The sequence below is a fragment of the Kitasatospora sp. RG8 genome, assembly GCF_017813315.1.
In the GTDB taxonomy this organism is placed as follows: Bacteria; Actinomycetota; Actinomycetes; order Streptomycetales; family Streptomycetaceae; genus Kitasatospora.
Genome location: NZ_JAGIYX010000030.1, coordinates 1 through 114,353 on the forward strand (window position 1 = coordinate 1; position 114,353 = coordinate 114,353).

The 114,353-nt window shown below is 73.6% G+C and carries 97 protein-coding genes, 1 tRNA gene, 1 other RNA gene, 1 pseudogene and 1 riboswitch (1 of these 101 running past the window's edge); of the genes and pseudogenes, 72 read left to right on the top strand and 28 right to left on the bottom strand.

Annotation, left to right across the window (positions count from 1 at the left end; translation table 11 throughout):
* Positions 1-556: 556 nt before the first annotated feature.
* From J5Y04_RS32830 to J5Y04_RS32850, 5 genes are all read right to left on the bottom strand, one after another.
* Positions 557-1,867, bottom strand: a complete 1,311-nt coding sequence (locus J5Y04_RS32830; protein WP_209416059.1) for a DUF58 domain-containing protein — start codon at positions 1,865-1,867, stop codon at positions 557-559.
* 37 nt (positions 1,868-1,904) lie between these two features.
* Positions 1,905-2,834 (bottom strand): MoxR family ATPase, encoded by a 930-nt coding sequence (locus J5Y04_RS32835; protein ID WP_241003262.1) that lies wholly within the window; start codon positions 2,832-2,834, stop codon positions 1,905-1,907.
* Between the two features lie 101 nt (positions 2,835-2,935).
* Entirely contained in the window at positions 2,936-4,249 is a 1,314-nt protein-coding gene (locus tag J5Y04_RS32840) for a DUF4350 domain-containing protein (RefSeq protein ID WP_245205910.1), read from the bottom strand.
* Positions 4,246-4,917: a DUF4129 domain-containing protein gene (locus tag J5Y04_RS32845; protein ID WP_209416060.1), complete on the bottom strand. Its 672-nt coding sequence runs from the start codon at positions 4,915-4,917 to the stop codon at positions 4,246-4,248. The genes J5Y04_RS32840 and J5Y04_RS32845 overlap by 4 nt, the downstream gene beginning before the upstream one ends.
* A 5-nt stretch (positions 4,918-4,922) precedes the next feature.
* Positions 4,923-6,101, bottom strand: a complete 1,179-nt coding sequence (locus J5Y04_RS32850) for a hypothetical protein (RefSeq protein WP_209416061.1) — start codon at positions 6,099-6,101, stop codon at positions 4,923-4,925.
* Positions 6,102-6,389: 288 nt separating this feature from the next.
* On the opposite strand from J5Y04_RS32850, the gene mtrA reads away from it, so the two are divergent.
* From mtrA to J5Y04_RS32865, 3 genes are read left to right on the top strand one after another with little or no spacing between them, the layout of a single operon-like run.
* Complete coding sequence (mtrA, locus tag J5Y04_RS32855; RefSeq protein ID WP_030061806.1) at positions 6,390-7,067, top strand: MtrAB system response regulator MtrA; 678 nt, start codon at positions 6,390-6,392, stop codon at positions 7,065-7,067.
* A gap of 1 nt (position 7,068) precedes the next feature.
* Positions 7,069-9,219, top strand: coding sequence for an MtrAB system histidine kinase MtrB (mtrB, locus tag J5Y04_RS32860; RefSeq protein ID WP_374106158.1), 2,151 nt, complete (start codon positions 7,069-7,071; stop codon positions 9,217-9,219).
* Positions 9,194-11,071 carry an LpqB family beta-propeller domain-containing protein gene (locus tag J5Y04_RS32865; RefSeq protein ID WP_209416062.1) on the top strand — a complete coding sequence of 626 codons (1,878 nt, stop codon included), beginning with the start codon at positions 9,194-9,196 and terminating at the stop codon, positions 11,069-11,071. The genes mtrB and J5Y04_RS32865 overlap by 26 nt, the downstream gene beginning before the upstream one ends.
* Positions 11,072-11,147: 76 nt before the next feature.
* Here J5Y04_RS32865 and J5Y04_RS32870 read toward each other — a convergent pair whose 3' ends face one another.
* Complete coding sequence (locus J5Y04_RS32870) at positions 11,148-11,918, bottom strand: ComF family protein (RefSeq protein ID WP_209416063.1); 771 nt, start codon at positions 11,916-11,918, stop codon at positions 11,148-11,150.
* Positions 11,919-12,286: 368 nt separating this feature from the next.
* On the opposite strand from J5Y04_RS32870, the gene hpf reads away from it, so the two are divergent.
* Together hpf and J5Y04_RS32880 are read left to right on the top strand one after the other, a co-directional pair.
* On the top strand, positions 12,287-12,979 hold the full coding sequence (gene hpf / locus J5Y04_RS32875) for a ribosome hibernation-promoting factor, HPF/YfiA family (RefSeq protein ID WP_209416064.1): 693 nt from the start codon (positions 12,287-12,289) through the stop codon (positions 12,977-12,979).
* Positions 12,980-13,163: 184 nt separating this feature from the next.
* The gene (locus tag J5Y04_RS32880; protein ID WP_209416065.1) at positions 13,164-13,922 is read left to right on the top strand and encodes a response regulator transcription factor; all 759 of its coding nucleotides are present in this window, start codon (positions 13,164-13,166) and stop codon (positions 13,920-13,922) included.
* Between the two features lie 9 nt (positions 13,923-13,931).
* Here J5Y04_RS32880 and J5Y04_RS32885 read toward each other — a convergent pair whose 3' ends face one another.
* Both J5Y04_RS32885 and J5Y04_RS32890 read right to left on the bottom strand, forming a co-directional pair.
* On the bottom strand, positions 13,932-15,125 hold the full coding sequence (locus tag J5Y04_RS32885) for a winged helix-turn-helix domain-containing protein (RefSeq protein ID WP_209416066.1): 1,194 nt from the start codon (positions 15,123-15,125) through the stop codon (positions 13,932-13,934).
* 100 nt (positions 15,126-15,225) lie between these two features.
* Entirely contained in the window at positions 15,226-15,804 is a 579-nt protein-coding gene (locus J5Y04_RS32890; protein ID WP_209416067.1) for a GNAT family N-acetyltransferase, read from the bottom strand.
* Between the two features lie 251 nt (positions 15,805-16,055).
* Between J5Y04_RS32890 and secA the strand changes: the two genes are divergently transcribed.
* The gene (gene secA / locus J5Y04_RS32895) at positions 16,056-18,818 is read left to right on the top strand and encodes a preprotein translocase subunit SecA (RefSeq protein ID WP_209416068.1); all 2,763 of its coding nucleotides are present in this window, start codon (positions 16,056-16,058) and stop codon (positions 18,816-18,818) included.
* Between the two features lie 176 nt (positions 18,819-18,994).
* Here the strand turns inward: secA and J5Y04_RS43325 are convergent, their stop codons facing one another.
* Positions 18,995-19,552: an Rv3235 family protein gene (locus tag J5Y04_RS43325; RefSeq protein ID WP_209416069.1), complete on the bottom strand. Its 558-nt coding sequence runs from the start codon at positions 19,550-19,552 to the stop codon at positions 18,995-18,997.
* A 442-nt stretch (positions 19,553-19,994) separates the two neighbouring features.
* Between J5Y04_RS43325 and J5Y04_RS32905 the strand changes: the two genes are divergently transcribed.
* From J5Y04_RS32905 to J5Y04_RS32970, 14 genes are all read left to right on the top strand, one after another.
* Positions 19,995-21,068, top strand: coding sequence for a patatin-like phospholipase family protein (locus J5Y04_RS32905; RefSeq protein WP_209416070.1), 1,074 nt, complete (start codon positions 19,995-19,997; stop codon positions 21,066-21,068).
* Between the two features lie 243 nt (positions 21,069-21,311).
* Complete coding sequence (locus tag J5Y04_RS32910) at positions 21,312-21,821, top strand: hypothetical protein (protein WP_209416071.1); 510 nt, start codon at positions 21,312-21,314, stop codon at positions 21,819-21,821.
* A gap of 84 nt (positions 21,822-21,905) precedes the next feature.
* Positions 21,906-22,562: an HAD family hydrolase gene (locus J5Y04_RS32915; protein WP_209416072.1), complete on the top strand. Its 657-nt coding sequence runs from the start codon at positions 21,906-21,908 to the stop codon at positions 22,560-22,562.
* Positions 22,563-22,751: 189 nt separating this feature from the next.
* On the top strand, positions 22,752-24,377 hold the full coding sequence (gene pruA, locus J5Y04_RS32920) for an L-glutamate gamma-semialdehyde dehydrogenase (protein WP_209416138.1): 1,626 nt from the start codon (positions 22,752-22,754) through the stop codon (positions 24,375-24,377).
* 326 nt (positions 24,378-24,703) lie between these two features.
* The gene (locus J5Y04_RS32925) at positions 24,704-29,650 is read left to right on the top strand and encodes an NAD-glutamate dehydrogenase (protein ID WP_209416073.1); all 4,947 of its coding nucleotides are present in this window, start codon (positions 24,704-24,706) and stop codon (positions 29,648-29,650) included.
* Between the two features lie 558 nt (positions 29,651-30,208).
* Complete coding sequence (locus tag J5Y04_RS32930) at positions 30,209-31,507, top strand: ATP-binding protein (RefSeq protein ID WP_209416074.1); 1,299 nt, start codon at positions 30,209-30,211, stop codon at positions 31,505-31,507.
* A complete protein-coding gene (locus tag J5Y04_RS32935; RefSeq protein ID WP_148644597.1) occupies positions 31,504-31,905 on the top strand; it encodes a roadblock/LC7 domain-containing protein in 402 nt (133 codons plus the stop codon). Before J5Y04_RS32930 ends, J5Y04_RS32935 begins: the two co-directional genes overlap by 4 nt.
* Positions 31,902-32,276 carry a DUF742 domain-containing protein gene (locus J5Y04_RS32940; protein ID WP_209416075.1) on the top strand — a complete coding sequence of 125 codons (375 nt, stop codon included), beginning with the start codon at positions 31,902-31,904 and terminating at the stop codon, positions 32,274-32,276. The genes J5Y04_RS32935 and J5Y04_RS32940 overlap by 4 nt, the downstream gene beginning before the upstream one ends.
* On the top strand, positions 32,251-32,841 hold the full coding sequence (locus tag J5Y04_RS32945) for an ATP/GTP-binding protein (protein WP_209416076.1): 591 nt from the start codon (positions 32,251-32,253) through the stop codon (positions 32,839-32,841). The genes J5Y04_RS32940 and J5Y04_RS32945 overlap by 26 nt, the downstream gene beginning before the upstream one ends.
* Positions 32,842-32,906: 65 nt before the next feature.
* Complete coding sequence (locus tag J5Y04_RS32950; RefSeq protein ID WP_245205914.1) at positions 32,907-34,298, top strand: cytochrome P450; 1,392 nt, start codon at positions 32,907-32,909, stop codon at positions 34,296-34,298.
* A gap of 381 nt (positions 34,299-34,679) precedes the next feature.
* The gene (locus J5Y04_RS32955; RefSeq protein ID WP_209416140.1) at positions 34,680-35,813 is read left to right on the top strand and encodes a cytochrome P450; all 1,134 of its coding nucleotides are present in this window, start codon (positions 34,680-34,682) and stop codon (positions 35,811-35,813) included.
* Positions 35,810-36,697: an enoyl-CoA hydratase/isomerase family protein gene (locus J5Y04_RS32960; protein WP_209416077.1), complete on the top strand. Its 888-nt coding sequence runs from the start codon at positions 35,810-35,812 to the stop codon at positions 36,695-36,697. Before J5Y04_RS32955 ends, J5Y04_RS32960 begins: the two co-directional genes overlap by 4 nt.
* Before the next feature lie 175 nt (positions 36,698-36,872).
* The gene (locus tag J5Y04_RS32965) at positions 36,873-37,502 is read left to right on the top strand and encodes an RNA polymerase sigma factor (protein ID WP_307853419.1); all 630 of its coding nucleotides are present in this window, start codon (positions 36,873-36,875) and stop codon (positions 37,500-37,502) included.
* Complete coding sequence (locus J5Y04_RS32970) at positions 37,499-38,563, top strand: CU044_5270 family protein (protein ID WP_209416078.1); 1,065 nt, start codon at positions 37,499-37,501, stop codon at positions 38,561-38,563. Before J5Y04_RS32965 ends, J5Y04_RS32970 begins: the two co-directional genes overlap by 4 nt.
* A gap of 108 nt (positions 38,564-38,671) precedes the next feature.
* On the opposite strand, the gene J5Y04_RS32975 is transcribed toward J5Y04_RS32970, so the two are convergent.
* On the bottom strand, positions 38,672-41,512 hold the full coding sequence (locus J5Y04_RS32975) for an FtsK/SpoIIIE domain-containing protein (protein WP_209416079.1): 2,841 nt from the start codon (positions 41,510-41,512) through the stop codon (positions 38,672-38,674).
* A gap of 426 nt (positions 41,513-41,938) precedes the next feature.
* Between J5Y04_RS32975 and J5Y04_RS32980 the strand changes: the two genes are divergently transcribed.
* The 3 genes from J5Y04_RS32980 (at position 41,939) to prfB (ending at position 46,473) form a co-directional block, all read left to right on the top strand.
* Positions 41,939-43,807 carry a serine/threonine-protein kinase gene (locus J5Y04_RS32980; RefSeq protein ID WP_209416080.1) on the top strand — a complete coding sequence of 623 codons (1,869 nt, stop codon included), beginning with the start codon at positions 41,939-41,941 and terminating at the stop codon, positions 43,805-43,807.
* A 217-nt stretch (positions 43,808-44,024) separates the two neighbouring features.
* On the top strand, positions 44,025-45,281 hold the full coding sequence (locus J5Y04_RS32985; protein ID WP_209416081.1) for a serine/threonine-protein kinase: 1,257 nt from the start codon (positions 44,025-44,027) through the stop codon (positions 45,279-45,281).
* 79 nt (positions 45,282-45,360) lie between these two features.
* Complete coding sequence (prfB, locus tag J5Y04_RS32990) at positions 45,361-46,473, top strand: peptide chain release factor 2 (protein WP_209416082.1); 1,113 nt, start codon at positions 45,361-45,363, stop codon at positions 46,471-46,473.
* A gap of 92 nt (positions 46,474-46,565) precedes the next feature.
* On the opposite strand, the gene J5Y04_RS32995 is transcribed toward prfB, so the two are convergent.
* On the bottom strand, positions 46,566-46,760 hold the full coding sequence (locus J5Y04_RS32995; protein WP_148644606.1) for a hypothetical protein: 195 nt from the start codon (positions 46,758-46,760) through the stop codon (positions 46,566-46,568).
* A gap of 349 nt (positions 46,761-47,109) precedes the next feature.
* Between J5Y04_RS32995 and ftsE the strand changes: the two genes are divergently transcribed.
* The 8 genes from ftsE to J5Y04_RS33035 all read left to right on the top strand — a co-directional run bounded on the left by ftsE (position 47,110) and on the right by J5Y04_RS33035 (position 56,205).
* Positions 47,110-47,799, top strand: a complete 690-nt coding sequence (ftsE, locus tag J5Y04_RS33000) for a cell division ATP-binding protein FtsE (protein WP_148644607.1) — start codon at positions 47,110-47,112, stop codon at positions 47,797-47,799.
* Positions 47,800-47,871: 72 nt separating this feature from the next.
* Positions 47,872-48,783, top strand: coding sequence for a permease-like cell division protein FtsX (gene ftsX / locus J5Y04_RS33005; protein WP_148644608.1), 912 nt, complete (start codon positions 47,872-47,874; stop codon positions 48,781-48,783).
* A gap of 141 nt (positions 48,784-48,924) precedes the next feature.
* Positions 48,925-50,070, top strand: a complete 1,146-nt coding sequence (locus J5Y04_RS33010) for a S41 family peptidase (protein WP_209416083.1) — start codon at positions 48,925-48,927, stop codon at positions 50,068-50,070.
* A gap of 93 nt (positions 50,071-50,163) precedes the next feature.
* On the top strand, positions 50,164-50,640 hold the full coding sequence (smpB, locus tag J5Y04_RS33015) for an SsrA-binding protein SmpB (RefSeq protein ID WP_209416084.1): 477 nt from the start codon (positions 50,164-50,166) through the stop codon (positions 50,638-50,640).
* Between the two features lie 107 nt (positions 50,641-50,747).
* Positions 50,748-51,129, top strand: a transfer-messenger RNA (tmRNA) gene (ssrA, locus tag J5Y04_RS33020).
* Positions 51,130-51,280: 151 nt separating this feature from the next.
* Entirely contained in the window at positions 51,281-53,584 is a 2,304-nt protein-coding gene (locus J5Y04_RS33025) for a UvrD-helicase domain-containing protein (RefSeq protein ID WP_209416085.1), read from the top strand.
* A gap of 356 nt (positions 53,585-53,940) precedes the next feature.
* Entirely contained in the window at positions 53,941-55,413 is a 1,473-nt protein-coding gene (locus tag J5Y04_RS33030; RefSeq protein WP_209416086.1) for an NAD-dependent malic enzyme, read from the top strand.
* Between the two features lie 510 nt (positions 55,414-55,923).
* A complete protein-coding gene (locus J5Y04_RS33035; protein ID WP_030059737.1) occupies positions 55,924-56,205 on the top strand; it encodes an HU family DNA-binding protein in 282 nt (93 codons plus the stop codon).
* A gap of 73 nt (positions 56,206-56,278) precedes the next feature.
* On the opposite strand, the gene murA is transcribed toward J5Y04_RS33035, so the two are convergent.
* Complete coding sequence (murA, locus tag J5Y04_RS33040; RefSeq protein WP_209416087.1) at positions 56,279-57,619, bottom strand: UDP-N-acetylglucosamine 1-carboxyvinyltransferase; 1,341 nt, start codon at positions 57,617-57,619, stop codon at positions 56,279-56,281.
* A gap of 312 nt (positions 57,620-57,931) precedes the next feature.
* Between murA and J5Y04_RS33045 the strand changes: the two genes are divergently transcribed.
* The 6 genes from J5Y04_RS33045 to J5Y04_RS33070 all read left to right on the top strand — a co-directional run bounded on the left by J5Y04_RS33045 (position 57,932) and on the right by J5Y04_RS33070 (position 65,499).
* Complete coding sequence (locus J5Y04_RS33045; protein WP_209416088.1) at positions 57,932-58,516, top strand: YqgE/AlgH family protein; 585 nt, start codon at positions 57,932-57,934, stop codon at positions 58,514-58,516.
* 63 nt (positions 58,517-58,579) lie between these two features.
* Positions 58,580-58,861 (top strand): DUF3039 domain-containing protein, encoded by a 282-nt coding sequence (locus J5Y04_RS33050; protein ID WP_174315682.1) that lies wholly within the window; start codon positions 58,580-58,582, stop codon positions 58,859-58,861.
* Between the two features lie 85 nt (positions 58,862-58,946).
* Positions 58,947-60,557 carry a beta-N-acetylhexosaminidase gene (locus tag J5Y04_RS33055; RefSeq protein WP_209416089.1) on the top strand — a complete coding sequence of 537 codons (1,611 nt, stop codon included), beginning with the start codon at positions 58,947-58,949 and terminating at the stop codon, positions 60,555-60,557.
* 357 nt (positions 60,558-60,914) lie between these two features.
* Positions 60,915-61,781, top strand: coding sequence for a xanthine dehydrogenase family protein subunit M (locus tag J5Y04_RS33060; RefSeq protein ID WP_209416142.1), 867 nt, complete (start codon positions 60,915-60,917; stop codon positions 61,779-61,781).
* On the top strand, positions 61,778-63,175 hold the full coding sequence (locus tag J5Y04_RS44050; RefSeq protein WP_374106159.1) for a 2Fe-2S iron-sulfur cluster-binding protein: 1,398 nt from the start codon (positions 61,778-61,780) through the stop codon (positions 63,173-63,175). The genes J5Y04_RS33060 and J5Y04_RS44050 overlap by 4 nt, the downstream gene beginning before the upstream one ends.
* Positions 63,172-65,499 (top strand): xanthine dehydrogenase family protein molybdopterin-binding subunit, encoded by a 2,328-nt coding sequence (locus J5Y04_RS33070; RefSeq protein ID WP_209416090.1) that lies wholly within the window; start codon positions 63,172-63,174, stop codon positions 65,497-65,499. The genes J5Y04_RS44050 and J5Y04_RS33070 overlap by 4 nt, the downstream gene beginning before the upstream one ends.
* 121 nt (positions 65,500-65,620) lie before the next feature.
* On the opposite strand, the gene J5Y04_RS33075 is transcribed toward J5Y04_RS33070, so the two are convergent.
* Positions 65,621-65,692 (bottom strand) — tRNA-Cys (locus J5Y04_RS33075).
* A 238-nt stretch (positions 65,693-65,930) separates the two neighbouring features.
* A riboswitch (guanidine-III (ykkC-III) riboswitch) is annotated at positions 65,931-65,996 on the top strand.
* Positions 65,997-66,040: 44 nt separating this feature from the next.
* On the opposite strand from J5Y04_RS33075, the gene J5Y04_RS33080 reads away from it, so the two are divergent.
* Entirely contained in the window at positions 66,041-66,355 is a 315-nt protein-coding gene (locus J5Y04_RS33080; protein ID WP_209416091.1) for a multidrug efflux SMR transporter, read from the top strand.
* A gap of 83 nt (positions 66,356-66,438) precedes the next feature.
* Positions 66,439-67,875: an MFS transporter gene (locus J5Y04_RS33085; RefSeq protein WP_209416092.1), complete on the top strand. Its 1,437-nt coding sequence runs from the start codon at positions 66,439-66,441 to the stop codon at positions 67,873-67,875.
* Positions 67,876-67,884: 9 nt separating this feature from the next.
* On the opposite strand, the gene J5Y04_RS33090 is transcribed toward J5Y04_RS33085, so the two are convergent.
* Entirely contained in the window at positions 67,885-69,162 is a 1,278-nt protein-coding gene (locus J5Y04_RS33090; RefSeq protein ID WP_209416093.1) for a hypothetical protein, read from the bottom strand.
* A gap of 495 nt (positions 69,163-69,657) precedes the next feature.
* On the opposite strand from J5Y04_RS33090, the gene J5Y04_RS33095 reads away from it, so the two are divergent.
* Genes J5Y04_RS33095 through J5Y04_RS33105 form a run of 3 tightly spaced genes read left to right on the top strand, consistent with a single transcriptional unit; the run spans position 69,658 to position 74,083 of the window.
* Positions 69,658-70,227, top strand: a complete 570-nt coding sequence (locus J5Y04_RS33095; protein ID WP_209416143.1) for a class F sortase — start codon at positions 69,658-69,660, stop codon at positions 70,225-70,227.
* Positions 70,224-71,549 carry an esterase family protein gene (locus J5Y04_RS33100; protein WP_209416094.1) on the top strand — a complete coding sequence of 442 codons (1,326 nt, stop codon included), beginning with the start codon at positions 70,224-70,226 and terminating at the stop codon, positions 71,547-71,549. The genes J5Y04_RS33095 and J5Y04_RS33100 overlap by 4 nt, the downstream gene beginning before the upstream one ends.
* On the top strand, positions 71,546-74,083 hold the full coding sequence (locus tag J5Y04_RS33105; RefSeq protein ID WP_209416095.1) for a bifunctional lysylphosphatidylglycerol flippase/synthetase MprF: 2,538 nt from the start codon (positions 71,546-71,548) through the stop codon (positions 74,081-74,083). Before J5Y04_RS33100 ends, J5Y04_RS33105 begins: the two co-directional genes overlap by 4 nt.
* 109 nt (positions 74,084-74,192) lie before the next feature.
* Here the strand turns inward: J5Y04_RS33105 and J5Y04_RS33110 are convergent, their stop codons facing one another.
* A complete protein-coding gene (locus J5Y04_RS33110; RefSeq protein ID WP_209416096.1) occupies positions 74,193-74,630 on the bottom strand; it encodes an SsgA family sporulation/cell division regulator in 438 nt (145 codons plus the stop codon).
* Positions 74,631-74,960: 330 nt separating this feature from the next.
* Here J5Y04_RS33110 and J5Y04_RS33115 point away from each other — a divergent pair, with 330 nt between their 5' ends.
* From J5Y04_RS33115 to J5Y04_RS33135, 5 genes are all read left to right on the top strand, one after another.
* Positions 74,961-76,796, top strand: a complete 1,836-nt coding sequence (locus J5Y04_RS33115) for a DEAD/DEAH box helicase (RefSeq protein WP_245205939.1) — start codon at positions 74,961-74,963, stop codon at positions 76,794-76,796.
* A 271-nt stretch (positions 76,797-77,067) separates the two neighbouring features.
* Positions 77,068-77,310 (top strand): TM2 domain-containing protein, encoded by a 243-nt coding sequence (locus J5Y04_RS42365; protein WP_374106160.1) that lies wholly within the window; start codon positions 77,068-77,070, stop codon positions 77,308-77,310.
* A gap of 8 nt (positions 77,311-77,318) precedes the next feature.
* Positions 77,319-77,780, top strand: a complete 462-nt coding sequence (locus J5Y04_RS33125) for a DUF2752 domain-containing protein (RefSeq protein WP_209416098.1) — start codon at positions 77,319-77,321, stop codon at positions 77,778-77,780.
* 352 nt (positions 77,781-78,132) lie between these two features.
* Complete coding sequence (locus J5Y04_RS33130; protein WP_209416099.1) at positions 78,133-78,783, top strand: IclR family transcriptional regulator; 651 nt, start codon at positions 78,133-78,135, stop codon at positions 78,781-78,783.
* Positions 78,784-78,820: 37 nt separating this feature from the next.
* A complete protein-coding gene (locus J5Y04_RS33135; RefSeq protein WP_307853421.1) occupies positions 78,821-79,627 on the top strand; it encodes a S16 family serine protease in 807 nt (268 codons plus the stop codon).
* 78 nt (positions 79,628-79,705) lie between these two features.
* Here J5Y04_RS33135 and J5Y04_RS33140 read toward each other — a convergent pair whose 3' ends face one another.
* A complete protein-coding gene (locus J5Y04_RS33140) occupies positions 79,706-80,251 on the bottom strand; it encodes an Lrp/AsnC family transcriptional regulator (RefSeq protein WP_245205919.1) in 546 nt (181 codons plus the stop codon).
* A gap of 268 nt (positions 80,252-80,519) precedes the next feature.
* On the opposite strand from J5Y04_RS33140, the pseudogene J5Y04_RS33145 reads away from it, so the two are divergent.
* Positions 80,520-80,966, top strand: a pseudogene (locus J5Y04_RS33145) (VOC family protein); the annotation flags it as partial.
* 102 nt (positions 80,967-81,068) lie between these two features.
* On the opposite strand, the gene J5Y04_RS33150 reads toward J5Y04_RS33145, so the two are convergent.
* On the bottom strand, positions 81,069-81,620 hold the full coding sequence (locus J5Y04_RS33150; protein ID WP_209416101.1) for a hypothetical protein: 552 nt from the start codon (positions 81,618-81,620) through the stop codon (positions 81,069-81,071).
* A gap of 212 nt (positions 81,621-81,832) precedes the next feature.
* Between J5Y04_RS33150 and J5Y04_RS33155 the strand changes: the two genes are divergently transcribed.
* The 4 genes from J5Y04_RS33155 (at position 81,833) to J5Y04_RS33170 (ending at position 87,658) form a co-directional block, all read left to right on the top strand.
* A complete protein-coding gene (locus tag J5Y04_RS33155; RefSeq protein ID WP_209416102.1) occupies positions 81,833-82,546 on the top strand; it encodes a response regulator transcription factor in 714 nt (237 codons plus the stop codon).
* Positions 82,543-84,141: a HAMP domain-containing sensor histidine kinase gene (locus J5Y04_RS33160; RefSeq protein WP_245205920.1), complete on the top strand. Its 1,599-nt coding sequence runs from the start codon at positions 82,543-82,545 to the stop codon at positions 84,139-84,141. The genes J5Y04_RS33155 and J5Y04_RS33160 overlap by 4 nt, the downstream gene beginning before the upstream one ends.
* Before the next feature lie 341 nt (positions 84,142-84,482).
* The gene (locus J5Y04_RS33165) at positions 84,483-86,078 is read left to right on the top strand and encodes a cellulose binding domain-containing protein (protein ID WP_209416103.1); all 1,596 of its coding nucleotides are present in this window, start codon (positions 84,483-84,485) and stop codon (positions 86,076-86,078) included.
* 176 nt (positions 86,079-86,254) lie between these two features.
* The gene (locus tag J5Y04_RS33170) at positions 86,255-87,658 is read left to right on the top strand and encodes a glycosyltransferase 87 family protein (RefSeq protein WP_209416104.1); all 1,404 of its coding nucleotides are present in this window, start codon (positions 86,255-86,257) and stop codon (positions 87,656-87,658) included.
* Between the two features lie 142 nt (positions 87,659-87,800).
* Here J5Y04_RS33170 and J5Y04_RS33175 read toward each other — a convergent pair whose 3' ends face one another.
* Complete coding sequence (locus J5Y04_RS33175; protein WP_209416105.1) at positions 87,801-88,217, bottom strand: SsgA family sporulation/cell division regulator; 417 nt, start codon at positions 88,215-88,217, stop codon at positions 87,801-87,803.
* 394 nt (positions 88,218-88,611) lie between these two features.
* On the opposite strand from J5Y04_RS33175, the gene J5Y04_RS33180 reads away from it, so the two are divergent.
* Together J5Y04_RS33180 and J5Y04_RS33185 are read left to right on the top strand one after the other, a co-directional pair.
* Positions 88,612-90,228, top strand: coding sequence for an RDD family protein (locus tag J5Y04_RS33180; RefSeq protein ID WP_209416106.1), 1,617 nt, complete (start codon positions 88,612-88,614; stop codon positions 90,226-90,228).
* Positions 90,229-90,307: 79 nt separating this feature from the next.
* A complete protein-coding gene (locus J5Y04_RS33185) occupies positions 90,308-91,012 on the top strand; it encodes an RDD family protein (protein WP_209416107.1) in 705 nt (234 codons plus the stop codon).
* A gap of 33 nt (positions 91,013-91,045) precedes the next feature.
* Here J5Y04_RS33185 and J5Y04_RS33190 read toward each other — a convergent pair whose 3' ends face one another.
* Positions 91,046-91,354 (bottom strand): hypothetical protein, encoded by a 309-nt coding sequence (locus tag J5Y04_RS33190; protein WP_209416108.1) that lies wholly within the window; start codon positions 91,352-91,354, stop codon positions 91,046-91,048.
* 201 nt (positions 91,355-91,555) lie between these two features.
* On the opposite strand from J5Y04_RS33190, the gene J5Y04_RS33195 reads away from it, so the two are divergent.
* The 4 genes from J5Y04_RS33195 to mycP all read left to right on the top strand — a co-directional run bounded on the left by J5Y04_RS33195 (position 91,556) and on the right by mycP (position 95,813).
* Positions 91,556-92,257: an endonuclease V gene (locus J5Y04_RS33195; protein ID WP_307853422.1), complete on the top strand. Its 702-nt coding sequence runs from the start codon at positions 91,556-91,558 to the stop codon at positions 92,255-92,257.
* A 177-nt stretch (positions 92,258-92,434) separates the two neighbouring features.
* On the top strand, positions 92,435-92,881 hold the full coding sequence (locus tag J5Y04_RS33200; RefSeq protein WP_209416110.1) for a hypothetical protein: 447 nt from the start codon (positions 92,435-92,437) through the stop codon (positions 92,879-92,881).
* A 43-nt stretch (positions 92,882-92,924) separates the two neighbouring features.
* A complete protein-coding gene (locus tag J5Y04_RS43045; RefSeq protein ID WP_256463601.1) occupies positions 92,925-94,382 on the top strand; it encodes a WXG100 family type VII secretion target in 1,458 nt (485 codons plus the stop codon).
* A 156-nt stretch (positions 94,383-94,538) separates the two neighbouring features.
* Positions 94,539-95,813: a type VII secretion-associated serine protease mycosin gene (gene mycP, locus J5Y04_RS33210; protein WP_209416111.1), complete on the top strand. Its 1,275-nt coding sequence runs from the start codon at positions 94,539-94,541 to the stop codon at positions 95,811-95,813.
* Here mycP and J5Y04_RS33215 read toward each other — a convergent pair.
* From J5Y04_RS33215 to J5Y04_RS33225, 3 genes are all read right to left on the bottom strand, one after another.
* The gene (locus tag J5Y04_RS33215) at positions 95,807-96,379 is read right to left on the bottom strand and encodes a GNAT family N-acetyltransferase (protein ID WP_209416112.1); all 573 of its coding nucleotides are present in this window, start codon (positions 96,377-96,379) and stop codon (positions 95,807-95,809) included. The two genes, mycP and J5Y04_RS33215, sit on opposite strands and share 7 nt — an antisense overlap.
* Before the next feature lie 12 nt (positions 96,380-96,391).
* Complete coding sequence (locus J5Y04_RS33220) at positions 96,392-96,880, bottom strand: GNAT family N-acetyltransferase (RefSeq protein ID WP_209416113.1); 489 nt, start codon at positions 96,878-96,880, stop codon at positions 96,392-96,394.
* A 178-nt stretch (positions 96,881-97,058) separates the two neighbouring features.
* Positions 97,059-97,718 carry an NAD(P)-dependent oxidoreductase gene (locus tag J5Y04_RS33225; RefSeq protein WP_209416114.1) on the bottom strand — a complete coding sequence of 220 codons (660 nt, stop codon included), beginning with the start codon at positions 97,716-97,718 and terminating at the stop codon, positions 97,059-97,061.
* A gap of 130 nt (positions 97,719-97,848) precedes the next feature.
* Here J5Y04_RS33225 and J5Y04_RS33230 point away from each other — a divergent pair, with 130 nt between their 5' ends.
* Positions 97,849-98,373: a helix-turn-helix domain-containing protein gene (locus tag J5Y04_RS33230; protein WP_307853424.1), complete on the top strand. Its 525-nt coding sequence runs from the start codon at positions 97,849-97,851 to the stop codon at positions 98,371-98,373.
* 84 nt (positions 98,374-98,457) lie between these two features.
* Positions 98,458-99,060 (top strand): DinB family protein, encoded by a 603-nt coding sequence (locus J5Y04_RS33235; protein WP_209416115.1) that lies wholly within the window; start codon positions 98,458-98,460, stop codon positions 99,058-99,060.
* 54 nt (positions 99,061-99,114) lie between these two features.
* On the opposite strand, the gene J5Y04_RS33240 is transcribed toward J5Y04_RS33235, so the two are convergent.
* A complete protein-coding gene (locus tag J5Y04_RS33240) occupies positions 99,115-99,558 on the bottom strand; it encodes a hypothetical protein (RefSeq protein ID WP_209416116.1) in 444 nt (147 codons plus the stop codon).
* Positions 99,559-100,193: 635 nt separating this feature from the next.
* Positions 100,194-100,862, bottom strand: a complete 669-nt coding sequence (locus J5Y04_RS33245; protein WP_209416117.1) for a hypothetical protein — start codon at positions 100,860-100,862, stop codon at positions 100,194-100,196.
* 255 nt (positions 100,863-101,117) lie between these two features.
* On the opposite strand from J5Y04_RS33245, the gene J5Y04_RS33250 reads away from it, so the two are divergent.
* Positions 101,118-102,167 (top strand): hypothetical protein, encoded by a 1,050-nt coding sequence (locus J5Y04_RS33250; protein WP_209416118.1) that lies wholly within the window; start codon positions 101,118-101,120, stop codon positions 102,165-102,167.
* Positions 102,168-102,173: 6 nt separating this feature from the next.
* Here J5Y04_RS33250 and J5Y04_RS33255 read toward each other — a convergent pair whose 3' ends face one another.
* The gene (locus J5Y04_RS33255) at positions 102,174-102,764 is read right to left on the bottom strand and encodes an isochorismatase family protein (protein ID WP_209416119.1); all 591 of its coding nucleotides are present in this window, start codon (positions 102,762-102,764) and stop codon (positions 102,174-102,176) included.
* Between the two features lie 145 nt (positions 102,765-102,909).
* The gene (locus tag J5Y04_RS33260; protein WP_209416120.1) at positions 102,910-104,226 is read right to left on the bottom strand and encodes a nicotinate phosphoribosyltransferase; all 1,317 of its coding nucleotides are present in this window, start codon (positions 104,224-104,226) and stop codon (positions 102,910-102,912) included.
* Between the two features lie 154 nt (positions 104,227-104,380).
* Between J5Y04_RS33260 and clpS the strand changes: the two genes are divergently transcribed.
* The 7 genes from clpS (at position 104,381) to J5Y04_RS33290 (ending at position 109,108) form a co-directional block, all read left to right on the top strand.
* Positions 104,381-104,674 carry an ATP-dependent Clp protease adapter ClpS gene (clpS, locus tag J5Y04_RS33265; RefSeq protein WP_148644646.1) on the top strand — a complete coding sequence of 98 codons (294 nt, stop codon included), beginning with the start codon at positions 104,381-104,383 and terminating at the stop codon, positions 104,672-104,674.
* An 80-nt stretch (positions 104,675-104,754) separates the two neighbouring features.
* The gene (locus tag J5Y04_RS33270) at positions 104,755-105,330 is read left to right on the top strand and encodes a DUF2017 domain-containing protein (protein ID WP_209416121.1); all 576 of its coding nucleotides are present in this window, start codon (positions 104,755-104,757) and stop codon (positions 105,328-105,330) included.
* A 186-nt stretch (positions 105,331-105,516) separates the two neighbouring features.
* Positions 105,517-106,959 (top strand): amino acid permease, encoded by a 1,443-nt coding sequence (locus J5Y04_RS33275; protein ID WP_209416122.1) that lies wholly within the window; start codon positions 105,517-105,519, stop codon positions 106,957-106,959.
* A gap of 66 nt (positions 106,960-107,025) precedes the next feature.
* Complete coding sequence (locus tag J5Y04_RS33280) at positions 107,026-107,457, top strand: Mov34/MPN/PAD-1 family protein (RefSeq protein ID WP_209416123.1); 432 nt, start codon at positions 107,026-107,028, stop codon at positions 107,455-107,457.
* 139 nt (positions 107,458-107,596) lie between these two features.
* Complete coding sequence (locus tag J5Y04_RS44055; protein WP_326846449.1) at positions 107,597-107,716, top strand: putative leader peptide; 120 nt, start codon at positions 107,597-107,599, stop codon at positions 107,714-107,716.
* Positions 107,717-107,818: 102 nt separating this feature from the next.
* On the top strand, positions 107,819-108,097 hold the full coding sequence (locus tag J5Y04_RS33285) for a MoaD/ThiS family protein (RefSeq protein WP_209416124.1): 279 nt from the start codon (positions 107,819-107,821) through the stop codon (positions 108,095-108,097).
* 42 nt (positions 108,098-108,139) lie between these two features.
* On the top strand, positions 108,140-109,108 hold the full coding sequence (locus J5Y04_RS33290; protein ID WP_209416125.1) for a PLP-dependent cysteine synthase family protein: 969 nt from the start codon (positions 108,140-108,142) through the stop codon (positions 109,106-109,108).
* 4 nt (positions 109,109-109,112) lie between these two features.
* Here J5Y04_RS33290 and J5Y04_RS33295 read toward each other — a convergent pair whose 3' ends face one another.
* On the bottom strand, positions 109,113-109,556 hold the full coding sequence (locus tag J5Y04_RS33295) for a type II toxin-antitoxin system PemK/MazF family toxin (protein WP_209416126.1): 444 nt from the start codon (positions 109,554-109,556) through the stop codon (positions 109,113-109,115).
* 186 nt (positions 109,557-109,742) lie between these two features.
* On the opposite strand from J5Y04_RS33295, the gene J5Y04_RS33300 reads away from it, so the two are divergent.
* The 3 genes from J5Y04_RS33300 (at position 109,743) to J5Y04_RS33310 (ending at position 112,445) form a co-directional block, all read left to right on the top strand.
* The gene (locus J5Y04_RS33300; RefSeq protein ID WP_209416127.1) at positions 109,743-109,934 is read left to right on the top strand and encodes a MarR family transcriptional regulator; all 192 of its coding nucleotides are present in this window, start codon (positions 109,743-109,745) and stop codon (positions 109,932-109,934) included.
* A gap of 196 nt (positions 109,935-110,130) precedes the next feature.
* Entirely contained in the window at positions 110,131-110,877 is a 747-nt protein-coding gene (locus J5Y04_RS33305) for an MBL fold metallo-hydrolase (protein WP_209416128.1), read from the top strand.
* 212 nt (positions 110,878-111,089) lie between these two features.
* The gene (locus J5Y04_RS33310; protein ID WP_209416129.1) at positions 111,090-112,445 is read left to right on the top strand and encodes an LPXTG cell wall anchor domain-containing protein; all 1,356 of its coding nucleotides are present in this window, start codon (positions 111,090-111,092) and stop codon (positions 112,443-112,445) included.
* A 55-nt stretch (positions 112,446-112,500) separates the two neighbouring features.
* On the opposite strand, the gene J5Y04_RS33315 is transcribed toward J5Y04_RS33310, so the two are convergent.
* Positions 112,501-113,415, bottom strand: a complete 915-nt coding sequence (locus tag J5Y04_RS33315; protein WP_209416130.1) for a branched-chain amino acid transaminase — start codon at positions 113,413-113,415, stop codon at positions 112,501-112,503.
* Positions 113,416-113,556: 141 nt separating this feature from the next.
* On the opposite strand from J5Y04_RS33315, the gene J5Y04_RS33320 reads away from it, so the two are divergent.
* On the top strand, positions 113,557-114,353 hold the 5' portion of the coding sequence (locus J5Y04_RS33320) for a helix-turn-helix domain-containing protein (protein WP_209416131.1). It continues 211 nt past the right edge of the window; the window shows 797 of its 1,008 coding nt (coding positions 1-797); the start codon lies at positions 113,557-113,559; the stop codon falls past the right edge of the window.

Here is a 114,353-nt window from a genome sequence, read left to right on the forward strand (position 1 = left end):
ACCCGGAAGCTAAGCCTCACAGCGCCGATGGTACTGCAGGGGGGACCCTGTGGGAGAGTAGGACGCCGCCGAACAATCATTCACAAAGAACCCCCGATCCATCACGGATCGGGGGTTCTTTGCGTTGTGCCGGCGGATGTTGCGGTGGCGGATCTCTGGACCCGCCACCCGCCACCCGCCACCCGCGGTCGGCAGGCAGGCGCAGGGAACGGACTGACGGGCAGAGGTCGACGGGCAGAGAGGACAGGGGCCTGCGCGCCCCTCCCCGTGCCACCTGAGCTTCCCGCCGGTGCAGCGCAAGGTGCCCGCCGGCCTGTGAGGCGGTGGAGGGCGCCGGGGAAGGCCCGTCCGGAGTAGGTCCATCGGGGAGGGCTACTTGGGGGAGGCGGCCCTGGGAAGGCCCGTCCACCGGAAGGCCCGTCCCCCGGAAGGAGTGCCCTCCGTAGCCACGACGACGCCCCGCTACCGGAGTCGGTAGCGGGGCGTCGTCGTGGCTACGGAGCCTTCGGAGGTTGTGGAGGGCCCCCGCGGGAGCGGGGACGGGGAGGACCTGCGCTCAGAGGCGGCCTGCGGCCTTGAGCGCGAGGTAGGTGTCGGCGAGGGCCGGGGCCACGGCGGTCGGCGGCGCGTCGAGGACGGTGACGCCGGCGCGGGTGAGCCGGTCGGCGGTGAGGCGGCGGTCTGCGCGGGTCTGCTCGGCGGCGGCCGCACCGTACACGGCCTCGACGGTGCCGCGGCCGGCGGCCAGCTCGTCCAGGTTCGGGTCGGAGACCGAGGCGAGGACGACCTCGTGGCGCTTGGTGAGGAGCGGCAGCAGCGGCAGCAGTCCGTCCTCGGCCGGGGCCGCGTCGAGCCCGGTCAGTAGGACGATCAGCGAGCGGTGCGGGGCCATCTTCAGGGCGGAGGCGACCAGCGAGCGCATGTCGGTCTCGTAGAGCGCGGGTTCGAGGGTGGCCATCGCGTTGGTGAAGGCGGGCAGGATCTCGTTGGGGGCCCGGCCGGCCACCGAGACGCGCTTGCGCAGGTCGTGCGCGAGCAGGTCGACCCGGTCGCCGGCCTTGGTGGCGAGCGCGGTCAGCAGCAGCGCGGCGTCGAGCGACGCGTCCAGGCGGGGGGCGTCGCCGACCCGGCCGGCGGAGGTGCGGCCGGTGTCGAGGACGACCAGGATGTGCCGGTCGCGCTCGGGGCGCCAGGTGCGTACGGCGACGGTGTTGCGGCGGGCGCTGGCGCGCCAGTCGATGGAGCGGATGTCGTCGCCGGGCAGGTACTCACGCAGCGAGTCGAACTCGGTGCCCTGGCCGCGGGTCAGGACGGAGGTGCGGCCGTCGAGTTCGCGCAGCCGGGCGAGCCGGGACGGCAGGTGCTTGCGGCTGTTGAAGGGGGGCAGGGCGCGGACCGTCCAGGGGACGAGGTGCGATCCCTGACGGGCGGCCAGGCCGAGGGGGCCGAGCGAACGGACGGTCACCTTGTGGGCGTGGTGGTCGCCGCGCCGCGTCGGGGTGAGCACGGTGGTGACGCGGCGTCGTTCGAGGCCGGGGACGCGCAGGGTGTGCCGGGAGCCGGCGACCGCGGTGCCGGGCCGCCAGGCGGAGGGGGCCCAGGCGTCGCGGACGAGGGCTCTGAGCGGGCGGCCCGCGAGGTTGGTGACGGTCAGTTCGACGGAGGCGGGTTCGCCGAGCCGGACGGTGGTGTCGCCGCCCCGGGTGATCCGCAGGCGGCGGACCGGGGCGGCGAGCACGAGGTCGGCCGCGACGGCGAGCAGGACCGCGCCGGTGACGGCGGCGATCCCGCCCCAGGAGGGCAGGAGCAGACCCACGACGAGCGCGCCGAGTGCGGCGAGCAGGGCGGTTCGCCCGGTGAGGGCCATGCGGTGCGCTCCTTCGTGAGCGAGGCGGTGGAGGCGGTCAGCGCGGGGCGGGCGTCTGGGCCAGGACGGCCTGGATGACGGAGTCGGCGGTGACGCCCTCCATCTCGGCCTCGGCACGGAGGGCCACCCGGTGGCGCAGGGTGGGCAGGGCGAGCGCCTTGACGTCGTCCGGGGTGACGTAGTCGCGGCCGGCCAGCCAGGCCCAGGCGCGGGAGGCCGCGAGCAGGGCGGTGGCGCCACGCGGCGAGACGCCGATGGAGAGCGACGGGGACTGCCGGGTCGCCCGGCAGAGGTCGACCATGTAGGCGAGGACCTCGGGGGAGACGGTGAGCTTGGCGATCTGCTCGCGGGCGGCGGCGATGTGCTGGGGGCCGGCGACCGGGCGGACCCCGGCCGCGGCGAGGTCGCGCGGGTCGAAGCCGGAGGCGTGCTTGGCGAGGACCTGGTACTCCTGGTCGCGGTCGGGCAGCGGCAGGATCAGCTTGAGCAGGAAGCGGTCCAGCTGGGCCTCGGGCAGCGGGTAGGTGCCCTCGTACTCGACCGGGTTCTGCGTCGCGGCGACCAGGAACGGGACGGGCAGCTTGCGGGGCTCGCCGTCGACGGTGACCTGGTGCTCCTCCATGGCCTCCAGCAGGGCGGCCTGGGTCTTCGGAGGGGTGCGGTTGATCTCGTCGGCGAGCAGCAGGTTGGTGAAGACCGGGCCGGGCTGGAAGGAGAACTCGGCGGTGCGGGCGTCGTAGACCAGCGAGCCGGTGACGTCGCCGGGCATCAGGTCGGGGGTGAACTGGATGCGCTTGGTGTCGAGGCTGAGCGCGGTGGAGAGGGTGCGGACCAGCAGGGTCTTTGCGACACCGGGGACGCCCTCCAGCAGCACGTGGCCGCCGCAGAGCAGTGCGACGACGAGGCCCGTGACGGCGGCGTCCTGGCCGACCACGGCCTTGCCGATCTCGGCGCGCAGGGCGGTCAGGGCCTGGCGCGGGTCGGTCGTGGCGCCGACGGTGCCGGCGGTTTCGGGGGTGGCGGGTGCCGTGCCGGGGGTGATGCGGAGCTGGGTGGTGGCCTGTTCGGTCACGGCTTTCGTACCTGCCTTTCGAGGGCGTCGAGGTCGTCGGCGAGCCGCAGCAGTGCGGCGTCGTCGGTCGGGGGCGGGCCGTACAGGAGGGCCCGTACGTCTCCGGCGGGCCGGTCGGGGAGGCGGTCGACGACGGCCGCGCAGAGTGCGGTCGGGTCGGGGGCGCCGGCGCTGAGCGGAATGCCGAGGGCCGGGGCGAGCCGGTGGACGGCGGCGCGGCGCAGGGCGTCGGCGGCGCGGCCGCGGGCCTTGGCCCGGCGGTAGAGGCGGGCCCGGCCCTCGGTGGTCTCGGCGGCGCGGACGACCACGGGCAGGTTCTCGCTGACGACGGGGCCGAGCCGGCGGGCACGCCAGGCGGCGGCCAGCAGGGCGGCGACGGCGAGCTGGTACGCGGCCCAGCGCCACCCGTCGGGGATGTAGTCGGTGAACCGTTTGTCGCCGCCCGCGGCGACCGGCGTCGAGTAGTCGGGCAGGTGCCAGGTCAGGTTGGGCCGGGAGCCGAGCAGGCCGAGGGCGAGCGAGGCGTTGCCGTCCTTCTTGACCAGCTCGTTGCTGAGGAAGTCGCCGCTGCCGAGGACGACCACCTCGGTTCCCTTGCCGGTCGGTGCGGCCACCAGGGGGAAGCCGTGGCCGCGCGGGTAGCAGCCCTCGCCGCGGCTGCCGGTGGTGTAGAGCAGGCCGCCGAGGTGGGCGGTGCCGGCCCGGACGGCCTCGGTGAGCGCGCACTGGGCGGGGGTGCTGCGTACGGCGGCGTACGGCGCGCCGCCGCCCTCGTCGGAGGGGCGGACGCCGGGTGCCAGGGCGCTGAGCGCGGCGGGACCGGGGGAGAACAGGACCAGCCGGGCGTGCCCGGCGGCGGCGAGGTCGCGCAGCTGGGCGGGGTCGAGCAGGTCGGGTTCGGGGACGACGAGGGTGTCGTTGCCGGAGGTGCGGGCGGTGAGGTCGGCGGTGATGTCGACCTTGAGGCCTTCGCGCTGGAGCAGGGCGACCACGGCGTGGGCGCCGTCGGGGTCGTAGGAGCGCGGGTCGAGCGGCGGGTAGCGGCGGTCCTGGTTGAGGCCGGCCAGGAGGGCGGCGGCGAGCAGGACCAGCGCGGCGGCGAGCAGGAACCAGCGCGAGCGGTACCAGAGGCTGCGGCCGGTGGGCGCGAGGCTGCTGGGGCTGACGCGGGGCTCGGGTGGCACGGCCGGGCCGGCGGGGGCGGGGGCGGGCCTTCCGGCGTCGGCGGGTGCGGTGCCCGCGGGGGCGGTGGGGGGCGCCGGTGGCACGGCCGGGCCGGGGGCGTCGGTGCCCGGGGTGGTGGTGGTCATGCCGCTCCTCCCGGGGCCGCGGCGAGGGCCGGGCGGGCGCGTTCGAGGGCCTGGTCGAGGTCGCGGAGCAGCTGGTACGCGGCCTGGTCGGCGGTGCGCTCGCCGTAGGCGATGTCGTCGAAGGTGCGGGCGGCCGCGGTGAGGTCCGCGGCGTGACCGGGCAGCATGCGGCCCGCCTCGGTGGCGGCCTCGTCGGCGGTGCGGCCGGGCCGGGTGTCGAGCAGGGTGCGTTCCTCCAGGCCCCGGACGACGGCGCGCATCTGCTCGCGGACGGCCTCGGCCCACTGGCCGGCGGCGGCGTGGCGCTCGGCGTCGGCCCGGTACTGGGCGGCGCTGCGCGGTCCGGCGGTGCCGAAGACGTCGGGCGTGGTGCGGGCGGCCCGCCGGGGCGCGCCGAGGCGCCACCAGAGGGCGGCGGCGATCACGACGGCGACCACCAGGAACAGGATCAGGCCGGTCGTGCCCGTGGTGCCGTCACCGGCGATGGCGTTGAGCGCGTCGTCGATCCGGTCCATGAACCAGTCGTAGACCCGTTGCTGGAGGCTCGGGTCGTGCCGGTGGTAGTCGGCCTTGAGCAGTTCGTCGCGCACGGCGTCGCGAGCCGGGTCACGCGGCGTGGTGACCGGGGCGCCGCCCGCGGCCGGCGCCATCTCCCCCCAGTTCGGCATGCGGGTCAGCGCCTTGCCGGGTTCGGGCCGACCGGGTCGCTCCAGCCGGTGCCGCCGTACTCGGGCAGGCCGGCGGCGCGGGCCAGCTCGATGTCGAGGGCCTCGCGGCGGATCCGCTGGTCGACGTAGAGGAGGACGGTGATGGCGGCGCTGAACGGGATGGTGAGGGTCGAGGCGATGATCCCGCCGATCGCGCTCGCGACGAGCATGGAGGCCGGGACGGAGGCGTCGGTGGAGCCCGCCTCGTTGACGAGGTGGTCGAAGCCCAGGGCCATGCCGATGACGGCGAACGGGGTGGCGATGATCATCGAGACGATGAACGACAGCACCCAGGCGAGCAGGTTGATGCCGGCCTGCCGCCACCAGGCGCCGCGGACCAGGCGGCGGGAGCGGGAGAGCGCGGCCGTGATGCCCTGCTTCTCCAGCATCAGGGCCGGGGCGGCGAGGCTCAGCTGGACCCCGACCCAGACGGCGGCCGGGACACTGAGCAGGCCGACCACGACGAGGAGGCCGACGATGGCGGGTTCGTCCGCGCCGGCCACGACGTAGCCGATGAGCGGGGTGAAGCCGAGCAGCACGATGCCGCCCCAGATCAGGCCGCTGAGCAGGCTGAGCCCGAACATCCGCAGCAGCTGGGGCCGGGCCTCGCGCCAGGCCTCTCCGGCGGTGGCGGACTTCCCGAGGACGGCACGGCTGACCACCATCGTGAGCAGCGCGGAGGCGATGACGGCGATCAGCAGGTTCAGCGGCAGGACGACGACGCCGGCCAGGGCCTGGGTCAGGTTGCCGGTGCTGCCGTTGATGGCCAGCTGGGCCGCGAGGGTGCCGCCCTGCTCGATGACGGCGAGGCCCAGCGAGAGACCGAGCGTGGTGCGCCAGTGCGTGCGGATGGTCGAGACCGCGCCGTCGAGGATCTCGCCGACGCCGAGCGGGCGCAGCGGGATCACGCCGGGCTTGGGGCTCGGCGGGGCGCCCCAGCCGTACGGGCCGTACTGGCCGGGCTGTCCGTGGGGCCCCGGTGCGCCGTACTGCGCGCCGACGTGGCCGGCGCCCGGTGCGGGGTGCGCGGCGTGGGGTGGTACCGACTGCCCGGGCACGGCGGCGGGTGCGTCGGCCGGGGGCCGGGCCTCGTCGCGGGGCTGCTCGGACGAGCTGGGCGAGGCCCAGCCCGGAGTGTCGGTCATCACTGCTCCTCGGAGGGGCTTCAGGGTTCGCGGGGCCGGGTGGATCTTCACCCGCGCGCAGCGCCCATCGTGCCATGGTGGTCGGACGGGCCCCAGGGGTATCCGGTCGCTGAACGGCCAACGGGGGCCCGGCCGGCAGCCGGTCGCTGGCCTCCGGGGCACCGGTGCCGGTTCGGGCCAGGACATTCGTCCGGTATGGCCGGAATTGGCCGGGCCGGGACTTGGCCGTTCTGGAGCAATGGGACTGCTGTGCGGCAGGTCACAATCCGGTAATGAGAGGATGGATGCATGAAGGGACGCGTCCTCGTCGTTGATGACGACTCCGCACTGGCCGAGATGCTCGGCATTGTGCTGCGTGGTGAGGGTTTTGAGCCGTTTTTCGTCGCGGATGGGGACAAGGCACTAGCCGCTTTCCGTGAGACCAAGCCCGACCTGGTCCTGCTGGACCTGATGCTGCCCGGCCGGGACGGCATCGACGTATGCCGGCAGATCCGGGCGGAGTCGGGCATCCCGATCGTCATGCTGACCGCGAAGACGGACACCGTCGACGTCGTGGTCGGCCTGGAGTCGGGCGCCGACGACTACGTCACCAAGCCGTTCAAGCCCAAGGAGCTGGTGGCCCGGGTTCGCGCACGGCTGCGCCGTGCCGAGGAGCCGACGCCCGAGCAGCTGACCATCGGCGATCTGGTGATCGACGTGGCCGGGCACTCCGTGAAGCGGGACGGCCGGGGCATCCCGCTGACCCCGCTGGAGTTCGACCTGCTGGTCGCGCTGGCCCGCAAGCCCTGGCAGGTGTTCACCCGCGAGGTGCTGCTGGAGCAGGTCTGGGGGTACCGCCACGCGGCGGACACCCGGCTGGTCAACGTGCACGTCCAGCGGCTCCGCTCCAAGATCGAGAAGGACCCGGAACGCCCGGAGATCGTGGTGACCGTGCGCGGCGTCGGCTACAAGGCCGGACCCAGCTGACGTGGCGTACCAGGCTGACGAGACCCCGTCGGGTACCGCGACCGACGGGGGCGCCGCCGTGCGCGGGGACGTCCTGAGCTCGACCACGCGCAGCCGCCGCCGGCGCGGCCTCGCGGGAGTGCTCGCACCGGTGGTCCGTCAGCTGCGCCGGCCCGTGCAACGGGTGCTGGCGCTGTACCGGCGCTCGATCCAGCTGAGGGTGGTCGCGGCCACCCTGATGCTGTCCGTCGTCGTGGTGCTCGTGTTGGGCGTCGTGGTGGTGGCCCAGGTCCGCAACGGGCTGCTGAACACCAAGAAGGACTCGGCGCGCAGCCAGGCCCGGGCCGGCTTCCAGACCGAGCAGAAGAAGATCGACGAGGCGAAGGAGCTGCGCCTCAAGGTCGCCCCGACCGCCGACCCGACCACCGAGGAGATCGGCACCTGGCTGCTGAAGCAGGTCGGTGACCTCGCGGCCAGCGGACAGAACGTCTACTCGGTGATCGCCATCATGCCCAACAGCGGGCAGTCGGTCTCCCTGGAGAACACCGGCCTGGGGCCGCGCTACTCCGGCGACATCCAGCCGAGCAGCATCCCCGACTCCCTGCGCGCCCGGGTGACGTCGGAGGCCGGCATCTTCGACCAGCCGACCGTCATCCAGCGCGCCCCGGAGAGCGGTGGCCGGACCGAGCCCGGCCTCGCCATCGGCATGCAGTTCTCCGGGCCCACCGGCACCCCGTACCAGCTGTACTACGTCTTCTCCTTCGGCCAGGAGACCAACACCCTCGGCCTGGTCACCGGCACGCTCGCCACCGCGGGCGTCTTCGTGGTGATCATGATGGGCGGCATCGCCTGGCTGGTGGTGCGCCAGGTGGTGACCCCGGTCCGGATGGCCGCCGGGATCTCCGAGCGGCTGGCCGCCGGCCACCTGGAGGAGCGGATGAAGGTCACCGGGACGGACGACATCGCCCGCCTCGGCGAATCGTTCAACCGGATGGCCAACGCCCTCCAGGCGCAGATCCGCCAGCTGGAGGAGCTCTCCCGGGTGCAGCGGCGCTTCGTCTCGGACGTCTCGCACGAGCTGCGCACCCCGCTCACCACCGTGCGGATGGCCGCCGACCTCATCTACGACAGCCGCGAGGACCTCGATCCGATGGCGGCCCGCTCGGCCGAGCTGCTCCAGGGCCAGCTGGACCGCTTCGAGTCGCTGCTCGCCGACCTGCTGGAGATCAGCCGCTTCGACGCCGGCGCCGCGATCCTCGACGCCGAGCCGGTCGACCTGCGCGAGATCGTCGGCCGGGTGATCGAGGCCGCCGACCCGCTGGCCCAGGCCAAGGGCAGCGCCGTGGTGGTCCGCGGCGACGGCGAGCCGGTGCTGGCCGAGGTCGACTCCCGCCGGATCGAGCGCATCCTTCGCAACCTGGTCGTCAACGCGCTGGAGCACGGAGAGGGCCGCGACGTCGTGGTCCGGCTGGGCTCGGCCGACGGCGCGGTCGCGGTCGGCGTGCGCGACTACGGCATCGGGCTCAAGCCCGGCGAGGCGTCCCGGGTGTTCCACCGCTTCTGGCGGGCCGACCCGTCGCGGGTCCGGACCACCGGCGGCACCGGGCTGGGCCTGTCCATCGCGGTCGAGGACGCGCACCTGCACGGCGGCTGGCTCCAGGCCTGGGGCGAGCCCGGCGGCGGCTCGCACTTCCGGCTCACCCTGCCGCGCACCCGCGGCGGCGAGATCAGCCGGGCGCCGTTCCGGCTGGAACCGGAGGACTCCCGCAACAACCGGGGGCTCGGCTCGTACGGGACCCCGTACCGGCGGGCGATCCGCCCGTCCGGCGCGACCGCGCTGACCGCCACCGAGGACCCGGGCGTTCCGGAGACCCCGGAAGGCACCGGCAGTGGGTTCGGCAGCGGGCTGGGCGGCGTCCTGAGCATCGGCCCCGGACTGGGCGCCCCCCGGCTGCCCGAGGGGCCGCGCTCCGACCCCTCGGACGTGCGGACCGTGGGGGCCGGGTACGGTGCCACCGGAGCCCAGGTCATGGTGGACCCGACGCCGGGAAGGCCGTCGGTGGCACAGCGGACGGCGGAGCCGGACCTGACGGTTGCGGCCGGAGGCGCGAACGGCACGGGCGGGACGGACACGGAGGGGTCGCAGCGTGCGAAGGACCAGCAGCACTACTGAGCCGCGGACGGCCGCGGTGGCCGGCACGGTGCTGGTCGCCGTGCTGGCCGGCGGCTGCGCGGCGATGCCGGACTCCGGCGGCATCGGCAAGGTCGAGCTGTCGCAGGGCACGGCGGACAAGAACCTCCAGGTCCGGGTCTTCCCGGTGGGGCCCGTCAAGGGCGCCAAGCCGGAGGGGCTGCTGAACGGCTTCCTGGACGCGCTGACCGCGGACGAGAGCTACGACACGGCGCGCAAGTACCTCACCGACGAGGCGGCCGTCCACTGGAACCCGGACGCCGGCATCCAGGTGCTGGAGGCCAACCCCACCCCGCGGTCCAACCAGACCGTGACGGACACCGACACGTCGTTCTCCATCCAGGTGCCCGGCAAGGTCGTTGCCAAGGTGGACGACAAGCACTCCTACACCTTCTCCGGCGGGCAGCTGGACGTGGACCTCCCGTTCACGTTCGTCCGGGAGAAGGGCGGCGAGTGGCGCATCGCGAAGCTGCCCGACGGCCTGATCATCAACCAGACCAACTTCCGCAACAGCTTCCGCCAGGTGGACCGCTTCTTCTACGCGGCCCAGGACCCGTCGGCGGCCGGCACCACGGCGGTCAGCGCCCAGGACGTGCTGATCGCCGACCCGGTCTACCTGCGGCGCCGAATAGACACGCTGACCTCGGCCGCCAAGGCCGTCGTCTCCGGTCCGTCCGACTGGCTGTCGCCGGTGGTCCGGACCGCCTTCCCGACCGGCGCCACCGTCGACCGGGTCACGGTCGACGAGGGACGCGTCGCCCATGTGGTCCTCAACGGGGTCGAGCTCGGCAACCCGACGGCCTGCCGGCAGATGGCCACCCAGCTCTTCTACACCCTCGCCGACCAGGGCAAGGGACAGGTGGAGCGGCTGGAGCTGAAGAACCCGCGCGGCACCGGCTGCCAGGCCACCAGCCTCGACGGGCCGGTCAGCGGCCCGGGCGCGCTGGCCGGCGACGCCGCGGCCAGGCAGTACTTCCAGCGCGCCGAGGACGGCGTGCTGATGGAGGCCCGCGACACCGACGGCACCGCCGTCCGCGGCCCGCTCGGCAAGCCGCAGCCGAACAAGCAGCCGGCGCTCGGCGCCATCGCGGTGGCCCGGGACGGCGAACGCGCCGCGGCGATCAGCGGCAACGGGCACCAGCTCTACTCGGTGGCCCTCGCGGACGGCGCGTCGACGATGCCCGAACCGCTGCTCAGCACCCCGCCCCGGCCCGGTGACCGGAGTGAGGACGCGCTCGCCTCGCCCAGCTGGGACGGCCGCGGCAACCTCTGGGTGGTGGACCGCGACCCGCAGAACCGGCGGGTGCTGATGGTCCGCGGCAGCAAGGTGTACACCGTGCCCGTCGACGGCCTCGACGGCCAGGTCGTGCAGGACCTCAAGGTCTCCTCGGACGGTGTCCGGATCGCGCTGGTGCTCAGGAACCCGGCCGGTGTCCGGTCGCTCTGGCTCGGCCTGGTGGTGCACGGCGGCACCAAGGAGGCGCCCACCGTGCGGATCACCGGGCTGCGCGGGGCGGCTCCGCTGCTCACCGAGGTCGCCTCGGTGTCCTGGGCGGAGACCGACCAGCTGCTCGTGCTGGGCAAGGAGAACGGGCGCATCCAGCAGCTGCACTACATCAGCACCGACGGCTCGCCGAGCAGCGAGGCCTCGCTCCAGGGCGGGGAGAGCATGGCCACGGCGGAGGCGTCGGAGTTCCGCGCGGACTCCCCGGCCCAGGTGCCGCCGGTGCTCGCGCGCCGGGCCTCCGACGGCCAGATCTTCCGGCTCGTCAACAGCCAGTGGCGGGAGGTCAACCCGAACCTGCGGGCGGCCTCCTTCATCTACCCGGGCTAGGGCCTCCTTCGTCCGCCCGGACCGGGCCGGCTCCGTCCGCCCGGGTCAGGGCCCGCCGGACGCCCGCCCCGGGCGGCTACCCGGGCCGCGGCCGGCGAGGTCCGTCCGGGCCGGGCGGCGCGGTGGCGGCCCGGCGGTGCGGGACGGCGGCCGCGACCGTGGCGGCCGCCTTCGGCGGGAGGCCGGCGGCGGCCAGGGCCCGGGCGGCCTCGGCGAGGCTGGCCCCGGTGGTCACCAGGTCGTCCACCAGGACCGGCTGACGTCCGGTCAACCGGCAGTCCGCGCGCGGCAGCACGGTCAGCGCGCCGTGCAGGTTCCGCCGGCGCTCGGCGGCGGTCAGGCCCGCCTGGTCGGCAACCGGCCGGGTGTGCCGCAGCAGTGACGCCGCGCGGGCGTCCACCCCGGCCCGGCGCAGCGACCGGGCGGCGGCGCCCGCCAGCCGGAGCGTCGGGTCGTGGCCGCGGGCGCGGACGGCGGCCCGGGCGGAGGGCATCGGGACCAGCAGCAGCGGTGCGAGCCCGGCGCGCGGCCCGAGCGAGGAGCGCACGGCCCGGGCGAGCGCTTCGCCGAGCGGACCGGCCAGCCGCAGCGCGCCGCGCTCCTTGTGGGCCAGCAGCAACTGGCGGACCGGATCGGCGTAGGGGGCGGCGGCGTGCACCCAGGGCAGGGCGGTGGGGCCCGGGCGGGCCGTGGCAAGGGCGTTCCGGCAGGCCGCGCAGAGCTGTGTGCGGTCGGCGCCGCAGCCGGCGCAGCGGGCCGGGAGCAACACGTCCAGCAGACCGGCCAGTGCGTGGGCGAAGGGCCCTTGGGCGGTCTGTGGACGGGCGGGGGACGAGGTGGACGGCACGGCTGCTCCTGGCGGCGGCAGGCACGGAGAGTGAGCAAAGGATGCGCCGTACGGGGGGTGTTGTCCAGCCGTTTACTCATGTTTCACTCGCGGGAGGGTAGACAGGGTGGAGCAGCTTGACCGCCAGCCTGCAGCATCGGGTCATACCCGCTTTCCTGCCTGGGGAGGCGAAAACCCCGTGTGAGGTGTTCCATGAGGCTCCAGGGGGTTTCAACCGTCCCTGGTGGGGAGGAAGTGAGGTGAGGGCCAGTCGTTTCCGTCGCTCGCGGCGGGGGCGGAGGGCCGGCAGTGGATTGGCTGGTCCGGCTGGTCTCAGCCCGATCCGGTAGCACCCGGATCGGCGTCAGCACGAGGGATCGGAGTTCTGCGTGGACATCGTCGTCAAGGGCCGCAAGACCGAGGTGCCCAAGAGGTTCCGCGAGCACGTGGCCGAGAAGCTGGAGAAGGTCCAGAAGTTCGACGGCAAGGTGATCAGCCTCGACGTCGAGGTGTCCAAGGAGCACAACCCGCGGCAGGCCGACCGGTCCGAGCGGGTGGAGATCACTCTCCGTACCCGTGGGCCCGTGATCCGGGCCGAGGCCGCCGCCGGAGACCCGTACGCGGCGCTCGACCTGGCTTCGGCGAAGCTCGACGCCCAGCTGCGCAAGTCCGCAGACCGGCGCCGGGTGCACAAGGGCGGCAACGGCCGCACCCCCATCAGCGTCGCCGAGGCGACCGCGGCCCTGGCCGCGCTGCCGGACACGACGCGGCAGGAGGGCGAGACCAACGGGGCCGTCCGCAAGACCATGATGGGATCCCTGGAAGTGGAGGGCGAAGGCCCGCTGGTGGTCCGGGAGAAGACCCACCCGGCCGCCCCCATGGCGCTCGACCAGGCGCTCTACGAGATGGAACTGGTCGGCCACGACTTCTACCTCTTCGTCGAGAAGGACAGCGGCCTGCCGAGCGTCGTCTACCGCCGGCACGGTTACAACTACGGCGTCATCCACCTGAAGGCCGACGGTTCGGCCGCGGCCGGTGGTGGCGCGGGCGGTGCGATCGGCGGGACCGGCGACGAGGACTGACCGTCCTGGCAGTGTTGGGAGGGGTGACCCCGGCGGCAGCGACCGCCGGGGTCACCGGCGTTCCGGGGCGGCGCGGACGGCCGCGAGGTCACCCGATGCGGAGGATCGGCGCCGGAGGGTGACCGAAGCGTGTCCGGGCCGTGGAATGATTGGCGCACGACGACCGGCGACGGGGGAGGAGCGGATGGGGGATCACTTCGGGCTGGGGCCCGCTACGGGGCCGGTCACGGGGGTGGCGCCCGGGCAGGGTGACGAGCCCGAGTACGCCCCACACCGGCGGGAGCCGATCCGCGTCCTGGTGGTGGACGACCATGCGTTGTTCCGCCGCGGGCTGGAGATCGTGCTCGCGGAGGAGGAGGACATCAAGGTCATCGGTGAGGCCGGGGACGGCGCCGAGGCAGTGCTGAAGGCGGCCGACCTGCTGCCCGACATCATCCTGATGGACGTCCGGATGCCCCGCCGCAGCGGGATCGAGGCCTGCACCGCGATCAAGGACGTGGTGCCCAGCGCCAAGATCATCATGCTGACGATCAGCGACGAGGAAGCCGACCTCTACGAGGCGATCAAGGCCGGTGCGACCGGCTACCTGCTCAAGGAGATCTCCACCGACGAGGTCGCCACCGCGATCCGCGCGGTCGCCGACGGGCAGTCCCAGATCAGCCCGTCGATGGCCTCCAAGCTGCTCACCGAGTTCAAGTCGATGATCCAGCGCCGCTCCGACGACCGGGACCTGGTGCCCGCACCCCGGCTGACCGACCGGGAGTTGGAGGTGCTGAAGCTGGTGGCCACCGGGATGAACAACCGGGAGATCGCCAAGGAGCTGTTCATCAGCGAGAACACCGTGAAGAACCACGTCCGCAACATCCTGGAGAAGCTCCAACTGCACTCCCGGATGGAGGCCGTGGTCTACGCGATGCGGGAGAAGATCCTCGAGATAGGGTGACGCGGCCGCCTAGCCCTTGAGCAGCTTCTCCAGGGCCGGGCGCAGCGACTCCTCCTGCAGGGCCTCGACCCGGACCGCGTCGCAGCCCACCCACGCGGCCGCCTCGCGCAGGGCGGTCGCCAGCGCCTCGACGTGCCGGGCGGAGTCCAGCGAGACCTGACGGGCCACCAGGGTCCTTCCCTCCCGGGCCGGGTCGACCCGGCCGACCAGCCGGCCGCCGGCCAGCAGCGGCATCGCGAAGTAGCCGTGCACCCGCTTGTGCTTGGGGGTGTAGGCCTCCAGCCGGTGGGCCATGCCGAAGATCCGCTCGGTGCGGGCGCGGTCCCAGATCAGCGAGTCGAACGGGGAGAGCAGCGTGGTGCGGTGGCGGCCGCGCGGCGCGGCGGCGAGTGCGGCCGGATCGGCCCAGGCCGCGGCGGGGGCGCCGGCCGGGCCCCAGCCCGCCACCTCCACCGGGACGAGGCCGGAGTCGGCCAGTACCGCGTCCAACTGCTCGGCGCGCAGCCGGTGGTAGTCCAGCAGGTCGGCCCGGGTGGCGACGCCGAGCGCGGCGCCGGACTGCGCGACCAGGGTGCGCAGGCACTCGTCGTCGGCCGGTTCGGCGTCGAACAGCTCGGCGGGGACGGCCTGTTCGGCCAGCGCGTAGACCCGCTTCCAGCTGCGACGCTCGGTGCAGACGACGTCACCGAAGGCCAGCGCCCGCTCCACTGCGATCTTGGTGTCGGACCAGTCCCACCAGTCGGCCGTCTTCTTGGCGCCGCCCAGCTCGGTGGAGGTCAGCGGCCCCTCGGTGCGCAGCTGGTCCAGCACCGACCGGTAGGTGGCCTCGCCCACCTGCTTGCCCCAGACGTGCGTGCGCTCGCGGTAGTAGCGGCGGCGGAACGCGAACAGCGGCCACTCCTCGATCGGCAGGATGCAGGCCGCGTGCGACCAGTACTCGAAGCTCGCGCCGGCGCCCCAGTACGCCGCCTCGACGGCCGGGCGGCCGACCGCGCCGAGCCGCGCGTACGGGATCAGCTCGTGCGAGCGGGCCAGGACCGAGATGGTGTCGAGCTGGACGGCGCCCAGGTGCCGCAGCACCCCGCGGACACCGCCGCGGCGGTCCGGCGCGCCGAGCAGGCCCTGCGCGCGCAGGGCGATGCGGCGGGCGTCGTCGGCGCCGAGGGTGGCGACGGGGGCCGGGGCGGGAGTCGAGGCGCTCATGCCGGCGAGCGTAGACCGGGGCACTGACAACGCGGGCTGCCCGCCCCGGCCCGTGCCCGCCCCGTCGGGCGCACCCGGGCGCGGGCCCGACGGGGCGGGGTCAGCCGGAGGGCCGGTCGGCGAGGTCGATGGCGAGCAGTCCGGCGACCCAGGAGTCCCGGAACTCGCCGCGCTGCTCCGCGAACGAACGCAGGGTGCCCTCGAAGCGGAAACCGACCTTCTCGGCGACCGCGCGCGACCCCTCGTTGCCCACGTACGCCACCCACTCCAGCCGGCGCATGCCCAGCTCGGTGAGCCCGTAGCGGGCCACCTCGCGGGCGGCCTCGACGGTGTACCCGCGGCCGCGGAACTCCTTCACCGCCCACCAGCCGACCTCGGCGGTGCCCGGGCGGCCGGGGCAGCGGACGAGCCCCTGGGAGCCGACCAGGGCGCCGGTCCCGCGCTCGAACACGCACCAGACGAGGTTGTCGCCGGTGCGCCGGCCGTCGGGGGCCAGGTCGTTGACGAAGAACTCGGCATCCTCGCGCCGGTACGGGCTCGGGACCACCGTCCAGCGCTGGATCTCCGCGTCCTGGCAGGCCTCGAAGATCGCGTCGACGTCGGACTCCTGCGGGGCCCGCAGGATCAGGCGCTCGGTGCCGAGGGTGTCGGGACGGGGGGTGTCGGGTCGCTCTGTCATGCACGGATTATTCCGTCCAGGGACGAATGGGAGCATCCGATTAACCGGCTTAACCGTCCAACTGCCCGGAGGGGCGACCGATTTGCCCCGGTCGGCGGCGCTATCAGGTCATGTGCTCGCAGGGGTGACACGGGAATAGCGTGCTGACGCACCTCCCGGGGCATTGGACTCCTCGCATACGATGGCCCGTGCGGTGGGGTGGACCCCCCGTGCAGTCGTCCAGTGCCAATACAGGCAAGGAGCCCGCTCAAGTGTCCGTCTTCGACAAGATCCTGCGCGCCGGCGAAGGCAAGATCCTTCGCAAGCTGCAGCGGATTGCTGCCCAGGTCAACTCCATCGAAGAGGACTTCGTCAACCTCACCGACGCCGAGCTGCGCGCGCTGACCGACGAGTACAAGCAGCGGCTCGCCGACGGCGAGACCCTGGACGACATCCTCCCGGAGGCGTTCGCCACCGTCCGCGAGGCGGCCAAGCGCGTGCTCGGCCAGCGGCACTACGACGTCCAGCTCATGGGTGGCGCCGCGCTGCACCTCGGCTACGTCGCCGAGATGCGCACCGGTGAGGGCAAGACCCTGGTCGGCACCCTGCCCGCGTACCTCAACGCGCTCACGGGCAAGGGCGTGCACCTGATCACCGTCAACGACTACCTCGCCGAGCGCGACTCGGAGTGGATGGGCCGGGTGCACCGCTTCCTGGGCCTCGAAGTCGGCGTGATCCTGGGCAACATGACGCCCGCCGAGCGCAAGCGCCAGTACGGGATGGACATCACGTACGGCACCAACAACGAGTTCGGCTTCGACTACCTGCGCGACAACATGGCCTGGTCGAAGGACGAGCTCGTCCAGCGCGGCCACAACTTCGCGGTGGTCGACGAGGTCGACTCGATCCTCATCGACGAGGCCCGTACCCCGCTGATCATCTCCGGCCCGGCCGACCAGGCGACCAAGTGGTACGCCGACTTCGCCAAGCTGGTGCAGCGCCTGAAGATCGACCGCGACTACGAGGTCGACGAGAAGAAGCGCACCGTCGGCGTGCTGGAGGAAGGCGTCTCCCGGGTCGAGGACTACCTCGGCATCGACAACCTCTACGAGTCCGTGAACACGCCGCTCGTCGGGTTCCTGAACAACGCCATCAAGGCGAAGGAGCTCTACAAGAACGACAAGGACTACGTCGTGATGAACGGCGAGGTCATGATCGTGGACGAGCACACCGGTCGTATCCTCGCCGGCCGCCGCTACAACGAGGGCATGCACCAGGCGATCGAGGCCAAGGAGGGGGTGGAGGTCCAGAACGAGAACCAGACGCTGGCCACCATCACCCTGCAGAACTTCTTCCGCCTGTACGACAAGCTGGCCGGCATGACCGGTACCGGTACCACCGAGGCGGCCGAGTTCCACCAGATCTACAAGCTCGGCGTGGTGCCGATCCCGACCAACAAGACCCCGCTGCGCATCGACCAGCCCGACCTGATCTACAAGTCGGAGCCGGCCAAGTTCGCCGCCGTGGTCGAGGACATCGCCGAGAAGCACGAGAAGGGCCAGCCGGTGCTGGTCGGCACCGTGTCGGTCGAGAAGTCCGAGTACCTGTCGCAGGAGCTGCGCAAGCGCGGCATCCCGCACGAGGTGCTGAACGCCAAGCACCACGAGCGCGAGGCGCAGATCGTCGCCCAGGCGGGCCGCAAGGGCGCCGTCACCGTCGCCACCAACATGGCCGGCCGCGGTACCGACATCATGCTCGGCGGCAACGCCGACCACCTCGCGGCGGCCGAGCTGGCCCAGCGCGGGATCACGCCGGTGGACACCCCGGACGAGTACGAGGCCGCGTTCCCGGCCGCGCTGGAGAAGGCCAAGGGCTCCGTCAAGGCCGAGCAGGACGAGGTCAAGGAGGCCGGTGGCCTCTACGTCCTCGGCACCGAGCGGCACGAGTCCCGCCGCATCGACAACCAGCTGCGCGGCCGCTCCGGCCGTCAGGGCGACCCGGGCGAGTCCCGCTTCTACCTGTCGCTCGGCGACGACCTGATGCGCCTGTTCAAGGCCGGCATGGTCGAGCGCGTGCTCTCGATGGCCAACGTGCCGGAGGACGTGCCGATCGAGTCGAAGATGGTCACCCGCGCCATCGCCTCGGCGCAGACCCAGGTCGAGCAGCAGAACTTCGAGATCCGCAAGAACGTCCTCAAGTACGACGAGGTGCTGAACCGCCAGCGCGAGGTCATCTACGGCGAGCGCCGCCGGGTTCTGGAGGGCGAGGACCTCCAGGAGCAGGTCGGCCACTTCATGGACGACACCGTCGAGGCGTACGTCAAGGCGGCCACCGGTGAGGGCTTCGAGGACGACTGGGACCTCGACAAGCTCTGGTCGGCGCTGAAGCAGCTCTACCCCGTCACCCTGGAGCTGGAGGAGCTGGAGGAGGAGGCCGGCGGCGCCGCCGGGCTCACCCCGGAGTTCCTCGTCAAGGTCATCCAGGAGGACGTCCAGGCGCAGTACGGCGCCCGCGAGGACCAGCTGGGCGCGGAGATCATGCGCGAGCTGGAGCGCCGGGTCGTCCTCTCGGTGCTGGACCGCCGCTGGCGTGAGCACCTCTACGAGATGGACTACCTCCAGGAGGGCATCGGCCTGCGGGCGATGGCGCAGCGCGACCCGCTGGTCGAGTACCAGCGCGAGGGCTTCGACATGTTCACCGCCATGATGGAGGGCATCAAGGAGGAGTCCGTCGGCTACCTGTTCAACCTGGAGGTCCAGGTCGAGCAGCAGGTCGAGGAGGTGCCGGTCGACGACGCCGAGGTGGTGCTCGACAAGCTGGAGAAGGACGCCGCCCGCCCGGAGATCAAGGCCAAGGGCCTGGAGGCCCCCAAGCCGCAGCGGCTGCACTACACCGCCCCCTCGGACGAGATCGGCGGCGGTGTCGTCGAGGGCGACTTCGACGACCTCGCGCCGGAGGACGAGGGCGACGGGCTGACCCGCGCCGAGCGCCGCAAGGCCGCCAAGTCGGCCAAGGGCCGCCGCCGCAAGGGCTGAGGCGCGGCCGGTCCGCCCGGCCCGCCGCCACGCAGGGCGCCGCTCCCGTAGGGGGGTGGCGCCCTGCGCCGTTGCGGGGGCAGGGGTGGTGCGGGCAGGGGTGGTGCGGGCCAGGGCAGGCGCCGGGGTCGTGCGGGCCGGGGTCGCGGGGGCCGGCCGTGGCCGCAGGGCCGTGCTCATCGGGCCTCCACTGCGGTGCACTGCCATTGCCCGGCGGGTCCGCGCAGCTCCAGCCGGAACGCCACCATGTGGTGCCGGCTGCCGAGGTCGACCCGCACGCACGCCTCGATGGCGTCGGGGGAGGGCGATCTGTCGTGCACCGGGCCGAGCCGGGGCCGGTCCGCGGCGCCGCCGCGTCGCAGCGTGCCCGCGCGCACGAGCGAGGCGAGCTGGCCGTAGCCGTCGAGCGTGGTGTGGCGCATCAGCTGGCCGGACGGCCGCGCGCCGGTGAGCACCTCGACCAGCTGGTGGGCGAAGCGGGTGCTCAGCCCGCTGCGGACGCCGGGGGCGGCGGCCGGGGTGCCGGGCGTGGCGCACGCGGCCCGGGGGTGGCGCGGCCGCCGGCCGGCGGGCGGGTGGTGGCACGTCCGCGCGGTGGTGCGCGGATGGTGCGGCCGGGCCGGCGGCTGGGTGGTCCGGCCGGTGCGGGCGCCGTGGTGCGGTCCCGCGGGGTGCGGCCCGGCCGGGACGGGCCCGGCCGGGACGGGGCCGGTGGGGGTTGGGCGGACGGTCATGCGGCACTCCCGGAGCAGGTGGTGCGAGTACGGACGAGCCCTTGGTAGTCCTGCCTCGCGCGGGGCGGCAAGCGGGTTCCCGACCCTCCCGGGCCCGTCCGAAAGTTCACCTATCCGGGTGAACCGGCCAGTGTGGCGAAGGGCGGCGGGACCGCGCGACGGGCACGCGGTTGACGTGCGGGGCCGGGTGGGAAAGCCCGAAAGGGGACGGTCGGCTCCGCCGGGACGGGTGGCCGGGGCGGGGCGGGGCGTGGCGTTGCGCCGCCGGCCGGTCGGCACGCACGATCGGAGTCTGGACCCGGGCCGGCACCGGAGTCCGGACCGCAGCCGCGCAGGCTCCGGAACGGACGAGGCTCCGGCCGGCCCCGGGCACGGACGGCAACCGCGACGCGGACGACCCGGGCACGGACGACAACCGCCCCGACGACGACAGGCGGCCGGCATGACGACACGGGTATCGGAGACACGGGCGGCTTCGCCGCGCCCCGCGGAGGGCGCCCCCCGGCGCGGGCTGGTCCTGGGCGGCGGCGGGATGCTCGGCGCGGCGTGGACGGTCGGCGCGCTCTGCGCCGTCGAGGAGGCGGTCGGCTGGCAGCCCGGCGACGCCGACGTGGTCCTCGGCACGTCGGCGGGCGCGATCCTCGGCGCGATGCTGGCCGGCGGGGTCCGCGCCGACCAGCTCCGCGACCACCAGCGAGGGCTGCCCGTCACCACGGGCCCGCTGGCCGGGGTGGACTTCGACTACGACACGGCGGTCGGCGGCGCGCTGCCCCCGCGGCCGCGCGCGGGCATCGGCTCGCCCGGCCTGCTCCGGGCCGCCGTGCGGCACCCGCGCGAGTACCCGCTGCTGACCATGGTCTCGGCGGTGGCGCCGCACGGCCGCGGCTCGCTGACGGCCGTCGGGGACCTGGTGCGCGGCCTGCTCGGCGCGGACGGCTTCCCGGACGGCTCCCCGCTGCGGGTGGCCGCGGTGGACTACCACGGCGGCCACCGGGTGGTCTTCGGCGATCCGGACGCGCCGCCCGCGGCGGTCGCCGAGGCCGTGATGGCCTCCTGCTCGATCCCGGGCTGGTTCGCCCCGGTCCGGGTGGACGGCTCCGCGTACGTGGACGGCGGCTGCTGGTCCGCCACCAACGCCGACCTGATGCTCGGACGCGGCCTGGACGAGGTCTACGTGCTCGCCCCGATGGGCCTGCGGCTGAACCCCGGCGGCCGCACCAGGTCGTCCGGGGGCGCCGGCCGGGGCACCCTAGCGGGGCTGCGCGAGTGGCGTGCCCGGGACCGCCCGCGCGGGGTGCTCGCCCAGCTGGTCGGCCGCTACCGCCGGGCGGTCACCCGGCAGCTGCTGCGCGAGGCCGGGATGCTGCGGGAGAGCGGGGTCCGGGTGCACCTGCTGGCGCCGACCCTGGCCGACCTGGCGGTGATGGGGCCGAACATGATGGACCCGGCCCGCCGCGGCGCGGTGCTGGAGAGCGCGCTGCAGAGCAGCCGGGCGGCCCTGGACGGGGTCCGGTGACCCGTCCGCGGCCGGGCGGGCGGTCCCGGGCCGCAGGTGTGGCCCCGCCGTTCACCGGGTCGTCCGCGGCCGCGGACGACCCAGGTGCCGGTCCCGACCGGCACCGCCGGGCCGCGCCGCCCGGCGCGCACCCGGCGCGGGGGGCGCGGGCGGAGGCGAGCGCGTGATCACGGGCGCCGTCCCGGCGCTTATTCTTGGGGGCGCTGGAAGCTGTGCCGCTGGACGAACCGGAGAGTGCCACCCATGCGCGTGTACGTGCCCACCACCCTGACCGGCCTGGCGGCGGCGCACCCGGGCGGCGCCCTGGAGCAGTCCGCGGCGTACGCGGTCACCCCCGCCCTGCGCGAGTGGTACGTCAGCGACGACCTCGAGGAGCTGGAGTACGCGGCCCTCAACCGGGCCGCCCAGTCCTCGCTGCGCCTGCTGGCCGAGGACCCGGACGCGCCGCGCCGCCGGGTGGTGGTGGCGCTGGACGTCGCCGACTCCGCGGTCAAGCCGTTCCCCGGCGACGAGTACCAGGACCAGGCCTCGCTGGGCCGCGTGGTGCTGGCCGGACCGGTGCGGCTGGCGAAGGCGGCCGCGGTGCACGCGGACGTGGCCGACCAGGAGGTGGTCACGGACGTCGAGGCGGCCGTGGCCGCGGTCCGGGCGGCCGACGCGGGCGACCAGGACGCCCAGTTCACCGTGGACGGCGCGGAGGACCACGACCTGCTCTGGTTCGCCACCCAGGAGATCCCCTCCCTGCTGGCCTGAGCCGCCGGGCGTCCCGCGCCGGCGCCCGTCCCGCGTGAGCCCCGTCCTACCGGCCTGTCGGTGGCCGGGGTTACCGTTCCCTGCGTGCGCACTCATATCGTCTGGGACTGGAACGGCACGCTCTTCCACGACATGGAGGCGGTGCTCGGAGCGAGCAACGCCGCGTTCGCGACCGTCGGCATCGCGCCGATGACCTTGGAGGAGTACCGGGCGCAGTACGAGATACCGATCCCCCGGTTCTACCAGCGACTGCTCGGCCGGATGCCCTCCGAGGCCGAGTGGCTGCTGCTGGACGACGCCTTCCACGACCACTACCGGGAGCTGAGCGCGGCCTGCGGCCTGACCGACGGGGCCGTGGAGCTGCTGACCGGCTGGGAGGCGGCCGGGCACAGCCAGTCCCTGCTCTCGATGTACGACCACGAGAAGCTGCTGCCGGTGGTCGACGCCTTCGGCCTGACCCGTCACTTCCTCCGGGTGGACGGCCGCAGCGGCCCGTCCGGCGGCCAGAAGGCGGAGCACCTGGCCCGGCACCTGGTCGCGCTCGGCGAGCGCGTGGACCCGGCCCGTACGGTGCTGATCGGCGACGCCGCGGACGACGCGCTGGCGGCGCTGAACGCGGGGGCGCACGCGGTGCTGTACACCGGCGGCTCGCACAGCCGGGAGAAGCTGGAGCCGGTCGGCGTCCCGGTGGTGGACAGCCTGGCGGAGGCGGTCGAGCTGGCCGGGCGCCTGGCGGGCTGAGGCACCCGACCGCCGCGGGCGGCCGACGGCCGGCAGGCGGGCCACCCCCCGGACCGCTCCGGGCGTGGCGTGAACCACGTCCGCCGGTGGCGTGTCTGAACGGGCGAACCGGCCTCCCGCTGGTCAGTCTGGATTGACGCCGGGCCGCCGTGGGCCGGGTCACCAGGACGAGCGGAGCCGCACATGCCCATCGACGCAGTCACCCAGGTCCCGGTCCCGGGCAACGAGCCGGTGCACGGCTACGCGCCCGGCAGCCCGGAGCGGGACCGGCTGGTGCGCCGGCTGGACGAGCTGGCCGCGGAGCAGGTCCCGCTGCCGATGACCATCGGCGGTGAGCAGCGCTTCGGCGGCGGCGAGCGGATCGACGTCGTCCAGCCGCACCACCACGCCGCCAAGCTCGGGGTCCTCGGCAACGCCACCCGGGAGGACGCCCGGGCGGCGGTGGACGCGGCACTGGCGGCCGGGCGGGAGTGGCGTTCGCTCTCCTTCGACGACCGCGCGGCGGTCTTCCTGCGCGCCGCCGACCTGCTCGCCGGGCCGTGGCGGGAGACGCTCAACGCGGCCACCATGCTGGGCCAGTCCAAGACGGCGCAGCAGGCCGAGATCGACTCCGCCTGCGAGCTGATCGACTTCTGGCGGTTCAACGTGCACTTCGCCCGCCGGATCCTGGCCGAGCAGCCGGACTCCTCACCCGGGGTGTGGAACCGGACCGACCACCGCCCGCTGGAGGGCTTCGTCTACGCGGTCACCCCGTTCAACTTCACCGCGATCGCCGGCAACCTGCCGACCGCGCCCGCGCTGATGGGCAACACCGTGGTCTGGAAGCCGGCGCCGACCCAGACGCTGGCCGCCCACCACCTGATGCGGCTGCTGGAGGCGGCCGGCCTGCCGCCCGGGGTGATCAACCTGGTGACCGGCGACGGCCGGCAGCTCTCCGCGGTGGCGCTGGCCGACCCCGCCCTCGCCGGGCTGCACTTCACCGGCTCGACCGCCACCTTCCAGTCCCTCTGGCAGACCATCGGCGCCAACATCGGCGGCTACCGGACGTACCCGCGGATCGTCGGCGAGACCGGCGGCAAGGACTTCCTGCTGGCCCACCGCTCGGCCGACCCGGAGATCCTGAAGACCGCGCTGATCCGCGGCGCCTTCGAGTACCAGGGCCAGAAGTGCTCGGCGCTCTCCCGGGCCTACCTCCCGCGCAGCCTCTGGCAGAAGATCAAGGACGACTTCCTGGCCGAGGTGGACGCGCTGGCCGTCGGCGACGTCACCGACCTCTCCAACTTCATGGGCGCGCTGATCGACCGGCGGGCCTTCGAGAAGAACCGGGACGCGATCGAGCGGGCCAAGGCCGACCCGACGGTGGAGCTGGTGGCCGGCGGCCAGTACGACGACGCGATCGGCTGGTTCGTCCGTCCGACCGTGCTGGTCTCCTCGGACCACCGCAACGAGATGTTCCGCACCGAGTACTTCGGGCCGATCCTGGCCGTGCACGTCTACGAGGACGCCCGCTGGGAGGACGTGCTGGGCCGGGTCGACTCCGGCGCGCCGTACGGGCTGACCGGCGCGGTGATCGCGCAGGACCGTTACGCCATCGCCCGCGCGGTGGAGGAGCTGCGCTTCGCGGCGGGCAACTTCTACATCAACGACAAGCCGACCGGCGCGGTGGTCGGCCAGCAGCCGTTCGGCGGCGGCCGGGCGTCGGGCACCAACGACAAGGCGGGCGCCGCGCAGAACCTGCTGCGCTGGACCTCGGCCCGGTCGATCAAGGAGACCTTCGTCCCGCCGACCGCCCACGGCCATCCGCACATGGGCTGAGCGTGAACGGCACCCGGCCCTGGGTGAACACGTTCCGGCTGATGGCGAACATGACCGGCCGGTTTGGACATGGTGTCCAGGACGGAGGGATCTTCCTGCAGGATTGTGCCTCCCTGTCCCCTGACACCTTCAAATCCGCCCGTTAGGCTGGCTGGCGTCGTCGGGTGCTGCAGGCCGAACGTCTCGTCCTACCCGCTGCAGAGGTGTTTCATGCGTGCCATGAAGGCCTTTCAGTCGGTCGGTGCGGCAGGATTGCGGTGGACCCGGCGGTGCACATCCACACACCACCGAGTCACGCAACGGCGCGCGACAGGAGCCAAGAAGTCATGCAGACCAAGCTGGACGCAGCCAAGGCCGAACTGCTCACGAAGGCAGCAGCAGCCGCTGAGAACAGCCAGGTGGGGGGAGCGGCGCCGGGTGAAGGGCTGAGCAACGGCGCTCTGACCGCGTACCTGCACCACTACTACCTCCACACCGCGGCCGAGGACCTGGTCGACCGCGACCCGGTCGACGTGTACGGCGCGGCCGCCTCGCACTACCGGCTCGGGCTCAAGCGCCCGCAGGGCACCGCCGAGGTGCGGGTGCACACCCCCTCGGTCGAGGAGAACGGCTGGTCCTGCGGCCACACCGTGGTCGAGGTCGTCACCGACGACATGTCCTTCCTGGTCGACTCGGTCACCAACGAGCTGTCCCGCCAGGACCGCGGCATCCACATCGTGATCCACCCCCAGCTGGTCGTCCGCCGTGACATCACCGGCAAGCTGCTGGAGATCCTGGACATCGACGCCTGCGCCCGCAGCCAGGCCGCCGGCGCCGAGTGGCCCGCCGACGCCGTGGTCGAGTCGTGGATGCACATCGAGATCGACCGCGAGACGGACCGCGAGGACCTCCGCTCGATCGAGACCAACCTGCGCCGCGTGCTCGGCGACGTCCGCGAGGTCGTCGAGGACTGGTCGAAGATGCGCGACTCCGCGCTCCGGCTCGCCGACGAGCTCGCCGAGGAGCCCCCGGCCCACCTGCCCGAGCAGGAGGTCGGCGAGGCCTGGGAGCTGATGCGCTGGCTCGCCGACGACCACTTCACGTTCCTCGGCTACCGCGAGTACGACCTGGTCGAGCACGAGGGCGAGGAGGTCCTGAAGGCCGTCGCCGGCACCGGCCTGGGCATCCTGCGCTCCGACCCGCTCAGCCACGACGACGACCACCACCCGGTCAGCGAGGCCTTCGGCCGGCTCTCCGCGCCGGTGCGCGCCAAGGCGCACGAGAAGAAGCTGCTCGTCCTCACCAAGGCCAACAGCCGCGCCACCGTGCACCGCCCGGCCTACCTCGACTACGTCGGCGTGAAGAAGTTCGACGCCAACGGCGAGGTCGTCGGCGAGCGCCGCTTCCTCGGCCTCTTCTCGGCCGCCGCCTACACGGAGTCGGTCAGCCGCATCCCCGTCGTCCGCCGCAAGGTCCAGGACGTCATCGCCAGCTCCGGCTTCTCCACCGAGAGCCACGACGGCCGCGACCTGCTGCAGATCCTGGAGACCTTCCCCCGGGACGAGATCTTCCAGACCCCGGCCGCCGAGCTGCTCCAGATCGCCACCAGCGTGCTCTACCTGCAGGAGCGCCGCCGGCTGCGGCTGTTCCTGCGCCAGGACGAGTACGGGCGCTACTTCTCCGCGCTCGTCTACCTGCCGCGCGACCGCTACACCACCCGCATCCGGCTGCGCCTGATGGACATCCTGATGCAGGAGCTCAACGGCGCCTCGATCGACTACACGGTCTGGTCGACGGAGTCCGTGCTGACCCGTCTGCACTTCGTCGTCCGGGTCACCCCCGGCAGCGAGCTGCCGCACTTGACCGACGCCGAGATCGAGCGGATCGAGGGCAAGCTCGCCGAGGCCGCCCGGTTCTGGATGGACGGCTTCAACGACCAGCTGCACCTGGAGCTGGGCGAGGAGCGGGCCGCCGAGCTGTCCCGCAGGTACGCCAACGCCTTCCCGGACGGCTACCGCGCCGACTTCACCGCGCGCACCGCCGTCGCCGACCTCAAGCAGATCGAGTCGCTGCACGGCGAGGGCGACTTCCGCCTCAACCTGTACCAGCCGGTCGGCGCGGGCGACGACGAGCGCCGCTTCAAGATCTACCGGGTCGGCGGCCCGATCTCGCTCACCGAGGTCCTGCCGGTCCTCCAGCGACTGGGCGTCGAGGTGCTCGACGAGCACCCGTACGCGCTGACCCGCTCGGACCAGAGCACGGCCTGGGTGTACGACTTCGGCCTGCGGCTGCGCGAGGCCGTCGAGCTGACCGACGAGGCGCGCGACCGCTTCCAGGAGACCTTCGCCGCCACCTGGATGGGCCGGGCCGAGAACGACGGCTTCAACGAGCTGGTGCTGACCGCCGGGCTGACCTGGCGCCAGGCGATGATGCTGCGCGCGTACGCCAAGTACCTGCGCCAGGCGGGCTCCACGTTCTCCCAGGACTACATGGAGGACGCGCTCCGCAACAACACCCACACCACCCGTCTGCTGGTCAACCTCTTCGAGGCCCGGCTGAGCCCCAGCCACCGTTCGGGCGCCCTGGAGCTGACCGAGGGCATCCTGGAGGAGCTGTCCGGCGCGCTGGACGAGGTCGTCTCGCTGGACGAGGACCGCATCCTGCGTTCCTTCCTGCACCTCATCAAGGCCACCCTGCGGACCAACTTCTTCCAGCACGACGGCTCGGGCGAGTGGCACTCCTACGTGTCGATGAAGTTCGACCCGAAGGTCATCCCGGACCTGCCGGCCCCGCGCCCCGCGTTCGAGATCTGGGTCTACTCGCCGCAGGTCGAGGGCGTGCACCTGCGCTTCGGCAAGGTCGCCCGCGGCGGCCTGCGCTGGTCCGACCGGCGTGAGGACTTCCGCACCGAGATCCTCGGCCTGGTCAAGGCGCAGATGGTGAAGAACACCGTCATCGTGCCGGTCGGCGCCAAGGGCGGCTTCGTCGCCAAGCAGCTGCCGGACCCGTCGGTGGACCGGGACGCCTGGCTGGCCGAGGGCATCTCGTCCTACAAGACGTTCATCTCGGCGCTGCTGGACATCACCGACAACCTGGTCGGCGGCGCGGTCGTCCACCCGGCCGACGTGGTCCGCCACGACGAGGACGACACCTACCTGGTCGTCGCCGCCGACAAGGGCACCGCGACCTTCTCCGACATCGCCAACGGCGTCGCCGAGTCGTACGGCTTCTGGCTGGGCGACGCGTTCGCCTCCGGCGGCTCGGCCGGCTACGACCACAAGGGCATGGGCATCACCGCCCGCGGTGCCTGGGAGTCGGTCAAGCGCAACTTCCGCGAGCTGGGCCACGACACCCAGACCGAGGACTTCACCGTCGTCGGCATCGGCGACATGTCCGGTGACGTCTTCGGCAACGGCATGCTGCTCAGCGAGCACATCCGCCTGGTCGCCGCCTTCGACCACCGGCACATCTTCCTCGACCCCAACCCGGACGCGGCCACCTCGTACGCCGAGCGGCGCCGCCTCTTCGACCTGCCGCGCAGCTCGTGGGACGACTACGACAAGTCGCTGATCTCGGCGGGCGGCGGCGTCTTCCCGCGCAGCGCCAAGTCGATCCAGCTCAGCCCGCAGGTCCGGGCCGCGCTCGGCATCGAGGACGCCCGGCTCACCCCGGCCGAGCTGATGAAGGCCATCCTCCAGGCGCCCGTCGACCTGTTCTGGAACGGCGGCATCGGCACCTACGTCAAGGCCTCGGCCGAGACCAACGCCGAGGTCGGCGACAAGGCCAACGACGCCATCCGCGTCAACGGCGAGCAGGTCCGGGCCCGGGTCATCGGCGAGGGCGGAAACCTCGGCTGCACCCAGCTCGGCCGCATCGAGTACGCCGCCACCGGCGGCCTGCAGGGCGCCGGCGGCTGGATCAACACCGACGCCATCGACAACTCGGCCGGCGTGGACACCTCGGACCACGAGGTGAACATCAAGATCCTGCTCAACCAGGTCGTCGCCGACGGCGACATGACGGTCAAGCAGCGCAACGCCCTGCTGGCGGAGATGACCGACGAGGTCGGCCACCTGGTGCTGCGCAACAACTACGCGCAGAACGTGGTGCTGGCCAACGCGGTCGCCCAGGCGACCAGCATGGTCAACGTCCACTCCCGGATGATCAACCGGCTGGAGCGGGACGGCCAGCTCGACCGGGCGCTGGAGTTCCTGCCCGCCGAGCGGCAGATCCGCGAGCGCCAGCAGAACGGCCGGGGCCTCTCCCAGCCCGAGCTGTCGGTGCTGCTCGCCTACACCAAGATCACCCTGGCCGACGAGCTGCTCGCCACCGAGCTGCCGGACGACCCGTTCTTCCGCACCGCGCTGCACGAGTACTTCCCGAGCGCGCTGCGGGCGAAGTTCGCCGAGGCGATCGACAACCACGCGCTGCGCCGCGAGATCGTCACCACGCTGATCGTCAACGACACGATCAACCGCGGTGGCTGCACCTTCGCCTTCCGGCTGAAGGAGGAGACCGGCGCCACGTACGAGGAGATCGCCCGGACGCACACCGCCGCGCGGGCCGTCTTCGGCCTGGAGGAGATCTGGTCCGAGATCGAGGCCCTGGACAACCAGGTCCCCGCCCGTGCCCAGACCAAGATGCGGCTGCACTCGCGCCGGCTCGTCGAGCGCGCCACCCGGTGGATGCTCAACAACCGCCGTCAGCCGCTCGACATCGCCGGCACCATCGAGTTCTTCCACGACCGGGTCAACCAGGTCTGGGGCTCGCTGCCCAAGCCGCTGCGCGGCGAGGACCTGGCCTGGTTCGAGTCGGTCTACAACGAGCTGGCCGGCGCCGGCGTCCCGGAGGCCCTGGCCAACCGGATCGCGGGTCTCTCCTCGACCTTCCCGACCCTGGACATCACCGAGGTCGCGGACCGGTCCGGCAAGGACGTCGCCGAGGTCGCCGAGCTGTACTACGACCTCGCCGACCGCCTCCAGATCACCCACCTGCTCGACCGCATCATCGAGCTGCCCCGGACCGACCGCTGGTCGTCGATGGCCCGCGCCGCCATCCGCGAGGACCTCTTCGCGGCCCACGCGGCCCTGACCGCCGACATCCTGGCCTGCGGCCCCGAGGGCGCCACCCCCGAGGAGCGGTACACCGCCTGGGCGGAGCTCAACGGGACCCTGCTGAACCGTGCCAAGAGCACGCTCGACGACATAAGGGGTTCGGACAACTACGAGCTGTCCAGCCTCTCGGTCGCGATGCGCGTCATCCGCACCCTGCTCCGCACGGGTTCGATGCGCTGACGGCCGGGAGTCCGGGCAGCCCGAGCGGCGGGGTCGCGTCTTCGGACGCGGCCCCGCCGTCGTCGTGTCCGGGTCCGGAAGGGCCGGGCCGGGTCCGGAAGAGTCGGGCCGAGGTCCGGAAGGGCAGATCGGGGCACCGGGAGGGCAGGCCGGGGCCGCGGAAGGGCCGGACCGGGGCCCGGAAAAGGCAGATCCGGCCTCACGGGGGCCGGTTCGCGGGCGGAGAGTGACGGCGTGATCACTCCGTGCACGGGCCGTTTCGTGGCCGGTGTGTGAGGGATGGGTTAACGCTGCGTCAAAACGTCCGGTATTTCCCCGTCGAGGTGTCGGCGGGTGGCGGAGTTTCGCCCCAACTGCCCTGTTTGGCAACTGTTCTGACATGCCAAGAGTTGCAGTAGGCTAACCCCGCGATAGGCGCCGCCGCAGGTCCCGTGCCGGAAGAGCTCCACCGATGTGCTGGAACGACAGGTGTCTTTCGGAGGGGCGCAGGCCGCCAGTCCTCATCGCGCAGGAAGGCCCGGACCTGCTCCTGACGCGATGCCACCTGAAGAGAGTTTCATGACGTCATTTGTGCAGGAACCCTTTTTCTGGGTCTTTATCGCAGTGATGCTCGCAGCCGTCGCAGCAGCCCTCCAGGCCCGCAGGACGAACCTCGCCCTGCGCAGGCGGAACGTTTCCCTTGAGGAGGCGGGCGCTGTGGCGCAGCGGCAGTGCGACGACCTCGGCGCGCTGAACGCGCGTCTGCAGAGCCAGCACGCGGCCGAGCTCGCGGTGGTCCGCCAGGACGCGGAGGAGGACACCAAAGCAGTCCTCAAGGCCGCGATGCGGACCCTGCAGGGCCTGGCCGACGAGCAGCAGATCGTCATCGACAAGGTGCAGCGCAAGTACGGCGACAGCCCGCAGATCCTCGCCGACCTGATGCTGGTCGACCACGCGAACAGCCAGTTCGGCCGCCGCGCCCAGGGCATCGCGGTGCTCTGCGGCGGCTGGCTGGGCCGGCGGGAGAGCGTCGCCTCGGTCTACGACGTGGCCCGCAGCGCCCAGGGCCGGATCCGGCACTTCGACCGGGTGCGGATCCACTCCCAGGTCAGCGTCTCGCTCGCCAGCCAGGTCGTCGAGCCGGTCGCCGTCGTGCTGGCCGAGCTGCTGGCCAACGCGACCAACTACTCCGCCCCGGACACCCCGGTGGAGATCAGCGTCCAGGCCGTCCCGACCGGCGTCTGCCTGATCATCGACGACGCCGGCCTCGGCATGGGCCAGGAGGAGAAGGACCGCGCGGCCGCGCTCCTGAACCCCGGCGCCCCGATCAGCCTCACCAGCCTGGGCAACCCCCCGAAGTTCGGCTTCGCGGTCTCCGGCATGCTGGCCGCCCGCTACGGCTTCCGGGTCTCCGTCGACTCGGTCTCCCCGTACGGCGGCGTCCGGGCCGTGGTGCTCCTGCCGACCGGGTTGCTCAGCAGCGAGGTCGCGCCCCAGGCCCCGGCGGCCACCGAGTTCGCCGAGTACCGGGGCGAGCCCGAGGAGCAGCCCGGACAGGTCCGGGCGCAGGCCTCCGCGCAGCGGCTCGTGTCGCTGCCCGAGCAGGCCCCGGCCACCCCGGCCGCTCCGGCCACCCTGGCACCGGTGCCGGCCGACCCGGAGACGGCGGCGGAACCGGAGACGACCGCGGACGGCCGGCTGCCCAGGCGCCGCCGCCAGCGCGCCGTCTCGGTGGTCCCGCACCCGCAGGACCCCGGTCGCGCCGACGAGCCGGTGCGGACCACCGGCCGGAACACGGCGTCCCGCCTCGGCGCGTTCCAGCGCGGAACGCTGTCCGGGCGCGACACCATGACCACGGAAGGAACCGAGATCCAGTGAGCCCTGATCTGTCCTGGGTGCTCAACGACGTACTCCAGGTGCCCGGCGCCCGGCACGCCATCCTCGTCTCCGCCGACGGCCTGCTGCTCGAACGGTCCAGTGACATAGGCCGGGACGAGGCGGAGACCAACGCCGCCGCGATGAGCTCGATGCAGTCGCTGAGCCGGGCGGTCGCCCCGTTCGTCGGCGGCGGCGCCGGGGCCTGGCGCCAGACCCTCCTGGAGTACGACCACGGCTGGATCTTCCTGATCGCGGCCGGCAGCGGTGCCTACCTCGCGGCCTCCACCGCCCCCGACGTCGACATGGAGGCGATGTCCTTCCGGATGCAGCAGCAGGTGGGCGCGCTCGGCCGGGCGATGACGGCGGCGCCGCGCCAGAGCACACTCAGCGGCTCATGACGGCTTCTGGCGAGGAGCAGCGGGTCGCCGGTGGATTCATCCGGTCCTACGTCATCACCGGCGGCAGGGAATTACCGAGTGCGGACGACCTCTCCCTGATCACCCTGGTCACCGTCGCGCCGGAGCAGGAGCTCCCGGCCCGTCCGAGCCCGGAGACCGTGGCGATCTGGGAGCTGTGTTCCGGCGGCTATCTCTCGGTGGCCGAGGTCGCGGCTCGTCTGGAGCTGCCGGTGGGGGTGGTGCGGCTGCTGCTGACGGACCTGATCCGCGAGGGACGGCTGCTGCGGAGGGCGACCCCGCCGCCGGCCCAGGCCCCGGATCCGAGACTTCTAGAGAAGGTACTGCATGGACTCCAACGCCGGTTCGCCTGAGGACATCTACGTCCCGGGCGCGGTGACGACCGCGGTCAAGATCCTCGTCGTGGGGCACTTCGCGGTCGGCAAGACCACGCTCATCGGTGCCCTGTCGGAGATCGCTCCGCTGAGCACCGAGGAGAACATGACGCAGGCGTCCACCGGTGTCGACGACCTCCGGGGGGTGCCGGACAAGAAGACCACCACCGTCGCCCTGGACTTCGGCCGGCTGACGCTCGGCGACGACCTGGTGCTGTACCTGTTCGGCACGCCGGGCCAGCAGCGCTTCATGCAGCTCTGGGAGGACATGGCGCGGGGGGCGCTGGGCGCGCTGCTGCTGGCCGACCCGACCCGCCTCGCGGACACCTTCCCCGTCATCGACCTGATCGAGCAGTACGGCCTGGAGTACGCCGTGGCGGTCAACAGCTTCGACCAGCAGAGCGACTACACCGAGGACGAACTGCGCGAGGCGCTGGACCTGCTGCCGCACACACCGGTGGTGTTCTGCGACGCGCGGGACCAGCGGTCGTCCGCCGACGCCCTGCTGACCCTGGTCCGGCACCTGCTCGAACGCGCCTCCTGACCCCCCCTTCCCCGTCACGCCCCCCGGGGCCGCACCCGCCCGGGGCCACCTCCAAGGAACGACCCATGGAATCTCCGCAGCGACCCGCCCCGCACTCGCCTCCGCCGGGGTGCCCGATGCACGGCTCGGGCACGCCGCTGTACGGGGAGACGTTCTCGTCCGACCCCGGCGCGGTGTACGACAGGCTGCGCGCCCACGGCCACGCCGCCCCGGTGGAGCTGGCCCCGGGCGTGGACGCCACCCTGGTCACCTCGCACGAGGCCGCCCTGCGCGTGCTGCAGAACCCGGGGCTGTTCGCCCGGGACTCCCGGCGCTGGGCGGCGCTCAACGAGGGGCGGGTGCCGTTGGACAGCCCGGTCCTGCCGATGATGTTCTACCGGCCGAACTGCCTCTTCACGGACGGCACCGAGCACCTGCGGCTGCGCAAGGCCGTCACCGAGAGCCTGGAGCGGCTCAACGACAACCGGCTCAACCGGCACGTCGAGCGGATCGCCGGCTACCTGATCGACCAGTTCAGCGGGCTGGGCCGGGCCGACCTGATCAACGACTACGCCAAGCTGCTGCCGCTGCTGCTGTTCAACCAGCTCTTCGGCTGCCCGGCCGACATCGGCGACCGGCTGACCCGCAGCATGTCCGCGCTCTTCGACGGACTGGACGTGATCCAGGCCAACGACGAGCTGAACTCCTGCCTGATGGACCTGGTCGCGCTGAAGCGCCGTCAGCCGGGCGACGACATCACCTCGTGGCTCGTCCAGCACCCGGCCGGCCTGCGCGACGAGGAGCTCAAGGACCAGCTGGTCATGCTGATGGGGGCCGGTGTCGAGCCCGAGCGCAACCTGATAGGCAACGCGCTGCTCGTGCTGCTGTCCGGCCAGGGCGCCCTGCGGATCGAGGACGCCATCGACGACGTGCTCTGGAACAACCCGCCGATCGCCAACTACGCGACGCACTTCCCGATGCACGACGTCGAGGTGGGCGGGGTGCTGATGGACGCGGGCAGCCCGGTGGTGATCAGCTTCGCCGCCGCCAACAGCGACCCGGCGCTGACCGACGCCCGACTGACCCTCAGCAAGGGCGCCCACCTGGCCTGGGGCGCCGGCCCGCACGCGTGCCCGGCGAAGAACCCGGCCCAGCTGATCGCCCTGACGGCGATCGAGTGCCTGCTCAACGCGCTTCCGGACGTGGCGCTCACCGTACCCGCGCAGGGCGTGGAGTGGCGGCCGGGCCCGTTCCAGCGCGGACTGGTCTCGCTGCCGGTGCGGTTCAGCCCGACGTTCACCCGGACCCCGGGCGCGGGCGGCGGTACGGGTGCGGGTGCCGTACCGGGCGGCCCGGCCGGCGGGGCGGCGGCCGCCCCCGGGACGCCGACGCCGTCGGCCGCGGCGCCCGCCGCCGGTCGGGCCCCGGCCAAGCAGAAGGGGTGGTGGAGCTCCTTCCTGGACGTCTTCCGGCTCTGACCGGGGCGTCGGGACGCTGCCGGACTCCGGTCAACCACCGTGCGGTGAACGGGGTCCGGCCATCGTGCGGCATGTGACGAAGGCAACACCGATCGGTGCTTGAGCGTCCTGGGGCCGGGTAGATCGCCGCCGTACTGCCCGCCCGGCCCCGAGGAGTCTCGTGTGACCGTCATGTTGGGAGCCCGCGCCGAGAGCCCGGGGGCCTGTGCCGTCGCCACTGCCACTGCTGCTGCCGCCGTCGTCGGTGACGGCCGTGGTACCCGTGCGGGCACCGCGACCGTCGCGACCGTCGACCGCCGTGCCGCGGTGCCGCTGCTGCGGCGGCTCCGGTCGGCCGAGGGGCTGGCCTGCCCCTTCCCGATCTACGACGAACTGCGGGCGATGGGCGATCTCGTCCCGGCGCCCTGGGGCGGGTACCTCGTCACGGGCTACGACGCGTGCAACCAGGTCCTGCGCGGCCGGCACTGGCTCGTTCCCGACTTCGCCTGGCAGGACCGGCAGACCGAGACCGAGCGCTGGCACGCCGTCGCCACCCAGGAGATGAGCGGGACGCTCTCGCGGCTCAACGCCCCCGAGCACACCCGGCAGCGGCACAGCCTCGGAAACCTCTTCGACCGGCGCACCCTCCAGGACATGGCGCCGGACATCGAGGCCGACGTCACCGCGCTGCTGGACCGCCTGGCCGAGCGAATACGCGTCGACGGCGAGGCCGACCTCTCCGCCCTGGTCAGCGAACGGCTGCCGATCAACACCGTCGGCCGCTGGCTGGACATCGCGCCGGAGGACTACGCGCACATTCTGGAGATCACCCACAACCAGGTGCACGCCCAGGAACTCCTCCCCAGCAAGAGCCAGTTGGCGATCTCCGAGGAGGCGACGCTCCACCTGCGCCGGTACTTCACCGACCTCGTCCAAGGCCGCCGGCAGAACCCGGGCGACGACGTGGTGTCCGGCTGGATCCGTACCTGGGACGCGCTGGAGTCCGACCGCGAGGTCACCGACCGGATCGTCTACCAGCTCACCATGTTCGTCACCATCGCCTCGCTGGAGACCACGGCGACGATGCTCTCCACGCTGGTGTGGTCGCTGCTCCGGTCCCCCGGTTCCTGGGAGGGGCTGCGGGCCAGGCCGGAGCACATCGACGGCGCGATCGAGGAAGCCCTGCGCTACGACCCGCCGATCCGCCTCAACAGCCGCGTCGCGGGCGAGGACACGGAGGTGGCCGGGGTGTTCGTGCCCAAGGACACCATGGTCCACGTCATGTACGGCGCGGCCAACCACGATCCGCGCCGCAACCCGGACCCGCAGGTCTTCGACATCCTCCGCAAGGGCTCGCACATCGCCTTCGGCGGCGGCGCCCACTACTGCCTCGGCGCGGGCCTGGCCAAGCTGGAGGCGCGCATCCTGCTCGGCCAGTTGCTGCGGCGCTTCCCGACCCTGCGGGCGGCGGCCCCTCCCGAGTACGCACCCCGGATGGTCTTCCACCGCGTGACGTCCCTGAGAGTGACCGCATGAACGTTTCCCCCCGGACGGCCCAGTACCCGAAGTATGCGAAGCACCCGTCCTACCTCCTGCCGCGCCCTCCGGCGCCCGCCGTTCCCGCTCCTGTAGCGGCGCCCGCCCCGGCGCCCGTCCCGCGTACGGTCCGCGCCGAGCGCCGGGGCCCGGTGCTCCACGTCGAGCTGGACAGCCCCGGGACGGGGAACGCCGTCACCACGGCCATGCTGGACGAACTCCTCGACGTTCTCGCCGACCCGGACCCGGGCGTCCGCGTCGTCGTGCTGTCCGGCGCCGGCCCGGACTTCTGTCTCGGCGGCGACCGCGACGAGTTCGCCGCCGCTCTCGGCGAGGACCCGACCGGCGGCGGCGTCCGGAGCTACGGGGGCAAGGCCCGCCGGGTCTGCGAGGCCCTCACCAACAGCCCCGCCGTCACCATCGCGCGGGTCCAGGGCCGGGCGACGGGTGCCGGGTTCGCCCTGGCTCTCGCCTGCGACCTGCGGGTCGGCGCCGACTCCGCCGTCTTCCGGTTGCCCGAACTCGCCCTCGGCCTGCCCGTCGCCTGGGGCGGGCTGCTGCCCCGTCTGCTCAACGAGGTCGGCGCGGCCCGGGTCCGCGAGATCATCCTCACCGGCCGCCGGGTCGGTGCCGAGGAGGCGCGCGACCTGTCCATCCTGCAACGGGTCGTCCCCGCGCAGGACCTGGACCGGGCCGTGGAGGAGTGGGCCCGGCCCATCACCCGCCGCCCCGAGGCATCCCTGCGTGTCACCAAGACGCTGCTGAACTCCCATGCGGCGGCGACCCGGCTGGCCGACGCCTCGGCCCTCGACGCCGAGTTGATGGCTTCCGTCCTGGCCGCCGCCCACTACACCCGCGGCCTCGAAGCCCCGTCGGGCGCCTGACCTCCGGCCGCCGTCCCAGCGGCCGGCGGCTCGGCGACCCGGCAGCCGGCGGCCTCGGTGAGGGGCCCGCCCCGGCGGCCGGGCGGACCCCTTCGGCGGGCCCGCGTCCACGGACGCGGGCCCGCCGTGCCGTGGTCGGTGGGAACCCGGCGGGGCGGTGCGGACAGGTGGGGGTGTGGAGCTGTCACAGCGGGACCGGTTGAGGAATGGGGACCAGTGGGCGTTCGGGGAGCTGTTCGACGAGGCGGCGGATGACCTGTACCGGTACGCGGTGCGGGTGTCCGGGGACTGGGCGGTCGCGGAGGACGTCGTCCAGCTGACCTTCCTGGAGGCGTGGCGGCTGCGCCGCAAGCTCCGCGAGGGCGACGAGCCGGTGCGCCCGTGGCTGTTCGGGGTCGCCGCCAACGTGCTGCGCAACACGGCCCGCGCGGCCCGGCGGCACCGGGCCGCGATGGAGCGGCTGCCGCCCCGGGACGTGGTGCCGGACTTCGCGGACGAGCTGGTCGGGCGGCTGGACGACAGCGCCCAGCTGGCCGCCGCCCGGCGGGCGCTGGCCCGCTTGCGGAAGGCCGAGCGGGAGGTGTTCGGCCTGTGCGTCTGGGCCGGCCTGGACTACGCGAGCGCCGCCGAGGCCCTCGGACTGCCGATCGGCACCGTGCGTTCGCGGCTCTCGCGCGCCCGTACCAAGCTTCGCGCGCTGGCCGAGGAGGAGTTGAAGAACGGTCGGGAACTCCGCGCGGAGGTCGGACAGGTACGGGGTGGCCGCACCGATGCGGCCCGGTCGACACGGGAGACGAACCGATGAACGAGCACGAGCGTGCGGAGCTGGACCGGCTGCTGCCGGCGCCGGCGCGGCCCGAACTCTCCGCCGACCGCCACCGGCTGTTGAGGGGACATCTGATGAGTGAGATCCGGGAGACGAAGCCCGCGCGGGTCCGACGCGGGAAGTTCGGCTGGGTGGCGGTTCCGGCCCTGGCGGGCGGCCTGGCGCTGGCGATGGTGCTGAGCGGCGGGGGCGGCGACGGCAGCCCGAAGCAGGAGCAGCAGCAGGCCCAGGGCCGGACCACCGGCGGCACCACGTTGGACGCGGCCCCGGTCGCCGCCGTCCAGCTGCTGACCCAGGCCGCCGACACCGCGGCGGGCAAGCCCGACCCGAAGCCCGGCAAGAAGCAGTTCGTCTACGTGGAGAGCCTGGTCGCCTTCGCCGGCGTCAACCTGGCCACCGGCGAGTCGAGCGTCGAGAAGCCGCACCGCCGTCAGATCTGGCTCTCCGTGGACGGCAGCCAGTGGGGCGTGCTGAAGGAGGAGGGGAGGGGGAAGGCCTCCGACCCGGGCAACCGCAAGCCCGGGGACACGCGCCCCGCGCCGCGCACCGACGGCGGCGAGTGGGTCGACCCGACCACCAAGCCCGCCCTGAACGGGCCGACGTACGAGTACCTGACCACGCTGCCGACCGACCCGGACGCGCTGCTGAAGAAGATCTACGCGGAGACCAAGGGCCAGGGCAGGACCCCTGACCAGGAGGCCTTCACGACCATCGGCGACCTGCTGCGCGAGCAGCTGGCGCCGCCGGCGGTCAGCGCCGCGCTCTACCGGGCGGCGGCGAAGATCCCCGGGGTCAGCGTGGTCGACGACTCGGTGGACGCGTCGGGCCGGCACGGCGTGGCGGTGGCGCACGTGGACGGCGGTGTCCGGAGTGAGTGGATCTTCGACCCGAAGACCCACGAGTTCCTCGGTGAGCGCCTGGTCGTCGTCGGCGAGGGCAGCGACCTGGGCAAGCCGGGCACGGTGGCCGGGCACTCGGCGGTACTGGGCCGCGCGGTCACCGACCAGCCCGGCGAGGAGCCGAAGCAGAAGAACGCCTGATCCTGTTCGAACCGTGGGAAGGCTGTGGGGCCCGGTGGAAGCGGGCCCCACAGCCGTTTCGGTGTCCGACCCCCGGTATCCGACCCCGGTACCCGGCGTGCCGACGGGTCAGCGCCCGGCGGCCCGCTGGAGCGCGCTGGCGAGCAGCGCCAGGTCGGTCGGCCCGTTGCCCAGCTCGCGGACCGGCCGGCGGGCCGGCGGGGCCCCGAGCTGGAGCGGGTCTATGGCGACGACGGTCGGCCGCAGGGTCGCGGTGCGCGGGATGCGGCCGCTGATCCGGGCGGCCTGGAACGCGGTGACGCCCCCGTCGGGCAGCCGCAGGTAGCCGCGGCCGGGGGTGTCCTCGCCGAGCGCGGCGGCGTCACCGAGGTGGATCAGCAGGTCCGAGTCGGCGGGGTCGTCGGTGCGCAGGGCGATCCGGAGCAGCGCGGCCTCGTCGACCTCGGTGCCTGCGCTCTCCTCCGGGCGGCCGGTGGTGACGGCCAGGTGCACGCCGAGCGGGCCGCCGCGGCGGGCGACGGCGGCCAGCGCCCGGGCGAGCGGGCGGCCGGCCGGGGAGGTGGGGGCGAGCAGGGCGTCGTAGTCGTCCACCACGACGACCAGCCGGGCGGGCACCGGCGCGGCGGCGGGGGCCGGCCGGGGGGAGTCGCCGCTGCGCGGCTGGACGACCCGGGCGGCGGTCGTGGTGCCGGCCGCGCCGACGGTGACGGGCACCGGGACGGCCGGGCGGTCCGCGTCCTGCTCGTCGTCCGGGCCCCGCTCCCCGTCGAGGATGCGTGCCGCGTGCCAGGAGGCGAAGTCCAGCCCGTCGAAGAGCCGCTCTCGAAGGGCGAGCTCGTCCTCCAGGGACTCCGCGGCGAGCAGTGCGGCCCGCGGGTCGGTGGCGGCGTTCAGGTGGCCGGTGACGTGCGGCAGCTCGGTGCAGCCGTCCAGGCCGTCCTCCACCGCCCGGCCCTCGATGATCGTGACGGCCAGCCGTTCGGGCCGCTCGGAGACGGCGAGCGAGGCGACCAGGGTGCGCAGCAGCTCCGTCTTGCCGGAGCCGCGCCCGCCGCCGATGAGCAGGTGCGGGCCGCCCGGGTCGGGGGAGGGGAGGGTGAGCTCGGGGTCGGCCAGGTCGAGGGTGCAGAGCTCGTCCCGGGTGGTGCCGAGCAGGGCGGTGGCGGCGCCGATGCCGCCGGCGTGCGCGGCCCAGCGGGCGGAGAGCTTGGCGGGGGTGACGGTGTCGAGCTGGAGCAGGTCGAGCAGGCGCAGTGCGTCGGGCAGCGGGCCGCGGGCGGCCGGGACGGCCTCGCGCAGCGGGGCGAGGACGCGGGCCAGCCGTTCGGCCCAGGCGTCGGAGACGGCGTCCAGCGAGACCTCGTGCAGGGTCTCGCGGCCGCGGGCGACGGGCCGGTCGAGGGAGAGCTGGGTGCCGACCTCGCCGGTGATCAGGGCGGTGGCGCCGAGGCCGCGGGGCAGCAGTTCGGGCTGCTCGGCGAGGCAGACCGGGAAGATGCCGACGGCCGGGCCCTGGCGCAGCAGCAGGTCGAGCGCGTGCCGGGCGGCCTCGGTGGCCGGGCGGCCGTCGACCACGACGACGGTGGCGGGGTGGCCGCCGAGGCCGCTCGGGCCGCTGAGCCGGGCGGTGAGCTCGGTGAGGCGGGCGGTGGCCTGGTCGTCGTCCAGGCCGATCAGCAGCCGGCAGTCCTGGCCGTCGGTGGGGCGCAGGTGCGGCAGCCAGAGGGCCCAGGCCCAGGTGTCGGCGCGGTCCTGCGCGGGCCGGGCCGGGTCGGCGTCGACCACGACGAGGCTGAGGCCGGTGGGCGGGTGCAGGGCGGCGAGCTGGGCGACGACGGCGCGGGTGAGCGCGTCGAGGCGCTCGCGCGGGCCGCTGAGGCCGAGGCTCCCGGCGGTCTGGAGGTCGAGGGTGACCGGGACGGCGGGCAGCAGGGTGCCGGGGGAGGTGCCGGGGCCGCCGGGGCGGTCGGCGGTGCCGAGGCGCAGGGTGAGCGCGTCGGGGTGGCCGGGGCCGCGCTCCCAGAGCCGGGGGCCGGGGCCGAGGGCGTTGAGCAGGAGGGTGGCGAGGTCGGGCCAGCGCTCGCGCTGGGCGGCGGCCTGCCGGGTGCGGACGGCTGCGTGGTGGCGCTCGGCGCTCTCCTGGCCGGGCGGTTCGGCGGCGGCGCGGCCGAGCCGGAGCGAGAGCAGGCCGCGGGTGCGGCCGGCCGCGGGCTCGGGGGCGGCGGGCGGTTCGGCCACGGGCGGCGCGGGCCGGGCCGGGGCGGGCGGGGCGAGCTGGAGGTGGCCGTGGCCGTCGGGGAGCGCCGCGCGGGCGGGCGCCCCGGAGCCGTCCCGGAGATCCGGGGCCGCGACCTGGAGGGTGGACTCGCCGATCCGCAGCAGGCCGGCGCCGTCGAGCGGGACGGCCTCCTCGGCCGGTCCGGGCGGGACGATCCGGCCGTCCAGGGTGGTGCCGTTGGTGGAGCCGAGGTCGCGGACGGTGACCTGGCCGTCCTCGCCGAGGTGGAGGGCGAGGTGGAGCCGGGAGACGTCCGGGTCGTCGAGCGGGACGTCGGCCTCGCCGGAGCGGCCGACCCGGATCTCCCGGCCGTGCAGGCGGTGGACGCCGCCGGCGTCGGGGCCGCCGACCACCCGCAGCTCGGCGGCGGCCGCGCCGTCGTCGGGGTCGTCGGCGGTCGGGTCGGGCTCGTTGAGGCTGAGCACGGCGCCGTCGAGCAGCGGGGGGTGGCCGAGCAGGGTGTGCTCGTCCACCCGGTGCGCCCCGGCGTACAGGTGTACGTGGGTGGCGGCCCGTGGGCCGCGCACGCCCACGGCGCCCGCGAGGGCACCCGCGAGGGAGCCGAGCGCGGTGCCGACGGGAGCGGTGACCAGCACGTCCACGTAGGGGATGGCGGATCCGGCGGCTGCCGGGCCGCTGCGCGGTCGGAGGACGGTCAGCCGGATCTGCATCTCGCCCGCGGTCCCTTCTGCTGGTGGTGACGCCTGGTACCGACGCTCGTTGCCCGGGCCGTGCTGCCTGCCCGCCGGCGCCTGACGCCCTGCGGGCCGCCGCGACGGCATTGGGCCACAAGAGTGGCGAGTGTCATCCTGCCATCCGTCACCGACAGTCCGCGCGCGGTACAGGATTTGACGATCTTGCGATCATCGCCATGGTGGGGGCGACGGGGAGTCAGGTCAACCGAGGCGTCCCGGCCCCGGCCGGCGGCCTCCGGGAACCTCCCCGGGGGATGTCCCCCGGAGCCGCGCCGAACCCCTCGCCGGTCGCCTCAAAATCGCGAACGGACACCGTTAGAGTGGCCGGAACACGGGCCCGGCAGGCTCACCGCACCGGCGGAGGAGCGCCCCGCGCGGGCGGCACGGCGAGGAGTGCGACAGGTGCGGCCAGTCGGCAGCAAGTATCTGCTTGAGGAGACCCTCGGACGGGGGGCCACCGGCACCGTCTGGCGCGGACGGGTGCGCGCGGACGTCGCGGTGCCCGGCAGCGAGCCCGGGCAGCCGGTCGCGATCAAGGTGCTGCGCGAGGAGCTGGCGGCCGACCCGGACGTGGTCATGCGCTTCCTGCGCGAGCGCTCGCTGCTGCTGCGGCTGACCCACCCCAACATCGTCAAGGTCCGCGACCTGGTCGTCGAGGGCGAGCTGCTGGCCCTGGTGATGGACCTCGTCGAGGGCCCCGACCTGGCCCGCTACCTGCGCGGCAACGGCCCGTTCAGCCCGATCGCCGGGGCGCTGCTGATGGCGCAGGTCGCCGACGCGCTGGCGGCCAGCCACGCCGACGGCGTCGTCCACCGCGACCTCAAGCCGGCCAACGTGCTGCTCGCCACCACCGTGGTGGACGGCACCGAGCAGATGCACCCGCTGCTGACCGACTTCGGCATCGCCCGGCTCGCCGACTCCCCGGGCATCACCCGCACCCACGAGTTCGTCGGCACCCCGGCCTACGTCGCGCCGGAGTCCGCCGAGGGGCGCCCGCAGACCTCCGCGGTGGACGTGTACGGCGCCGGGATCATGCTGTACGAGCTGGTCACCGGCCGGCAGCCGTTCCAGGGCGACGGTCCGCTGGCGGTCCTCCAGGCGCACCTGGCGCAGGAGCCGCAGCGCCCGTCCACCATGCCCGACCCGCTCTGGACGGTGATCGAGCGCTGCCTGCGCAAGGACCCGGCGCAGCGCCCGAGCGCCGTCTCGCTGGCCCGCGCGCTGCGCGTGGTCGCCGCCGGGGTCGGCGTGCACGCCTCGCCGGCCGCGGTGGACGCGGCGCTCGCGGTGGGCGCGCTGCTGCTGCCGGACCCGCAGCCGGCCGCGGTGCCGTCCGCCGTCCCCGGCGGTGCGCCCGCCGAGGACCGCACCCAGGTGCTCCCGTCCGGCCCGGCGGTCCAGCCCGGCCAGCAGTACGACCCGGCCGCCGCGACCGCGGTGATGGGCACCCAGCCGCCGCCCGCCCCGTACGGCGCGGCGGACCGCACCCAGGTGATGCCGCCCACCGCCGTGCCGCCGGCCCCGGCCGGGCCGCCGCAGCCGGAGGCGCCGCACCCGTGGCAGACCCAGCTGCGGGCCGCCCGCGACCGCAACCAGCAGACCGAGATCGGCTACTTCGACCCGGAGGACTTCGAGGCCCCGCCGGTCGCCCCGCCGCCCTTCCAGGCCGGTCAGGGGGGCCAGGCGGGCGGCCGTCCGCCGGGCCCGCAGGGCTACCAGCCGCAGCAGGCGCCCCCGGGCGGGTACCGGCAGGCCCCGCCGCCCGGGTACGCCCAGCGCCCGCCGGTGGCCCCGCCGCCCTTCCAGGCCGGGCAGGGCGGCCGCCCGCAGCCGCCCGGCGGCTACAACCAGCCCCCGCAGGGCGGCCGGCCGCCGCAGGGTTACCAGGCCCCGCAGCCGTACGGCCGGCCGGGCCCCCAGCAGCCCCCGGCCGGACCGCCGCAGGGCTACCAGGCCGCGCCGCCGCAGCCCGCGCCGCGCCGGGCCGAGCCGCCCGCGCCGCAGCACCGCGAACCCCCGCAGCGCCGGGAGGCGCCGCCGCAGCCGGCCCGACGGGAGGCGGCGCCCCGCGAGCGGCGCCCGCGCAGCCGCAACCGGATGTACATCCCGGGCCTCGGCTGCCTGAAGGGCTGCCTGATGGTCCTGCTGGTGCTGGCCGTGGCCGCGGTGGCGCTGTGGAACTTCACGCCGCTGCCGCAGTACTGGGACAACGTCCAGGGCTGGTTCAACAGCGCGAGCGACTGGGTGAGCAGCGTCCTCGGGTCGAAGTAGTGGCGCGCGGGGCCCGTTGCGCACTCCGGACGCCGGGCCCAGGCAGCAACATTGACGCTTTGTCGACAATTTCCGATATTTATCGCCCGTCAGTGCCCGCCGGACCCCCTCAGGCGGCCCGCGGAGGGGGTCCGGGCGCGTAGGTTGGTCGCTGTTGTCCCGCCCCACCGAGCGCTCCGGACCCTCCCGGCGCGCTCCCGCCGCCCACGGAGCAGCATTGGCACGCAAGATCGGCAGCCGCTACACCGTCCACCAGGTGATCGGCCGGGGCTCGGCCGGGACGGTCTGGCTCGGCGAGGGGCCGGACGGCCCGGTGGCGGTCAAGCTGCTGCGCGAGGACCTCGCCGCCGACCAGGTGCTGGTCGGCCGCTTCGTCCAGGAACGCGCCGCGCTGACCAGCCTCGACCACCCCCGGGTGGTCGGCGTGCGCGACATGGTCGTCGACGGCAGCGACCTCGCCCTGGTGATGGAACTGGTCCAGGGCACCGACCTGCGCTCCCGCCTGGAGCGCGACGGCGCCCTCGCGCCGCAGACCGCCGTCTCGGTCATCGCGGACGTCGCCGACGGCCTGGCCGCCGCGCACGCCGCCGGGATCGTGCACCGCGACGTCAAGCCCGAGAACGTCCTGCTCGACCTCGCCGCCGCCCCCGGACCCGGTGGCGCCCCGCGCGCCAAGCTGACCGACTTCGGCGTGGCCCGCCTGGTCGACGCCCCCCGCCGGACCCGCGCGACCCGGATCATCGGCACCCCCGACTACCTCGCCCCGGAGATCATCGAGGGCCTGGAGCCGCGCGCCGCGGTCGACATCTACGCCCTCGCCACCGTCCTCTACGAGCTGCTGGCCGGCTCCACCCCCTTCGGCGGCGGGCACACCGGCGCGGTGCTGCGCCGCCACGTCACCGAGCAGGTGCCGCCGGTCCCCGGCCTGCCGGACGGCCTCTGGCGGATCATCTCCGAGTGCCTGGCCAAGGCCCCGGCCTCCCGGCTGCGCGCCGCCGAGCTGGCCGCGCGGCTGCGCGAGCAGCTGCCCGCCCTGGCCGGGCTCCCGGTGCTGGCCGTCCCGCAGCAGGGCCGGGCCCCGGCCGAGGAGCTGCTGACCCCCGGCGAGGCCGTGTACGCCGAGGTGGACGCCGGCCCCGGCACCCACAAGCGGCGCCGCGGCCCGGCCGTCCCGCTGGTGCCCGGCGCCGCACCGGACTCCACCCGCGACACGCACACCAGCCTGCGCCGCCCCTCGGCCCAGGAGCTGGCCTCCTACGCGGCCGAGTCCCGGGCCCAGCGCACCGTCCCCGCGGCCCACCGGCGGGACCGCCAGGCGCTGCTGCGCCGCCGCCGGATGCTGGCCGTCCTGCTGGCCACGGTCCTGCTGCTGGCCGGTGCGGCCGCCGCCTGGACCGCCTTCGCCGCCACCGCGCCGGACACCGGGAAGCCGCCCCGTCCGGTGGTGCACTCCGCACCGCAGCGGGCCCCGTAGGGGATCGCGGGCGCCCGGTCGAAGCACCGGATGCACCCGGTGTCGCCAGGAGCCCCCCCGGGGGCATTACCCTGGGTGCGTGGCAGCCGTCGATCCTTCCGAAGAGCTCAAGAACCTCGAAACGACCATGGGGTCGATCGAGGCCGTCCTCGACCTGGACAAGATCCGGGCCGACATCGCGCGTCTGGAGGAGGAGGCAGCCGCCCCCGACCTGTGGGACGACCTCGCGAACGCGCAGAAGGTGACCAGCCGGCTCTCCTTCCTCCAGGGTGAACTGCGCCGGGTCGAGAACCTGCGCAGCCGCATCGACGACCTCGGCGTCCTGTTCGAACTGGCCGAGGCCGAGGACGACGCGGACACCCGGGTGGAGGCCGAGAACGAGCTGGCCTCCGTCATGAAGGCGGTCGAGGAGCTGGAGGTCCGCACGCTCCTCTCCGGCGAGTACGACGCCCGCGAGGCGCTGATCAACATCCGGGCCGAGGCCGGTGGCGTGGACGCCGCCGACTTCGCCGAGCAGCTGATGCGCATGTACCTGCGCTGGGCCGAGCGGCACGGGTACCCGACCGAGGTGTACGACACCTCGTACGCGGAGGAGGCCGGCATCAAGTCCGCGACCTTCACCGTCAAGGCCCCGTACGCCTACGGCACCCTCTCGGTCGAGCAGGGCACCCACCGCCTGGTCCGCATCTCGCCCTTCGACAACCAGGGCCGCCGGCAGACCTCGTTCGCCGGTGTCGAGGTGCTCCCGGTCGTCGAGCAGTCCGACCACGTCGACATCGACGAGTCGGAGCTGCGCATCGACGTCTACCGCGCCTCCGGCCCCGGCGGCCAGGGCGTCAACACCACCGACTCGGCGGTGCGCATCACGCACATCCCGACCGGCGTGGTGGTCTCCTGCCAGAACGAGCGCTCGCAGATCCAGAACAAGGCCTCGGCGATGAACGTCCTCCAGGCCAAGCTGCTGGAGCGGCGCCGCCAGGAGGAGCGCGCGGCGATGGACGCGCTCAAGGACAGCGGCAGCTCCTGGGGCAACCAGATGCGCTCCTACGTGCTGCACCCGTACCAGATGGTCAAGGACGTCCGTACCGAGTACGAGGTCGGCAACCCGCAGGGCGTGCTGGACGGCGACATCGACGGCTTCATCGAGGCCGGCATCCGGTGGCGCAAGCAGCGCGAGACCGCCGCGCAGTAGTGGTCACGGCAGGCGGGTCACGACCCGCCTGCCGTGACACGACGAAGGCCCCGACGGTGATCCGTCGGGGCCTTCGCGTACGTCTTCCGGGGTCAGGCCAGTGCCTGCCGGGCGATCAGCGCCACCGCGAGCAGGCCGGCCAAAAGGGCAAGCAGCATCGCGGGGGAGAGCACACCGAACGGGCCCTGCTGCTCCTGCAGCCGGGCACGGTTGGCGCGGCACACCGGGCACCGGCCATCGCTCACGCGGCCGTTGCAGTTGGCGCACACCAGATGGTCGCAGGTCATGCGATCTCCTCCTCGCTGCCTCAGCCAACGCACCGGACGGGGCTTTGGTTCCTTTTCTTGCCCTGTGCGGGGGAGCGGCCAACCCCGGCCGCCACCTCCACTCTGCCAGGTTCTGGCCGTTCCGGCCCCCGGGCTGTGAGATGCCTCCCAATTTTCTGGGCATAACCGGACATTCTCCCCCAAGTTCCAGCTTCTGTCACGGGCCGCCCCTGCGAGTCGGACGCGGCTTCGCGTATGGTCCCAAGCCGGGAGGGGCCCTTCCCCCTCCTTCCGCCCGCCCCCGGGCCGGGCGCCCGGGGTGGACCGACCGAGGACAGGCGCCGCCTAGGATGGCCTCCGTGATGCAGCCGTGATCAGATTCGACAACGTCTCCAAGACCTATCCCAAGCAGAACCGTCCCGCCCTGGACAACGTCTCGCTGGAGATCGAGAAGGGTGAGTTCGTCTTCCTGGTCGGCTCGTCCGGCTCGGGCAAGTCCACCTTCCTGCGCCTGTGCCTGCGCGAGGAGCGCCCCAGCACCGGCGAGGTGCACGTGCTGGGCAAGGACCTGGGCAAGCTGTCCAACTGGAAGGTGCCGCACATGCGCCGCCAGCTGGGCACCGTCTTCCAGGACTTCCGCCTGCTCCCCAACAAGACGGTCGCGCAGAACGTCGCCTTCGCCCTCGAGGTGATCGGCAAGCCCAAGAGTGCCATCAACAAGGTGGTGCCCGAGGTGCTGGACCTGGTCGGCCTCGGCGGCAAGGAGGACCGCATGCCGGGCGAGCTGTCCGGTGGTGAGCAGCAGCGCGTCGCGATCGCCCGGGCGTTCGTGAACCGCCCGATGCTGCTGATCGCGGACGAGCCCACCGGCAACCTCGACCCGCAGAACTCGGTCGGCATCATGAAGCTGCTCGACCGGATCAACCGCACCGGCACGACGGTGCTGATGGCCACTCACGACCAGGCCATCGTCGACCAGATGCGCAAGCGCGTCATCGAGCTCGACAAGGGGCTGCTGGTCCGCGACCAGGCCCGCGGCGTCTACGGGTACCAGCACTGATCCTCCGGCGCTGACCCGTGGGCCGCCGGCCCGTTCCGCCCGACCAGTACCGACCCTGGAGTTGTTACACGCATGCGCGCCCAGTTCGTCCTGTCGGAGATCGGTGTGGGTCTCCGCCGCAACCTGACGATGACCATCGCGGTCGTCGTCAGCGTCGCGCTCTCCCTCGCCCTCGCCGGTGCCTCGCTCCTGGTCCGTGACCAGGTCAACTCCATGAAGGGGTACTGGTACGACAAGGTCGAGGTGAGCATCTACTTCTGCACGAAGTCGGACGCCCGCAACTCGCCGCAGTGCCAGAACGGCGCGGCCACCGACCCGCAGATCGCCGACATCAAGTCCCAGCTGGACAAGATGGACTCGGTGGTCCAGTCCTCGACCTTCGAGAACTCCACCGAGGCGTACAAGCACTGGAAGGAGATGAACCCGGACAACCCGCTCATCTCCGTCCTCGGCCCGGACGCCATCCCGCAGTCCTGGCGGGTGAAGCTCAAGGACCCGACCAAGTACGACGTCATCCAGAGCGCCTTCGCCGGCAAGCCCGGCGTCAAGTCGGTCGAGGACCAGCGGAAGATCCTGGAGAACCTGTTCGGCCTGCTGAACGGCCTCCAGACCGCGGCGTTCGTGATCATGGTGCTGATGCTGTTCGTCGCCCTGCTGCTGATCGTCAACACCGTCCGGGTGTCGGCGTACAGCAGGCGGCGCGAGACCGGCATCATGCGCCTGGTCGGTGCCTCGAACTTCTACGTCCAGATGCCGTTCATCGCCGAGGCCGCGTTCGCCGCGCTGCTCGGCGCGGTGATGGCGTCCGGACTCCTCCTCGGCGGGCACTTCTTCGTCCAGGGCTGGCTGGCCGACCGGGTCCAGTTCATCCACTTCATCGGGCTCAGCTCGGTGCTGGCGGTGATACCGCTGCTGGTGGTGGTCGGTATGGGCATGGCCGGCATCGCGGCGTTCTTCACCCTCAGGAAGTACCTGAAGGTCTAGCACCACCCCGGAGCTCCGGCCCCGGACCGGCTCCGGCGCCCCCGCGGCCCCGGACGGCACTGCGCCGTCCGGGGCCGTCGGCGTTCCGCCGTCAGCCGTTCCGGCCCGCCGCGTCACGTGCTGCGCCTACACTCCGATGCCATGCTGCAAACTCCGCGCAGGGCACGCCAGGCGGCCACCCTCAGCCTGGTGTTCGGCGCCGTGCTGCTGGCCGGCGCCGCGACCGGCGCCTGGGGCGACCCGAGCGCGCCACCGCACCGCCCGTCCGCGGACGCGGCCCCGGCCGTCGCGGCCGGCGTCGCGGCCGGCCAGGACCCGGCCGGGGCGGCGCTCTCCGAGCAGCAGGCCGAGCACCTGATCGGTGCCAACGGCGACCGCTGGGGCGCCTACTACAGCGCCCAGGAGTACGCCGAGTTCAGCCAGGGTCTGGACGGCCGCTACCTGGGCGTGGGCCTCTCGGTCGGCCGCGGGCAGGACGGCGTCACCGAGGTCTCGCAGGTGCAGCCCGCCGGGCCGGCCGCGGAGGCCGGGATCGCCGCCGGCGACCGGCTGTTGCGGGTCGGTCCTGACCAGGCCGACCACCTGCCCGTGACCGAGGTCGTCGCCCGGCTGCGCGGGCGCGAGGGGGAACGGCGGATCGGCTCCGAGGTCACCCTCGCCGTCCAGCGCGGGGACGGCGGCATCCGCGAGGTCCAGCTGCGCCGTGCCCTGCTGGACAGCCAGCAGGTCGCGGTCGAGCACCTGGACAAGGGGGTCCTGCGGATCACCGTGCGGGCCTTCACCAGCGGCGTGGCCGAGCAGGTGCGCGCCGCCGTGCGCGGCCCGCACACCGGGGTGGTGCTGGACCTGCGCGGCAACTCCGGCGGGCTGGTCGACGAGGCCGCCGGTACCGCCGGGGTCTTCCTGGACGGCGGCCCGGTCGGCTCGTACCAGGAGCGCGGCGGGACCCGCGAGCTGACCGCCCCGCCCGGCGGCGACCAGCGCTCGCCGCTGGTGGTGCTGGTGGACGGCGGCACCATGAGCGCCGCCGAACTGCTCACCGGCGCGCTCCAGGACCGCAGCCGGGCCGTCGTGGTGGGCGGCCGGACCTTCGGCAAGGGCACCGTCCAGCAGCCCAGCCGGCTCGCCGACGGCGCGGTGCTGGAGCTGACCGTCGGCCGCTACTACACCCCGGCGGGCCGCTCCCCGGAGGGCACCGGCCTGACCCCCGACGTGCCCGCGTCCGGCTCCGAGGACGCCGGCGAGCTGGCCCTGCGGGTCCTGGCGGGCCTGGGGACGCGGACCTGACGCACCCGGGCCCGGCGCGTGCGCGCGCGAGGGCCTGACGCGCGGGTAAAGGGGCTGCTCCGCACCGGGCCGAGGTGCGAGAATGGCCGCGCTATGGCAAAGGAAACCGGACAGAAGCTGATCGCGCAGAACAAGAAGGCGCGACACGAGTACACCATCCTCGACACCTACGAGTGCGGTCTCGTGCTCACCGGCACCGAGGTCAAGTCACTGCGCGAAGGGCGGGCCAACCTGGTCGACGGGTACGCCTACATCCAGAACCACGAGGCGTGGATCGACAACGTCTTCATCCCCGAGTACACCCAGGGGACGTGGACCAACCACGCCGCGCGGCGCAAGCGCAAGCTGCTGCTGCACCGGATCGAGATCCACAAGATCGAGGCCAAGGTCCGGGACGCCGGCCACACCCTGATCCCGCTCTCGCTGTACTTCAAGGACGGCCGGGTGAAGCTCGAACTCGCGCTCGCCGTCGGCAAGAAGCTGTACGACAAGCGCCAGACGCTGCGGGAGAAGCAGGACACCCGCGAGACGGCCCGTGCGGTGGCGGCGGCGCGCCGGCGTCAGAGCTGACACCCGGCGACGCCGGCGTTAATCCGCTGGACCCTCGCTGGTCGCCTCGCGTACTATGGCGCCAGCAACACGGACGGCAACGTCCGAGCTGTTTCTCAAAAAAACATGGGGATGATCGGTTTCGACAGGGGACGTCGAAACAGGAGAAGCGAGCCGAGGAACGCGGCAATGATCTCGTTAACCATCTGTCGCAAAAAAATAATCGCCAACTCTAAGCGCGATTCCCAGCAGTTCGCTCTCGCTGCCTAATAACAGCTAAGAGTGCTTGGGTGTCAGACCGGGGAGTTCCCGACCCGGACCCTGGCATAATCTAGGGAACTCAACCGTCCGCCCGGGCTGCGAGGGCGGATGGGAAATCAAACAGCAGCTGGGCCTGTTGGCGGCTTGTCCGCGTGACTGCCAGGGCCGAGAAACTCACAGCGGACTGCGCTCGGAGAAGTCCTGAATCCACTCCACTGGACCCGGGTTCGATTCCCGGCATCTCCACAACCCCATGTTGCACAGCGAAGGCCGCCCACCGCTCAGCGGAGGGCGGCCTTCGCGATTTCCCCTCCCGGTGCGGCGCAACGGAGCGGCGGGGCGTAGGATCTTCCGTCCGCTCGTTTCCCAGAGCCGGACTCCCGCCGCTACCACCGAGGCCATGCAGAGCAATACGGACACCACCGCCGCCACCGACTCCGAGACCGTCCGCGAGCGCGAGATCGCCGGGGAGCAGCACCACCTGGACACGGTCTACCACCGCCTGGAGGAGAAGCTCGCCGAGGCCGAGTACATCCTGGAGGACGCCGCCAAGCGCGTCCAGGTCGGCACCCCCGGCGCGCTCGCCGAGCGCGACGCCCAGGTCTACCGGGCGGGCGCCCACCTCCAGCGGCTCAACAACGAGTTCGAGGACTTCCTCTTCGGCCGGATCGACCTCCAGCAGGCCGACGCGCCGGAGGAGCACGGCATCCCCTCGAACACCCCGCTCGACCCGGCCGACCCCGCCGTCGCCGAGACCCTCCACATCGGCCGGCTCGGTGTGCTGGACGCCGAGTACGGCCCGCTGGTGATCGACTGGCGGGCGCCGGCCGCCGCGCCGTTCTACCGGTCCACCCCGCTGGAGCCCGGCCGGGTCATCCGCCGCCGGGTGATCCGCTCCAAGGGCCGCAAGGTGGTCGGCGTCGAGGACGACCTGCTCCGCCCCGACCTCACCCCCACCCTGGACGGCCGCGAGCTGGCGGTGGTCGGCGACGGTGCGCTGATGGCCTCCCTCGGCCGCGCCCGCAGCCACTCGATGCGCGACATCGTCTCGTCCATCCAGAAGGAGCAGGACGAGGTGATCCGCGCCGCCGCGGCCGGGGCCACCCTGGTCACCGGCGGCCCCGGGACCGGCAAGACGGCCGTCGCCCTTCACCGCGCCGCCTTCCTGCTCTACCAGGACCGCCGCCGCTACGCCGGGGGCATCCTGGTGGTCTCCCCGACCCCGCTGCTGGTCTCCTACACCGAGGGCGTGCTGCCCTCGCTCGGCGAGGAGGGGCAGGTCGCCATCCGCGCGGTCGGCTCCCTGGTCGACGGCATCGAGGCGGGCGTCTACGACACCCCGGAGGCCGCCCGGGTCAAGGGCTCGGCCCGGATGGTGCAGCTGCTGCGCCGGGCCGCCAGGGCGGCGCTGGAGCTCGGCGCGCCGCAGGAGCTGAAGGTGGTCGCCCGCGGCGAGGTGCTGCGGCTGGACGCCGGCCGGCTCAAGGCCGTGCGTGGCAACGTGGTGGGCTCCGGCGGCACCCCGCTGAACCTGCTCCGCCCGCGCGCCCGCCGGCTGCTGCTGGACGCGCTCTGGCAGGAGGCGACCCGGCACCTGCCGAAGCCGTCCGACCACTACGCCCGTGAGCAGCGCCAGGAGGAGAAGGAGGCCTTCGACGACTACGTCTCGGACGAGGCGGCGTTCCTGGACTTCCTGGACGCCTGGTGGCCCGCGGTGACCCCGCGCCGGGTGCTCGGCACGCTGAAGCAGACCCGGCACACCAACCGGATCGCCCGCCGCGCCGTGACCCCGGAGGAGGCCCGGCTGCTGGCCGGCTCGTGGCGGCACCTGTCCGAGCGCGGCGAGGGCGAGCTGTCGGCGCACGACGTGGCGCTGGTGGACGAGCTCCAGGTGCTGCTCGGCGAGCCGGTCCGCCCGAAGGTCCGCGAGGTGGACGCGGTGGACCTGCTGAGCGGCCTGGACGAGGTCACCACGTTCGCGGACCGCAACTCCAGGCAGCGCGAGAGGGTGCCGGTGGAGCGCACCGAGTACGCGCACATCATCGTGGACGAGGCGCAGGACCTGACCCCGATGCAGTGGCGGATGATCGGCCGCCGCGCCCGGATGGCCACCTGGACGATCGTCGGCGACCCGGCGCAGTCCTCCTGGCCGTTCCCCGGCGAGGCGCAGGCGGCGCTGGACGAGGTGCTGTCCGGCAAGCCGCGCCGTCGCTACACGCTGACCGTGAACTACCGGAACCCGGCCGAGATCGCCGAGGTGGCGGCCAAGGTGCTGGCGCTGGCCGCGCCGGGCACGCCGTCGCCGAGCGCGGTGCGCAGGGTCGGCGTGGAGCCGCGCTTCGCGGCCGTCACGGACCCGTCGCCGGAGGCCTTCGGCGCGGCGGCCCGGGCGGAGCTGGAGCGGCTGCTGGGGGAGGTGGACGGCACCGTGGCGGTCGTCGTGCCGATGGATCGCCGGGCCGAGGCGGCCGGGTGGATCGACGGCCTGGGCGAGCGGGCGGTGGCGCTGGGCAGCCTGGAGGCCAAGGGCCTGGAGTACGACGCGACCGTGGTGGCCGACCCGACCGGGATCGCCGGCGAGTCGGAGGCGGGCCTGCGGGTGCTCTACGTGGCGCTGACCCGGGCGACCCAGCGGCTGACCGTGCTCTCCGGTCCGGACGACCTGCCGGACGCGGACGGCGTGCCGGCCCTGCTGGACGGCTGACCTGCTGACCGCCCGTCAGGGCGGGCGGCACGAAGAAGGCCCCTCACCGGGCACGAAGAAGGCCCCTCACCGACGGTGAGGGGCCTTCAGACGTTAATGACACCGACCCGCCATGCTCGCCTCGCGGCAAGTGGTCCCTCGAAGGGACGAAGGTTGGGCCCGGGGGCTTGGATCGAGCCGGTGTCCCGTCCAATGTAACGCATCGGCCCGCTGAGGCAAGAAGTTGTCGACTTCGCACACTCAATGAACGTTATTTCTGGCTACAGCCTGGTAGGTGCGACGATCGAGGTCTAGCATGCGCAGGCGAAGCCTTCAACAATCTGTTGAAGCAACTGAGGACGGAAGAAGGAACGTCGATGGCGACGGTGCCCAGTGTCTCCAACTCGATCACGGTGCGGCTGGAGGTCCCGGCCAGGGGCAATGCCGTCAGTGCGATCACCACGGCCGTCGAGTCCTCCGGCGGTTCGGTCACCGGCCTGGACGTCACCGCCTCCGGCCTGGAGGCGCTGCGGATCGACGTGACCGTGGCCGCGTCCTCGGTCGCCCACGGCGAGGAGATCGTCGAGAAGCTGCGCACGATCGACGGCGTGTCGATCGGCAAGGTCTCCGACCGTACCTTCCTGATGCACCTCGGCGGCAAGATCGAGATGTCCTCGAAGCTGCCGATCCGCAACCGTGACGACCTCAGCATGATCTACACCCCGGGTGTCGCCCGGGTCTGCATGGCGATCGCCGAGAACCCCGAGGACGCCCGCCGCCTCACCATCAAGCGCAACAGCGTCGCCGTGGTCACCGACGGTTCGGCGGTGCTGGGCCTGGGCAACATCGGCCCGGCCGCCGCGCTGCCGGTGATGGAGGGCAAGGCGGCCCTGTTCAAGCGCTTCGCCGGCATCGACGCCTGGCCGATCTGCCTGGACACCCAGGACACCGACGAGATCGTGGCCATCGTCAAGGCGATCGCCCCCGGCTTCGCCGGCATCAACCTGGAGGACATCTCCGCGCCGCGCTGCTTCGAGATCGAGGCCCGGCTGCGCGAGGCCCTGGACATCCCGGTCTTCCACGACGACCAGCACGGCACCGCGATCGTGGTGCTGGCCGCGCTCACCAACGCGCTCAAGGTGGTCGGCAAGGACATCTCCGAGATCCGCGTGGTGATGTCGGGCGCCGGTGCCGCCGGTACCGCGATCCTCAAGCTGCTGCTGGCGGCCGGCGTCGAGCACGCCACCGTCGCGGACGTGCGGGGCGTGGTCCACCAGGGCCGTGAGGACCTCAACGACTCGCTGCGCTGGATCGCCGAGCACACCAACCGCTCGGGCCGCACCGGCAGCCTCAAGGAGGCCGTGGCGGGCGCCGACGTCTTCATCGGCGTCTCGGCCCCGAACGTGCTGGACGGCGACGACCTGGCCACCATGGCGCCGGACGCGATCGTCTTCGCACTGGCCAACCCGGACCCGGAGGTCGACCCGGCGATCGCCCGGCAGACCGCCGCCGTGGTCGCCACCGGCCGCAGCGACTTCCCGAACCAGATCAACAACGTGCTGGTCTTCCCGGGCGTCTTCCGCGGCCTGCTGGACGCCCAGAGCCGGACGGTCAACACCGAGATGATGATCGCCGCCGCCCGGGCGCTGGCCACCACCGTCGCCGACGACGAGCTGAACGCCAACTACATCATCCCGAGCGTCTTCCACAAGGACGTCGCGAAGACGGTGGCCGCCGCCGTCCGTGACGCCGCGCTGGCCGGCGTGCAGGAGGAGCGCGAACCGTCCCGTCCGACCCCGGGCATCGTCGGCACCCTCGACACCTCCTCCTTCCCCTCCGTCAAGCTCTGACGGCGGCCCCGCGGCGCGTGTCGCGGATCGGTCAAATGACCGAATAGCGCGCTTACCCACCCAAGCCCGCCCCGAACCCTTGCGACACAAGGGCGAGGGGCGTGTTTGGGCTTGTCGTGCCTAGGGCGTACGGTAGCCCTGCACGGGGCAGGCGTGTCCGACAAGTACGGAACGTCCCCCTGGTCTTCCGGCGTGTCGTCCCGACCGCCGCCCGCGCCCGGTCCGCCGGAGCCGACGGAGCATCACACCTCCGGCGGGCGGGCGTTGTTCGGGTGGCTCGGCCGGGGCCCGATTGGCTTTCTCGGGGCCGGACGGGGCAGGATTCGTATCCGGGCAGGCAGGCGGGCCTTCGACGGCACCGGCGCCGCGGCACGGGGTACGAACCCGGCCTGCGACCACGCATTGCCTGAATGAGCACAGTGTGCGGACCTGCGGCCTATCCGGGTGCCCCCCGGAGGGAGCACCGATGGGCCCCCGCACACCGCAAGCGAACAGACCACAGGAGTACACATGAACCGCAGTGAGCTGGTGGCCGCGCTGTCCGAGCGCGCCGAGGTGACCCGCAAGGACGCCGACGCCGTTCTGGCCGCCTTCGCCGAGATCGTCGGCGAGGTCGTCGCCAAGGGCGACGAGAAGGTCACCATCCCCGGTTTCCTGACCTTCGAGCGCACCCACCGCGCTGCCCGCACCGCCCGCAACCCGCAGACCGGCGAGCCGATCCAGATCGCGGCCGGCTACAGCGCCAAGGTGAGCGCGGGCTCCAAGCTCAAGGAAGCCGCCAAGGGCGCCTGAGCAACCCCTTGAACGCCGAGAGGCCGGGTTCCCTTCGGGGAGCCCGGCCTCTCGGCGTCGGTGGGGCCGCCGGTCAGGCGGTGACCAGCTGCTCGCTGGGCAGCTCGACGTGGGCGCCGAGGTCGCGCAGCTTCTCCATGAAGTTCTCATAGCCGCGGTTGATCAGGTCGATGCCGTGCACGGTCGAGGTGCCCTCGGCCGCCAGCGCCGCGATCAGGTACGAGAAGCCGCCGCGCAGGTCCGGGATGACCAGCTCGGAGCCGATCAGCTTGGACGGGCCGGAGACGACCGCGGAGTGCAGGAAGTTGCGGGCGCCGAAGCGGCACGGGGTGGCGCCCAGGCACTCGCGGTAGAGCTGGATGTGGGCGCCCATCTGGTTCAGCGCGCCGGTGAAGCCGAGCCGCGACTCGTACACCGTCTCGTGCACGATGGACAGGCCGGTGGCCTGGGTCAGCGCGACCACCAGCGGCTGCTGCCAGTCGGTCTGGAAGCCCGGGTGCACGTCGGTCTCCAGGGCGATCGCCTTGAGCTCGCCGCCCGGGTGCCAGAACCGGATGCCCTCGTCGTCCACCTCGAAGGCGCCGCCGACCTTCCGGAAGGTGTTGAGGAAGGTCATCATCTCCAGCTGGCGGGCGCCGCGGACGTAGATGTCGCCCTTGGTGGCCAGTGCCGCGCAGGCCCAGGAGGCGGACTCCAGGCGGTCCGGCAGCGCGCGGTGGTTGTAGCCGGAGAGCTCGTCGACACCGGTGATCAGGATGGTCCGGTCGGTGCCCATGGTGATGATCGCGCCCATCTTCTGCAGGATGCAGATCAGGTCGACGATCTCCGGCTCGACGGCCGCGTTGCGCAGCTCGGTGACGCCCTCGCAGAGGACGGCGGTGAGCAGGACCTGCTCGGTGGCGCCGACCGACGGGTAGGGCAGCTCGATCTTGGTGCCGCGAAGCCGCTGCGGGGCGACCAGGTAGGTGCCCTGCGGGTGCTTCTCGATGGTGGCGCCGAACTGGCGGAGCACCTCGAAGTGGAAGTCGACCGGGCGGCCGCCGATGTCGCAGCCGCCGAGGCCCGGGATGAAGGCGTGGCCGAGGCGGTGCAGCAGCGGGCCGCAGAACAGGATCGGGATCCGCGAGGACCCGGCGTGCGCGTCGATGTCGGCGACGTTGGCGCTCTCCACGTGGGAGGGGTCGAGGATCAGCTCGCCCTCCTCGTCACCGGTGCGCACCGTCACGCCGTGCAGCTGGAGCAGGCCGCGGACCACCTTGACGTCGCGGATGTCCGGGACGTTGCGCAGTCTGCTGGGTCCCTGCCCGAGCAGGGCGGCGACCATGGCCTTGGGGACCAGGTTCTTCGCACCACGGACGCGGATCTCGCCTTCGAGCGGGTTTCCGCCGTGAACCAGCAGGACGTCGTCGGTCATCGTTCTCGCAATCCGGGGTGCCAGAGGAGTGGGTGGGGCTCCGGTCGGGAGCCGGCGGTGGACCGGTCGTACGGGCGCGTTCGGGCCCCCGGCGTGACCGAGTCGGCACCGTATAAGGGCGTCCACCATCAGTAGATGGTAGTGGGCGTATCGGTGGTTCCCGTGAGCCTCTCCCGTGATGGTGCTCTCTCGGGGTGGTGTCGCGCCCGCCGGTGCGTCCGTACGGGTGTTCGCGCGGCGCGGCGGCGGCCGTGCGGACGGTCTCCGTGTTGCGGTGTCCGCCCCCGGGGGTTCTGCGGGATCATGTGAGGCATGACGGCGGCCCATTCGCACGGAGGCCGGTCCCACACCGGCCGTTTGCTCGTCGCGACCCCCGTGCTCACCGACCCGAACTTCGCGCGGGCGGTGGTGCTCCTCCTCGACCACGACGCCGAGGGGGCGCTCGGCGTCGTCCTGAACAGACCGACGCCGGTCAAGGTCGGCAGTGTGCTGGACGGCTGGGGCGGCCTGGTCGGTCCGCCGGCCGTGGTGTTCCAGGGCGGACCGGTCGCCCTGGACTCGGCGCTCGGCCTGGCGGTGGCACCGGGGGAGCCGGGCACCGTCGAACCGCTCGGCTGGCGGCGGGTGCACGGCGCGATCGGCCTGGTGGACCTGGAGGCGCCGCCCGAGGTGCTGGCCGGGGAGCTGGGCGGGCTGCGGATCTTCGCCGGGTACGCGGGCTGGTCGCCGGGGCAGCTGGAGGCGGAGGTCGAATCCGGCGCCTGGTACCTGGTGGACTGCGAACCGGGCGACATCTCCAGCCCCGAGCCGGAGCGGCTCTGGCGTGCGGTGCTGCGCCGCCAGCGCGGCCCGCTGGCACTGCTCGCGACGTACCCGGACGACCCCACGTTGAACTGACGTGCGACCGTCCCGGGCGCGACACTGGCCCGCTTTCCCGGGGCCCCCATAGACTTGGCACTCATGAGCACTCTTGAGCCCGAGCGCGGCCTCGGCACCGGCACCCTGGTCGAGCCCGTCCCGCAGGTGTCCAACGGGGACGGCGACCACGAGCGCTTCGCGCACTACGTCCAGAAGGACAAGATCATGGAGAGCGCGCTCTCCGGATCCCCCGTGGTGGCGCTCTGCGGCAAGGTCTGGGTGCCCGGGCGCGACCCGAAGAAGTACCCGGTCTGTCCGATGTGCAAGGAGATCTACGACGGCATCGGCAAGCCCCAGGACGGCAAGGGCGGCGACGACAAGTAGCCCGCCGGCCCCGGCCGTTTTGCACAGTGGACCATTTCGCGAAGTGGTCTATGCCAATTGAGCCGGGCGGGGGCAGGATGGCGGGATGGACCTCATACCCGCCCCCTTGAGCTCCGTCCGCCTCCAGGACCAGGACTTCCCCCTCGACCGCGGCACCACCCTCACCGCCCCGCCCGCGCTGGCCGGTGCCGAGCGGTGGCTGCGGACCTCGCTGACCGCGGCGACCGGACTGCCGCTCGCCCCCGGGCGGCCCGGCGAGGGCGTCGAACTGGTGCACGACGAGACGCTGGCCGGCGAGGCGTACCGGCTCTCGGTGCGCCCCGGCCACGCCGTGATCACCGCCGGAGGCCCGGCCGGCGCGCTCTGGGGCGCGCAGACGCTGCGCCGGCTGCTCGGCCCGGACGCCTACCGCCGGGCCCCGCTGCGGGGCGGCGGCTGGGTGCTGCCGGGCACCGACATCGAGGACGCCCCCCGCTTCGCCTGGCGCGGCGCGCTGCTGGACGTCGCCCGGCACTTCCTCCCCAAGGCCGACGTCCTGCGCTTCGTCGACCAGCTCTCCGCGCACAAGCTCAACGTGCTGCACCTGCACCTGACCGACGACCAGGGCTGGCGGCTGGAGATCAAGCGCTACCCGAGGCTGGCGGAGCAGGCCTCCTGGCGCGAGCGCTCGATGGTCGGCTACCGGGCCGGCGGGCGGCGTGACGACCGCCCGCACGGCGGCTTCTACACCCAGGACGACGTGCGCGAGATCGTCGCGTACGCCGCCGAGCGGGCGGTCACCGTCGTCCCGGAGATCGACCTGCCGGGCCACTCGCAGGCCGCCATCGCCGCCTACCCGGAGCTGGGCAACACCGACGTGGTGGACACCGCGGCGCTGGGCGTGTGGACCGACTGGGGCGTCAGTCACCACGTGCTCAACCCCTCCGAGGCCACCCTCCGCTTCTTCGAGGGCGTGCTGGAGGAGGTGCTGGAGCTCTTCCCGTCCGAGTTCATCCACCTCGGCGGCGACGAGTGCCCCAAGGAGCAGTGGAAGGACAGCCCGGCCGCCCAGGCGCGGATCCGGGAACTGGGCCTGGCCAACGAGGACGAGCTGCAGAGCCACGTGATCCGGCACTTCGACCGCTGGCTGGCCGGGCGCGGGCGCCGGCTGATCGGCTGGGACGAGATCCTGGAGGGCGGCCTGGCCCCCGGTGCGGCCGTCTCCTCCTGGCGCGGCTACGGCGGCGGGATCGCCGCCGCGCAGGCCGGTCACGACGTGGTGATGTGCCCCGAGCAGCACGTCTACCTGGACCACCGGCAGGCGCCGGGCCAGGACGAGCCGGTCCCGGTCGGCTTCGTCCGCACCCTGGAGGACGTCTACCGGTTCGAGCCGGTGCCGGCGCAGCTGGACGGGGCCGCGGCCCGCCGGGTGATCGGCACCCAGGCCAACCTGTGGACCGAGTTCATGGACAGCGCCCGGGACGTCGACTACCGGGCCTTCCCCCGGCTCGCGGCCTTCGCCGAGGTCGCCTGGTCCGCACTGCCCGCCGACCCGGCCGCGCGCGACTACGCCGGCTTCGAGCGCCGGATGGAGGCCCACCGGGCCGTGCTGGACGCGCTCGGCGTCGAGTACCGGCCGGCCGCCGGGCCGCACCCCTGGCAGCGCCGGCCCGGCGTGCTCGGCCGCCCGCTCGACGGACCGCCGCCGGCCGTCTGACGGACGAGGGTCCCCGAGGCGATCGGGAACTGCCGGCCGTCTGACGGACGAGGGTCCCCGAGGCGATCGGGAACTTCTGAGTGGCCATCCGACGTCAAGAACAGATGAACATCTGCTTCGGTCCGGTCCGGGCCGGAGCAGATACCGCCCGGTATCCGTCCCAATCGGGCAGTTCCGTTCGCCCGCCCCGAAATGATCATCGAGCATTGTGTGCCAGAGTTGCCCAACCCGGCCCGATCGCCCGTACCCTACGGGCCAGGCCGGGCTGCCGACGCGGACACCCCGGCCGAGGCCCGCGGGCGGCAGGCGATCGATGAGCAAGTGGAGCACGGTGGGACCCAGGTGAACCGGACGATCATGCTGCCGGCCTCCCTCGACGAGGCCGTCGACGCGCTGGCCTCCCACCCGGCCGCGGTGCCGGTGGCCGGCGCCACCGACCTGATGGAGGCCGTCAACGCCGGACGGCTGCGCCCCGCCGCCCTGATCGGCCTCGGCCGCATCACCGAACTGCGCGGCTGGCGCTACGAGGACGGCGGCACCGCCGTCCTCGGCGCCGGGCTCACCCACGCCCGGATGGACCGGCCCGACTTCGCCGCGCTCATCCCCGCCCTCGCCGACGCCGCCCGCACCGCCGGACCCCCGCAGGTGCGCAACGTCGGCACCCTCGGCGGCAACATCGCCACGGCCGCCCCGGCCGGCGACACCCTCCCGGTGCTCACCGCCCTGGAGGCCAGCGTCACCCTCGCGCGGGCCGGCGCCACCCGCGAGGTCCCGGTCAGCCACCTGCTCACCGGCCTCGACCCGCTGCGCCCCGGCGAACTGCTCACCTGGGTGCGCGTCCCGCTGCTGCACGCCCCGCAGGTCTTCCTCAAGGCCACCGGCCGCAGCGGCCCGGCCCGCGCCACCGCCTCCGTCGCGCTCGTCCTCGACCCCGCCCGGCGCGCCGTGCGCTGCGCCGTCGGCGCCGTCGCCCCCGTACCGCTGCGGCCGCTGGAGGCCGAGGCGTGGGTGGCCGGCTGCATCGACTGGGACGGCAGCCGCGAGATCGACCCGGCCGCGACCGCCGCCTTCGGCGAGTACGTGGCCGCCGCCTGCGTGCCCGACAGCTACGGCGCCGAGGGCGCCTGGGAGGCCGTGACCGAGGGGCCGAGCGCGGCCGCCGTCCGGCTACGGCGTACCGTGTCGGTGCTGGCCCGACGGGCACTGGGAAGGGCGCTGAAGTGACCACTGACCCCATCGAGACCCTCGACGCCGGTCTGTTCGACCACGCGCCCGTCAGCCGCGAGCTGCGCCCCTGCGCCTCCTACACGCTGCGGGTCAACGGCTTCGAGCGGCCCGTCACCGACGCCTGGATCGGCGAGAGCCTGCTCTACGTGCTGCGCGAGCGGCTCGGCCTGGCCGGTGCCAAGGACGGCTGCGAGCAGGGCGAGTGCGGCGCCTGCTCGGTGCAGGTCGACGGGCAGCTGGTGGCCGGCTGCCTGGTGCCCGCCGCACTGGCCGCGGACAGCGAGATCAACACCGTCGAGGGCCTCTCGGCCGCCGGCGGCGCCAGCGACGTCCAGCAGGCGCTGGCCGAGTCCGGCGCGGTGCAGTGCGGCTACTGCACGCCCGGCATGGCGATGGCCGTCCACGACCTGCTCCAGCGCAACCACCGGCCCACCGATGTCGAGGCCCGTCAGGCGCTCTGCGGCAACCTCTGCCGCTGCACCGGCTACCGGGGCGTGCTGGCCGCGGTCCAGAGCATCGCCGACGCGCGCGCGGTCGAGACCGAGGACCCCGGGGACGCGCCCGCCGGGGAACCGGCCGGGGAGGCCGCCGCCCAGAACGCGGGGACCCCGCTCCCGGCCGCGCCTGAGGAGCCCGGGCGGACGGCCGAGCCGACGGTGTACACCGACGAGGACGCCTGGATCGAGCACGTCCCGCAGCCGCCCGCCGAGGAGGTCCAGGCCGCCGTCGGGACCACCGCCGGCACGGGCGTCGGCGTCGGCATGCAGTACGGCACGCCGGACGGCCAGGGCGGCTACGACACGGGCGTCTACGACACCGCGGTGCTGCCGCCCGTGCCGGGAATCCCCGCGCAGGCCGACGGCCAGGGCTACTACCCGCAGCAGGGCTACCCCGAGCAGACCGTCTACCAGGAGGCGGGCGGCCAGGAGAGCGCCGGGCACGGCACGGGCGTGCACGACGTCGGCATGCAGGGGATGGGCGGGCAGCCCGCCCCGGCCCACGGCGGCTACGTACCCGGCGCCTTCCCCGGCAGCGGCTATCCGCAGCCCGGCTACGAGGCCGCCCCGCCGTACGAGGCCGCCCCGCCGTACGAGGCCGCCCCGCCGTACGAGGCCGCCTCGCCGTACGACGGCCCGGTCTACGAGCCGACCCCCGCGCACGGCGTCCCCGTACCCGCCGCCGCCTTCGACGGCACCGGGTACGACGGCACCGCCTTCGACGGCCCCGGCTTCGAGGCCCCCGCCTTCGACGGCACGCCCGCGCACGGCACGCCGTACGTCGCCACGCCCCCGCACGGCGTCCCGGCCGAGGGCACAGCCCCCGCCGGCGTCCCGTACGGTGCCACCCCCGCCCACGGCATCCGGCTCCCCGAGGACGACCACGCATCATGACGTCGCCTACCGACATCGGCGCAGCACCCCAGCAGGACGGTGACGAGGGCGGCGCAGCGGAGCCGTTCGGGCTCGGCAGCTCCCCGCTGCGCAGCGACGCCCTGCCGAAGGCGCTCGGCATCTACCCCTACGCCGCCGACCTCTGGGCCGAGGGCCTGCTCTGGGGCGCGGTGCTGCGCTCGCCCCACCCGCACGCCCGGATCAACGGCATCGACACCTCCGCCGCGCTCGCCCTGCCCGGCGTGCACGCCGTGGTCACCGCCGCCGACCTGCCTGCCGGCCCGGACGGCGGCTTCGACGGCGCCCCGGCCGGCCCGATCGTCGCCGACCGGCCGGTGCTCGCCGCCGGGGTGGTCCGCCACCACGGCGAGCCGGTCGCCGCCGTCGCCGCCGACCACCCGGACACCGCCCGCCTCGCCGTCGGCCTGATCGTCGTCGACTACGAGCCGCTGGAGGCGGTCACCGACCCCGAGCAGTCCTTCACCGCCCCGGCGCTGCACCCGGACGGCAACCTCTTCCGCCACCTGCCGCTGCGCACCGGGGACCCGGAGGCGGCCGGCGAGATCGTCGTCGAGGGGCTCTACCAGGTCGGGCGCCAGGACCCGGCGCCGCTGGGCGCCGAGGCGGGCCTGGCCGTGCCGCGCCCGGACGGCGGCGTCGAGCTGCACCTGTCCTCCACGGACCCGCACGGGGACCGCGACCGCACCGCCACCTGCCTCGGCCTGGAACCGGACCGGGTGCGGCTGGTCGTCACCGGCGTGCCCGGCGCCACCTCCGACCGCGAGGACCTCTCCTTCCAGGTCACCCTGGCGCTGCTGGCACTGCGCACCGGCCGGCCGGTGAAGATGACGCTCACCCGCGAGGAGTCCTTCCACACCCACACCTCCCGGCACCCCGCGCTGCTGCGCTACCGCCACCACGCCGACGCCGAGGGCCGGCTGGTCAAGGTCGAGGCGCAGATCCTGCTGGACGGCGGCGCGTACGCGGACGTCTCCGCCGAGGCGCTGGCGGCCGCCACCGCCTTCTCGGTCGGCCCCTACGTCTGCCCGAACGTCTTCGTGGACGCCTGGGCGGTGCGCACCAACAACCCGCCGGCCGGCCGGATGCGCGGCGAGGGCGCGCTCCAGGCCTGCTTCGCCTACGAGTCCCAGCTCGACCAGCTGGCCGCCCGGGTCGGCGTCGACCCGGTCGAGATCCGCCGCCGCAACGCCATGGCCACCGGTGACGCGATGCCCACCGGACAGGCCGTCACCTGCCCCGCGCCGGTGGCCGCGCTGCTGGACGCCGTCTCCTCGGAGCCGTTGCCCGCGCTGCCGGTGGACGACCCGGACGCCGAGTGGCTGCTGCCGGGCGGGCCCGGCGGTGCCGGTGACCCGGCGGCGGTGCGGCGCGGCATCGGCTACGCGGTCGGCATGGTGCACATGCTGGGCGCCGAGGGCGAGGACGAGGTCTCCACCGCGACGGTGCGGGTCAGCGGTGACCACGCCACGGTGATCTGCGCGGCCGTCGACTCCGGGCAGGGCTTCGCCACCCTGGCCCGGCAGATCGTGCAGACGGTGCTGGGCGTCAGCGAGGTGTACATCGCGCCGGCCGACAGCGACCAGTCGATCGCCGGGCCGTCCGCCCGGGGCCGGCACACCTGGGTCTCCGGCGGCGCGGTCGAGCGGGCCGCACTGATGGTCCGTCACCAGCTGCTCCAGCCGATCGCCGCCAACTTCGGGATGTCGGTCGAGCTGCTCCAGATCTCCGACGGGAAGATCACCTCGTACGACGGGGTGCTCGGCATGCCGGTCGCCGAGGCGCTGGAGGGCAAGGAGCTCTGGGCCACCGCGCAGTGCCGCCCGCACCCGACCGAGCCGCTGGACGAGGCCGGCCAGGGCGACGCCTTCGTCTCCATCGCGTTCTGCGCGATGCGGGCCGTGGTGGACGTGGACATCGAGCTCGGCGCCGTCCGGGTGGTCGACATGACGGTGGCCCAGGACGTCGGCCGGGCGCTCAACCCGCGCCAGATCGAGGACCGGATCGAGGCGGGCGTCGCCCAGGGCGTCGGCCTGGCCCTGCTGGAGGACCTGCGCACCGAGGGCGGGCTGCTGATGAACCCCTCCCTCACCGGCTACCGCCTGCCGACCGCCCTGGACACCCCCGAGGTCCGGATCGCCGCCCTGCTGGAGGAGCGCGACGTGGTCGCCGCCTTCGGCGCCAAGGCGGTCAGCGCCGCCCCGGCCGTGGTCGCCCCCGCCGCCGTCGCCGCGGCGGTCCGCGCCGCGACCGGTCTGCCGGTGGGCCGCCTGCCCATCCGGCCCGAGGACGCCGTCACCGGCTGACCCGCCGGAGGGCGGCCGGCCGGCCGCCCTCCGGCGAATTCCCGGGAAATTCCCCGGGGTGAAATGGAACGACGAATTGCCGGTCGGCTGAATCAGCGCCGACCGGCAATTCGTTTCACGGAGGCCATGACGGGAATCGAACCCGTGTAAACCGCTTTGCAGGCGGTTCCCTCAACCACTCGGGCACACGGCCGTGGGGGGTGGAGCTGTACTGCGGGTGCGGCTCAGGCGCAGCGGCAGCAGCGACAGGCGCGACAACACCGGGGAGCGGCGGCACAGGTGCGGGGGGCCGCGGGGGCCGCCGTCTTCCTGTCCATTGCCGACTCCTGTCGTCGTTCGCCGTGTTGGTGAATTCATCTTGGCGGAATGGGCGGGAGAACGTCAATATCCGTTTGTAAATTCTGTATGGCGGATTGTGCTACCGTCGAAGACAGGTGGCCGCTCGAAGGCCGCCCCGGACGAGCGCGTCGTACCCGGTGACGACAAGACGGCGCAGCACAGCGGCAACCCGGCCGCTGCTGACTGCGGAGGTGCTGTCGTCATGGCGTGGCTCGTTCTGATCGTTTCCGGCGTCCTGGAAACCGTCTGGGCAGTGGCCCTGGAGTCGTCCAAGGGGTTCTCCCGGCTCGTCCCCACCGTCGTCTTCGGCATCGCGCTGGCACTGAGCATGGGCGGCCTGGCGTACGCGATGCGCTCCATCCCGATCGGCACCGGCTACGCGGTCTGGGTCGGCATCGGTGCGGTCGGCACCGCGCTGTACGGCATGGCGGTGCTGGGGGACTCGGCGACGGCGGCCCGGATCGGGTGCCTGCTGCTGATCGTCTCCGGCGTGGTGGGCCTCAAGGCGCTGCACTGAGGCGGGACCTAAGCCCTGCGGAGTAGGCGGCCACCGCCCCTGGTCAGGGGCCATCCGGTGGGACGGGCCTTACGATGGCACGCATGACCACTGCCTCCCCCACCTCGGTCGACGCCGGCCCGACGCCCCCTGACACGAGCGACTCCGGCGGGGTGCTCGGCGCCCGTTACCGGGCTCTGACCCTGGGCATCGTCTCGGTGGTCCTGCTGCTCGCCTTCGAGGCGACGGCCGTCAACACCGCGATGCCGGTGGCGGCCCGTCAGCTGGACGGGCTGGGGCTGTACGCGTTCGCGTTCTCCGGCTACTTCACCACCACCCTGTTCGCCCTGGTCGTCTCCGGCCAGTGGTGCGACAAGCGGGGCCCGCTGCAACCGCTGTTCAGCGGTATCGCGGTGTTCGGCGCGGGCCTGGTGGTGGCCGGGGCGGCGCCCGGGATGTGGGTGTTCGTCGCGGGCCGTGCGATCCAGGGCCTGGGGGGCGGGCTGGTAATCGTCGCCCTGTACGTGGTGGTCGGCCGGGCCTACCCGGAGCGGCTGCGGCCGGCCGTCTTCGCGGCCTTCTCCTCGGCCTGGGTGCTGCCCTCGATCGTCGGCCCGGTGGTGTCCGGCGCCGTCACCCAGCACCTGGGCTGGCGCTGGGTGTTCCTCTCCGTTCCGGTGCTGATACTGCTGCCCCTGGCGGTGATGGGCCCGGCGCTGCGCCGCTCGGAGCGGGAGCAGCCGGTGCTGAAGGGCGCCGACTTCGACCGCCGCCGCACCCGGCTGGCCGCGATGGCCGCGCTCGGCGCGGGCCTGCTGCAGTACGCCGGGCAGCGGCTGGACCTGGTCGGGCTGGTCCCGGCCGCCGCCGGGGCGGCGCTGCTGCTGCCCGCCGTGCTGGGGCTGCTGCCCTCGGGGACGCTGCGGGCGGGGCGCGGGCTGCCGACGGTGATCCTGCTGCGCGGGGTGGCGGCGGGGGCGTTCTTCTCGGCGGAGGCGTTCATCCCGCTGATGATGGTCACCGAACGGGGCCTGTCGCCGACGCTGGCCGGCCTGACGCTGACCAGCGGCGGCCTCTCCTGGGCGCTGGGCTCCTGGCTGCAGGGCCGGCCGGGGGCCGAGCGGTTCCGGGAGGCGATGATCCGGGGCGGTTTCGTGCTGACCGCGGTGGCGATCGCGGGGGCGGCCCTGGTGCTGGTCCCGGCGATGCCGGCCTGGGTGGCGGCGGTGGCCTGGGGGGTCGGCGGGATCGGCATGGGGCTGGCGGTGGCGAGTGTGAGCGTGCTGATGATGAGCCTGTCCGCGCCGGAGGACGCCGGGGCCAACTCGGCCTCGCTGCAGGTGAGCGACGCGCTCGGCAACGTGCTGCTGGTCGGCCTCGCGGGAGTGCTGTTCTCGGCGCTGGGCGGCGGCTCGGTCGCCGCCGCCCACGAGGGCACCGGGGGCACCGGCTCGTCCGGTGCGTTCGCGGTGATCTTCCTGACCATGACCGGGGTGGCGCTGCTGGGCGCCCTCGTCGCGGGCCGGGTGCGGAAGGCGTAGGGCCGTGGGTCAGCCGGCGGCGGCTGCGGGGACGGGGGAGCCCAGGAAGGTCTCCCAGCCGCCGGCCGGGGCCTGGCCGGGGGCGAGGCTCTGGAGCTTGCGCAGCACCGCCGGGTCCTGCGCGTCCAGCCAGTTCACCAGCTGGCGGAAGGAGACCAGCCGGACGCCGGGCCGGCCGGCGATGGCCTTCAGCGCGTCCTCGACGGCGTTCATGTAGATGCCGCCGTTCCACTGCTCGAAGTGGTTGCCGATGACGTACGGCGCCCGGTTGGTGGTGTACGCCCGCTCGAAGCCCATCAGGTAGGAGTCCCGGGCCTGGGTCTGGTACGCCGCGTGGAGCGAGGGGTCGGCCTTGGTGTTGCTGCCGGACTGGTTGAACATGATGTTGTAGTCCATCGACAGCACCTGGAAGGTGTGCCCGGGGAAGGGGATGGACTGCAACGGGAGGTCCCAGAGCGCGCCGCCCTGGATCTTCTGCGGCCACACCTGGGTGCCGTTGCCGCTGCTGTCGTACCGCCAGCCGCGCCTGGCGGCGGTCGGCAGCAGGTTGCGCTGGCCCTCCAGGCAGGGGGTGCGGCTGCCGATCAGCTCCTTGCGGTAGTCGAAGGGCAGCGCGGGCAGGTCGGTGAATCCGGTGTTGGTCTTCCAGTTCATGACGAAGTCCATCGCCTGCTCGATCTCGCTGTCCCACTCCTCCGGCGACCACCTGCCGACGCCGGTGGCGCCGCAGAAGTGCCCGTTGAAGTGGGTGCCGATCTCGTGCCCCTCCATCCACGCCGCGTGCAGGTTCGTCAGCGTGTCGTGGATGTGCTGGTCGCTCAGGTAACCGATGTCGGAGGCGCCGGCCTTGTGCTGCGGCGGGCGGTAGAGGTCCTTCTTGGACTCGGGCAGCAGGTAGAGGCCGCTCAGGAAGAAGGTCATCGAGGCGTTGTGCTCCCGCGCGAGCTTGCGGAACCGGCCGAAGAGGCCGTTGTCGAGCTCGCCGGCGCCGTCCCAGGAGAAGACCACGAACTGCGGCGGGCGCTCGCCGAGCTTCAGCGGTTCGGCGGTGGGCTGGCCCGGCTGCGGGCCGGTGTCCGAGGTGGAGCCGTCGCCGATGAGGGTGGCCGGGGGCCTGGGGACCTCGGACGGGGGACCGGCCTGGTCCGCCGCGGGACTGGCCGGCACCGGTGCCGGCGCGGCCCCCTGCCCACCGGCCTGCCCGCTGTTTCCGCCGCAGCCGGCCGCGAGGGTGGCGGCGGTCGCGGCACCGGCGGCCAGTAGGGTGCGGCGGGAAAGAGCGTCCATGGTCACTCCGTTCGTGGGGGCGTGCGGACGGCGTGCGACGGCCCCGGCGGGAGGAACCGCCACACGTCCGGTCGGACAAGTGCGGTGATAGACCTTGAGCTGGGTCAGCATGGCATGTGGTCTCGACCGGTCAGTGATGCACCACGGTCGGTCTGAAGTGATCGCCCGATTGGTGCAACCGGATGGGCCGCCCAGGTTGTCGATGCCCATGCGGGCGGAGCCGGGGGCAGTCATCCCGGGGACCGCTGCTCTCTCCGGGTGGTCGGGGGTCTACTCGGAGTACACCCGGGGCCCTCGGCCCTGCCGATCGGGGGGTGCCGGTACGACCATCGTGTTGATGTGCCTTAGGGTCCCGTCCGGTTGGATAGTTCCCAGGGATCTCCCAGGGAGCAGCAAGTCGTCAGCAGAGGAGAGCACCGGGTGGGTGCCCAGCAGAGCAGGAGCCCGTGGCCGGGCACCCTGGCGGTCGGTGCCGCGCTCGTCCTCGGCGCTTGGATGCTCAACCAGGGCGGCCACCTCGAACTGCCCCCGGCCCCGGCCGCCGGCCAGGCCCTCTCGGGCTTCGCCCCGGTCTCCGTCGTCCCGCCGCTCGGCCCCTCCGCCCCCACCCGGATCCGGATCCCCGCCGTGAAGCTCGACGCCCCGGTCACCGGCCTCGGCCTGGACGCCGACGGCCACCTCCAGGCACCCCCGGAGACCGACCGGAACCTGGCCGGTTGGTACCGCGGCGGCGCCACCCCCGGGCAGCGCGGCACCGCGATCATCGCGGGCCACGTCGACAACCGGACCGGACCCGCCGTCTTCTACCATCTGGGGGCCCTGCACCGCGGCGACCGGATCGAGATCGCCCGCGAGGACGGCGCCACCGCCGTCTACCAGCTCTACGCCATCGAAGTGCACGACCGAAAGGACTTCCCGGACGACCGGGTGTACCGCCAGGCCGCAGACGCCCAGCTCCGGGTGATCACCTGCGGCGGCGGGTACAGCGAGGAACACGGCTACCAGGGCAACGTGGTCGCCTACGGCTTCCTGGCCGACACCACCCGGCCGGGGAAGAAGATATGACGCCCGTCTCGCTTGCCGTCCGCTGGAACCCGATCGACTGGCCGCTGACGCACGGCCCGATCCCGCACGCCGTGCTCGCGGCCGGCTGGGGGTCCCTGCTCCTGCTGGGGCTGGCCCGCGACCGCGCCTGGTGGGGCCGCCGGCTGCCCGCCGCGCTGCTCGCGGCCGCCGCGCTCAGCGTGCTGGTGGACATCGCCGTCGACGGCTGGTGGCACCCCTTCCCGGAGGGGCTGCCGCGGTACGTCCGCTGGTGGATCGCCGTCGCGCTGCTGGCCGGCTGCCTGGCCGGGTTCCGGGTGCCGAGGCTGCGCCCGCGGGGCAGGCTGCTGGCGGTCGGCGGCGCGCTCCTGGTGCTGCTGATGTCCTCCTCGCAGGTCAACCGCGGCTTCGACCAGTACCCCAGCGGCCGCGTCATGCTCGCGCCCTGGCTGAACAAGACGCAGGAGCTGACCACCAGCAGGAGGGACGAGACCGTGGCGGCGCCGCCCGGGAAGGCGCTCTCCGAGGTCTGGCACGCCCCGCCCGGCATGCCGGCCAAGGGCACCGTCTCCAAGACGCCGATCCCCGGGGCCAAGTCCGGCTTCAAGGCCCGCGACGCCTACGTCTACCTGCCGCCCGCCTACTACGCCGACCCCAGGCCGCTGCTGCCCGTGGTGGTCCTGCTGGGCGGCCAGCCGGGCGTGCCCGAGGACTGGGTGAACACCGCTCAGGTGAACGAGGCCCTGGACGCCTTCGCCGCCGCGCACGAGGGCCTGGCGCCGATCATGGTGATGCCCGACCAACTGGGTTCCACCTGGGCCAACACCCTCTGCTTCGACTCGAAGATCGCCAAGGTCCAGACCTACCTGGCGGTGGACATCCCGGACTGGGTGGGCGAGCACCTCCAGGCTGCCAAGGGCCGGGGCTCCTGGTCGATCGGCGGCGCCTCCATGGGCGGCACCTGCGCCCTCCAACTCGCCGTCAACGCCCCCGAGGTCTACGGCTCCTTCCTCGACATGTCCGGCCAGGACGAGCCCACCCTGGGCACCCGGACGGAGACCGTCAACGTCGCCTTCGGCGGGGACAACGCCGCGTTCGAGGCCGTCAACCCCATGCACCTGCTGACCCGCAAGAAGTTCCCGGACACCGCCGCCGCGATCGTCGTCGGCCGCACCGACGACTACTTCCGGCGGCAGCAGGAGAAGATCTACCAGGCGGTCCTGGCGGCCGGCATGAAGGCCAAGTTCGACCTGATGCCGGGCGGACACGGCTGGGTGATCTTCCGGCCCGGCATCGCCGACCAGCTGCCCTGGCTGGCCCAGCAGACCGGACTGACCCCGTGATACGGCTCGGTGCGGCCCCCCTGGTGCCCGCCCAGCGGACCGCCGCCGCCGACCCGCCACCGGCGGCGGCCCCGGAACCGGGCCCGTTGCCGGGCCGGCGGGTGCTGGCCGGGCCGGCCGCCCGGCTGCGCGCCGCACCGCTGACCCTCACGCTGCTCGCCGTCCTCTGGGCGGTCGGCGGCGCCACCGGCAGCCTGGCCCACGGCCCCTCCCGGGGGCTGCTGGCGCAGGCCGGCGTCGGCCTGCCCACCCTCGCGGAGGGACGCTGGTGGACACCGTTCACCTCGCTGCTCTGGTGCTCCGGCCTGGCCTCGTACGTCTCCACCAGCCTGCTGCTGCTCCTCGTCGGCCCGGCCGCCGAGAACCGGCTGGGCCGGCGCCGGACCCTCCTGGTGCTGGTCGGCGGCCAGCTGGCGGGCACCCTGCTGGGGACCGCACTGGTCGCGGCCGGCTCCCGGGCCGGCGAGCACTGGACCCACTCGGTCGCGGACCAGACCGCGATCGGCCCCGTCGTGGGCCTGTTCGCCCTGGCCGGGGTGCTCGGCTACCGGCTCACCGTGCTCTGGCGGCGCCGGCTGCACCTGCTGGTGGTGCTCGTCCCGCTGGTGATGACGCTGTACGTCGGCCACCTGCAGAGCGTCCAGCGCTTCGCCGGCGCGCTGGTCGGCCTCGGCGCCGGCGCGCTGCTGGCCCGGGGCCGCTGGCAGCTGGGCCCGCACCGGGCCTCGCACAACGAGACCCGGGTGCTGGTCGCGCTCTGCCTGGTGGCCGCGGCCCTCGGGCCGCTGATCGCCTCGCTGTACGACAACGCCGCCGGGCCGTTCAACACCTTCTCGGAGCTGTACTTCTCCCAGCGGCTCACCCCGGACGAGGTCGCCGACTTCTGCGCGCTCTCCGCCCACGAGTGCGCCCGGGCGCACGCCGTCGAGCGGATCTTCGACACGCCGGCCCGGCTGATGGCCGCGCTGTTCCCGGCGCTGCTGCTGGTCCTCGCCGAGGGGCTGCGGCGCGGACTGCGGCTCGCCTGGCGGATCACCGTCGCCACCGAGCTGCTCTGGGCCGCGCTGCTGGTCTGGCTGTTCACCGAGACCGGTACCGGCTCCGGGGACGTGGTGCAGTACTTCGTCGAGGCGCTGCTGCTGCCGCTGCTCACCACCGGTCTGCTGCTGACCACCCGGCAGCGGTTCGGCCTGCGGCTGCCGGGCGCGCTGCACGGCCGGCTCGCCGCCCTGCTCGGCGGGGCGGTCCTGGCCGCCTCCGCCGCGTACGCGGGCCTCGGTCTGCTGGCGTCCGGTCAGTTCGAGCCGGGGGCGACCTTCCGCGGACTGGTCTCCGGGCTGCCGGCGCAGTTCCTCCCGCCGGCCTACAACGACCTGCTGCCCGACTACCCGATCGCCGTCGGCCCGCTCGCCCGGCTGCTGGAGACGTACTGCGGGCTGGTCTTCTGGGTGGTCGCGCTGACCGCGCTGCTGGTGGCCTTCCGGCGGCCGGCGGTGCACGCGGACGCCGCGGACGCGGCCCGCGCCCGGGCGCTGCTCACCGCGCACGGCGGTGGCACGCTCTCCTTCATCACCACCTGGGACGGCAACCACTACTGGTTCGACGAGGAGGGCCGGGCCGCCGTCGCCTACCGGGTGCTCTCGACGGTCGCGCTGACCACGGGGGACCCGTTCGGCGAACCGGAGGCCCGCCGCCGGGCGGTGGCCGGCTTCGCCCGCTACTGCGACGCGCGCGGCTGGACGCCGTGCTTCTACAGCGTCACCCCGGAGACCATGGCCGAGGCCGGGCAGCTCGGCTGGCGTTCGCTGCAGGTCGCCGAGGACACCGTGGTCGCGCTGCCCGGGCTGGCCTTCACCGGCCGCAAGTGGCAGGACATCCGCACCGCGCTCAACAAGGCCGGCAAGCAGGGCATCACCGCCGAGTGGTGGGCCTACCGCGACGCGCCGCTGGCACTGCGGGACCAGATCCGCTCGATCTCGGAGGAGTGGGTCTCGGAGAAGGGCCTGCCCGAGATGGGCTTCACCCTCGGCGGCCTGGAGGAGCTGGACGACCCGGCCGTCCGGCTGCTGATCGCCGTCGACGGGGACCGGACCGTGCACGGGCTGACCAGCTGGATGCCGGTGTACGAGAACGGGGCGCCGGTCGGCTGGACGCTGGACTTCATGCGCCGGCGCTCGGACGGCTTCCGCGGGGTGACGGAGTTCCTGATCGCCTCGGCCGCGCTTGGCTTCAAGGAGGAGGGCGCGCGCTTCCTCTCGCTCTCGGGCGCGCCGCTGGCCCGCTCCGGGCAGGACGCGGCTCCCACCGGGATGCAGCGGATGCTGGACTGGATGGGCCGGGTGCTGGAGCCGGTGTACGGGTTCCGCTCGCTGCTCGCGTTCAAGGCGAAGTTCCAGCCGGAGTACCGGCCGATGTTCATGGCGTACCCGGACCCGGCGGCGCTGCCCAGCATCACCCGGGCGATCGGCAAGGCGTACCTGCCGCACCTGACGGCGGCGCAGGGCGTCCGGCTGATGCGCCGGCTCTCGTCCTGAGTCCCGGCCCTGCCGTCCTCCGGCCCCGCTCTGCCCGGCCCCGGCCCGGGCGGACGCGGACGGCCGGGCCGGGGGCTCCCGGGCGCGGGCACGGTCCGGCGCCGGGCACTCAGCCCAGCAACTCGGCCAGCGCCCGGTCGGCGTCCAGGTGCAGGTGCTCCTCGCCCTCGGGGACGGCCAGCCGGCTGCGCCACAGGAAGCGCCGCAGGTCGGCGCTGTCGAACTGGACCAGTGCGGTGCCCTCGGGCGCGCGCAGCTCGACCATGGTGCGCCGGCCGGTCGCGGGCCGGACGTGGACGTCACCGATCCCGGCGGGCAGCTCCAGCCCGGCCGTGAGCAGGCGGCGGGCGAAGACCCAGACGATGTCCGGGCCGCCGTCCGGGCCGGGCTCGTCGGAGGGCTCGTCCAGGGAGAACTCGGCCGGGAAGGCCATCCGGACGGCGAGCGGGTCGTCCGGGCGGTAGGACAGGGTGACCCGCAGCCGGGCGGAGCGGTGGGTGGAGAGGATCAGGCGGGCCTGGACGGTCTCTTCGACGGCGGTGCGCACGGCGCGTCCCTTCTCGGGGTGTGGGGCCTTCTCGGTGGCGTGAGGCCGCAGTGACGGCTGTGGAGGGTGGGGCGGTCTCACCCTGGTGAGAGTCGGTACAGGTGGCTCTGCTTACCCGCTTTTCCCGGGCAATCCCTGTGACCTGCGTCACATCGTTTTCCGGCCGCGCGGGCCGCGCGAGGGCCCGGCCTGGCCGCCCGAACGATGCCGGGCCGGGTAGGCTGGGCTGGTTGTCCGATTGCCCCCCGACCGCGGATCAAGGCTGCCAAACCGCCTCTGACCTGCGATGATCCCCCCTCGGAGACCGTGAGTACTGCCGCCGCCTCCTCGATGCCGCTCTTCTCCGACGTGCAGGAGCCGCACGCGCCCGCCCGGGTCGCCGCCGGCCATGCGTCGGCCTCCTCCTCGCACCACCTGTCGCCGGCCTTCCCCGGCCGGGCCCCCTGGGGCACCGCCGGGAAGCTGCGGGCCTGGCAGCAGGGCGCGCTGGACAAGTACATCGAGAACCAGCCGCGCGACTTCCTCGCGGTCGCGACCCCGGGTGCAGGCAAGACCACCTTCGCGCTGACCCTGGCCTCCTACCTGCTCCACAACCACCTGGTGCAGCAGGTCACCGTGGTCGCGCCGACCGAGCACCTCAAGAAGCAGTGGGCCGAGGCCGCCGCGCGGATAGGCATCAGGCTGGACCCGGCGTACTCCTCCGGGCCGCTCTCCCGGGACTACCACGGCATCGTGGTCACCTACGCGGGCGTCGGCGTGAACCCGATGCTGCACCGCAACCGCACCGAGGCCCGCAAGACGCTGGTCATCATGGACGAGATCCACCACGCCGGTGACTCAAAGTCCTGGGGCGAGGCCTGCTTCGAGGCCTTCGAGCCAGCCTCCCGCCGGCTGGCGCTGACCGGTACGCCGTTCCGCTCGGACACCAACCCGATCCCGTTCGTCCAGTACGAGGCGGGCGGCGACGGCATCCGCAAGTCCGTCGCCGACTACACCTACGGCTACGGGCACGCCCTCGCCGACCACGTCGTGCGCCCGGTGATCTTCCTCTCCTACAGCGGCAACATGCGCTGGCGGACCAAGTCCGGCGACGAGCTGGAGGCGCGGCTCGGCGAGCCGATGACCAAGGACCTGATCGCCCAGGCCTGGCGCACCGCGCTGGCCCCGCAGGGCGAGTGGATCCCCAGCGTGCTCCAGGCGGCCGACCGGCGCCTGACCGAGGTCCGCAAGGCGATCCCGGACGCCGGCGGCCTGGTGATCGCCACCGACCAGAACGTGGCGCGCGCGTACGCCAAGATGCTGCGCGAGATCAGCGGCGAGAAGGCCACCGTGGTGCTCTCCGACGAGGCGGAGGCGTCCAAGCGGATCTCCGACTTCTCGGCGGGCGACTCGCGCTGGATGGTCGCCGTCCGCATGGTGTCCGAGGGCGTCGACGTGCCCCGCCTGGCCGTCGGCGTGTACGCCACCTCGATCTCCACCCCGCTGTTCTTCGCGCAGGCCGTCGGCCGTTTCGTGCGCGCCCGCAAGCGCGGGGAGACGGCCTCCGTCTTCCTGCCGACCATCCCGACGCTGCTGGGCTTCGCCAACGAGATGGAGCTCCAGCGCGACCACGTGCTGGACCGGCCGAAGAAGGAGGGCGAGGGCCTCTTCGACGAGGAGGACCGGCTGCTCGCCGAGGCCGAGCGGGCCAACGACGGGCCGGACGGCGCCGGCGGCGACGAGTTCTCCTACGAGGCGATCGGCTCCGACGCGGTCTTCGACCGGGTGCTGTACAACGCCATGGAGTTCGGCATGCAGGCGCACCCGGGCAGCGAGGAGGAGGAGGACTACCTCGGCATCCCGGGCCTGCTGGAGCCGGACCAGGTGCAGATGCTGCTGCAGAAGCGTCAGCACCGGCAGATCCAGCGCAGCAAGGCCAAGCCGGCCGAGGAGGCCGACCTGCTGGAGCTGCCGGCCGAGCAGCGGCCGGTCGTCACCCACCAGGAACTGCGCGAGCTCCGCAAGGAGTTGAACGCGCTGGTGGCGGCCTGGCACCACCGGACCAGTCAGCCGCACGGCACCATTCACAACGAGCTGCGCCGCCAGTGCGGGGGGCCGCTCACCGCGCAGGCGACCGCCAATCAGCTGAAGGCGCGAATCGACCGAATCCGGGAATGGGCGAAGTAACGGTCCGTCAGTGGTTCGTTTTAACCGGTAATCCGGGCTTTCCCCAAGGGTGTGTGACATTCCGGTATACGCGAAGGAATTGTAGAGACAGCCGGTGTGATGATCGGCTAGTGTTCCGCGTGCTGCGCCGCCTTCGGGCCGTCGGAGTTGTGCGCCGGCCCGTCAGGGGCGGCCGTCACGGCCCCCGATGCGTCAGGCCGGCCAACCTCACCGACCCGAGGCCGCGACAACCGTCGGGCCCGGGCCTGCCGTCACAAGGAGCACACCGAACGTGTCGTACCCCCCCTACGCCCAGCAGCCCGAGCTGTCCGACAAGTCGAAGGTCGTCGCGGGCGTCCTGACGATCCTGCTCGGCAGCCTGGGTGTCGGCCGGTTCTACACCGGCCACATCGGCATCGGCATCGCCCAGCTGCTGACCTGCGGTGGCTTCGGCATCTGGTCCCTGATCGACGGCATCCTCTTCCTCACCAGCAACGACCGCACGGACGCCCAGGGCCGTCTGCTGCGCAGCTGATCTTGCGCATGCCATCCGCGGCAAGCCGCCCCGGCTCCGGCCGGGGCGGCTTCGCCGTGCCCGCGTCCTGGGCCGCCCGGCTGCCCCTGCTCGCCCGGCTGCGCTTCGCCGGGCCGCCGCTGGCGGTGGCCGCCGGCGGCCTCGCCGGTGCCGCGTACCTGTGGACCCGCAACCCGCACCTGCCCGGGCAGGCGCTGCCGTTCTGCCCCTGGCGGAGGATCACCGGGCTGGACTGCCCGGGCTGCGGCGGCACCCGGATGACCTACGACCTGCTGCACGGCGACCTCGCGGCGGCCTGGCACGACAACGCGGCGCTGCTGCTCTCGCTGCCGCTGGTCGCGCTGCTCTACCTCACCTGGCTGCGGCACGGCCTGGCCGGCCGGAGCTGGCGGCCCCCGCTCGAACGCCGCGGCACGGCCGTGCTGCTCGGCGTCGCGGTGGCCTGGACGGTGCTGCGCAACCTGCTCTGACCCGGAGCGTGGCGCCCCCGTGGCCCGGAGTGTCCGGACTTCGGACTGTGCTCGAACTTGCACCCGGTCGCCACCAGCGAGATATGGGCTTTTGCCCGTATTTGTCATGCGTGGCGAAATTGATCATGCCCGAATTTTGGACAACCACTTCCGCTGCGAGAATTCCTTCACTACCTTTCCCCCACGCTCTCCCGCCGGGAAACCCCCACGAGACGGGCACCGCAGGACCGCCAGGACGTCAAGGACGACACACCGCGGCCCGAGCGCGGCCACCCACCCTGCGCGCGACACCTGAGTCCCGGACCGGCGCGCCTCCGTTCCGGCGACCCGCCGCGGAAAGGAATTGCGCGTCGTGACTGCAGAGACCTCCCAGACCCTGGACCGTGGCGTCCGGGTCCTCAAGCTCCTCGCCGACTCCGAGCGCGGGCTGACCGTCACCGAGCTGGCGGCCCGGCTCGCCGTCAACCGGACCGTCGTCTACCGGCTGCTCGCCACCCTGGAACAGCACGGGCTGGTCCGCCGGGACATCGGCGGCCGTGCCCGGGTCGGCCTCGGCGTGCTGCGGCTGGCCCACCGGGTGCACCCGCTGCTGCGCGAAGCGGCGCTGCCCGCCCTGCGCAGCCTGGCCGAGGACCTCGGAGCCACCGCCCACCTCACCCTGGTGGACGGGAACGAGGCGCTGGCGGTCGCCGTCGTCGAGCCCAGCTGGACCGACTTCCACGTCGCGTACCGGACCGGGCTGCGCCACCCGCTGGGGGAGAGCGCCGCGGGGCGGGCGATCCTGGAGGCACGCGGCTTCCCCAGCCAGCGCCGTCCCGAACAGGGGTTCGTCATCACCCGCGCGGAGGAGCAGTCCGGGGCGAGCGGCGCGGCCGCCGCGCTGGTCGGGCTGAGCGGGATCGAGGGCAGCGTCGGCGTGGTGATGCTGAACGGCCTGGTCCCCGAACGGGTCGGCCCCCGGGTGGTGGAGGCCGCGACGGAGGTCGCCGACGCCCTCCGGTAGTGCCTGACCGGGGGCCCGGGTGTGTTTGGATGCCTCTGTGTCCGACTCCAAGCTGCCCCCGGCCCTGACCTCCCCCCGGACCCGCGCGCTGGCGCTGTGCGGGGCGCTGGTCGCCGCGCTGTTCGGCGTGGCCGCCTTCGTCCCGCTGCCGTACACGCTGACCTGGCCGGGCGTGACCGCGGACACCCTCGGCAGCTACCAGGACAAGCCGGTGCTCACCGTCACCGGCGCGCCGGTGCGGACCACCGAGGGCCAGCTGCGGATGGTCACCATCTCGGCGACCAACGCGGGCGAGAAGACCACTTTCTGGCGTTCGCTGCGGGCCTGGTTCGACCAGGACGAGGCGATCCGGCCGACCGAGACGGTCTACCCGGCGGGCAACCCGGCAAAGGCCGAGGAGGAGAACGCCCGGCAGATGGCCGAGTCGCAGGACAGCGCCACCGCGGCCGCGCTCTCCTACCTCCACCTCTCGCCGGACCAGGTCAAGGTGAAGGTCGACCTCGGTGACATCGGCGGCCCGAGCGCGGGCCAGATGCTGGCGCTGGGCATCGTCGACAAGCTCGCCGGGGACGGCAAGGGCGGTGACCTCACCGGCGGGCTGAAGATCGCGGGCACCGGGACCATCGACGACCAGGGCGTGGTCGGTGCCGTCGGCGGCGTGCCGCTGAAGACCCAGGCGGCCGCCCGGGACGGTGCGACGGTGTTCCTGCTGCCCAAGGACGAGTGCGCGGACGCCAAGGTCAACACGCCCGAGGGGCTGCGGCTCGTGCCCGTGGGCACGCTGGGCGAGGCCGTCTCCGCGCTGGAGGCGCTGCACAGCGGCGGCGCCGTCCCCGGCTGCTGAGGACGCCGGCCCGGCCGGCGGGGCGAGCCTGTCCGACGGCCCCGAGGGGTCGTGCCCCCGGCTCCCGGCCGGCCCGGGTTACTCGGCGGCGGCCTGGTCCACCAGCGGCAGGATCCGGTACGGCACCGGGTTCTCCAGGGCGATCGCCGTCGAGGACCGGACGATCCCGTCGAAGCCGACCACCCGGTCGATCACCCGCTGGAGATCGGCGTTGGAGCGGGCCACGATGCGCACCATCATGTCCCCGCGTCCGGTGATCGTGTGCAGCTCCAGCACCTCCGGCACCGCCGCCAGGTGCGCCCGGACGTCGGAACCCTGCCCCTGGGAGATCTCCAGCGTGGCGAAGGCCGTCACCGGGTAGCCCAGCGCCGCCGGATCCACCTCCGGCCCGAAGCCGCCGATCACCCCCTTGGACTGGAGCCGGTCCAGCCGGGCCTGCACGGTGCCCCGGGCCACCTGGAGGCGGCGCGAACACTCCAGCACCCCGATCCGCGGCTCCTCGGTCAGCAGCCGGATCAGCCGGCCGTCCAGCGCGTCGATCGCGTCGTTGCCGCCGCCCGCCGGCGTGGAAGTGCCCTGCCCGGCAGGGGAGTCGGGGTCGCTCGGGGCGTGGGCGGGGGGCATCGCGGGCTCCGTCCTCCGGTGGGCAATCTGTACAGCGGTACCGCCGATTCTCCCGCCCCGGCGCACACCTTGACCAGGAGGAAACGGAACAGTTGCGCGGCGGTCGGCGCGGCGCCACCCTCCAGCCACAACCCCGTGAGCCGGGCCCCACACCGGCCCGCGGGGCAGACCGTGGTCCCGTACGCCTTCCGGGAGGGCCGACATGACCGACACCGCCGCCGAACCCGTGCTGCTCACCGCGGGCCGGGAGGAACCCGACCTCGTCCCGATGGGACGCGCCGACGCGGTGGTCTTCGCGGTCGGCGACGCCGGGCGGGCGGCCCGCCGCTACGCCACCGCGCTCGGACTGCGCTGCACCGCCTACGCCGGCCCGGAGACCGGCGAGCCCGAGACCGTCTCCTACGTCCTGGACGCGCCCGGGACCAGGTTCGTGATCACCTCACTGGTCCAGGTGATCGGGCCGCGCGGCCGGGAACTGGCCGGGCACCTGGCCCGGCACGGCGACGGGGTCGTCGACCTCGCGGTGGCCGTGCCGGACGTCTACTACGCGTACGACTACGCCGTGGACCGCGGTGCCGGCTCGCTCGCCGAGCCCTACGAGGTGCAGGACCGGCACGGGACGGTGGTGCTCGCCGCGATCGGGGTGCCCGGCGGTACCCGGCACACCCTGGTCGACCGGTCCCGCTACCGCGGTCCCTACCTGCCCGGGTACGTCCCGTTCGCGGGCTGGTAGCCGGCCCCGGGGTGACAGCCGGGCGGGAGTCGCAGCCGCCCGGCTGTCACAGTCGGCCAGGGGCGGCGGTGAGGCGGGGGCCGGTCAGCGGACGACGGTGTCCACGGTCGGCGGGTGGCCGTTCCAGGCGACGAACACCGAGTTGGCCTGGTCGCCCTTGGTGAAGTCCACCCGCAGCCACTGCGGGCCGTTCCAGACCTGCATCTGCCAGCCCGGGTCCGGTGTGGCGGAGACCAGCGAGGCGCTGTCGGTGCGCAGGTCGAGCGCCACCCGGCCGCCCGACACCGGGTAACTGCGCACCGAGGACGTGGTGGTGGCGACCGGCGCCGGGCGGCGCGAGGACGGCTGGGCGCTGGACGGCTGGGCACTGGACGGCGCGACGCCGTGCGGGGCGGCCGTCGAGGCCTGGGCGGACGTCGGCGCGGGCTGCTCCGGCCGGGGGTCGGACTGCGGCCGGGCCGTCGCGGTGGGCGTCGGCGCCGCCGCTCCGGTGGACGCCGGGGACGGCAGCGGCAGAGCCGTCGGCTGCTCGAACGCGGCGCCGGTCAGCACCGCGTGCACGCCGAACCAGGACAGCGCCACCGCCGCCCCGGTGGCCGCCGCCCAGGCGCCGAGCTGTACGAGTCCGTTCCGCATCGTCCGCACATCCTGCCGTATTCCGGGGCGCGGCAGGTGGGCACCCCTGCTGTTCAACAGGGAAGTTGCAGAAAGCCCGAGGGTCGCACCGGAACGGCCCGGGCCCGGCCCCGGCGGCCCGTCAGGAGTCCGCCGCGCCGTGCGTCCCTCCACCGGTTCCGACCCACCCGAGGTACAGACCACCGGAGGCCGATGGCGTACCGTGCAGGGCCATGGCAACAGTGCTCGTGGTCGAGGACGACCCCTTCGTACGCTCCGCCCTCATCCGGCACCTGGCCGACACCGGTCACGCGGTCCGCAGTGTGGGCACGGCACTTGAGGCTCTGCGCGAGGTCGCCCAGGTCGGCTGCGACCTGGTGATCCTCGACCTCGGCCTGCCCGATCTGGACGGCAGCGAGGCGCTGAAGATGATCCGCGGCCTGACCAACGTGCCGGTGATCATCTCGACCGCGCGGGACGACGAGGCCGAGATCGTCCGGCTGCTCAACGACGGCGCCGACGACTACCTGGTGAAGCCGTTCTCCGGCGAACACCTCAGCGCCCGGATGGCCGCCGTGCTGCGGCGGCTCGGCGGCGGCGCCGCACCGGTCGCCCAGGTGCTCAGGGTCGGCGGGCTCGCCATCGACCTCCAGCGCCGCGAGGCCTCCCTGGACGGCCGGCCGCTCGACCTGACCCGGCGTGAGTTCGACCTGCTGGCCTTCCTCGCCGCCCGCCCCGGCGTGGTCGTCCCGCGCAAGGAGATCCTGGCCGAGGTCTGGCGCCAGACCTACGGCGGCGACCAGACCATCGACGTCCACCTGTCCTGGCTGCGCCGCAAGCTCGGCGAGACCGCCTCCAACCCCCGCTACCTGCACACCGTGCGCGGCGTCGGCGTCCGGCTGGAGGCGCCCGGGCCGGGGCCCGCCGCCGCGGAGCGCCGGACATGAGGAGGTTCGGGCACTCGCTGCGCTGGGCCCTGATCAAGGCCGCCGTGGCCGGGACCACCATGGTCGCGCTGGCCTTCCTCATCCCGCTCGGGCTGATGGTCCAGCAGACCGCCCGGGACCGGGCGTTCACGGCGGCCGAGCGTCAGGCGGCGGCGCTCGGTCCGGCGCTCGCCATCACCACCGACCAGGACGCCATCGCCCGCGCGGTGGCCAGTACGGACGCCGGCGCGCAGGGGCGGATGGCGGTCCACCTGCCGCTGCCCCTGCCGCTGCCGGCAGGTGCGGGGGCGGGGGCGGGGGCGGGCGCCCCGGCCGCACCGGCTGCCGCTTCGCCGGGCGGCGCTTCGCCCGGCGCCGCTGCCTCGGGCGGCGCATCGCCCGCTGCCGTCGCAGCCGGTTCCGCCTCGCCCGGCGGGGTGGTCGGGACGCCGCCCGCCGCGACGGCGATGGTCGGGCCGGACGGCGGCGCGACCATCGGCGAGGCCCGCGCGCTGGCCGCCGACGTGGCCACCGCGGGCGGCCAGGGCCGCTCCTTCACCGTCGGGGTGCCCGGCGGCTTCGCGCTGCTCCAGCCGGTCGCCGTCGACACCGGCCGGACCGCCGTGGTCGAGGTGTTCGTCGCGGACGGCGACCTCACCCGGGGCGTCTCCACCGCCTGGCTGGTGCTCTCCGCGGTCGCACTCGCGCTGGTGGCCATCTCGGTGCTGGTCGCCGACCGGATGGGCGCGCGGATCGTCGCCTCCGCCCGGCGGCTGGCCGCCGCGGCCCGCTCGCTCGGGTCCGGCAACCTCGCCGTCCGGGTGCCGGTCGACGGCCGGGAGAGCGCCGGCAGCCCCGAGGAGCTCCGCGAGGCCGGCCACGCGTTCAACTCGATGGCCGACCGCGTCGTCCAGCTGCTCGCGGCGGAGCGGGAGCTGGCCGCCGACCTGTCGCACCGGCTGCGCACCCCGCTCACCGTGCTGCGGCTCAACGCCGCCTCGCTCGGCGAGGGCGACGCCGCCGACGCCACCCGGCACGCCGTCTCCCAACTGGAGCGCGAGGTCGACCAGATCATCCGTTCGGCCCGCCGCGCCCCCGAGGACGCGCCCGCCGTCACCGTCGGCTGCGACGCCGCCGAGGTGATCCGGGAGCGCGTCGGCTTCTGGTCCGCGCTCGCCGAGGACGAGGGCCGCCGCTGGCAGCTGGCCGGCGCCAACCGGCCCGCCCCGGTGCCGGTCCAGCGCGGCGACCTCGCCGCCGTCGTGGACGCGCTGCTCGGCAACGTGTTCCGGCACACCACCGTCGGCACGGCCTTCTCGGTGGACGTGCTGGCCACCGACAGCTCGTTCATCGTCCTGGTCGGCGACGCCGGTCCGGGCTTCACCGACCCCGAGTCGGCCCTCCAGCGCGGCCAGGGCCACGGCGGCGAGGGCTCCACCGGCCTCGGCCTGGACATCGTCCGCAAGCTCGCCGAGGCCACCGGCGGAGACCTCGCACTCGGCCGCTCCGCGGTGCTCGGCGGCGCCGAGATCCGGCTGCGACTCCAGGCCCGGCCCGACGGCGCGCCGGCCCGCGCCAGCCGTCGGCGCAGCCGCAGCGCGCTCTTCCAGCGGTGACCGGTGACCGGTGGGCGGTGGGCGGTGGCCGGTGCGCGGAAGGCGCAGGACGGGCCGGCCGGCGGGCGCCGCGGGACGGGCGGCCGGTGTGCCGTGCGCGGTGTGCGGCGGTGCTGGCGGCGGCGGGAGTGCCGGGTCCCACCCCTTCTTTCTTAAGCGGGCCCTAAGAGAGCTGTACCCCTCGCTCAGGGGGCCGTTTCCGGCCTTCCACCCCCGCTAGCGTCGTCCGCGCCGGTCACCCGACCGAGCCGGGGCACGCCGCCCGCAACGGGTCCACGGGACCCCTGCCCGGCCGCGGCGACCCCATTCGGCCCAGTTGCCACCTGCGGAGGTACGCCCACATGACGACCCAGCCCAACCGCCGCCCAGGCCGCCGCCGTCGCAGCCGCAAGGGCGTTGTCCTCGGGGCCTCGGCGGTCGCCGCCGCACTGGTCGCCGGTGGCGTCGTCGTCCTCGCTTCCTCGGCCAGCGCCGCCTCGCTCGGCGCCGTCTACAGCCGCACCAGCACCTGGGACGCCGGCTACACCGGCCAGTACCTGGTCAGCAACCCGGACGGCAGCGCGATCGAGAACTGGACGCTGACCTTCGACCTGCCGGCCGGGGCGAAGATCGACTCGCTCTGGAACGCCACCTTCAGCGCCGAGGGCCAGCACATCACCGTCAAGCCCGAGTCCTGGAACAAGCGGCTGGAGCCCGGCAAGAGCGTGGTGGTCGGCTTCGTCGCCCAGGGCGCCGGCGCCGCCCAGGCCGAGCCGGGCAACTGCCTGATCAACAACGTCTCCTGCAAGGCCGGGGACGGCACCGCGCCCACCCCCTCGGGCCGCCCGACCAGCACGCCCACCACCTCGCCGACCGCGACCACGGCGCCCACCGCGACGCCGACCGCGACCGCGACCGCCAAGCCCACCACGGCACCGCCGAGCCCGACCGCCACGGCCAAGCCCACCACCCCGGCGCCGACCGCGACCACCACCCCCGCGCCCACCCCGACCACGACCGGGGCCCCCGTCCCGGCCGCCGGCGCCGGCTTCGCCCCGTACGTCGACACCTCGCTCTACCCGCCGTACGACCTCGTCGCCACCGCCAAGGCCACCGGCGTCAAGAACTTCAACCTGGCCTTCGTCGTCTCCGGCGGCGGCTGCACCCCCAAGTGGGGCGGCGTCAGCGACCTCGCCGCCGACGCGGTGGCCGCCCAGATCGGCGCGCTGCGGGCGGCCGGCGGCGACGTCCGGGTCTCCTTCGGCGGCGCCAACGGCAGCGAGCTGGCCCTCGCCTGCTCCTCGGTGGCCGACCTCACGGCCGTCTACCAGAAGACCGTCGACGCCTTCGGCCTCACCAAGGTCGACTTCGACGTCGAGGGCGGCGCGATCAGCAACACCGCGGCCAACACCCGCCGCGCCCAGGCCATCGCCCAGCTGCAGAGGAACGCCGCCACCAAGGGCAAGGCCCTGGACGTCTCCTTCACCCTGCCCGCGCTGCCCTCCGGCCTGACCCAGGAGGGCGTCAACCTGGTCGCCGACGCCAAGAACAACGGTGTCGCGATCGGCGCGGTCAACATCATGGCGATGGACTTCGGCGACGGCGTCGCCCCCAACCCGCAGGGCCAGATGGGCAAGTACGCCATCGCCGCCGCCACCGCCACCCAGGCCCAGGTGAAGAGCGTGCTCGGCGTGGACGACGCCGCCGCCTGGCGCAAGGTCGCCGTCACCCCGATGATCGGCGTCAACGACGTGGCCAGCGAGATCTTCACCGTGGCCGACGCCAAGCAGCTCGCCGACTTCGCCACGAGCAAGCACCTGGCCTGGCTGGCGATGTGGTCCGGCACCCGCGACAAGGCCTGCGAGGGCGGCGCCAAGGCCTACGCCGACGCCAGCTGCAGCAGCATCGTCCAGCAGCCGCTGGACTTCACCCGGGCCCTCGGCGCCTACGCCGGCTGAGCCCACTCCCGGGGGTGCCCCACCCCTCCCGGGGACCCCGGCCGGCCCTGCTCCGCCCGCAACGGAGCAGGGCCGGCCGGGCCTGTTGCTCACTCTCCGTCACCGCCGCTGGCCGGGCCGGCCCGGCGGGCATCCGGTATCGTCGCTGGTTGGTCGAACGGTGGACGGAGCGAACAGTGACAGCGGTGCAAGACGAGCGCAGCACGGTGCAGACCGCACCCGACCCGGCGCCCGCCCCCCTGTCGGACCGCCTCGCGGCCGCCCTCGGCGCACCCGTACGGGCGCTGCGCGAGGCACCGCGTCGCCCGCTGCTGGCCGTCTCGGCCGTGGCGCTGCTGTCCCTGGTGGTCTACGCCGTGGTCCGGCACTTCGTCCACACCTCGATGGTCGACATGATCGTCTACCGGGCCGAGGGCGCCGCCGTGGCCGACGGCCGCGACCTCTACGCCCTGCGGGTCACCGAGTGGAACCTGCCCGCCACCTACCCGCCGTTCGCCGCGATGCTGTTCGTGCCGACGACCTGGTTCCCCGTCCCGGTCCTCCGGATCGTGATCACGCTCGGCAACCTCGGGCTGCTCGCGCTCCTCACCCATCTCTCCTTCAAGCTCGTCGGCTGGCCGCGCCGCGAACTGCGCGCCCTCGGCGTGATCCTGGTCACCGGCGCCGGGGTCTGGCTCGAACCCGTCTTCACCACACTGCGCTACGGCCAGATCAACCTCGCCCTGGCGTGCCTCATCCTCTGGGACCTCACCCGCCCGGACGGCCGCCGCAGCAAGGGCGTCGCGATCGGCATCGCCGCCGGCATCAAGCTCACCCCCGGACTGTTCGCCGTCTACCTGCTGCTCACCGGCCGGATCCGGGCCGCCTTCGTGGCCGGCTTCACCTTCCTCGGCACGTTCCTCGTCGGAGCGCTGGTGCTGCCCGACGCCACCTGGGGCTTCTGGACCAAGTACCTCTACGACTCCTCGCGGGTCGGCAAGACCCACATCGTCGACAACCAGTCGCTCCGGGGCGCCTTCGCCCGGCTGCTGCACACCAGCGACCCCGGGACCGTCGCCACCCTGGGCGCCGGCCTGGCCGCACTGGCCGGCCTCGCCATCGCCGCCTGGGCGGCCAGGAGCTCGCGCTGGCTTCCGCGCGCCGAGGCGTGGGGCGTCTGCTGCGCCGCCGTCACCGCGGTGCTGATCTCGCCGATCAGCTGGACCCACCACTGGGTCTGGTGCGTGCCCCTGCTCGTCCTGCTCGCCTGCGAGGCCTCGGTCGAGCGGGCCCGTCCGGCCGCCGTCCGCAAGGTGCGCTGGCGCGCCGCCTTCGGGGCGACGCTGGTCGCGTTCCTCTCCTTCGCGATGTGGGCCGCGAAGCCGCTGGGCGACCTCGTCCTGCACCTCTCGCCGCTCCGCCAGATCCCGACCTCCATCTACCCCCTGGTCGGGATCTGCTTCCTGCTCGCCGCCGCGCTACGGATATGGGCGCGCCGACGGGCCGCCGGCGCGCCGCTGGCCCTGCTGCCCGGGCAGCGGGCGGGCGGCGGCCGCCCGGGTCCCGCGCGCGACCATCAGCAGGCCCCCGCGGCCCGCTGAGTCGTCGGGGCCGGGCCGGGGCCCGGGGTGTGCCGGGTCGTCGTGGCCCGGTGGGTCCTGAGGTGTGCCGGCCGTCGTGGGCCGGTGGGCCGGTGGGATGCGCCGGGCCGGTGGAGCCGTGTCGCGCGACCAGGTCGCGCACTCACGCGAGCAGCTCGGCGAGCGAACCGTCCATGTCCAGTGCGGCCATCTCGCTGCCCGGCGGCACCAGCCGGTGAGCACGCTCCAGCCAGGCGGCCACCGCCGGCAGCGGCGCCTCCAGCAGCGCGTCCCCGGCCGGCGAGCTCAGCGCCATGCAGAGCACGCTGCGCCGCCCCGACCGGGTCGGCCAGATCCGCACGTCCCCCTGCCCGCACGGGCGGAAGGTGCCCTCCACCAGCAGCTCGCGGGCGAACACCCAGGTGACCGGCGAGCCGGTGTCCAGGTGGAAGGTGATTTGCACCGCGTACGGGTCGTGGCTGCCGTACGACAGCCGGGCCGGGACGGGGACGCTGTGCTCGGGGGAGAGCACCAGGTTGAGCTCCAGCTCGTGCTCCACCACGCTCGTCGGGCGTTCCATGATCGCTTCCTCTCTGCCTGCGGTTCGTGCCCGGTTCCGGGCCCTGTGACTTTGGAGAGCGCGGGCCGGGCGCGCTCTTACACACGTTTCCGGGATTTCTTCGGGGGAGTCCGCGGACCGCGGCGCAGAGCGGTGGGGCGCCGGGGGAACGGGCACGGGACCACCGCGGTGCGCCCTCGTCCCTACCCCGGCCGGGCCGGGGCTGTCCGGTGATTGGCCAAGTTCCAACCTCCGGGCTTCCGAGGTACTACCCTTTGTGACTGCCCGGCGACTGTCCGCCCATCCGGCGGTACCCTCGCGCGCGCCGACGGCGAAGCCACCCGTGCCGCCCGAGCCGCCGTCGTGAACCGCTCGCCGGGCGCGCCGCACGGCCCTGCGAGGAAAGAAGACCCCCATGACGGACCAGCCCTTCGCCGGCGGCGCGGACACGGCCGTCGATCCCGCACCGGGCTACTACCCCGACCCCTCCATCCCCGGCTTCGTCCGCTACTGGGGCGGCACGGCCTGGGTGCCCGGGACCAGCCGCCCCTCACCGGCGGAGGGCGAGGTGCTTCAGCCGCCCCGGTTCGTGGCCCGCCGCGGCGGGGCGGCGGGCGGTGCCGGCGGCGCGGGGGTCGGAGCACGGTACGTGCCGCCGCCGGCGGTGCCGGCCGGAATGGAGGAGGCGGAGGGAGGGGCGGCGCAGCCCGCCCCCGGGGGTGCCGCGGCTGTCGTGGAGCGGGCGCCGGAGCGAGTGCCGGAGCGGGTGCCGGAGCCGGCGTCCGACAAGGTGGCAGAGGTGGCGGAGGCCTCGTCCGGGGAGACCGGGCCGGTGTACCTGGACCAGACGGCGGGCGGCGCGTCGTTCACCTTCGGGCCGCAGCTGGCCGCCGGCGGGACGGTGTTCCGGCCGGAGGGCGCGGACGACGCAGCGGGCGCGGCGGGCGCGGCGGGTTGGGAGGCGGTGCGCGAGACGGTGCGCGAGGTCGGGCCGGCAGGCGAGGCGCAGGCCGGCTGGCAGGTCGACCCGCAGGCGCAGCGGGGGCTGATGGAGACCGGCGGCGCGCCGCGGTGGGTCTCCTGGGGCGTGCTGCCCGGGGCGGAGCAGTGGGCGGAGGCGTCCAGGGTTGAACCTTCCAGGATGGAGGCGTCCAGGGTCGAGGCGGTTCGGACGGAGGCGTTCGGGGCGGAGGCGTCCAGGGGTGAGGCGTCCAGGGGTGAGGTAGGCGCTTCGGTGGCCGGGCCGGCCGTGGCGGCCGAGGCCGCGGTGGATCCCGCGCCGGTGCCGGCGGCCGTGCGGGTCACCGTGCCGATGCCCGTTCCGGTGACGGGGCCGGTTGCGGGGCCGGAGCCGGAGCAGGAGTCGGCTCCCGGGTCGGCGGCGGACGTGGCGCCGGAGTCGGCTCCTGGGCCGGCGGTGGAGGTGGCGCCGGCGCCCGCTCGTGCCGCGGTGCCCGCTCGTGCCGCGGCCCCCGCCGCCCGTGCGGCGCGTCCGGTGCCCGGGCCGCGCCCGGCCACCCGTCGCCGCCCGGCCTCGCCGGTGCCGGCCGGGCTCGGGCGCCGGCTGGCCGCCCGGCTGGTGGACACCGCCGTCCTGGCCGTGGTCGCCACCGCCGCCGCCGTCCCGCTCGGCAACTCGGTCAGGACCCACCTGCAGGACAAGCTCGACCAAGCCCGGATGGCCAGCTCGCTCACCCGCCGCCAGGTCGACGTCTGGCTGGTGGACGGCGTGGTGGTCGGCAAGTTCGCCGTCCTGGTCGGCATCCTCGCCTTCGTCGGCCTGCTCTACGAGGTCCTGCCGACCGCCCGCACCGGCCAGACCTTCGGCAAGCGGCTGGCCCGGATCCGGGTCATCGACGCGGCTCCCTCGGCGGCCCGTGTCCGGCTGACCGTCGGACGCTCGCTCTGCCGATGGCTGGTCAGGAACGCCTCGGCGGTCCTGCTGCTCGGCCTCGTCTGGCCGGTGTTCGACCGTCCGGCCGGGCGCGGCTGGCACGACCGCGCGGCCCGCACCCGGGTCGTCCGGTCCTGACCCGGCCCGGCGGAGGTCTCCGGGCGAAACGGACTAAATATCCGAAGCTCGGAGAATGTGTGATGTTCTACTCGGGGGCATGAGCACCTACAATCCCTCAGGCCCCGACCCGGAAGGGGGCGGCCAGCCCTCCTTCGACAAGCAGCCCCCGCAGTCGGCCGGCGGCACGCCGGAAGGTGCGCCGTCAGACCCGTACGGAAACCCCCGGCCCGGCAGCCCCGACGACCGCCCCGGCGCGTACGGCGGCAACTACGGCGGCACCCCCGGCGGGTCGCCGTCCGGGCAGAGCCCCTACGGCCAGTCGCCGTACGACAAGCCGCCGTCCGGCTACGGCTCGCCGGGTGCCGGGCCCGTCCCCGGGATGCCGCCGCTCGGCAGTTGGCCCAGTCGGATCCTCGCCCAGCTGATCGACTACCTGCTGGTCCAGGCGGTCGCACTTCTCGTGGTGCTGCCCTTCGCCAGTCTCGGCGACCGCTCCGGCTCGGCCGGCGCGTTCTGGCTCGCCTGCGCGCTGTACCTGATCTACGACGGTGTGATGCTCAGCCGGGACGGCCAGACCCTCGGCAAGAAGGCTTTGAAGATCCGGGTCGCCATGCTGATCGACGGCAGCACGCCGACCCCGGCCGCCGCCTGGACCAGGTCCGCCGTCTTCATCCTCCCGGCGGTGGTCTGCTGCGCCGCCTTCTGGTGGGTGATCGACGGCCTGTTCGGCGTCTTCGACAAGCCGTACAGCCAGTGCATCCACGACAAGGCCGCGAAGACCGTGGTGGTCTCCACGGCCTGAGTGTCCGTGATCCCGGTGCCGCCCGGTGGCGCCTCAGCGCTGCCGGGCGTACTCGTGCCCGGCGGGAGCGGGAGCGGGAGCGGGAGCGGGGGTGGGCTCCGGCGCGGGGGTGGGGGCCGGTACGGGAGTTGGCGCGGGGGCCGGCTTTGGCGCGGGCGTCCCGCGCTGCGCGGTGGTGGACAGTGACAGCACCGTCACCAGCGTGCCGAGCGCGAGCGCGAACCCGACCAGCACCGTGACCGCCAGGACGCCCGTGGCGCCCGAGACGGCCAGCAGTGCCACGGTGGTGGCGACGACGGTGAAGGTGCCGAGGCAGATCTGAGCGGTGGTCGGGCGCGGCATGGCGTCGGTCCTTCGCACGTCGGGGGAAACGGGCGGGTGGTGCCGGTACCGAATGTTCCTACCCGGCAAGGGAGTTCGGTAAGTGCAGCCTAACCCGCCGGACCTGGGGCACGGGGGGCGCACGGGCTCACCGCGGGGTCGTGCGCCCCGCTCGGTACGGTGATCGTGACCGGACCGTTCACGCACTCAGGGGGAACCGCCGTGCCCGTCGCCGACTGGCCCACCACCGAGACCGAGGCGATCGCCGAACAGGAACGGCTGCGCCCGCTCGTCCAGCCGTACGGCCCCGGTCCCTCCGGCGCGCAGGACGACCGGCTGATCGCCGGTGTCGACGTCGCCTACGACGACGAACGGGACCTCGTCGTCGCCGCGGTGGTCCTCGACCTCGACGGCCTCGCCGTCGTCGAGGAGGCCACCGCCGTCGACCGCGTCGCCTTCCCCTACGTCCCCGGCCTGCTCGCCTTCCGCGAACTCCCCGCAGTCCTGGACGTCCTCGAACGGCTCACCCACGCCCCCGGTACCGTCGTCTGCGACGGTTACGGCCTCGCCCACCCGCGCCGCCTCGGCCTCGCCAGCCACCTCGGCGTGCTCACCGGCCTGCGCACCATCGGCGTCGCCAAGACCCCGTTCACCTTCGACCACCGCGAACCCGGCGCCCCCCGCGGCTCCTGGACCCCGCTCACCGACCCCGCCACCGGCGAGGAGGTCGGGCGCGCCGTCCGCACCCGGGCCGGCGTCAAACCCGTCTTCGTCTCCGTCGGCCACCGCATCGGCCTGACCGAAGCCGTCGACACCACCCTCGCCCTCGCCGGCCGGTACCGGCTGCCCGAGACCACCCGCCACGCCGACTCGCTCTGCCGCCGGGCCCTCGCCGCCCTGCAGAAGGGGACGTCCGCGAACTGACGGCTCGCCGGCCCGTCGGCGGTTCGGCCGAAGCGCCATACTCCCGGCCCGGAGCATGTGTTAGACATGTCTCTCCGGAAGCTGCGCAGAACAGTTGAACGGGACGGCTACACGGGGCAGCCGCCGAACGGCGGCCTCACAGGCAGCGGAACGACGGACGCAGGGGAGGCGCCGGAAGTGGCGACGGGGACCGGATCGACCGGCGGGGGCGGCCAGGGATACCGCGTCGAGGTCGATCAGCTGAGGGCGTTCGCCGCCCAGGTACGCGGACTGCTGGCCGAGTTCCAGCACCACGCCGACGGCACCACGGCCCACGGCCAGAGCGCCGTGGGCAAGAGCGCCCTCGGCACCTTCGCCGAGGCCACCGAGCTGCACGACCGCTACCAGACCATGCGGGACGGCCTGCGCGACGTCCTCAACCAGCTCCAGGACGCCGTCGACGACGCCCAGAAGAAGGCCGAACTCACCGCCACCAACTACGAGGAGCAGGAACACCGCACCTCGGGCAAGCTGAAGCTCGGCGACGACGGCTGGTCGGTCGCCAGCCCCTCCGCCACCAGCGCCGCCGCCTACGCCCAGACCGTCGCCCCGGCCCAGCACAGCGGCGGGAAGTCCGAGCGATGAGCGCCGCACGCCAACAGCCCCCGGAGAACGGAGACGGCCACCGATGAGCGGATCGGGCTACACCAAGTTCAACGACTACAGCCACGCCGAACTCCGGAAGATGGCCCAGGCCCTCAACCCCGGCGAGGTGATGGCCGCCAGCGACCCCTGGCGCCGCGCCGCCGACACCCTCAAGGCCATCCGCGCCACCCTCACCCGCGCCAGCACCGAGGCCGCCGTCAGTTGGGAAGGCAGCACCAGCGACGCCTTCCACAAGCGCATGCTCAACCTCGCCGCCACCATCAACAACGCGGCCTCCTACGCCAACGACGCCGCCAACACCCTCAAGCACCTGTCCGAGGCCATCGCCCAGGCCAAGCACGACATGCCCGAAGAGCCCAGCGGGTGGGAGCAGTTCACCGACGGAGTCGGTGACACGGTCTCCGCCGTCTTCGGCGGCGACGACGAGGACACGAAGACGGCGGTCGCGGAGCAGAAGAAGGCCGAAGCGGCGGCGGTCATGCAGACGCTGGCGATGCACTACCGTGTCGCGGCGCCGATGCTGAAGCCGCCGCCGCCAGTTCAGCCGCCTAAGGGCGAGAAGAGCCGTGGTGATCTCGACGACGCCACTTCGTCGGGCGATTCCACAGGGGAGGGCGCATTCAGCGCCATGATGGCCGGGGCTGGATACACCAGCACTGCTGCCGCTCCGAAGTCGAGTGGCAGCAGCAAGCCGTCGCTGTCTCAGCGTCCCGCTGCCCAGTCCGCGCCGAAGCGCTCGACGCCGGCCGGACCAGCCGCGCCGACCGATTCGGGAATCAAGGGCGGCACGGTGCATGCAGCGCCCAAGCCGCCGTCCGTCACGAACTACGGCCCCGGTACCGGGATCGACGGCACGACGGTCAATCCTTCCGGCACGCCTGGGACGAGTCCGCTGTCCACCAACCCCGCCAACCCGACCTCCAATCCCGGAACGCCCATCGGCCTCACGACGAGTGGCGATGGTGGCGGACCGGGTCCGACCGGAGGCGGGCCGATCATGGGTGGGCAGGCAGGGCAGGGAAACAACCCTGGCAAGGGCAGCGGGACTCAGAACAAGGACGTACTCGGCGGTACAGCAAGCGTCCCCGGCAAGGCCGCCGGACGCGGGGGTAAGGCGTTCGGCGCGGGAGAGGTGCTCGAAGGCGGTTTCGGGACTGGAGGCCGCGCCGTGGGGGCCCGTCCCGGAGGCGGCCTGTCGGGGCGGACCGGAGGCATTGTCGGCGGGGGCGCGCGGCCGGGCAGCGGATCCGGGGCGAAGCAGGCCTTCACCGAAGGCGGTTCCGGGCTCGGAGCCCGAGGTCGGGCCCGGGGAGAGCTGGGCGCGAATGCTGCGGGCGGTATGGCGCCCGGCATGCCGCTCACCGATGCCCAGCGGCGCAAGAAGGAGAAGGGTAAGGACGGCAAGCGGCCGGATTACCTCGTCGAGGACGAGGAGACCTGGGCGTCGGACAAGCCCGCCAACCCGAACGTGGTGGAATGAGCCCTGTCCGCTGGTGGACAGGCTGATGATCAGTCGTCCCGCAGGTCGGTGACCTGCGGGACGCTTTGTTGAGTGAGGTGACCAGGCTTGACGAGCAGCCGGCTTGTACGAGGTGCAGCTTCGTTGGCTGCTGGGGTCCTGCTTTGGGGAATCGCTGTGTCACCGGCAGCGGCGGACCAGGCTCGGGACTCTCAATGGGCACTAAAGACCTTCGAGGCGGAGACCAAGGTCTGGCCCATCAGCCAGGGCGAGGGCATCGTGGTCGCAGTGGTGGATGGTGGTGTCAGCCCTAATCACCAGGACATGATCGACCAGGTGCTTCCCGGTGCCGACTTCTCGGGCGGGAAGACGGATGGCAGGGACGACAAGACCGGGCATGGAACAGGCATGGCGAGCCTGATTGCTGCTCGTGGTCACGGACCCCAGGCAGGGGTGATGGGTCTGGCGCCGAAGGCGAAGATCCTTCCGGTGAAGATCAGAACCAACGATGAGTCTCCGGACCTCCAGCAGTCCGACATTGCGCTGGCTGTCAGATTCGCCGTTGATCACGGGGCGAAGGTCATCAATATGTCGATCGGCGGTTTCTCGCGATTCGACTCTCAAGCGCGTGCTGCGATCAGTTACGCGGTTTCGAAGGATGTCGTCCTTGTAGCAGCCACAGGAAACAGCGGGGACAAGTCGGGGTCCGTTGAATACCCGGCTGCCTTCCCTGGGGTCGTGGCAACGGCGGCAATCGACGAACATGGCAAAGCATGGGAGAGATCCACATTCGGTCCTGAAACCACGCTTGCGGCGCCGGGCGTGGAGGTGTACCAGGCCACGGCCAAGTCGGCATCGAGCTATGGCATCGGAAGGGGAACCTCTGATGCCACTGCTTATGTGTCCGCCACGGCGGCCCTCATTCGTTCGAAGTACCCCAATCTCTCCGCCGGGCAGGTCATCAACAGGATGATCAAGAGCGCGGCCCCTCCGTCGGACGGTTCGGCGGTCCCCGATGCTCATTACGGGTACGGGATCGTCGACCCTGCCAAGGCCCTGGCGCCGAATCCTGCCGTCGATAGCGGGCCGAGGGAGAACCCGTTGCTGAAGCGGGTTGAGTCTCAAGGCGCTCCGCCCGATGCGGCGCCGGAGTCCACCGACGAGGCCTCCGAGGCGCCGCCCGGGGTGCCCTCCGCGGGGGCGAAGGGCAATCCCGGGATCACCTACACGCTCATCGGCGCCGGGGTGCTGTTCGGGCTGGTGCTCGTCGCCGTCTGCGTGTCGTTGGTGGTGCGCGGGCGGCGCAAGCGGCGGGAGGCTGCGGCGGAGCCGGGTGGCACCGGCTACCCGTATCCGGTGCCACCGCCTTCCGGGCCGCCCGGGCAGCAGGGGTACGGCTACGCGCCGCCGCAGCAGCCTCCGGCGCCGCCGACGGGGAACCCGTATCAGTAGGCCTGCGTTTGGGCCGCCAGCCACTCGTCGCGCAGGGCGGCCATGTGCAGGACGTCGTGGAACTCGCCGGCCCAGTGGTGGGCCTGGCGGGCGCGGCCTTCGAGGACGAAGCCGGCCTTCTCGTAGGCGCGGGCGGCGCGTTCGTTGAAGGCCCAGACCTCCAGGTGGACGCGGTGGAGGCGGACCTCCTCGAAGGCGTGGCGGAGGAGGAGGCGGGTGGCCTCGGTGCCGATGCCGCGGCCGGTGCTGCCGGGGGTGAGGGCGATTCGGAAGCTCGCGGAGGCGTTGTCGCGGTCGAGGTCGTTGAGGGCGAGTTCGCCGAGGAACCGGCCGGTGGCGGGGTCCTCGACGGCGAGGTCGAGGCGGTCGGGCTGTTCGGCGCGGGTGGCGCACCAGGTGCGGATCTGGTCGTGGGTGAAGGTCTGGCGGGTGCCGGTGAGGCGGTTGGTCTCCTCGTCGGCGGTGAACCGCCACATGGGTTCGGTGTGGCGGGCGGCCAGGGGCACGAGGGTGATGGTGGGCCCGTGCAGGGTGGGCTTCTGGGCGAGCGCGGCGTCGTTGATCATGTCCGGGCGGCCTCAGAGCTTCCGGTGCATCACGTGCAGGCCGACGTAGCCCTTGGCGGGGTGGTGGAAGGCCTCGGGGACGGTGGCGAGGATCTCGAAGCCGAAGGTCTGCCAGAGCGCGACGGCGCGGTGGTTGGTCTCGACGACGGCGTTGAACTGCATGGCGCGGTAGCCGTCGGCGCGGGCCTGGTCGAGGACGTGGGCGCAGAGGGCGCGGGCGACGCCCCGGCCGGAGTGACGGGGGTCGACCATGAAGCCGGCGTTGGCGACGTGGGAGCCGCCGCCGGCCTGGTTGGGGTGGCTCTCGGCGGTGCCGAGGACGGTGCCGTCCTCGTCGACGGCGACGAAGGTGCGGCCGGGTGCGGGCTTGAACCAGAGGGCGCGGGCGCGTTCCTCGTCGGTGTCGCGGTCCCAGCTGTAGGTTTCGCCGGCGGCGATGATCTCGCGCAGGAAGGGCCAGATCGCCGGCCAGTCGTCGGGGGTGGCTTCGCGGATGAGCATGGTGTCCAGCATGGACCGGTGCGCCCCGGTCCGACCAGCGGTTTTGGCCGGGCGGATCTCCCTGCGGAGGGCCGGATCCTGCCGCTGCCGACCGGCTGGCAGCGGCGCCCCGGCCGGCCGTGGCGCCCCGGCCCGCGCCGGGCACACCGGGGACGCCGGGCACACCGGGTGGGCCGGGCTACTCGGCGACGGCGATCTGCTCGCGGTGGTGGGCGGGTGCGGTGAGCTCGTCGACCACCGCCACCGCGAGGTCGGCCTGGGCGATCCGCTCGCCGAGGACCTGTGGGCCGCCGGTCCGGTAGCGGCCGGTGCCGGGGGCGGCGCGGTCGAGGTCGAGGGGCGGGGTGACCACGACCCAGTCGAGGGCGGCGTCGGACTCCCGCAGCCGGTCCAGGGCGAGGGCGTGGCCGAGCGAGAAGGCGCGGTAGGCCTCGGGGAAGGCCGGGTCGTCGTGGACGGCGGTGCCGGGCGCGGTCTCCAGGGTGGTGGCGACACCGACGTGCACCAGCCGGCGGACCCGGGCCGTGTCGAGGCCGGCCACCAGCGCGTCGGCGGTGGCCCCGTAGAAGTCCGCGGAGGGGACGTCGGGCGTGTAGACGGTGGAGACGGCGGCGGTGTGCCCGTGTGCGGTGGCGGCGACGGCGGCCGGGTCGGTGACGTCGCAGCGCACGAGGCCGACGCCCTCGCCGGCGAGGTCCCGGTGGCGCTCGGGGTCGCGGACGGCGGCGGTGACCGCCAGCCCGCGCCGCCGGGCCTCGGTGACGACCGCGCGCCCGACCTGGCCGCCCGCGCCGAAGACGACGACGCCGCGGTCAACCTGCCTGGGGGTGCTGCTCATGGTGGTCTCCGTCCGCTCGCCGGGGGCGCTGTCGCCCGCCGTTGCGGTGACGGTAGACCGGGGGGCGCCGGTTACTTCAACGGTACCGGCGGGGGCCTGCGGGGACGGTGGGTCGGCTACGGTCGGGGCCATGCCGCAGACCGCGATCGAGCCCCTGTCACTGGAACCGTCGTCCCTCGCGCCCCGGCCTCTCGAACGCCCGCCCCTCGCACCCTTGCCGGCGGACTTCTTCGACCCGGACTGCCCGGTGCAGACGATGCCGGTGCTGGGCGGCAAGAAGTGGACCTGGAAACTGATGCGCTGTCTGGAGGGCGGTCCGCGCCGGTTCTCCGAGCTGCGGGTGCCGCTGGTGGGCATCACGGCGAAGGTGCTGGCCGAGACGCTCCGCGCGATGGAGCACGACGGGGTGGTGAGCCGGACCGAGTACGCCGAGAACCCGCCGCGGGTGGAGTACGCGCTGACACCGCTGGGCCGTTCGCTGCTGGGGCCGATGGACGCGGTCTGCGGGTGGAGCCGCGAGCACCTGGCCGCCCTGCTGGAGGCCCGCGAGGCGTACGAGCGGGACGAGCGGGAGGGGCGGGGCGGGGCCGACCGGGCCGACCGGGCCGACCGGGTCGACCGGGTCGACCGGGCCGAGCCGCGGCGCGCGGGCTGAGCGGCGCCGGGCTGGCAGCATTTCGGTGCCCGCTGGCGCTATGGCCGCTGGTGGGGGCCGCGTCCGGGCGGCCATCCTGGACGCATGACCACTCCTGAGAACACCCCCGCCCCCGCCACCGCCGCCGTCCCCGCCGCCACCACCGTCTCCGGCGACGCCATCGTCCCGGACACCAAGGACTGGACGTGGGTCCTGGAGCGCGCCTGCCCGGACTGCGGCCTGGACTCCGCGGCCGTGGCCCGCGAGGCCGTCCCCGGGCTGATCCGGGACAACGCCGGCGCCTGGGTGGCCGTGCTGGCCGGGGACGAGGAGGAGCTGCGCCGCCGCCCCCGTCCGGAGATCTGGTCGGACCTGGAGTACGCGTGCCATGTCCGGGACGTCTTCCGGCTGTTCCACTTCCGGCTGAACCTCATGCTTGACCAGGAGAACCCGGACTTCCCGAACTGGGACCAGGACGAGACGGCCGTCGCGGAGCGCTACGCGGAGCAGCTGCCGCAGGAGGTCTCGGTGGAGCTGGACGAGGCCGCGCAGGTCCTGGCGGACGCGTTCGAGAGGCTGGCCGCCGAGCAGTGGCAGCGCACCGGCAACCGCAGCGACGGCGCACGCTTCACCGTGGAGTCGTTCTCCCGCTACCTGGTCCACGACCCGGTCCACCACCTGTTCGACGTGACGGGCGAGCGGGTCTGATCCCGCCGGTCGAACGGCGGTGCGGGGGAGCGGGGTGCGACGGCCCGGCCGGGGTCACCAGCCGGAGGCCTCGCGGAGCATGGTGCGGCGGAGCCGGCCGGCCACGCTGGCGGTGTCGGTGCCGATGACGTCGGCGATCTCGGGGGCGGCGAGGCCGACGATGTAGTGCAGGATCGCCAGGTCGTCGTCGGCGGGGCGGCTGGGCCCGGCCGGGGGGTCGGCCCGGAGGGTGTGCTCGTTGACCGTCCCGCGCAGGATCTGCCAGGCGTTCGCGGTCGGATTGGAGCTTCCCAGCAACTCGCGCCACTGGACGGCGATTTCGGCGAACGCCTGCTGGACGGCGCCGGCCGCCTCGGTACTGTCCGGCAGCCAGACCCGGGCGTAGCTGAGGTAACGCGGCCGGTGGAGCTCGCAGAACGCCGCGAACTCCAGTGATACCGCAGGCGGTTCGCCGGGCCCCGGGGGAGGCTCGGCGGTGCTGTCATGACGGTTGGTCATCTCGGCTTCTCGGCAAGTGAGATGGGCTTCTGGCGGTCGATCATCCGTGCTCACTCTACGGTAGGCGCTCGGTGCGCTGGGTTACCAATCGGATTGAATGCCCGGAACGTGCCGCCGCTCGGCCGGTTCCAGCGGTGGCCGGGTGTGGGCCGACGGGCGGCGGGGTGGCGCGGGGCCGGTGGTGGGGGTGGTGCGCAGCGCTGCCAGGGTCGCGAGAGTGAAGATGTCATGGCCGGTCAGCGGGGGTGGCCGGCAGGGGCGGTGGAGCGGTTGATGGGCCACCGTAGGCGGTCCGGTGGCTCACGTCCACACCCGAGGCGTGAAGCCCCGCCCACGCCACCGGACGCGCGCGCGGCGGATGGGCGGCGGGCGCGGAGGCGGGCGTGCGGGTGGGTGGTGCGCTCCCGTGGACCGCGCGCGCCGGGGGTGGGCGAAGCAGGGTGTCCGGGGTGGGCGAAGCGGGGTGTCCGGGGTGGGGTGAAGCAGGGTCTCCGGGGTGGCGCAGGTGCGGGGCCGGGTGGCGGAGGTGAGGGGTGGAGGTGGCGGGGCGGGTCGTCCGGCGCCCGCCCCGTTCGCGCCCCTCGCGCCTGCCGCATGTGCGGACGGCCGGACGGGAAGGGTGCTATGACGATGCGTCAGCCGGACGTGCGGGTCTCCGAGGGGGAGGGCAGGTCGTCCGCCGCGGTGCTCCGTCCGAGCTGGGCGGGGAACGACTCGACGGCCCGCCGCCGGGCCAGTTCGGCCGCCCTCGCTGCCGTGACCGCCGTCGCCGCCGTGGCCGCCGCTGCACGGGCCGCGGCCGCCACGCTCTCGCCGCCCTCCCCGGGGTCCTCCACGGCACCCCTCGCGGCGCCTTCCCGGTGCCGCCGGACGGCCGCGTCGGCCACCCCGGTCCCGTCGGCCACCCCGGTCCCGTCGGCCGCGTCCGCCGGGCCGGTCCCGTCGCCGGCGTCGGTCCCGCCGCCTCCCCGCCCCCGGCCGGCGGCCGTGCGGGCGGCGTGCTCCTCGGCCGCCTGTCTCGCGGCCAGGTAGGCCTGGACGGCGGCCATCCCGTAGACGGGCTGGATCAGTTGGTGCCCCTTGAAGAAGGGTCTGGCCGGGGCGAATCCGGCGGCGACCACGAGGTCGCGGATCTCGGCTATCTCGGCTTCACTGCGGGCGGTGAAGCGGACCTCCCAGCCCTTCTTGTACGTATGGCCCTGTTCGCCGCTGCGGCGGGCCGGGTCCGGCCGGCGGACGTATCCGGGCAGGCGGCCGAGGCGGAGCTGGGCCGCGCGGAGGCCGGCGGTCTCGTCACGTGACATGAACTAAGGGTAGGCAATCCAGGGAGCGGGAGTGACGCCCGGCGGCGCTTCGGCGTATGCCCTTGGTCACTCTCGGTCAGAAACCCTGGTCGTTGACCGGCCACGGCCAGCGGCGGCAACCGCGTGACCTCCCATTACTCCAAATGGGTGAGGGTATGGGGACTTTAGTGCGGGCTGATCCCGGTTTCGCGACGGTTGGGTAACAGTGCGTCAGGCGACCGATGAGCGGTCCGGGCTGTTGGGGATGGTGTCGGCATGAGCTACCGGATTCCCTCGCCGCCGCCGTCCCTGGAGGAACTGGCGAAGCGTCAGCAGAACGTCATCACCGCCAGCCAGCTGCGCGCCCGGGGCGTGCCGGGCCGGGTCGTCAGTGAGCACTGCCGCCGCGGCGGGCCCTGGCAGCGCCTGCTGCCCAGGGTCTACCTGCTGCAGTCCGGCGAGCCCACCCCCGAGCAGCGGATGTGGGCCGCACTGCTGTACGCGGCGCAGAACGGCCGGGAGGAGGGCCGCCGGGAGGGCGCGGTGATCACCGGCACCGCCGCGCTCGCGCTGTACGGCTTCGCCGCGGTGCCCCGGCTCCCGGCGGTCACCGGGGTGGATGTGCTGGTGCCCCGTCAGCGCCGACTGAAGGACGCCGGCGAGGTCCGGATCCGGCGTACCGAACGGGAGTTGGTGGCCCGCTCGGTGCACGGGCTGGCCTGTGCGCCGGTCGCCCGGGCGGTCGCGGACGCGGTGCGCGAGTGGACGGCCGAGGGCGCGGCGGAGTCCGGCGACGGCGCCGCGCTGCCCGTCCGCGAGGTGCTCCGGGAGGCCCTGGGCCGGGCTGGCGCCCGGGTGCGCCGGTCCGAGGCCCGCTGCACCCTCCGGGAGCTGGTCGCCGAGCTGACCGAGTCCGGGCTGGCCGCCGACCTGCGGGTGCGGCCCGCGCTGGACGAGCTGCTGGCCGAGGAGCGGGACGCCGCACTGGCGCGGATCGGCGAGCTGGTGGACGAGTGGCTGCTGCCCGTCCCGCTGGCCGGCCCGGAGCTGCGGATGCGCGGCGGCACCTACATCGCCGTGCCGGACCTGTACTGGCCGCAGGCCGGCGTGGCGGTGGAGGTCGACTCGGAGCTGCGCTGCGTCAGCGAGGGCGAGGCCGCCTGGGTGCGCGGCGGCCAGCACCGGATGGAGTACCTGGGGATCCGGGTGGTCTACCTCTCCGGTGCCCGGCTGGCCACCGAGCCGGACGCGGTCGGCGCCGAACTGCGCGAGGCCTTCCGGCAGGGCGGCACCGACGTGGTGGAACTGCTGCTCGGCGAGGGCTGACCCGGCTCAGCCGTGAACGGTCGGCGTGCCGACCAGCTCGACCCCGGCCGCCCGCAGCTCCTCCAGCGCGGCGGCGGTGGTCCCGGGCGCCACGCCCGCCGTCAGGTCCAGCAGGACGCGGGTGGTGAAGCCCGCCCGGGCCGCGTCCAGCGCGGTGGCCTTGACGCAGTGGTCGGTGGCCAGGCCGACCACGTCCACCTCGGTGACCTGGCGCTCGCGCAGCCAGTCGACCGGCCCGCGGTTGTTCTCGTCCAGCCCCTCGAACCCGCTGTACGCCGCCGCGTAGGCACCCTTGTCGAAGACCGCCTCGATGGCGCCGGAGGTGACGGAGGGCGCGAAGTTGGGGTGGAAGCCCACCCCCTCGGTGCCCGCCACGCAGTGCACCGGCCAGCTGTTGACGTAGTCCGGGTCGTCGGAGAAGTGGTCGCCCGGGTCGATGTGGTTGTCGCGGGTGGCGAGGACGTGCTGGTACCCGGGGCGGCCCTCGGCGATCAGGTCGGTGATCGCGGCGGCCACCTCGGCCCCGCCGGCGACGGCCAGACTGCCGCCCTCGCAGAAGTCGTTCTGCACGTCGACGACGATCAGTGCCCGGTGCATGGCTCGCATCCTCGGTTGTGGGGGGACGGCGCGCTGGTTCTGTGCGCCTCCGGTGGGAACTCTACGGTCGACTGTAGGCAGTGGCACCCGGGGGCGGAAGGCCCGGGGAGCACCCTGGCCCCGCCCCGCGCTCCGCCGCCCGCTGTCACAGCATCAGTTCGGTCGGCAGGACCGGGTCGCCCTTGGAGAGCTGGGTGGCCGAGAGCGGCAGTCCCGCGCGGGCCCGGACGTGGCGTTCGCGGGCCGCGCCCAGCGGCTCCCGGCCGACCACCTCGCCGGCCAGCACCAGCGGCACCTGGAGCAGGTGCGGCTCCAGGTCGGCCGGGACGGCGCCGGTGCCGACCACCTCGGCCTCGGCCACGCCGTCCGCGTCGGGCCGCCGGGCCGCCCACTTGCGGCCGCCGATGCTGGTCTTGCCGCCGGCCGCGCGCTTGGCGACCGGCACCAGCGGGCCGTCCGGCGAAGCGGCCCGGGCGACCAGCTTGTAGACCATCGCGCAGGTCGGGTGGCCGCTGCCGGTGACCAGGCTGGTGCCGACGCCGTAGCCGTCCACCGGGGCGGCCGCCAGGGCGGCGATCGCGTACTCGTCGAGGTCCGAGGTGACGATGATCTTCGTGTCGCGGGCGCCGAGCTCGTCCAGCTGGCGGCGGACCCGGTGGGCCAGCAGGGTGAGGTCGCCGGAGTCGATCCGCACCGCGCCCAGCTCGGTCCCGGCCACCTCGACGGCGGTGCGGACGGCCTCGCGCAGGTCGTAGGTGTCGACCAGCAGCGTCGTGCCCTTGCCCATCGAGGCGATCTGCGCCCGGAACGCGTCCCGCTCGCTGTCGTGCACCAGCGTGAAGGCGTGCGCGGCGGTGCCGGTGGTGGGGATGCCGTGGGTGAAGCCGGCCTCCAGGTCGGAGGTGGCCGCGAAGCCGGCCACGTACGCGGCCCGGGCGGCCGAGACGGCGGCCTGCTCGTGGGCGCGCCGGGCGCCCATCTCGATCACCGGGCGCCCGCCGGCGGCGGAGGTCATCCGGGAGGCGGCGGCGGCGATCGCCGAGTCGTGGTTGAGGATCGACAGGATCACCGTCTCCAGGATCACCGCCTCGGCGAAGGTGCCCTCGACGGTCAGCAGCGGCGAGCCGGGGAAGTACGCCTCGCCCTCCGGGTAGCCGTGGATGTCGCCGGTGAAGCGGTAGTCGGCCAGGAAGCGCAGGGTGTCGGCGTCGACCACGTCCTGGGCGGCCAGCCAGTCGAGCTGCGCCGCGGTGAAGCGGAAGTTCTCGACCGCGTCCAGGACCCGGCCGGTGCCGGCCATCACGCCGTAGCGGCGTCCGCTCGGCAGGCGGCGGGTGAACACCTCGAACACGGAGCGGCGGTGCGCGGCCCCGCTCTGCAGGGCGGCCTGCAGCATGGTGAGCTCGTAGCGGTCGGTGAGGAGCGCGGTCGAACCGGCCGCGCGCACTGAAGTGGCGTCCATGGGGATGATGCTACTACCACTTAGCGTCAGATTGACGATTTCTCGTGGGGGGTGTTCGCGAAGGCGTGGGGCGGAATCGCCCGGAGGTCCCCCGGATGGCAGCATGGGGGCTGAAAGGTGCAGGTACCGGAGGAACGGCGAGGAGGACCCGGCGGTGAGTGTCGCGCCCGCGGAGATCGAGCGACCGGAGGTCGAAGGCCTGCCGGTGGCGGAGCCGGACACGCCCTGGGTGACCATCGTGCACAACGACCCGGTCAACCTGATGAGCTACGTCCAGTACGTCTTCCAGGCCTACTTCGGGTACCCGAAGGACAAGGCCAGGAAGCTGATGATGGAGGTGCACACCAAGGGTCGGGCGGTGGTCTCCAGCGGCTCCCGCGAGGAGATGGAGCGCGACGTGCAGGCGATGCACGGCTACGGCCTCTGGGCGACGCTCCAGCACGACTGAGCCGCGGCGCCGCCGGGCGCCGCACCACCGGGGGCGGCGCCGCACCACCGAAGACGACGAAGACGGGCTGACCGATAACGATGGCTGGGTTGTTCGAGAGTGCCGGCGGCGGGAGCGCGGCGATCGCGCTGGACGAGGTGGAGGCCTCCATCCTGCGCTCCCTGGAAGTGCAGATGCTGGAGCTGATCGGCCCCGGCCCGGGTGGTGAGGGCGGCGACCCGCTGGCCGCGCTGTTCGCCGAGGGCCCGACCGAGGCGCCCTCGGACCCCGCGCTGGCCCGGCTGTTCCCGGACGCCTACCGGGACCCGGAGAAGCCCCAGGACGACGAGAGCAGGGCGGCCTCCGGCGAGTTCCGCCGCTACACCGAGCTCGACCTGCGCGCCCGCAAGCGCGACGACGCGCTGCAGGTGGTCCGGGCGCTGGACGGGCTCGGCGGCGAGGGCGGGGTGCTCAAGCTGCCCGCCGCCGACTGCCCGCGCTGGCTGTGCGCGCTCAACGACCTCCGGCTGACCCTGGGCGTGCGGCTGGAGGTCACCGAGGAGGACGAGCAGGGGCTGTACGACCTGCCGGACGCCGACGAGCGGAAGCCGCTGGTGATGGCGTACCTGTGGCTGGGCGCCCTCCAGGAATCGCTGCTGGAGGCGCTCTCGGACTGAATTCTGCCCGCTTCCGGGCAGGCCCCGACCCCGTCCGCATGCTGGACAGAGGGTCGGGGCTTTTAGTTTCAAATCGGGCGAAACCGTAGTACTCCATGCTCAAATGTCGCTCAGATGAACACCGCTGTCCGGACGCCGCGTGGTACGACTTCTCCACCCCACGAGACCCATCCAGGACGGTGCACCATGGCCGAGCAGCTCCACGACGAAACGGTCGACACCGAACCGGACGGCGAGGGCTACGAGCGGGGGCTGGGCAGCCGCCAGATCCAGATGATCGCGATCGGCGGCGCCATCGGCACCGGTCTCTTCCTCGGCGCCGGCACCGCGATCTCCAAGTCCGGCCCGAGCCTGATCCTGTCGTACGCGGTGGCGGGCGTGGCGATCTTCGCGATCATGCGGGCGCTCGGTGAACTCCTCACGTACCGCCCGGTGTCGGGCAGCTTTGCGGAGTACGCCCGGGAGTTCCTCGGCCCCTTCGCGGGCTATGTGACGGGCTGGACGTACTGGCTCTTCTGGGTTGTCACGGGTATGGCGGAGACCACCGCCGCCGCCGTCTATGTGAAGTTCTGGGCGCCCGGCATCCCGCAGTGGCTCAGCGCGCTGACCTTCCTGGTCATCCTCTACGCGGCCAACCTGATCTCGGTGAAGCTCTTCGGCGAGATCGAGTTCTGGTTCTCCATGGTCAAGGTCACCGCCATCATCGGCATGATCCTGATCGGCATCGGCGTCCTCACCCTCGGCTTCAGCGACGCCGGTGACACCGCGTCGGTCAGCCACCTCTGGGAGAACGGCGGCTTCTTCCCCAAGGGGATCGGCGCCACCGTGATGACGCTGCAGATCGTCATGTTCGCCTACCTCGGCGTGGAACTGGTCGGCGTCACCGCCGGCGAGAGCGAGGACCCGCAGAAGACCCTGCCGCGCGCCATCAACACCCTGCCCTGGCGCATCGCGCTGTTCTACATCGGCGCCCTGGTGGTCATCCTCTCGCTCGTCCCGTGGACCGAGTTCCAGCCCGGCGTCAGCCCGTTCGTCGCCGCCTTCGGCAAGATCGGCATCCCCGCCGCGGCCGGCATCATCAACTTCGTGGTGCTCACCGCGGCGCTCTCCTCCTGCAACTCCGGCATGTACTCCACCGGCCGGATGCTGCGCGACCTCGCCCTGCGCGGCCAGGCCCCCGCCGGCCTCACCAGGCTCAACTCCCGCCGCACCCCGGCCGCCGCGATCACCCTCTCCTCGCTGCTGATGGGCGCCGGCGTCGTCCTCAACTACCTCGCCCCGGCCAAGGCGTTCGAGTACATCACCTCGGTCGCCACCGTCTGCGGCCTCTGGACCTGGGCGATGATCCTGATTTGCCAGATCCGCTACCGCAAGGCCTGGAAGGCCGGCCACCTCCCGCCGCCCACCTTCAAGGCGCCCGGCGGCGTCTGGAGCAGCTGGGCCGCGCTCGCCTTCCTCGCCCTGGTCGTCGTGCTGATCGCCCTGGACGAGGACAGCCGCATCTCGCTGTACGTCCTCCCCGTCTGGGCCGTGCTGCTGGTGGTCGGTTACCAGGTCCTCAAGCGCCGCAGCCCGGCCGCCCTCGACGCCGTCGCCGACGACCACCCGCACGCCCGCGTCGGTGGCTGACCACCTGTCGGACCACGGCGTGGACGCCCCGGCCGGTGCCCGCCGGGGCGTGGCTATCCTGACCGCATGCTGACCATCACCCGAGAACTGCGCGACGCGATCGTCGCCCACGCCCGCGCCGACCACCCGGACGAGGCCTGTGGCGTGGTGGCGGGCCCGGCCGGGACCGGGCGGCCCGAACGGTTCGTCCCGATGCTCAACGCCGCCCGCTCGCCCACCTTCTACGAGTTCGACTCGGGCGACCTGCTCAAGCTGTACCGCGAGATGGACGACCGGGACGAGGAGCCCGTGATCGTCTACCACTCGCACACCGCGACCGAGGCCTACCCCTCGCGCACCGACGTGAGCTACGCCTCCGAGCCGTTCGCCCACTACGTCCTGGTCTCCACCGCCGACGGCAACGGCCCCGACGACCCGTACCAGTTCCGCTCGTTCCGCATCGTGGACGGCGAGATCACAGAGGAAGACGTCCAGGTCGTCGAGGCCTACCAGCCCTGACCAGCACCCACCTGGGCGCGGCCCGCCGACTGCCCGCGAGCGGTCGGCGGGCCGACGTCATCTCACCAGCAGAAACGGAAACATCCGGATCGCGAGACAGGCATGTCGGAGCGAGGCCGGGAATCTATACGATGAGCCCATGCGTTCCGTCGATGTGAGCACCCAGGCCCCGGGCACCCGCCTCGTGGCGCGCCTGCACATCGACCTGTGCCGGCTCGCCAGTGCGATCTGTCCCGGCACGCCGGCGCGCTCTCGCTGAGCCGCCCGCCCACGCCCGCCGCACGCCCTGCGCCCCGGGCCCACCCGCCCTGCCGCGCCCGCTGCGGCCCACCCACCTCACGACTCGCACAGGAGCGCACCCATGGCCATCGAGGTCCGCATCCCGACCATCCTCCGCACCTACACCGACGGCGCCAAGGCCGTCGAGGGCACCGGCAGCAACCTCGGGGAACTCTTCCACGACCTCGACGCCCGCCACCCGGGCATCGCCGCCCGCCTGCTGGAGGGCGGCGAGCTGCGCCGCTTCGTCAACGTCTACCTGAACGACGAGGACGTCCGCTTCCTGGAGGGCATCTCCACCGCCCTCGCCGACGGCGACAGCGTCACCATCCTGCCCGCCGTGGCCGGCGGCGCCCGCTGACCTCCCGCTCCCGACCCTCACCGCCGTTGCCGGAGGCCCCCCTTGCGTTACGACAGCCCGCTCGAAGCCGTCGGCAACACCCCGCTGGTCCGCCTGCCCCGCCTCTCCGCCGGCATCCCCGGCAACACCGACGGCCAGGTCACCCTCTGGGCCAAGCTGGAGGACCGCAACCCCACCGGCTCCATCAAGGACCGCCCGGCGCTGCACATGATCGAGCGCGCCGAGGCCGCCGGCCTGCTCACCCCCGGCTGCACCATCCTGGAACCGACCAGCGGCAACACCGGTATCTCGCTCGCCATGGCCGCCAAGCTCAAGGGCTACCGGATGGTCTGCGTGATGCCCGAGAACACCAGCGAGGAGCGCCGCGAACTGCTGCGCATGTGGGGCGCCGAGATCATCGCCTCCCCGGCCGCAGGCGGCTCCAACACCGCGGTGCGGATCGCCAAGGAGATCGCCGCCGAGCACCCCGACTGGGTCATGCTCTACCAGTACGGCAACCCGGACAACGCCGGCGCCCACTACGCCACGACCGGCCCCGAGATCCTCGCCGACCTGCCCACCGTCACGCACTTCGTGGCCGGCCTCGGCACCACCGGCACCCTGATGGGCGTCGGCCGCTACCTGCGCGAGAAGGTCCCCGGCATCCGGATCGTCGCCGCCGAACCGCGCTACGACGACCTGGTCTACGGCCTGCGCAACCTCGACGAGGGCTTCGTCCCCGAGCTGTACGACGCCGAGGTGCTCACCACCCGCTTCTCCGTCGGCTCCGCCGACGCCGTCCGCCGCACCCGCGAACTCCTCCAGCAGGAGGGCATCTTCGCCGGCGTGTCCACCGGCGCGATCCTGCACGCCGCCCTCGGCGTCGGCCGCAAGGCCGCCGCGGCCGGGCAGCGCGCCGACATCGTCTTCGTCGTCGCCGACGGCGGCTGGAAGTACCTGTCCACCGGCATCTACACCGCCGAGTCGACCGAGGCCGCGGTCGAGGCGCTGCAGGGCCAGCTCTGGGCCTGACGGCTCACTGGCCGGCCGACACCGCCCGCTGCGCCCGGGCCCAGATCTGCCGGTCCACCACGCCGGCCCGGCGGCGGAAGTCGGCGAGCGGCACCTCGCGCAGCTCGTCCGTCTCCAGCCAGCTGGTCCGGCCCTGGCGGTCGCCCACCGAGCCCGGCGGCAGCGGCAGCACACCCGGCCGGTCGGCACGGTGCTTGCTGGTGATCTTCGCGACGGTCGCGGTGCGGCCGTTGACCCGCAGCACCAGGCACGGGCGGTCCTTCACCCCCGGGCCGTCCTCGAACGGCACCTGCGCCCACCAGATCTCCTGCGGGGCCGGCCCCGGCCGGCCCTTCGCCGGGCGGGGCCGTGCCTGTGGTGCGGCCGGGGCCTTCCGGGACCGCCGGAGCACGGCCAACGCCAGGACCGCGACGCCCGCCACGGCCAGGACCACCCAGATGCCAGTCATGCGGCGAACCGTACCGGGACCGCACCCGCCCCCACCACTGTGGCCGCCGTGACCGTCAGGCATTTGTCCGCGCCGTGCTCCCGTTTCGTCACGGAACGTCCACAGTGCCCGTTTCTGCGGCAAATCCACCCCCAGGCTCCGGAAAAGCTGCTCCCGAACGTCCCCCCACGCCCCGGAGGTGACCCCGTGAGCCGCAGCACCGACCTGTGGTCGTACGCCGAGATCGCCCGCCACATCACCGTCCAGCCGGAGACCGTCCGCAACTACCGGCGGCACGGCCTGCTGCCCGACCCGGACGTCGTCGACGGCGACGGCCACCCCCGCTGGTACCCCGACACGATCAGGGCCTGGGCCCGCCGGCGTCCCCGCCACCGCTGAACCGGCGCCTCCGGCCCCGCCGGACCGGCGCCCCGGCGTTCTGGTGATTCCAGCCACAGCGCGGCACGGAGACGGGGGCAAAGTGCCTCTCCGCCCTTACCCTCGACACACGCGAGGGCAGCGTCACCGGCCGGTTCACCGGCCCGCACTGCCATGACCAGCGGCAGCCAGGACGTGTCGGGGCGGAGGGGCTCGGATGAAACTGACCGTGGTGGGGTGCTCGGGGAGCTTCCCGTCCGCCGACTCCCCGTGCTCCAGCTACCTCGTGGAGGCCGACGGCTACCGGGTCGTGCTCGACCTCGGCAACGGCGCACTCGGCGCCCTGCAGAAGTACGCCGACATCTACGACGTCGACGCCGTCCTGCTCAGCCACCTGCACGCCGACCACTGCGTCGACCTCTGCGCCTACTGGGTCGCCCGCAACTACCGCGCCGAGGGCTGTCCCGACCCGATGCCCGTCTACGGCCCGGCCGGCACCGCCGAGCGGCTCGCCCGCGCGTACGACATGCCGGAGAACCCCGGCATGAAGGAGGTCTTCGACTTCCGCACCCTCACCCCCGGCGGCTTCGACCTCGGACCGTTCCGGATCGGCGTCGCCCAGGTCAACCACCCCGTCGACGCCTTCGCCTTCCGGCTCGAACACGACGGCCGCAGCCTCGTCTACTCCGGCGACACCGGCGAGAGCGACGAACTCGTCGAGCTCGCCCGCGACGCCGACCTCTTCCTCTGCGAAGCCGCGTACATCGACGGTCGCGACACCTACCAGGCCGTCCACCTCAACGGCCGCGAGGCCGGCGAGCACGCCACCGCCGCCCGCGCCCGCCGCCTCGTCCTCACCCACATCCCGCCGTGGACCGACGCCGAGCACAACCGCCGGGACGCCGCCGCCGCCTTCGCGGGCCCGGTCGACATCGCCCGGGCCGGCGCGGTCTACGAGATCTGAGTCGACGGGCGGGCCCCTCACGGGCGCACACGAAGAATTTTCGGGATCACCTGCAACCATCAGGCCTCCCGGGCGTCTTGGTAAGTGAGCGGCGGGAGAGCCGCATCACCAGGCCGGGCCCGTCGGGCCGGCCATCGTCAACGTCACCAGCACGCCTACTTCGTGCTGCCCGGAGGCCTCGCCGCCGTCCGGGAAGGTTCCGGGGGGAATCCATGCGCCAGAAGCAGATCAACCGTGCCCTGCGCCGTGTCCGCGGCGTCGTTCCGGCCGTCGTCCTCACCGCGGGGCTGGTCGCCGGAGGGGCGGTGACCGCCGCGCCGGCCTTCGCCGCCGCGGGGCCGCTCAACCTCACCGCCCACGGCCCGGCCGGGATCGGCTTCGCCGGCCAGCCGGTGGAGTTCACCGAGACCATCGGCAACGCGGGGGACCAGGGCTTCGCCGTCGCACTGGAACTCTCGGTCGAGACCAGCCTCGGGGCGCCGGCCAACGCCATGAGCATGGACTGGCGCAACGACATGACCGGCGGCTGGGAGCACCTCTCGCTGGAGTCCCGCCGCGCGGGGGACAAGGTCGTCTTCTCGACCGTCGCGGGCAAGATCATCGTCCCGCCGGGGGGAACCGACGTCCACCTGCGGCTCGGCGTACCCATGGGGACGCCGCACGACGGCGACAGCAACGGCGGCGTCGGCCCCGCCGTCACCCTCCGGTCGAACGTCAAGGGCTGGTGGCAGGACGGCCCGGTCGAGCCCGAGGTCAAGGACGCCCGCCAGATCAAGGTGGACTCGATCTCCAACGGCATCGCCGGGGTGCCGCACACGGCCGTCGCCGGCGGCGCGCCGATCGAGTTCGACGCGGTGCTCCGGAACCCGACCCCGTCGGCCTACGCCAACCTCGGCAACGTGCTCTTCACGGACGGACACGCCAAGCTCGAGGTGCGCGGCGCCGACGGCCGGTGGACGGCGCTGACCGCCGTGCCCCGGTCGGAGGCGGACGGCGGAGGCTCGGGCTTCTACCTCGACGGCCGTGACTCCTCGGCCGCGCCCGGCAGCACGACGACCAAGCGGGTCCGGGTGACCTACCCCTCCGCCATGCCGGCCGGCCCGACCCGGTTGCAGCCCTGCGTCTTCGTCAACGAGTCGGCCGGCCACCCCTTCCGCGGCACCACGACCTGCTCGGGCGGCGTGGACGTCCAGGTCGCCGTGGACACCGCCGCGAAGGGGCGCGGCGCCGGCCCGACCACCACCCCGGCCACCGGCCAGGGCACGGGCACGGGCGCCGGCCAGGACACCAACCAGGCCAAGCCGAAGCCGAAGGGCGGAGCCGTCCCCGCCCCCGCGCCGGCCGCCGCCGTCACCACCGCCCCGGCCGCGCCCGGCGCGACCGCCACGCCGGCCGCCGCCCCCGCCTCGTCCGGCACGGTCACCGTGGCCGCGCCCGCCCCTGCCGAGCGGCTGGCCACCACCGGCGCCGACGGCGACCACACCAGCGTGATCGCGGGCCTCGCCGCGGCCCTGCTCGGCGTCGGCTCGGGCGCCTTCGCCCTGCTCCGCCGCCGCCGCTCCGCCTGACACCACGGCGACCACCGGCCCCCTGCGCCCCGACCGGGCGCAGGGGGCCACCTGCTCACCCCACCGGCGTCAGCCAGTGCCGGTAGCGGGGGTCGGCGCCCGAGACCGCTGCCTCGTACGCCGCGCGCAGCCGGCCGGTGACCGGACCGGGCGCGGCCGGCAGCTCGCGGTCGTCGAGGGAGCGGACCGGGACGACGCCGGCCGCCGTCCCGCAGACGAACACCTCGTCCGCCGCGTAGAGGTCCGAACGCAGCAGGGCCTCCACCCGGGCCGGCAGACCGAGATCCCGGGCCAGCGTCAGCACCGTGTCCTGGGTGATCCCCTCCAGGGCGCCCGCGCTGGCCGGCGGCGTGCGCAACACCCCGTCGCGCACGGCGAACACGTTCTCGCCGGTGCACTCGCTCACCGAACCGTCCGGGCCCAGCAGCAGTGCTTCGTCGTACCCCGCGTCCGTCGCCTCCCGGCGGGCCAGCACCGAGTTGAGATACGGACCGGTCGACTTCGCGGCAGGCGGAACCGCGTTCGGGTCGTTCCGCCGCCAGCTGCTCGTCTTGAGCCTGATCCCGCCCTCCCCGTCCGGGAGTTGGGAATGCCACTCCCAGCTCGCAATGGACGTCACGGTCGGCGAGAACCGCATGTCCAGGCCCATGGAGCCGTACCCCAGGAACGCGAAGTGCCGCAGGTAGCAGGAGCGGTGGCCGTTTGCGCGCACCAGGTCGACCGTGGCCTTTGCCAACTCGTCGACACTGTAGGGAAGTTCCATGCGCAGCATGCGCGCGCTGCGATCCAGCCGGCGCAGGTGCTCGGGCAGCCGGAACACCGCGGGGCCGCTCGTCGTCGCGAACGCCCGGGTGCCCTCCAGCACCCCCGTGCCGTAGTGCAGGCCGTGCGTCAGCACATGGGTCCGCGCCTCCTGCCAGGGCACCAGCGCGCCGTCCAACCAGATCGTCGAAGCTTCGGTGAGAGCCATGCGCCCCATCCTGGCCACCGCTCCACCGCAGGTCAGCCACCCCGGCACTGCCGGAACCGGCCATGACCGGGAGCGGAAGCGGCGGCGTCTCGCCCCTCGGAAGCCCCGGCCCGGCCCACGCCGACCCACTAGGCTGCGCCGATGGAGCGCACGGAGAGCGCGGGAATCCCCGCCGACAGCGACGCCACCCGGCTCTACGCCCGGCTGCTCGCCGAACCCGGCCGCCCGTCCGCCGCCCCCGGCCCCGACTGGGACGAACGCCGCCTCGCCGCCGCCACCGCCGAACTCCTCGCCCTCGGACTGCTCCAGCCCACCGCCGCCGAGGCCGGCGGACACGCCGCCGTCTCCGTCGACACCGCCGTCCGCCAGCTCCTCCTCGACACGGACGCCCAGGTCACCGCCCTCGTCGCCGCGCTGAGCCGCGCCCGCGAAACCGTCGACCGCCTGCACGCCGGCTACCTCCCGGTCCAGCACCGCCACCACACCGGCACCGCCCTCGAACTCGTCCACGGCGCCGACCGGATAGCCGCCCTGCTGGAGGACGCCGCCCGTGGCGCCCGCACCGAAGCCCTCTCGCTCCGCCCCGGCCAGGACCTCTCCGGCCCCGCCCTGGCCGGCAAGCTCGCCCGCGAACGGCTCGCCCTCGCCCACGGCGCCACCCTGCGCACCGTCTACCCGGCCGCCGTGCTGCGCCGGCCCGCGGTGCTCGCGCACGTGCGGGAGCTGACCGGAGCCGGCGCCAGGATCAGGGCCGCGCACTCGCTGCCGCTCTGGTTGATCGTGGTCGACGCCCGGCTGGCGATCCTGCCCGCGCCGGGAGCCGGTCCGGGCGGGGATGCCATGGCCGCCGAGGCGGCGGTGGTGGTGCGGGAGCCGGCCCTGGTCGCGCTGGTGGCGGAGCTGTTCGAGTACTTCTGGTCGGCGGCCTGGACGCCGCC

Coding starts and splice junctions, on each gene's coding strand:
- J5Y04_RS33175 (WP_209416105.1), bottom strand. CDS start 88,217: ATGGAACGCCCGACGAGCGTGGTGGAGCACGAGCTGGAGCTCAACCTG.
- J5Y04_RS33310 (WP_209416129.1), top strand. CDS start 111,090: ATGCGCCAGAAGCAGATCAACCGTGCCCTGCGCCGTGTCCGCGGCGTC.
- J5Y04_RS32905 (WP_209416070.1), top strand. CDS start 19,995: ATGACGACACGGGTATCGGAGACACGGGCGGCTTCGCCGCGCCCCGCG.
- J5Y04_RS33030 (WP_209416086.1), top strand. CDS start 53,941: ATGGCGACGGTGCCCAGTGTCTCCAACTCGATCACGGTGCGGCTGGAG.
- J5Y04_RS32880 (WP_209416065.1), top strand. CDS start 13,164: ATGGGGGATCACTTCGGGCTGGGGCCCGCTACGGGGCCGGTCACGGGG.
- J5Y04_RS33100 (WP_209416094.1), top strand. CDS start 70,224: ATGACGCCCGTCTCGCTTGCCGTCCGCTGGAACCCGATCGACTGGCCG.
- J5Y04_RS44055 (WP_326846449.1), top strand. CDS start 107,597: ATGCGTTCCGTCGATGTGAGCACCCAGGCCCCGGGCACCCGCCTCGTG.
- J5Y04_RS33070 (WP_209416090.1), top strand. CDS start 63,172: ATGACGTCGCCTACCGACATCGGCGCAGCACCCCAGCAGGACGGTGAC.
- J5Y04_RS32910 (WP_209416071.1), top strand. CDS start 21,312: ATGCGCGTGTACGTGCCCACCACCCTGACCGGCCTGGCGGCGGCGCAC.
- J5Y04_RS33260 (WP_209416120.1), bottom strand. CDS start 104,226: ATGGACGCCACTTCAGTGCGCGCGGCCGGTTCGACCGCGCTCCTCACC.
- J5Y04_RS33160 (WP_245205920.1), top strand. CDS start 82,543: ATGAGGAGGTTCGGGCACTCGCTGCGCTGGGCCCTGATCAAGGCCGCC.
- J5Y04_RS33010 (WP_209416083.1), top strand. CDS start 48,925: ATGCTGCAAACTCCGCGCAGGGCACGCCAGGCGGCCACCCTCAGCCTG.
- J5Y04_RS32845 (WP_209416060.1), bottom strand. CDS start 4,917: ATGCCGAACTGGGGGGAGATGGCGCCGGCCGCGGGCGGCGCCCCGGTC.
- J5Y04_RS32930 (WP_209416074.1), top strand. CDS start 30,209: ATGACGTCATTTGTGCAGGAACCCTTTTTCTGGGTCTTTATCGCAGTG.
- J5Y04_RS33230 (WP_307853424.1), top strand. CDS start 97,849: ATGCCGCAGACCGCGATCGAGCCCCTGTCACTGGAACCGTCGTCCCTC.
- J5Y04_RS32830 (WP_209416059.1), bottom strand. CDS start 1,867: ATGGCCCTCACCGGGCGAACCGCCCTGCTCGCCGCACTCGGCGCGCTC.
- J5Y04_RS32840 (WP_245205910.1), bottom strand. CDS start 4,249: ATGACCACCACCACCCCGGGCACCGACGCCCCCGGCCCGGCCGTGCCA.
- J5Y04_RS32890 (WP_209416067.1), bottom strand. CDS start 15,804: ATGACAGAGCGACCCGACACCCCCCGTCCCGACACCCTCGGCACCGAG.
- smpB (WP_209416084.1), top strand. CDS start 50,164: ATGGCAAAGGAAACCGGACAGAAGCTGATCGCGCAGAACAAGAAGGCG.
- J5Y04_RS33180 (WP_209416106.1), top strand. CDS start 88,612: ATGACGGACCAGCCCTTCGCCGGCGGCGCGGACACGGCCGTCGATCCC.
- J5Y04_RS32850 (WP_209416061.1), bottom strand. CDS start 6,101: ATGACCGACACTCCGGGCTGGGCCTCGCCCAGCTCGTCCGAGCAGCCC.
- J5Y04_RS33055 (WP_209416089.1), top strand. CDS start 58,947: ATGGACCTCATACCCGCCCCCTTGAGCTCCGTCCGCCTCCAGGACCAG.
- J5Y04_RS33050 (WP_174315682.1), top strand. CDS start 58,580: ATGAGCACTCTTGAGCCCGAGCGCGGCCTCGGCACCGGCACCCTGGTC.
- J5Y04_RS32955 (WP_209416140.1), top strand. CDS start 34,680: ATGGGCGATCTCGTCCCGGCGCCCTGGGGCGGGTACCTCGTCACGGGC.
- J5Y04_RS33095 (WP_209416143.1), top strand. CDS start 69,658: ATGCTCAACCAGGGCGGCCACCTCGAACTGCCCCCGGCCCCGGCCGCC.
- J5Y04_RS33315 (WP_209416130.1), bottom strand. CDS start 113,415: ATGGCTCTCACCGAAGCTTCGACGATCTGGTTGGACGGCGCGCTGGTG.
- J5Y04_RS33185 (WP_209416107.1), top strand. CDS start 90,308: ATGAGCACCTACAATCCCTCAGGCCCCGACCCGGAAGGGGGCGGCCAG.
- J5Y04_RS33090 (WP_209416093.1), bottom strand. CDS start 69,162: ATGGACGCTCTTTCCCGCCGCACCCTACTGGCCGCCGGTGCCGCGACC.
- murA (WP_209416087.1), bottom strand. CDS start 57,619: ATGACCGACGACGTCCTGCTGGTTCACGGCGGAAACCCGCTCGAAGGC.
- J5Y04_RS32945 (WP_209416076.1), top strand. CDS start 32,251: ATGGACTCCAACGCCGGTTCGCCTGAGGACATCTACGTCCCGGGCGCG.
- J5Y04_RS32975 (WP_209416079.1), bottom strand. CDS start 41,512: ATGCAGATCCGGCTGACCGTCCTCCGACCGCGCAGCGGCCCGGCAGCC.
- J5Y04_RS33150 (WP_209416101.1), bottom strand. CDS start 81,620: ATGCGGAACGGACTCGTACAGCTCGGCGCCTGGGCGGCGGCCACCGGG.
- J5Y04_RS33245 (WP_209416117.1), bottom strand. CDS start 100,862: ATGTCACGTGACGAGACCGCCGGCCTCCGCGCGGCCCAGCTCCGCCTC.
- J5Y04_RS33215 (WP_209416112.1), bottom strand. CDS start 96,379: ATGATCAACGACGCCGCGCTCGCCCAGAAGCCCACCCTGCACGGGCCC.
- J5Y04_RS33045 (WP_209416088.1), top strand. CDS start 57,932: ATGACGGCGGCCCATTCGCACGGAGGCCGGTCCCACACCGGCCGTTTG.
- J5Y04_RS32950 (WP_245205914.1), top strand. CDS start 32,907: ATGGAATCTCCGCAGCGACCCGCCCCGCACTCGCCTCCGCCGGGGTGC.
- J5Y04_RS32925 (WP_209416073.1), top strand. CDS start 24,704: ATGCAGACCAAGCTGGACGCAGCCAAGGCCGAACTGCTCACGAAGGCA.
- J5Y04_RS32970 (WP_209416078.1), top strand. CDS start 37,499: ATGAACGAGCACGAGCGTGCGGAGCTGGACCGGCTGCTGCCGGCGCCG.
- ftsX (WP_148644608.1), top strand. CDS start 47,872: ATGCGCGCCCAGTTCGTCCTGTCGGAGATCGGTGTGGGTCTCCGCCGC.
- J5Y04_RS33115 (WP_245205939.1), top strand. CDS start 74,961: ATGCCGCTCTTCTCCGACGTGCAGGAGCCGCACGCGCCCGCCCGGGTC.
- J5Y04_RS43045 (WP_256463601.1), top strand. CDS start 92,925: ATGAGCGGATCGGGCTACACCAAGTTCAACGACTACAGCCACGCCGAA.
- J5Y04_RS33255 (WP_209416119.1), bottom strand. CDS start 102,764: ATGCACCGGGCACTGATCGTCGTCGACGTGCAGAACGACTTCTGCGAG.
- J5Y04_RS32960 (WP_209416077.1), top strand. CDS start 35,810: ATGAACGTTTCCCCCCGGACGGCCCAGTACCCGAAGTATGCGAAGCAC.
- J5Y04_RS33235 (WP_209416115.1), top strand. CDS start 98,458: ATGACCACTCCTGAGAACACCCCCGCCCCCGCCACCGCCGCCGTCCCC.
- J5Y04_RS33140 (WP_245205919.1), bottom strand. CDS start 80,251: ATGCCCCCCGCCCACGCCCCGAGCGACCCCGACTCCCCTGCCGGGCAG.
- J5Y04_RS33060 (WP_209416142.1), top strand. CDS start 60,915: ATGCTGCCGGCCTCCCTCGACGAGGCCGTCGACGCGCTGGCCTCCCAC.
- J5Y04_RS33305 (WP_209416128.1), top strand. CDS start 110,131: ATGAAACTGACCGTGGTGGGGTGCTCGGGGAGCTTCCCGTCCGCCGAC.
- J5Y04_RS33285 (WP_209416124.1), top strand. CDS start 107,819: ATGGCCATCGAGGTCCGCATCCCGACCATCCTCCGCACCTACACCGAC.
- J5Y04_RS33165 (WP_209416103.1), top strand. CDS start 84,483: ATGACGACCCAGCCCAACCGCCGCCCAGGCCGCCGCCGTCGCAGCCGC.
- J5Y04_RS32940 (WP_209416075.1), top strand. CDS start 31,902: ATGACGGCTTCTGGCGAGGAGCAGCGGGTCGCCGGTGGATTCATCCGG.
- J5Y04_RS33155 (WP_209416102.1), top strand. CDS start 81,833: ATGGCAACAGTGCTCGTGGTCGAGGACGACCCCTTCGTACGCTCCGCC.
- J5Y04_RS32885 (WP_209416066.1), bottom strand. CDS start 15,125: ATGAGCGCCTCGACTCCCGCCCCGGCCCCCGTCGCCACCCTCGGCGCC.
- J5Y04_RS33270 (WP_209416121.1), top strand. CDS start 104,755: ATGGCTGGGTTGTTCGAGAGTGCCGGCGGCGGGAGCGCGGCGATCGCG.
- J5Y04_RS32995 (WP_148644606.1), bottom strand. CDS start 46,760: ATGACCTGCGACCATCTGGTGTGCGCCAACTGCAACGGCCGCGTGAGC.
- J5Y04_RS33085 (WP_209416092.1), top strand. CDS start 66,439: ATGACCACTGCCTCCCCCACCTCGGTCGACGCCGGCCCGACGCCCCCT.
- J5Y04_RS33275 (WP_209416122.1), top strand. CDS start 105,517: ATGGCCGAGCAGCTCCACGACGAAACGGTCGACACCGAACCGGACGGC.
- J5Y04_RS33190 (WP_209416108.1), bottom strand. CDS start 91,354: ATGCCGCGCCCGACCACCGCTCAGATCTGCCTCGGCACCTTCACCGTC.
- J5Y04_RS33080 (WP_209416091.1), top strand. CDS start 66,041: ATGGCGTGGCTCGTTCTGATCGTTTCCGGCGTCCTGGAAACCGTCTGG.
- J5Y04_RS33240 (WP_209416116.1), bottom strand. CDS start 99,558: ATGACCAACCGTCATGACAGCACCGCCGAGCCTCCCCCGGGGCCCGGC.
- J5Y04_RS33025 (WP_209416085.1), top strand. CDS start 51,281: ATGCAGAGCAATACGGACACCACCGCCGCCACCGACTCCGAGACCGTC.
- J5Y04_RS33125 (WP_209416098.1), top strand. CDS start 77,319: ATGCCATCCGCGGCAAGCCGCCCCGGCTCCGGCCGGGGCGGCTTCGCC.
- J5Y04_RS33280 (WP_209416123.1), top strand. CDS start 107,026: ATGCTGACCATCACCCGAGAACTGCGCGACGCGATCGTCGCCCACGCC.
- mtrA (WP_030061806.1), top strand. CDS start 6,390: ATGAAGGGACGCGTCCTCGTCGTTGATGACGACTCCGCACTGGCCGAG.
- J5Y04_RS33220 (WP_209416113.1), bottom strand. CDS start 96,880: ATGCTCATCCGCGAAGCCACCCCCGACGACTGGCCGGCGATCTGGCCC.
- J5Y04_RS33225 (WP_209416114.1), bottom strand. CDS start 97,718: ATGAGCAGCACCCCCAGGCAGGTTGACCGCGGCGTCGTCGTCTTCGGC.
- J5Y04_RS33035 (WP_030059737.1), top strand. CDS start 55,924: ATGAACCGCAGTGAGCTGGTGGCCGCGCTGTCCGAGCGCGCCGAGGTG.
- J5Y04_RS33295 (WP_209416126.1), bottom strand. CDS start 109,556: ATGACTGGCATCTGGGTGGTCCTGGCCGTGGCGGGCGTCGCGGTCCTG.
- J5Y04_RS43325 (WP_209416069.1), bottom strand. CDS start 19,552: ATGACCGTCCGCCCAACCCCCACCGGCCCCGTCCCGGCCGGGCCCGTC.
- J5Y04_RS33250 (WP_209416118.1), top strand. CDS start 101,118: ATGAGCTACCGGATTCCCTCGCCGCCGCCGTCCCTGGAGGAACTGGCG.